Origin of the sequence: Grimontia kaedaensis, from assembly GCF_023746615.1 — a bacterium.
In the GTDB taxonomy this organism is placed as follows: Bacteria; Pseudomonadota; Gammaproteobacteria; order Enterobacterales; family Vibrionaceae; genus Enterovibrio; species Enterovibrio kaedaensis.
On the sequence record NZ_CP082275.1, the window covers coordinates 57,672 to 170,639 of the forward strand.

Genomic DNA, 112,968 nt, shown 5'->3' on the forward strand with positions numbered 1-112,968 from the left:
ACACGTCGCGAAGAGTTGTTGACCAAGCCTGACGAGCTTCAGAAGATGTGGATCCTGCGCAAGATTGTTCACCCGATGGGCGAAATCGAAGGCATGGAGTTCCTGATCGACAAGTTGGCAATGACCAAAACCAACGACGAGTTCTTCGAAGCCATGCGTCGTCAAAAATCATAAGACGCGCCAGACTTCCAAAAAAAGCACCGCAATGCGGTGCTTTTTTATTAGCCTTACGAAGGCTCAGTGCTCTATTAATAATCTTATTGGTTGCCAAAACTGATACAGAGCATCAGAATTGAGGCAAAATCGCCAACCAGTCAGCGAAAATGGATCGGCTGACGCAGGATTTCCGGGATGAAACGACTACTGATTCTACTCGCTGTTTTGCTGCCAACCGTGTTGCTTGGGGTGTCACGTGCTGTGACGCTTTCCTCGAATGACGTGGCCGCACATATGGCTGATCCCTCATCAGTATCCAAAATTCTTCAAGCCACCAAACTGTTCGACGATAATGATATGGATACGCTCAATACGTATCTGGACTCCCTACCCGAACTACTGAAAGAAGAAGCGCTGACCGTTTTGGCGCGCAGCGCGCTGGATTTCTCGCATATGACGCCGGAACGTGAAAAATTTCTGGTGACCATCAGCAGGCAGCAACCCAAGTTTCTGGTGAAAAGCCAGGGCGATGGTTTTTGGGTCACCATGCCAGCCTTTAATTATGCCGGTGAAGCAAAATGGGTACTCAACCGCTGGCAAATCAAGCTGATGCAGGATGAGGCGATGCGCCTTCTCAACTACAACCAGCTGAACCTCTCTAAATGGCTCTCTTTCTCTTCCAACGATTACGCACTGCGCCGTGAAGCGATAGTCACACTGGTGCCGACGCTGAACAAAACCATGCTGGATAAGCTGGTGGCGCTATATCTCGGTGATAAAAACATTGTTTGGAGTCCGGACAATGCACTTCTGGCTGCTCTCGCAGAGAAAAGTAGTGAGGCCAAGGTTTACAACTTGTTGTGGCTACGACGCACGGACAGCTACAGCCTTGCTGCACTCCAGAAGCTTGAGATGCCGCCTGTCACTGAAAAGCATATTCAATTGATGATCGCTGCGACAGCGAACCCCGTATTGGCGGAAACGGCTGTGCGACAGCTTGCGGGATTGCACCCTTTGCCTCAAAACGTCAAAGACTTCCTTCAAAAACAAATTGCTGATCGCCAGCGCGGTAGAGATATCGCCGCACTCATTGCGCAAAGAGGTCATATTGACTGGCTACGCGAGTTGGAAGAAACGACCTCAGGCGTGACCCGCCGAAACATTCGCAACGGTCTTGAGCAGGTAGAAGGCTAGTCGCCTCAAGAATTCTTACATATCCGCCTGTTCAGGTTCCCTCTGCTCGTTATAATCGAGCCAACACACCTCAACTGGGAAGGTTATGAAATTTACTGACTTACGCGTGTTTATCGACCACCTGGAATCTGTGGGCGAGCTTAAACGCATCTCTCATCCTGTTAGCCCAGATCAGGAAATGACCGAAATTGCCGACCGTGTTCTACGTGCCGGTGGTCCTGCACTCCTATTCGAAAACCCTGTCGGCTACGACATGCCCGTATTGGCAAACCTGTTTGGCACGCCGAAGCGCGTGGCAATAGGGATGGGACGCTCAGAAGTTAAAGAGCTGCGCGAAGTTGGCAAGTTGCTGGCTTACCTGAAAGAGCCAGAACCACCAAAAGGCTTCAAAGACGCCATTGAAAAGCTGCCTGTATTCCGCCAGGTGCTAAACATGCCCGCAAAGCGTCTTCGCAAAGCGCCGTGTCAGGAAGTGGTGTGGCAGGGCGATGAGGTCGACCTCGATAAGGTGCCAGTGATGAGCTGCTGGCCGGGTGATGTCGCACCATTGCTGACCTGGGGGTTAACCATCACACGCGGTCCCAACAAAAAGCGTCAGAATCTTGGAATTTACCGCCAACAGAAAATCGGTAAGAACAAAGTCATTATGCGTTGGCTGGCACACCGTGGTGGGGCGCTTGACCTGCGTGAGTGGATGGAAACCCATCCAGATAAGCCATTTCCGATTTCAGTCGCTTACGGTGCGGACCCAGCGACCATTCTCGGCGCGGTGACCCCGGTGCCGGACACCCTGTCTGAATACGCGTTTGCTGGCCTATTGCGTGGCAGTAAAACCGAAGTGGTGAAAAGCCTGAGTAACGATTTGGATGTACCCGCGAGCGCGGAAATTGTGATGGAAGGCTACATCGACCCGAATGAGTTTGCGGATGAAGGCCCTTACGGCGACCATACCGGTTACTACAACGAGGTTGAACGCCATCACGTGTTTACTGTGACTCATGTGACTATGCGCCAGAAGCCGATTTACCACAGCACATACACCGGGCGTCCGCCAGATGAACCTGCCGTTTTGGGTGTGGCACTGAACGAAGTGTTTGTGCCTATCTTGCAAAAGCAGTTCCCGGAGATTGTTGATTTCTATCTGCCGCCGGAAGGTTGCTCCTACCGTGCTGCAGTAGTGACCATGAAGAAGCAGTACCCAGGTCATGCCAAGCGCGTGATGATGGGCGTGTGGTCATTCCTTCGTCAGTTTATGTACACCAAGTATGTGATTGTTTGTGATGAAGACGTGGACGCGCGCGACTGGCACAGTGTGGCTCATGCGATGACGACCCGCATGGATCCGGTGCGCGATACCCTGATGATTGAGCATACCCCGATTGATTCCTTGGACTTCGCATCTCCTGTTGTTGGCTTGGGCTCGAAAATGGGTCTGGATGTCACCAAGAAGTGGGAAGCTGAGCTTTCAGGTTATGCTAATGACGACGCACGTGTTGCGGACAGCGAAGAGATTGAATCCCGCGTTGCGGCTCTTAAAGCAGCACACAGTGAATTGACAGATATCTACCTGCCGCCGGAAGCCCATGCCAACGGCATGGTGATGGCGACCATCAAGAAACAGGCGGTTGGTGATGGCCCACGAATCATTGAAGCGATTTGGAATTCGCTTGGGGAAGTGGCGGATGTGAAGTTTGTGATGGTGTTTGATGAGGAAGACGTCAACATCCGCGACTGGAACGATGTAATTTGGGCAATAACCACCCGAATGGATCCTGCTCGTGATACCCTGTTGCGCGCAAACGCGCAGGACGAAGAGTCACAGGCTCTGCGTCCGGGGTCTAAAATGGGATTAGATGCGACCAACAAATGGCCGGGTGAATCGGTTCGTGAGTGGGGAACGCCCATCAGCAAAGACCCGCTAACCGTCGCGAATGTAGATGAAATGTGGGATAAACTGGGTCTCTAGAACATGTATGCGGTACACCTGATGCCTGCCGGAACGCAATTTACCGTATCCGGACACCAGACATTATTACAAGGCGCGCTCGACGCAGGGGTACCTTTTCCTAACCGTTGCCAGATTGGGGCTTGTGCAAGCTGCCTGTGTCGGCTGGTTGAAGGCGAGGTGAGATATCATCTCGAACCAATGCTGACTGAACAGGAAAAACAACAAGGCTGGATCTTTGCCTGTCAGGCCATTCCATGCAGTGATCTGGTGGTTAGTTTTGAGGAAAGCGATGATTATTAAATGTGAAGTTACGTCAGTGTCGTCACTGACCAATAACACCTATCGAATTTTATTGAAGCCTGAACAGCCAGTGACCTACAAAGCAGGTCAATATCTATTGGCGGTGATGGGCGAGAAAGATAAGCGCCCGTTCTCGATTGCCAGCAGTCCATGTCGCCAGAATGGCCATGAGTTAGAACTGCACATCGGTGCGGCAGAAGAAAACGCTTACGCGATGGACGTGGTGAAAGCCGCTCAAGCCACGCTGGAAAAAGGCGATAACTCATTTGTTATCGAAGCGCCACACGGTGATGCCTGGTTGCACGAGGAAAACCAGCGCCCGCTGGTCTTGATCGCGGGCGGTACAGGGTTCTCCTATGTGCGCAGCATGGTTGACCATTGCCTGAGCCAGAATTTCGCGCAGCCAATCTTCCTGTACTGGGGCGGCCGCGACGCGAGCCAGCTTTACGCCAATGACGAAATGGAAGCGCTGGCACTGAAAAACAGCCACCTGACCTACATTCCGGTAGTTGAAAATGCGCCGGAAGTTTGGAATGGCAAAACAGGCAATGTGCTGGAAGCGGTGATGGAAGATTTCGTTTCACTGTCGGCTTACGATGTCTACATCGCAGGTCGATTTGAAATGGCGGGCGCGGCACGCGAGATGTTCTGTAACGAGCGTGGCGCAGAACGAGACCACCTTTTCGCGGACGCTTATGCCTTCCTGTAAGTGCTAAGCCAAGCGCGAAAGTCGGATAGCAAAACACCGCCAGATGGCGGTGTTTTTTGTTTATATGCACATTAACATTAAGCTGTGGCGTCGATTTTCTTTTTGACCCAAGTCTCATTGAGCCAGAGTGACGCGAGAATCACCACCCCGCCAAACGCCAACGTCATCAGGTCAGCATCGCGGTTCCAAATCAGCACATTCACGATAATACCTGCTGGCACCAAAACATTGTTCAACACGGCCAGCGCGCCTGCATTCACAAGGGTCGCGCCCTTGTTCCACAGGAAATAGCCCAGACCGGAAGCGATAGTGCCAAGGTAAATCAGAATGCCCCATTGTAGGTTGGTGGTGGGCAATTTGTCGGTACTGCCAAGCAGCAGGAACGCAGGCAGGGCAACACAGAGGGCGCCAAGGTAGAAAAGACCAAACACGGTACGCTGAGGCACTTCAATCTCGGCACGCTCCATCACCACCTTGTAGCCGACCTGACCGATGGCAAAACAGAGGTTCGCACCCTGAACAATTGTAAATCCCAGCATAAAATTTGGGTTTACGGAGGAAAACTTGATTACCACCGCACCTAATACCGCCAATGCCGCTGTCATCAAATACCAAGGCGAGAAACGACGGTTCAGTAAGTCATAGGTGAGAGTGACATAAACCGGTGTGAAAACCGTAAACAGCAGGACTTCCGGTACAGAGAGGTAGAGGAAAGACTGGTAGTAAAAGCAGTACATCAAGCCAAGCTGAATGCCACCAATGGACATCAGTTTCAACATCAGTGTTTTGGGTACACCTTTCAGACGCAAGAACGGTAGAAAGACAAGCGCAGCCAGTGCCACACGGGTGACAACCGAAAACCAAGCGTCAACCTGTCCGGCGAGATACACGCCAATCAAACTGAATGAAAAAGCCCATAGCAGGGTGACAAACGATAAATACCCCATTTTCTTTCCCTAAAATCATTAAAATTGCCGCCAATTCTAATGAACTTGGCGGCAATGTGTAGCGATCTTATGCTGGACGGAGGAGCGTCATGATCAGCTTGGCAGTGGCACCATCAACATGTCGACCGGCGTTTTGTTGATGAGCTGTTTGGCTGATGAAATGAGGGTGCTCCAGAAGTCCTGATGGTGGCCGCATAGCACCAAATCAATCCCATAATGATTGATGGACTCCGTGATTTCATCGGCCAGATCGCCGCTTGCAACCAGTGTATGAGCGACGGGATACTCGGCGTGTCTCGCCAGCGCATTCAGTTGGGACTGCGCTTCATCGATAATGCGGTTGCGGGTCTCCACCAGATTCACATCGATAAGGCCGGTATAGAGCTGCGCGTAGTTCACATCAATGTGAATGAGTGAGAGTTTTGCTCCTAAGGGTGCAGCCAGTGCTGCGCCTTTTTGTACTAACACCTCACTGTCAGATGACAAATCCACTGCCACCAAAATGTGTTTATAGCCCATAGCCTGACTCCCCATTAAGCCAATGATTACAGATGAAAATTACCACTGTCCCTATGCGAAGACTGTTGCTTGGATCCCACTGCCGAAGTGCATTTGAAGAGGTTAGTGCCATGGCAGATTTTTCCTCAATGAAAAGTACGCCTCTCACAGACAGAATAGCTATCAGACTGATAAAAAAGAAAAACAATCGCTGTTTTGGGAGCGGCGCCCCAGCGCAAAGAATATTCAGATTGGGTTGGCGTTTTCAGCATCAAATCTATACTTAAAGTAAACGCGGCACCGAAAAGAACAGCACCAAGGGTGACGCGTGATGGCAAAGTGCGGTTCTCTATCCTTGGCGACAGCACCTCGAACTACAACTCATTACTGAGATTTTAAGCCATCTGATGCCAGACATACGTATAAACCTATTCGAGTCTGGTTTACGTTTTACGCTGTTGTTGTGCAATTTAACTCATACCGCCGATGCATAGAGTAAACAAACGGAAAACGTATTAGGGGAAGACGGAAAGACCCTGTTCTTCATTAAGTTTTACCAACAGACGCAGTGTTTCTTCTGCTGCCTCTGTGATGGAAAACCCTTCCAAACGGGTTTGAGCCATCAGTAACACTGGGAGATGAACCATGAGCGGAGACGCCTTAATCATTGCGATTTTTTTCGTCACACTGGTTAACATCCTGCGCTATCTGAGCTCGCTGCGAACGCTGCTGGTCATGATGCGAGATGCCAACCCGTTGCTGTACCAACAAGTGGCACGCGGCAATAATTTCTTTGCACCGCAAGGTGATATCAGCCGCCAAAAACGTCTGTATCACTACATTCGCAGTCAGGAATACATGCATCATCACGACGATGCTTTCATTGCCAAATGCAACAAAGTCCGCCACCTATTCATTCTGTCGACAACGCTGGTACTTTTACTGGTTATGTCCCTCTTTTTTGTGGCATTTGCAGGACTTTGAATCGCGAAAAACCATCGCAAACTCAATTCTGGTAAAACGCTGGCAGATGCCAGCGTTTTTTTTGTTAACCTTCTGAGTCAGAACATATCAATAAATGTCGGAGCAGGGTTTGGACAGATTTCTTGCGTGGTGGCAGCAAAGTGCTGAGGGCTTAACTTTTGACTGGTTGGAACATATCGGCCTGATGCTTGGTGCAGCGGCAATCGCTTGGCTAGTATGGCGATTGGTGTTCAGTAAGCTGTTGGAAATCTCTAAGAAAACCCGTACCCAGTGGGACGAAATTGTATTAAAGGCCGTCAGCACGCCAGTGAGCGTGTTTATATGGCTATGGCCGACAACCTTTGCGATGGGCAGTTTGATAGATGTGGGTGCCAAAGTCGGTACGGATTGGCTGATCATATCGCGCCGCGTGCTGCTGATTGTGTTGATGCTCTGGGTCATGCTGCGTTTGGTGAATGCCATCGAAGCCCATCTTTCCCAGTCCGATAAACATGACCAGACTACGGTATCTGCTATTGGTCATGTGATACGTCTGCTGCTTGCCTTTATTGGTGTGCTGACCTTGCTGCAGGAGTTTGGGATTAGCCTTACCGGCCTTCTCACCTTTGGTGGTGTCGGTGGCCTGATTGTTGGTTTAGCGGCGAAAGATTTGCTGTCGAACTTCTTTGGTGGCTTGATGATTTATTTCGACCGTCCTTTCAGTGTTGGGGACTGGATTAACTCACCGGATAGAAACATTGAAGGTACGGTTGAGCGTATCGGTATGCGAATGACCATGATCCGCACGTTTGAAAGCCGCCCTCTATACGTGCCGAATTCGGTGTTTAGTAATATCGTGGTTCAGAATCCTTCGCGGATGCGTAACCGCCGCATCAACGAAACCATTGGTATCCGCTACAAAGATGCGGACAAGATGGGAGTCATCGTCGCCGATGTGAAAAAGATGCTGGAGACCCATCCGGACATCGAGCAGAACGCCACCCTGATGGTGAATTTTGATGCGTTTGCGGGTTCATCATTGAACTTCTTTATCTATACCTTCACTAAAACCATCAACTGGGCGCGCTACCACGAAGTGAAGCAGGACGTGATGTTGAAAATTGTCGAGATTGTTCATGCACATGGTGCCGACTTTGCCTTCCCGACCCGTACTATCGCGTTTGACCGCGATGATGGGATGGAAGCGCAGATCCCGCTCAATCATGAATTGGCGCCAGCACCGGACAAAAACTAGACTGGCTCCAAGGTGCTCGGGCGGCTACAATGCCGCCCGATTTCGTGTAATGGGCAATAAAGATGAAGCAGTATGATGTAGTGGTCATTGGCGCAGGCGCAGCAGGCCTGATGTGTGTCGCGCAGGCAGGTAAGCGTGGTCGCAACGTGCTGGTGGTTGATAATGGCAAAAAACCGGGTCGGAAAATTCTGATCTCCGGCGGTGGCCGCTGCAACTTTACCAACTATGACGTTACAGCTGCTAACTTCGTTTGCCGCAACAAACACTTTCCGAAATCTGCCCTGGCGCAATACAGCCAGTGGGACTTCTTCTCCATGGTTAATGAATACGGTATTGCGTGGGAAGAGCGCGAGCATGGCCAGCTGTTCTGTATCGACTCTGCCAAAGACATTGTTGAAATGCTGCTGAAAGAGTGCGACCTGCCGACCGTTGAACAACGTTACCGCTGCGATGTGCATGATATCGAAAAGACCGAAGACGGCTTCACACTGAAGCTGGATACGGACACCGTAAGCTGTCAGTCAATGGTGGTGGCAACCGGTGGTCTTTCCATGCCGAAGCTCGGTGCGACCCCGTTCGGTTATCAAATCGCTGAACAGTTTGGGCTGGCACGCATACCAACGACTGCTGGTCTGGTGCCGTTTACTCTGCATGATAAAGACAAAGCGGCGTTTGCGGATTTGTCTGGTATCGCGATTCCAGTGACTATTACCACCGAAAGCGGCGCGCTGTTTAAAGAGAACCTTCTGTTTACCCACCGTGGTTTGTCTGGTCCTGTGGTCCTTCAGGTGAGCTCTTACTGGACGCCAGGCGAGGAAGTGGAGGTCAACCTGCTGCCGGATTTAGACGTGGTGGAAACCATCAACGCCATGCGTGACAAGCATCCCGCACAGAGCCTGAAAAACAGCCTGGCGCGTCTACTGCCAAAGCGTCTGGTGGAAGCCATGATCGAACGTGGCGACATTCAGGATAAGCCTCTTAAGCAGCTAAACCCGAAAGACATTGCCGCGCTTGGTGATTATCTACACCAGTGGCACATCGCACCAAATGGTACCGAAGGCTACCGCACAGCAGAAGTCACGCTGGGCGGTGTGGACACCGATGAGCTTTCATCAAAAACCATGGAAACCAAGAAGGTGCCTGGCCTGTATTTTGTTGGCGAAGTGATGGACGTTTCCGGTTGGCTCGGTGGTTACAACTTCCAATGGGCCTGGAGCTCAGGCTGGGTAGCAGGGCAACATGTTTAAGCTCTGATAAGCCTGATGCCAAGGTATTCTCTGATGCTTAGATGTATTGCCCCATCTTTCTGGTAACGCTTAAACCGAATGGGCAAATAGCCGTCGATAAATCCTACTGCTTCATAAAAGTTGAGCTGACTCTGTAAGCCATCACCGTATTTAACATCAAATACACCGTCGTTTTTGGTCAGCGTGATGGTGGAGAAACGAGCAAGGCTTTTCTCTGGAAGATACTTGAGTAGCTCTTTTCTATCTTCTGCCGGTAAATGGTATTCACCTGTTTCTAGTTGCAGGCTAAATGTTGTCTTATCGTATTTGAGTTGGGTAGACAGAGGCTCCCTAGATAACAGGCAAGTGGCAAGCTTGTCGACTTGCCCTGTGCCGTATCTAGAGATAACAGCAGCGGCTTGAGTGAAATCTGATGTGAAGGTCAGGGATGCCTCTATGCCAGGCACGTAGCCACCGATACAGTATGCTCCCTTTTCCTCGTCGTTATCAACGTGAGCGCTGAGCGAGCTTGATTTCAGTAGGTGGGTTAGCATCGGTAGCGGAAAGAAAACGTCTTTTCGCAACGCCTTAACAAAGCTTAATAGGTCCGACGCCGAGCAGCATATAGCCCCAGCGCTGAAAGCGATGTTGAGTACAAGCTCCGTTTGTTCGACATATCCTCCTTCGCCATATTCATGACCACAGGCCTCGGTCGTAAAGCGGGCGGTTTTCATCTCCGCCGGGTCGAAAATAAAGGTTTGAGTAAAGGCTTCCCAAGGCATTTCAGCGACGCGCTCGATAAGTAACCCGAGAAGAAAATAACAAGAGTTTGAGTACACAGGGTCTTCGAGCACTTCCACTCCGGTTTTCTGTTGAATATGGGTTTCAATATCCTTCTTCGTTAGCACTGATAGGTTTTTGCCTGCGTCATAGCTCTCTTTGACATAGTCCCCGAATGAAACCCGGTGAGATAAGACATGTAATATCGTCGCTTCTGGGGGGATCGGGTAGCGGTCATCTTGGTCAAAATAGGCGCAGACAGGATTGGTTAACACCAGCTTTTTTTGATGAGACAGAATCAATATACCGACAAGGGTAAAGAGCTTGGTGATCGAACCTATAGGTAAGGCAGTGGGCGAGGAGGTCGCTTTCAGCGACAGTATTAATGTGTCTGCTGAAAAAGTCGCAGCATCGCCTAAAAACGTACTTTGATGTTGAAAAAGCGCTGCAAACGCGGTGGTGGTCGCCTGTAGATGCTGCTGACGATCGGATGTCATTTTTTAGCCTTTTCATCGCGAAATACAGGTCAAACACGGTATTGCAATAGCTGGCTTGCACAACACTGGTGAGACTCTCGTTAGAAGCATATCACGTTGTCTGTAACCTAAACGGGCGCTAAGAAACTTGGGCTGTCTCTCGCACCTGCAGTTAGTTCATTACTCTTTCTTTGCGGAAAGGCTTTATCCTCGCCACTTTAAACACGAAAAGGATCACGACGATGCAGTCAGATAGCGGTGATAAATCGATAATTGCTGGCTTTTGGCGTACGAATGCTTGGGGACTTTCCGACCAAGCGTTGAACCGCTTTATCTGCGAGCTCATTGATATTGGTGTGACCGATTTTGATCATGCCTATGTTTATCGCAGTGAAGAAAGCTTTGGTGAAGCATTGGCGCTTTCACCGACATTACGAAGCCGGGCTAACATCATTACCAAGTGTGGCATTCGAGGTGTAGGCAAAGGCGCTCTTGATGCTCGCAGCGTCAGCCATTACGACTCTTCCAAAGAAACTATCCTGTCGTCGGTCGATCATTCATTGAAAGCGCTTAAAACGGATTATGTCGACACCTTGCTGTTGCACCGTCCAGACTACCTGATGGATGTAGAGGAAGTGAATGACGCATTAAATACACTAAAGCAGCAGGGTAAAGTCCGCCGTTTCGGTGTGTCCAACTTTAGTGTGTCCCAGTTCTCGCTATTGCAAGATGCGCTGGATGTGACGTTATGCACCAATCAGTTTGAGTTTTCTCCCTTTCAGACAGAAGCTCTGGACAACGGGCTTTTCGATCAATGCTACCAAAACCGCATCCGTCCAATGATCTGGTCTTGTTTGGGAGGTGGTAGATTGTTTGACCCACAGGATGAGGTCACTCAGCGATTATCAGAGAGCTTGGGTGAGGTGATGGAAGAGGTTGGTGTCTCCTCATTGGCTGAGCTTATCTATGCTTGGGTATTGGCGATACCTAGCCAGCCAAGAATCATTACCGGCTCGGGAAAAATAGATAACATTCGCCCTTTGGTCGAAGCCAGTAAAGTCTCTTTGAGCAGGGAGCAGTGGTACCAGATATGGGCTGCAGCAGTCGGGCACGGAGTAAAATAATGGAAGGCGCCAATGGCGCCTTCTTTGTGTCTGTCTAACGCAAAAACAGCTTAAACATCACTTTCTGCCACCATTTGCCATACGGCGGTGCCATCAGTTTTCCGGGGTTGAGCTTGCCACGCTGGAACACGGTTTTAGCATGGCTGAAGGTGCGGAAGCCTTCAATGCCGTGATAGTGCCCCATACCGGATGCGCCAATACCGCCGAACGGTGTGTCATCCACCGCGACCTGCATAATGGTGTCATTCACGGCGATAGAGCCGGAATGGGTATGCCTAATGGTGTGTTGGATGAAGTTCTGATCGAGCGTCATCAGATACAGTGCTAATGGGCGGGGTTGGTGACGAAGTGCATTAAGCACATCATGCACATCTTGATAGGTAATGATTGGTAGTAGTGGTCCGAAAATTTCCTGCTGCATGATGGCGCTGTCTTTCGGCGGATTGATCACCAGATGAAGCGCCATTTTCCGCGTTTCAGGCAAGATAGCCGGGTCGGCCAGTGGAATGGTGGTGATGCCACGCTTGTCGGTGTCATCCATCAAGCTTGTCAGGCGCGAGAACTGACGCTCAGTCACGATGGCGGTGCGGTCATCACTCTGAATGCCTTTTGGATACGCTTCGTTCCATTTTACGCGCAGTGCTTCGACAAACTCTTCCAGATTGTCTTCGTGCACAAACACGTGATCCGGCGCGACGCAGATTTGCCCGGCGTTGAGGTTCTTACCAAACAGCATGCGTTCTGCTGCGAGCATAGGGTCAATGTCCGGCCCGACAATCACCGGTGATTTGCCGCCAAGCTCTAACGTTACAGGCGTCAGGTTTTCAGATGCCGCTCTCATCACTTTTTTGCCGACTTCGGTCGAGCCAGTGAACATCAGGTGATCAAACGGAAGCCGGGTGAAGGCTTCTGCCACTGATACATCGCCTTCAACGACACTGACTTTATCGTCATCAAACACTTCGTTCAGCATGGCTTTAACGGCTTGTGCGGTCAGAGGCGTGAACTCACTCATCTTGAGCATCACGCGGTTTCCGGCGGCAATTGCTGTCATCAAAGGAATGAGGCTCAAAGTAATGGGGAAGTTCCAGGGAACGATAATGCCGACCACACCAAGCGGTTGATAGTGCACTTCAACTTTGGCAGGCGTCAGGAGCAATCCCGCAGAGCGGCGCGATGGCTTCATCCAGCGTTTCAGTTTGCGCTTGGTGTAATGCAACATTTGGAAGCACGGAAGGATGTCTGCCATCAGTGAATCAGTGCGGCTACGATGCCCGTAATCCTGAGACAGGGCATCGACGATGGTGTCGGAGTGCGTTTTCAATGCCTTTTGAAGATGCTTCAAATCCCGAATGCGCTCGGCGTAAGCGGGATCGGGATCTTGGGTGGTCTTGGCGACCAGTTTGGCAAATTGCGATTCCAGTTCGCTGATCTGCTGCTCAGCAGGGATACCAGTTGTCATCGAAACCACAGTCATCAGAGCATCCTTAATATCAAATTACTTACTTAACATTAAGGTCTGACCAGATTCTGCGCAAGTTTCTCCATCACAGCTTTTGTAACGATTGATGTTGTCTATCCAACTCAAATACTTGCATAAATTTATCAAAGTATTTGCCAACTTCCACAGCGTTTTCAGCTTCTCCCATGGCGTCCATCAACACCATGCCGACTTCGCAGGTACAAAGGGAACCTTCCGGCTGATTGCGGCGCAGGGCATAGCGGGTGCTGAGCCCTTCAGGCAGTGTGATCATAGGTACATCCTCAAGCCATGGGCTTTGGCGCAGCATCTTCCGTGCCTGCTGCCAGGTCGCATCGATAATGATGAAGTGAATCGGCTTGGCTTCTGGTTTGGACGTCATGCGGCTGACTGCCTTTTCGAGCGCAATAGCCTCCTCACCCGGAAACACAAGATACGGCTGTGCAGCCGGGTCGGCGAGCAGTGTGAGTAATTCCAGTGGTGGCGTTTTGCGTTGCCAGACGTGACGCCTGCAGTACGGCAGCGCATTTTCCAGTAGTTGACCGGTATTAGTGGCGCGTCCGGTTTCTGTTTCGTGCATTAATAGCTCGATACGCACATGGCTATCGAGCTTTGGCACGGCTTCACACAGGCAATTGTAGTGAAAACCGCAAGATGGGCAGGGCGTTGGCTTTTCTGCCATTCGGGATACCTTTTCCATTTATTTCAGCTCAACACCTTCTTGCTGAGGATAAATGCCGTCAGCGAAAAGGTAAGGGTCGGCGCTGTCTGGCAGCAGTACTTCGGGTGCAACAGAAGGGTTGCCCGGATAGCGTTTGCCATTAAATTCCAGCACGCGGGAAGAGGCTTTTGCGCCGCCTCCGCCAACCGGCATGATAAGATCTTGCCAGCCGTTGCTGGTGGATTGGCTCATTTGAAACGGCAGGTGAACCAGCGTGATGCGGCTGTTGAAGCGCCAGACATTGCTGTCATTGTTAAACACCAGAAGGGTGCAGCCGCCTGTGCCGCACCAGTTGGTGAATATCATCAGCTCATCCTGCAGGTCACCGTTGAGATCCTGTGTCAGCCAGCGATAGCGGGTGCCTGATGCCTGCTTCACGCCTTCCTCGCCAAGATATGCCTTAAAAGCCGCATCAACTTTCTCGTTGAAGGTGGCAGAACCTTCCACACCATCGGAAATGAAAGGCTGCTGGTTGCCGACCATCAAAGAGAGCGCGAGTCCCTCCGGTCCCAGGCTGTATTCGCGGCCGTTGATGATTTCTTTTTCGGCTTTCAGGGTAAAGCCGCTGCGGGTGAAAAGGCGCTCACTGACCAGATATTGTCCCTGATGGCGGGTCATCATCACCTGAACCTTGCTGTCGCTGACCTGTTGCCAGATACCGGTTTCCACAACCGCATCTTCGCCTGCCTGCTCATAGCGGGTTGTGGCCGTGTGGTCGGGATTGAGCACTAAGGTGGTGGTGAGTGATTGTCCGCCTAGGTTGGTCATGCCCTGATAGTCGCCGACCCATCCGAGCGTCGGGTCATCCGCCGAGAGCGTCGCGCAGCCCGTCAGGGTTTTGTTGCTTTTGGCGAAGGTTGAACGCCAGCCGTAAATGCTGTCGCTCATGGTGTCATTGCAAAGTTCTGGATTGAGTGTGAGTGTCGCGCCATTGGCCTGATAGTTTCGGGCTTGTGGAGAAATATCTCGGCTGGTTAGGGTGAATGTCTTCGCCTCATAGCCGAGTTGTTGGTAATTGAGCGTATTACCTTCTAGAGACACTGACCAGAATGGCTCATTGCCGGACGCCACGGTGCGGTTTCGCGTTTGGTTGCAGCCATCGATTTCTGCCGACATCAGGTTCAGTTGTGTCACCTTGAATGTTGCCGGGTAATCCGCCGCAAAGCCATCCATCGCAGGTTTTACAAATTCGCCAATCACTTCGCCATACACACTTTGGTAAGGCTCCATCGTCAGCGCCTGACCTTCTTTATTGAGCAAGTCCGGCAGTTGCAGCCAGTATTGGGTGTTGCTGCCACAAGGTGTGATGGCACGGACTTCATGGCCTAGGGTGACTTCACCGCGCAGCATAAAGCGCTGGGGTTGAATTCCTGCCACTTTGGCAATCTCCTGCTGCGGGTTTAAATCGTCAGAGTTACCGAGTTCGACCGGGCCTGATGGTGTTTGGCTGCAGGCAGAAAGCAAGGCGGCAGCGGAGAGCGGACCCAGCACGTGGGAAAGGCGGCGTTTTTGGATAATCAACGGAGATTCCTCTTCTCATTCAAAGCCCAACGGGGTACAACTTTGGAAAAACCAAAAGCTGAAACGGGGAAATTATGGCGTATTGGCTGATGAAAACCGAGCCCGATACCTTTTCTATAGACACCTTAAAACAACAAAAGGTCTCTTGCTGGGAAGGTGTGCGAAATTATCAGGCACGAAACATGATGCGTGATGGGATGAAGCTCGGCGATAAAGTGTTTATCTACCATTCTTCTTGCAAGGATGTGGGTGTGGTGGGTATCGCCGAAGTGGTGAAAGAAGCTTATCCAGATCATTTCCAGTTTGACCCGGAAAGCGCCTACTTTGATCCCAAAAGCTCACCGGACAATCCCCGTTGGATCATGGTGGATGTGGAATACCGTCAACATCTGAAATATGTTTCTTTGGCACGCATCAAAGCGAATCCGGCACTGGAAGAATTGCCACTGGTAAAAAAGGGAAGCCGCCTGAGTATCATGCCGGTGACTGAAGCGCAGTGGGATGAAATTATCGCGATGTCGGAAGGCGGGTTTAAGCGTTAGATAAGAAAACGGCAGCGAGGGGGAGCGCTGCCGTTTGGCTATCTACTTAGCGGTGTTGTTAGCCCAGTAGATGAGTTTCCAGATAACGGGCAACCGCTTCTTCGGCGTTGCTGCCAATCACTTCATTGTCCGGCAAGGTCGCTTTCACGCGCGGGTGTGCTGTTTCCATGATGAGGCCTTTCTTCGCAGCACTCAGCATTTCCACGTCATTCATACCATCACCAAACGCGATGCACTCGTTCAGGCTGAAACCTTTGATTTCTGCTACTGCTTTCAGCGCCTCACCTTTCGACACGCCAGATGCCATCACTTCCAGGCAGAATGGGGTAGAAAACGCCACGCTGACTTTATCGCCAAAGGTTTCGATGAATTTTTGCTCGTAACCCATCAGGTAATCGTGGTCGTGGCGGATGAAGAAGATTTTCGCCACGTCATCAACTGGTGGGTTTTCCACATCGAACTCTTTGAAGCTGAAGCCTGAATCTTTGTGGTATTCCGACAAGTCTTCGTCAACGCGGCTCAGCAACCAGTCATTTTCGCGGTAGATGTGAATCGTCACGGTTTCGTCGTCTTTCACCATTTCCACCAGTTGAGCAACCAGTGCTGGATCGACGTTACGGCTGAAGATCAGTTGATCGTTTTCGTCATGCACGCGGGCACCGTTAGAGGTGATCATGCAGGCTGGAATACCCACACCTTCGCGAATATGTGCCACATCGATGTGGTGACGGCCAGTGGCAAACACGAAGTGTTCGCCCTTTACGTGAAGGCGCTGAAGTACATCGCGGGTAAAAGGTGCGATGGTGTGTTCAGGAGTAAGTAGAGTGCCGTCGAGATCAGATGCAACGATTTTGTACATGGATACCTCAATAGGAGAGAAGATGTTTTAAACACTTCTTCAGTGTATCCGGAAAAAGGGGAAATAAAAGGGATCAAAATGCCGGCCAATTTTTCCGCTTTAGGAAAAAACTGACTGGCAATCTGGATATGCTTATGCGGTTTGTTCTAGCTCGGTTTCTTCACTGAGCGAGTCGAAAAATGTCAGAGCAAATATCAGTGATTTATCACGGATCACGTCGCGTTCGAACAGGAGTTCATGGCGGGAGTCGGCCAGAATTTCGAATTGAATCGGCAGGCCTGCTGCCTGACGCTCACGATGGAATTGGAACATAACGCCATTGCAGACAATCTCATCACGCGCGGCCTGCATCAGCAGGATTGGCATATCGATGTCAGTGGCGGTTTTCACGGCGCGCTCGCAGGCATCCATGCTTTGCCAAATCCACTGCGCGCTCGGGCCGCCCACCTTTAGTGTCTCGTCACTTTCATACAGCTCGCGAAACCACTGATAACGTGCTTCAGATTGCGTCAGCAGGTTGTGTTTGAAAGGCTTTGCCCAATACGGCACCTGACCCGGAGCAAAGCCTGCAGGATGCTGGAGCTTAGACAGCACTTTACACAGCGGCTTGGCTGCCATTTGCAGAGGGCGTGACAGGTTAATGCCGAGCATGGGTGCGCTGAGCGCAATTGCATCAATGGCATTGGGTTTACGTGCAGCATAAAGCACAGAAATGGCGCCACCCATGGAATGGGCAAGAATCATGCGCTGGCTGTGGGCTTTTGTGGTGACGACTTCATTGATAAAGGTATCGAGGTCGTCAACGTAATGGTCAAACTCCACCACATGACCAATATCTGAACCTGTCACCAGACGCTGACTGTGGCCCTGACCGCGGTGGTCATAGCTGTAAACATCAAAGCCTTGGTTGAAGAGGTCGAAATAAATTTCCTGATATTTCGCCACGCCTTCAATACGACCATTGACCACCACAATCGCGCGGGTGTGCTCGGGCTTGGTAAAGGCGCACCAGTTCAAACGCAGGCCATCATGGCCGACGAATTCACCGTGCTGACGGTTCGCCCAAAACGGGGCAATCACCTTTTCCATGGTCTCGGTTAGCGCATCCTCGCGGGAAAATAAAAAAGGGTGTTCAATTGGCATGTGGAATCCGGCGTTGTTTTCTTATTAGCATATCACTTAATGGTAAATACACCCGAGTTTATGGCGTTTTCACTCAGGTTAATAAAGGATTCTGTCATCGGGTGAAACGTCACGCATAACGTAAAAGAAAAACAGCCGGTCAAGACCGGCTGTTTAGGGAGGAGAGTTTCACACTTACTGCTGGAAGTTGAAATAGGTCTCAGCACCCGGACCGACTGGGAAGCCTGCCACGAATACCCACAGGTAGAAGAATACGCTCCAGCCCGCCAGGAATACCAGTGTGTATGGCAGCATGGTGGCAATCAAAGTGCCGATACCCAGGTCACGTTTGTATCGCGCTGCGACTGCCAGAATCAGGCCAAAGTAGCTCATCATCGGGGTGATAAGGTTGGTCACCGAGTCACCGATGCGGTAAGCCGCCTGAATGGTCTCCGGCGCGTAGCCAACCAACATCAGCATAGGGACGAAGATTGGCGCGGTAACTGCCCATTGTGCTGACGCTGAACCCAGAGTCAGGTTGATGATGCCGCACATAATGATGAAGGCGAAGAACAGCATTGGGCCAGTCAGACCGATGCTTTGCAGGAAGTCTGCACCACCCACCGCAATCACCTGACCAAAGTTAGTCCACTTGAACAGAGCAACGAATTGCGCCGCGAAGAACACCAGTACGATGTACAGACCCATGGCGCTGATGGATTTAGCCATCGCATCAATCACGTCGCGGTCGTTCTTCATGGTGCCCACAGTCTTACCGTAAACAAAGCCAGGAACCGCAAAGAACACCAGAATGAAGGCCACGATGCCTTTCAGGAACGGAGAACCTGCTACTTCACCGGTTTCCGGGTGACGCAGGATACCCCACTCAGGCACTATGGTCAGTGCCAGCACGGCTGATACTGCCAGTGCAGCGATGCCTGCGTTGCGCATACCGCGCTTTTCAATCGCAGTGACTTTGCCTGCTTCTTTGGCTTCGAAATCTTCCGCAGCCATTGATTGGTCGTATTTACCCAGCTTCGGCTCAACGATTTTCTCAGTCACCAAGGCACCCAGAATGGTGATGAGGAAGGTGGAGGCAAACATGAAGTACCAGTTTGCTTCAGGGCCAACCGTGTAGGTCGGGTCAATCATCTGCGCTGAGGTTTCAGTGATGCCTGACAGCAGTGGGTCAACCGTTCCTAGCAATAGGTTCGCTGAATAGCCGCCGGATACGCCCGCAAATGCCGCAGCCAGACCCGCCAGTGGGTGACGACCCAGAGAGTGGAAGATCATCGCTGCCAGTGGGATCAGAACCACATAGCCCAGCTCGGAAGCGGTATTGGAGATGATACCTGCGAATACCACCGTCAGGGTGACCATGCGGCGTGAAGCGCCCATCACCATAGAACGCATGGTGGCAGACAGCAGGCCTGAGTGCTCAGCAACTGCCACACCCATCATGGCAACCAGCACGGTGCCCAGTGGGGCAAAGCCGGTGAAGTTTTTCACTAGATTGGTAACGATAAGTTGCACGCCTTCAGCGTTCAGTAGGCTGTTGACGTAAATCATGCCATCGGCAGCGCGGCCTGCAGCGCCTTCTGGACGAGGGTCAGCGACAGAAAGGCCAAAATAGCCTGCGATACCTGATGCAAAGAAAATGACCACACACAGAATGGCAAACAGGGTTACCGGGTGAGGAAGAAGGTTACCGAGGAATTCGACGGTATCGAGAAAACGGGAAAAAAACGACTTGTTCTGCTTCCCGCCAGATTGTTGTTGCGAAGCTGATGACTGCATCAGATCCTCCATGTCATACAACGGTCCATTTAATTGAAAAGCATCCTAGGTCATAAAAATGTCATTTTGCAATACTTGGTGCTATCAATCATGACTTTTGCAGGAATAAAAATTAACAATAAATTAATAAGTGGTAGTTAATATTGTTTGTTTTATATTCGGATTGATGGAAATGTCACCGACGGTTAGTGTGGAAATGGAACATGAAGAGAGAACATAAAGTTTGAGCTGCCAAACCCAGAAAAAAGTCTTTTATATTGAGCTGTTGCGGGTGGTCGCCGCGGTGGCGGTGATCGCCATTCATGTGTTGGGGCCTTATCGCTACCTGATGGGCGAAATCCCGCAAGGCGACTGGGTTTCAGCGATAGCTATTAATGGCGCAAGTCGCTGGGCTGTCCCGGTTTTCATTATGATCACCGGTGCATTATTACTTTCAGACACCCGTCCATTTTCGCCGGGATACTTTGTCCGTCGACGGGTCATGAAAGTGTTCGTGCCGTTTGTTGCATGGTCGGTTTTTTACGCGGTATTGGCCGGGATTTCGTTACAAAATGTAAATTGGACGGAAACTGTACAGCGGTTAACCTCCTTTCCAACCGAAGAAACATACTATCACTTGGGTTTTTTCTATTACTTTATTCCCCTTTACCTCTTGGTGCCGATATTACGTCCTGTTGCTCAACGGGAAGATCCCGGACTTTTCTATGCCCTTCTAGTTTCTTGGCTTGTGCTGAGTGCTGCACGCCTTACTGGTATTTCTCTGGGACTGGTGGAAGATTTTGTGCTCTATGGTGGCTATCTGCTGCTGGGTTATGTGCTGCACCAAAACAAACTGCCGTTGAAGTGGTTGCTGTTTATCGGGATCACCGCTTTGGTGGCAACCGAATACACAGCGATTTTTGAAAGTGTCTCAAATAATCGATACACAAGTGCAGGTTGGTTTTCCTACAAAACCCTGAACACGGTATTAATAGCAGGGATGGTGTTCGGGCTTTGTCAGTATTGGGCCGAGCGGGTATCTGAACCTATACAGCGAAAAGTCGCGGCAGTCAGTCGCCATTCCCTGGGAATCTATCTCGTGCATCCTGTCTTTCTTTGGCCGGTAAGGGAATTGACGTTTACGCCCGGAATGACATGGCTGACCATCCCCTTGGCGACACTGGCCGTGTTTGTGTTGTCTTACATGGCCAGTGTGGGATTGTCGAAGTCGCGTTTTACGTCATGGCTGGTGCCATAAGACGAAGGCTTCAGTGGCGTTGTAGCTTGGCGAAGTGGATAAATTCGGCGCCGCGATAGGTCAGGGTGCCGCAATCGCCGGGCTGAAGGGCATGGTAGTAATGAATACCCACCTGAAATTCGCGTTTTGGCCCACCTTCCATTGGCTCGACATAGATCCAGTATTCTTCCGGGTCTTCATGTTGCTGCGGATTAGGAATGGCGACAGATTGCTTGTCGAGAATGCGGATATCAATAGAACGCTCTTCCGCCCCCTGGCCCAGCATGTGCTTTTGCATGGTCAGTACAAAGTAAACACCAGCGATCACCGCCAGGGCGACCACGAGCAATATCACAGAAATAGGCACGTTATTCTCCTTTGGCCGGCCATTATCGGTCGGCAATGAGTCTACTTCACAGACTCATTTAGCAAACCTGATGAGCGGAAATTTCGTGATCCACTCCACTTATCCTGCTCAGCATTGGCGCTAATGTAAACAAAGTTAAAGTGCATTCTCACTTTTGGTGTTATGACGTAAGCTAGTGATATGAGGCGCACTATTTACTAAAAGGAGGCCTGCATGGATGAAATTGCCATTGTCGTGAGACAGAGTCGGCGTCTGGAACGGCTCCTCAAAGAACACTACCACGCAGAAGGCCGTGGACTGCATGAACTGGTGAGCAGCTGTCAGGAACGGCTGCCACATGATGTGATTGCTAAACTTCGCTTTATTGCTACCATCCGCAACAAAGCCGTGCATGAAGATGGCTATGAAGTGGATGACATGCGCGGGTTCATGAGTGCATGTAAGCAGTGCGAGAAAGAGTTACTTCCCCGCAGCAGCCGCACCATCTGGCGCATTGCCTTGTTCCTGATCTTCGCCGTGACGGCGGGAGCCGTCTGGTTCTATATCGAAAACTGGCGACATATCGTCGGGCAGTAACGGCAGCATGATTGACTAAGGCACGGTTTTCTGTGCCTTTTTCTTTTAATCGAGACTGAAAGTTATATGTAAACACTTACCCTTATTGCGGGTATAAAAGTGCTTTTGATGCCTTGTTCGCTTTCTGAGACGTGTGCGGTGGACAATAAATCCTGCATCTCTAGACTTGGTTGGCTCGCAATTTAAGGGAATACATCATGTTGAGTTGGGTTGCCGTCTGCTTTTCAGGCCTGCTACACATCAATGCTGCGTACAAAGGGCCTCAATGGCAGTTTTACCTGTTCAAGCCCCTGACGATCGCCTTGATGATGTTGATTGGTATGATGGGCGGTGAAGCGAACAGCTATACCTATCTGATCCTTGCTGGGCTAGCATTTTCGCTGGTTGGCGATATTTTCCTGATGTTGCCAAAAGATCGGTTTATTCCCGGCTTGTTGAGTTTTCTGGTGGCGCACATTCTCTACAGCGTCGCTTTCTGGCAGCAGTTCGAAGGGCCAATGGTGTGGTGGCTGCCTTCCCTGATTGGCGCAGCGAGCGTCATCGTCTTCCTGCTTCTTCTTCCCAACTTAGGCCCTCTGCTCATTCCTGTTGGAGTATACATTGCGGTGATTGCTCAAATGACCTGGGGCGCAGGCGAATTTTGGATGAATGCGCAAACGCAGGTCGCAGCACATGCTTTTGGTGGCGCATTGCTGTTTATGGTGTCAGACACTGTATTGGCGTTTGAGCGCTTTAAAGGCCCTTTCAAAACCTCAGTGCTGCTTATCATGAGCACTTACTTTTGTGCGCAAGGGCTGATCACGCTCTCCATATTGTCGTAGGAGATAAAGATGTCTTGGGTCCAGGTGTATAGTGCGAGCAATTCACTTGAGGCGCACAGCCTTAAAGGCATGCTAGAAAGCATGGGCATTGAAGTGGTGTTGAAAGGAGAATCCCTTTCCAGTGCCACGGGTGAACTTCCATCGGACGCCATTGCAGTGACGATCTGGGTGGATACCATGCGTGAGCAGAAAGCGCGACAAGCTCTCCATGATTATGAAGCTCAGGCAGAGAAAGTCTGGTTTTGTCACGCCTGTGATGAGGAAAATGGCGGTAGCTTTGAGATTTGTTGGCAGTGCGGCTCACCGCGCAATGAGCGCTGAGTACTGCTTGAAAGCTGATTAAGCTTTGCTTTATATCAAGATTCCGTAGGCGTCGCTGTGATTCTATATGCGCAATATCTAATACTGCGGAGCCAACACGCCTGCATCAATTCATGTGCATGAGATCCTGAATCATCTCAAGCAACAGCCAATGTCCGAACAGGCGCTGACTCACTGGGTCGATGGGCAATGGGGCGCGGGAGCGCGTTTTCATACCTGCAGCTAACAAGGGCTCTCTTTCAGCGAATTACTGGAGTTTCTACGTCGTCGCAAAAAAATCTTTGAAGATATGGGCGCGATTTCAGTCAATGAAGCGCGGGTGTGCAATCACTGAACTGCAGTGAGCTGATGTAAAAAAGGCCTCTACTGAGGCCTTTTTCATCTTATTCTTTCACGTTGTCGCCAACCATGTACTTGCGGCGAATATCGAGCAGGGCAAAGATCCCGAAAAATAGGATCGACCACTTCTCCCATTTCGTCATATTGATCTTGTCGCCGAAGGCACCGATGAAGATCAGCATTTGCAGGCCGTGCATACAGAACAGGAAAGCGGTCATGATGTATAACGCCATCGCTGCCACCCCCGGAAACGGATGCACGATATTGGCGAACAGAACAAACCAGACAAAGCCGATGGCCGCTTTTGCTAACAGGATGAGTGCTTTCATTTTTCCTCTCTTTGATACAGCCGGAAACTGACTTGTCCGGCATGTTTTTCCTTAATCATGTCCCAATGAGTCGGCACAACCGGTTGCCCCAGTTCTTTTTCCGCCTCAATGTAAATCAGCGCCTTGTGGCTTAACCACCCGTTCTGTTCAAGTTTGCTGATAACGTCATTCAGCAAGTCTTTACGAAACGGCGGGTCAATGAAAACCACATCAAACGGCTGCCCTTTATTGGAGAGATACGACAATGCATCAGTATTGTGCACTGTCGCGTTATCCGCTTTCAGCGTATTGAGATTCTGACTGATTTGGGTCGCTGCGCCTTTGTCCAGCTCCAGCAGTATCACTTGCTCTGCCTGACGGGACAAGGCTTCCAGCCCCAAACCGCCGCTGCCGGCGAACACATCCAGACAGCGCGCTTCATACAGATCCGCGGCCAGCCAGTTAAAGACTGTTTCTTTCACGCGATCTGTTGTGGGGCGCAGGCCTTCCACGTTTTTTACTGGCAATTTGCGACCACGCCATTTGCCAGCGATGATGCGGACAAATCCCGATCCGCCTCCTGCATTTGCTGCTGAAGCATTACCGCGACCGGTGTTTCGGTTCGCAGGGTTTTTAGGGTTACGTCGTACCATAGATTTTTTGACCGCTAAGAAGGTGTTAGACTATACGCGTTCGGTAATGGCTCTGCATTTTCCCCAATCTTATTCAGTTAGCGACGTAAGGGCTTTGGCCACTTTCGCCGGGGTTGCTGCGTCGAGAAAAGGTATGCATTTACCCGCCGTTACCACACTGCATTGACTTAGGCGCAGTGTTCACAGTTTTAGATCAGCTCGCTGTTATCGCGCCGATTGTACCAATCAAGCTTTAGGATTTGCCAATGGCAGAAAAAAAGAAACGCGGATTTATGTCCTGGCTGGGTTTCGGCCGAAAAAATGACGAACAAGATGCTCAGCAAAAAGCCGTAGAAGAAGCGCGCTTAGCGGCAGAAGCAGAAACGAAGGCGCAAGCGGAAGAACAAGCCCGCATAGCCGCAGAAGCTGAAGCAAAAGCCCAAGCCGAGGAACAAGCTCGCTTAGCAGCAGAAGCTGAAGCGAAGGCACAGACGGAAGAACAAGCTCGTTTAGCCGCAGAAGCTGAAGCAAAAGCAAAAGCACAGGCGGAAGAACAAGCCCGTTTAGCGGCGGAAGCCGAAGCGAAAGCGCAAGCCGAAGAACAAGCCCGTTTGGCGGCAGAAGCTGAAGCGAAGGCACAGGCGGAAGAGCAAGCCCGTTTGGCGGCAGAAGCTCAAGCCCAAGCCGAGGAAGAAGCGCGTCTTGCAGCGGAGCAAGCGGCTCAGGCTGAGGAGGAAAAACCGAAAAAAGAAGGCTTCTTTGCGCGCCTGAAACGCAGTCTTCAGAAAACTAAAGTCAATCTGGGCGCAGGTTTCTTTGGTCTATTCAGCGGTAAGAAAATTGACGATGAGCTTTTTGAAGAGCTCGAAGAGCAGTTGCTGATTGCTGATGTGGGCATGGACACCACCACCAAGATCATCGACAGCCTCACTGACAAAGCGTCTCGCAAAGAGTTAAAAGATGGTGAAGCGCTTTACGGCATCCTCAAGCAAGAGATGGCAGACATTCTGAGCAAGGTGGAAAAGCCACTGGACGTTGAGAAAAAAGATGGCCCATTCGTCATCTTGATGGTTGGCGTGAATGGTGTGGGTAAAACCACCACCATCGGTAAGCTTGCCAAGCAATTCCAGCAGCAGGGTAAGTCAGTCATGCTGGCGGCAGGTGACACTTTCCGCGCAGCCGCAGTCGAACAGCTGCAAGTATGGGGTGATCGTAATAACGTTCCTGTGATTGCACAGCACACAGGTGCGGACAGTGCATCAGTGATCTATGACGCGATTGAAGCTGCAAAAGCACGTAATGTGGATGTGGTGATTGCCGATACCGCGGGTCGTCTACAAAACAAAGCTAACCTGATGGAAGAGCTGAAGAAAATCGTCCGCGTGATGAAAAAGCTCGACGAGAATGCGCCACATGAAATCATGCTGACCATTGATGCAGGCACAGGCCAAAACGCGATCAGTCAGGCGCGTCTGTTTAACGACATCGCACCGCTTTCCGGTATCACTCTGACCAAGTTGGATGGTACGGCGAAGGGTGGCGTGATCTTCGCGGTGGCTGACCAATTCAACATCCCAATCCGTTTTATCGGTGTGGGTGAAGGCATTGACGATTTACGTCCGTTTGTAGCGGAAGATTTTATCGAAGCTCTGTTTAGTCAGGAGGACTGATAGGCGTGATCCAGTTTCAGCAGGTAAGTAAGGCCTACCGCGGTGGGCAGCAGGCACTGCAAAAAGTGAGTTTTCACTTACCCAAGGGTGACATGGCGTTTTTGACCGGTCACTCGGGGGCGGGGAAAAGTACCCTGCTGAAATTGTTGTGTGCGATTGAACGGCCAAGTGACGGACAAGTTCTGTTTAATGACCACGATATCTCACACATTGCGCGAAAAGACATTCCTTTTCTGCGCCGTCATATCGGTGTGATTTTTCAGGATCACAAGCTCCTGATGGACAGAAGCGTGTTCGACAATGTGGCATTGCCGCTGCGCATCGAACAGGCGAGTGAAAACGACATCAAAAAGCGTGTTTCAGCGGCACTGGATAAAGTAGGTTTGCTGGATAAGGCGGCCTGTTTGCCGATTCAGCTTTCCGGTGGTGAGCAGCAACGCGTGGGTATTGCCCGCGCTGTGGTCAACCGGCCAATGGTGCTGGTGGCTGATGAGCCAACGGGTAACCTGGATGCAGATTTGTCGCAGCAAATCATGGAACTGTTCCGCCAGTTTAACCAAGTCGGCGTGACCATACTTATGGCCACCCACGATACGTCACTACTCAACCGCTATGACATGCGCCGTTTTGAATTGAATCAGGGTCACCTGTCGGAGGTGGCACGTGGCTAACTTCATTTCTGTGCACAAACAGCAGGGCGGTCAGGCGTTTCGCGATTTAATGGCGAAACCGCTAGGGAACCTGCTTACGGTTCTTGCTCTCGCGTTTTCACTGGCACTGCCAGCCACGCTGTTTATGCTGGCGAAAAACGTCGTTGCAGTGACGCAAGAGTGGCAGGCTCCCAACCAATTAACGGTCTATCTGAACCCAGTGTCGGAAAGCCGCGCGGAAGCTTTTGGCGAAGAACTTGCAGCCTGGTCTGAAGTGGCGACTGCTGAATTTATTTCGCCGGAGCAGGGGTTAACCGAGCTTCGACAGATCCAAGGGTTTGAAGAAGCCGTAAGCCTTCTGGATGATAACCCGCTGCCAGCAGTCGTGGTGTTGACGCCCTCTACTGATGACGCGGCCGCTGTAACGGCCCTAGCGGTTAAACTGCGCGCGACATCTGAAGTGGAGGAAGTGCGCCTCGACAGCGATTGGCTGCAGCGTTTGTCTGCCATTGAATCGCTGGTGCTGACATTAACTTGGGTGTTCTCCGGTCTATTGCTAATGGCAGTGTTCCTGATTATCGGCAACACCCTGCGCTTGCAGGTACAGAGCCAGAAAGAGGAAATTCAGGTGATGAAGCTGGTGGGTGCGACCGACAGCTACATCCTACGCCCTTATTTATACACTGGCGTTTGGCTGGCGTTGTCTGGGGCTATCGTGGCTTGGTTGGTCACTATGGTAAACAGCCTACTTTTGGATGCAGCCGTTGCAAAATTGGCTACATTATATAGCAGCGGTTTCAGGCTATCGGCGCTGAGTCTTGAAGAAGGTTTGATTTTGCTGATGGTATCCGGACTGATTGGCCTTTTGGCCGCCAGACTTGCCGCTGCAAAACATATGCGGGATATAGAACCTGTCTGATGTTTGATGTTTGAACCTATCCGATAAAAGCAGGTCACAAAATGGTACCTACTTGCAGTTTTTTTGAACTCGAGTAGAGTATCTGGTTCGCTTCAAAAGCGAATAATAGTTCGATAAAGTCGAAAAGAGGTGAAAATGACAACAGAGATGTATGCACTGGCCCCCATCTCCCAAGATAGCCTTGATAGCTATCTGCAGCAGGTAAATGGCTATCCAATGCTGTCTGCGGACGAGGAGCGTGAGCTGGCAGAACGTCTTCACTATGAGGAAGATCTGGATGCGGCTAAAGGCCTGATCCTGTCTCACCTGCGTTTTGTTGTTCATATCGCCCGTGGTTATTCCGGTTATGGATTGCCAGTGTCTGATTTGGTGCAGGAAGGTAACATTGGTTTGATGAAGGCCGTGAAGCGCTTTAACCCGGAAGTGGGTGTGCGTCTGGTTTCCTTCGCTGTTCACTGGATCAAAGCAGAAATTCATGAGTACGTCCTGCGTAACTGGCGTATCGTGAAAGTCGCGACCACCAAGGCGCAACGTAAGTTGTTCTTCAACCTGCGTAAGTCGAAGAAGCGTCTGGGTTGGTTCAACGCCGAAGAAGTGAACATGGTTGCTGACCAACTGGGCGTTGATGCGGCAGAAGTGCGTGAGATGGAATCACGTCTTGCGGCGCAGGATGCTGGGTTTGATGCTGGCGCAGATGATGATGAGCGTGAAGGCGGTGCAGTTGCTCCCGTCTTCTATCTGGAAGATAAAAGCTCCGATGTCGCCACCAACCTGGAATCACAAAACTGGGAAGACCACGCGAATCGTCGCCTGGCACAAGCCATGTCCGGACTCGACGAGCGCAGCCAGCACATTATCCGTTCACGCTGGCTGGACGATGACAACAAAGCCACTTTGCAGGAACTGGCTGATCACTATCAGGTGTCTGCAGAGCGTATCCGTCAACTTGAAAAGAACGCAATGCGCAAACTGAAAGAAGCCGTTGGCGACGCTTTGTGATTGCCTACTGAATACGTTGAAGAAAGCCGGCAGATTGTCGGCTTTTTTGTACCTTGAATTCTTCCAAAATCGCCCGGACAAAAATGTTTTCCACAGTTTTATTACGATCAACACAACATATAGTGGATCCGGCTTTCAGATCATACTTTATCAACGCAATCCACAGTGTTTTCCACAGGTGGTGAAAAAGCATACAAAACCCCTGTATTCTCCATGGCATGGGGAATAAAAAAGTCATGTACAATGCAGTTTTACGTGTCTTGGAGCCATAAGTAGCCGGGAGACGTATATTGATCAGGTCAGACGGGAGTGGAATAACCCATGGAACAATTTGCGCATATCTCTGTAACGGACGCTTTGGCAATGCTGGAAGGTGATGATCATCACGCTGTGATGGTGGATATCCGGGATCCTCAGTCATTTCAACTATCTCATCCACAGGGCGCATTTCACCTTACCAATGACTCCATTGTGCAGTTTATGAATGACGTGGACTTCGAACAGCCTGTGTTGGTGATGTGTTACCACGGCGTGAGCAGTCAGGGTGCAGCACAATATTTGATTAACCAAGGCTTTGAGCAGGTGTACAGTGTAGATGGTGGATTCGAAGCCTGGCACCGACAATCCCTGCCGGTGGAATCGGGCATCTGATCGAAAAAACGAAGAGGCAATATGATAAGGCTGACTGCACTTTCTAACCCCCGAGCCGCCCAGGCTTTTATCGATTACATGGCATCAAGGAACATCGCGATTCAGATGATGCCTGAGGGGGAAGGGCAGTTTGCCTTGTGGCTGGCAGATAGCCAGTACCAGATTGAGGCAGAAGCAGAGCTCGCTGCTTTCCTTCAAAACCCGGGTGATGAGAAATATCAGGCAGCGTCATGGAACATGGCTGAAAGCCGTACCGCCAAGTTTTTCTATCCACGCCAGGGGCTGATGACCTCACTCAAACAAAATGCGGGGCCTTTCACGCTCTCCATCATGGTGGTGTGTATTGTAGTTTATGCCGGGCTGACTTTGGGTTTCGGCAATGATGTGTTCTCTCTGCTTCACTTCCCGGCGACAGACGAACAGCAATGGCAACTTTGGCGGTTGTTCTCTCACGCCTTGCTTCATTTCTCAGCGACTCACATTGTTTTCAACCTGCTGTGGTGGTGGGTGCTTGGCGGCAAAATCGAAAAACACAGTGGTAGCGCCAAGCTCATGCAGCTTTTTCTGCTGACGGCACTTTTCTCCGGCCTTGGTCAGTACGCCTTTGAAGGCCCTGCTTTCGGCGGTATGTCCGGTGTCGTGTATGCGTTGTTGGGATACTTGTGGCTCATGGGAGCTTTGGCACCAGAGCGGGGACTTTCCATTGAACCAGCCTATGTTGGCTTTATGCTGCTTTGGCTTGCAGTGGGCTTTTTTGAACCCTTTGGTATGGCCATTGCCAACATGGCGCACCTTTTCGGTCTAGTGTCAGGGTGTGCACTTGGGGTCATAGACGCCAAACTTCGAAGAACGAGGTAATGTGAGCTCTGCTCATCCTTGAACTGGCCTGATTGGCAATCCCAGTGCAGCCACGTAAACTGTGGGTGGTTTTTACTTTTTCGCAGGGGATGCCGTGAAACAGACATTACGCCACCAGGAAATACTCGATCTTGTTCGAAGCAAAGGATACGTCAGTACTGACGATCTGGTGGCTCACTTTGATGTCAGTCCCCAAACTATTCGTCGCGATCTCAATGAGCTTGCCGCTGAGAACAAGATCCGTCGCCAGCATGGTGGCGCCACCATCCCCTCCAGCTCTGTTAACACTGCCTATGACGCCCGTAAGGCTATGCAGCACGAAGCCAAGAATAAGTTGGCGCAGTCGCTTGTGGCGCATATTCCAGATGGTGCGACTCTTTTTATCGACATTGGTACCACGCCGGAAGCGGTCGCGCGTGCGCTGCTGAACCACCAAGATCTGCGCATTGTGACAAATAACCTCAACGCAGCCAGTATTCTGATGGCCAAAGAAGACTTTCGTATCATCATGGCGGGTGGAGAGGTGCGCAACCGTGATGGTGGTATTATGGGTGAGGCCACGCTGGACTTTATTTCCCAGTTTCGTCTGGACTTCGGTATTTTGGGGATCAGTGGTATCGACCTCGACGGTAGCCTTTTAGATTTTGATTATCACGAAGTACGTGTGAAGCAAGCCATTATGGAGAACAGCCGCTCAGTCATGCTGGCGGTTGACCACACCAAGTTTGGCCGAAGCGCCATGGTCAACGTCGGGGACATTGCTCAAGTCGATATGCTTTTCACCAATGCGCCTTTACCAGAAACGCTGCAAGCGCGGTTGCAAGATACTGAAACTCAAATAGAAATGGTCGAGTGATTTTCTTTTTCGATGATGAAACCGCCTGATGGCGGTTTTTTTATGCCCGTAATGCGCGATTTTTCTTCATTTTGTCATTGGGGATGGCGCTTTTTTGTACTAGAATGCTCGAAAACGAAAGTTAAAATGTTCGTATGAGCGTGAGGATGTAATGGAACAGGCAAAAGAAAATCAAAATAACGACGTGTTGGATGTGATTGTTGTGGGTGGCGGCATTAATGGCGCAGGTATTGCTGCGGATGCGGCTGGTCGTGGCTTGAGTGTTGGCCTTTATGAAGCGGCCGACTTTGCTTCTGCGACGTCTTCAGCCAGCTCCAAACTTATTCACGGCGGCCTTCGTTACCTCGAGCATTATGAATTTCGTTTGGTCAGTGAAGCCTTGGCCGAGCGTGAAGTGCTTTTGAAAAAAGCCCCATTCCTTGCCTGGCCGATGCGTTTTCGTTTACCGCATCGCCCACACCTGCGCCCGGCCTGGATGATCCGTATCGGTCTGTTTATGTATGACCATCTTGGAAAGCGCACCACCTTGCCTGCCAGCAAAGGACTTCGTTTTGGTGCTGATTCTGTCCTGAAGCCTGAAATGACAAAGGGTTTCGAATACTCAGATTGCTGGGTCGATGACGCGCGATTGGTGATCCTGAATGTCATGGACGCATCCGAGCGTGGCGCGGAAGTGCGTAACCGCTGTAAGGTCGTGCGTGCAGAGAGAAACGGTGATGTTTGGGACGTGGATATCCTTGATACTGTGACTCAAGAAGTCTTCAGCCGCCGATGCAAGGTGTTGGTGAATGCGGCAGGCCCTTGGGTGAAATCCTTCTATGACGATAGCACCTCGCTCAAATCGCCTCGCGGCATTCGTCTGATCAAAGGTAGCCATGTGGTCGTGCCTCGCGCTCACAACGAAGAGGCGGCTTACATCCTGCAAAACGAAGATGGCCGCATTGTGTTTGTGCTGCCATATCTTGACCGCTTCTCCATCATTGGTACGACTGATGTGGAATACAAAGGCGACCCACGTGAAGTGGCGATTGAACAGAAAGAAGTCGATTATGTGCTGAATGTTTATAATCAGCACTTTAAACGTCAGTTGAGTACGGATGATGTGGTGTGGACTTACAGTGGCGTGCGCCCGCTTTGTGACGATGAATCTGACTCACCACAAGCCATCACCCGTGATTACACCCTCGACCTGGATGACAACGGCGGCGATGCGCCTATGCTGACCATTTTCGGTGGAAAGCTGACGACCTACCGGAAACTGGCTCGTGCAGCGGTGAATAAGTTGGAGCCTTTCTTCCCTGAGATGGGCGAAGACTGGACCGCAGATCAGGTGTTGCCTGGCGGTGAGGATATTTCAAGCTTCGACGATGTGCAGCAGCGCTTGAAACAAGAGTGTCCGTGGATGGATGATTTCACGGCTAACCGTCTGGCCATCACTTATGGTAGCCGCGTGTGGGTATGGCTCAATGGCGCGAAGACGGCTGCTGATTTGGGTATCGATTTCGGTGAAGGATTGTCACAGCGCGAAGTGGAGTATCTGATGGCATCTGAATATGTGCAGGATGCTGAAGACTTGCTGTGGCGTCGCACCAAACTGGGCTTGTACCTTTCTAAGGAACAGCAACAACTGGTTGCTGACTACATTTCCAGAGGCGCATCAGCAATGGATGAGGCTGCGACGGCCTGAGTTCAGACCCAAAAACACAAAAGGCGGCTAATAAGCCGCCTTTTCAGTTTCAAACGCTTACTGATACAAGTATTTTGTAAACAGCAGGTCAGCAATGACTTTCTGATTGGTTTCCGCCAATAGCATTTCGTTTACCTTGTCCAGACACGCTTTGCGAATCGACTCGCGGCCGGAGAGGGATTTCACACGCACTTCATTTTCCTGGCTCAACACTTCAATGATGGTGTCGCGGATCAGCGGCTGGTGATATTCCAGCATCTGTATCAGTGAAGGGTCATCCACCATTAGGTCAACTCGGACATTAATAAATCCAAGCTTGCGGCCTTCCGTAATAAAGTTAGTGGTGATCTCTGGCTCAAGCGTAAAATAGCTGAACTGCGCGGCATTCTCTTCCTCAGCCAAGGTTGGAAGGGAAAACAGCAGAGACACGATTAAGGCGAAAACAGCAGTGATATTTTTTTTCATGGTTTTTGCCAAACCCCGGATTTCATAAATCTCTTATGGTAGTTTAGCTGCGCGAATAGGGGCACAGCTTGTACAATAGCGCAATATACCTAAACCACTTAAAGCCCGAATCTCTAAGTGGTTTAGGTATATTAATACTAAACACTATTGGCCGATTCGGCGAAAGTTTTGTGGTTTTTTTGCTCTTTGGCTCAGGATAACATGTCAGAATTCAAGGAATTACACTTACAAGCTCTCATGAATGCAAAGTGGGAGGAGCCAGACTGGCAAACTCTTGAAACTACCCGCGAAGGGGCGTGGTTACTGGAACGCCACTCGATGACAGAAAGGCTGAAAGCGCACTGCCGTACGCTGGCCGTTGAAGTGTTGGGCTTACATGAAATAGAACAATCTGCCCTGACTGAGAACGAGCTCAGCCTGTTGGGTGAAGAGTCTTGTTTGGTACGTGAAGTTGTCCTGTCTGGTGATGGGGATGCATGGTTGTGTGCACGCACTTTGGTGCCTAAATCGACCCTGACAGAAAAAGAGCAAGACATTGCCGATCTTGGCGCGGTGCCTTTGGGGCAGCGCGTGTTTAATCAGGCCAATGCCCGTCGTGATGCGATTGAAGTTGCGACTGTGGTGGTCGAAGGACAGTTCCTGCTGGCGCGTCGTTCGCGTTTGTGGGTCAACGAAAAACCGATGCTGGTTTCCGAGCTATTTTTACCGGATGCACCGGTGTATCAGGAGGAAGGCTAAATGGATGTAGCCAAGGCGAGAGCATATTGGCAATTAACGCGGATGGACAGGCCAATTGGCAGCTTGTTGCTGCTTTGGCCAACGCTTTGGGCATTGTTTCTGGCAGCTGATGGGATGCCGAACCTGCACGTACTGGTGGTCTTCGTACTTGGCGTTATTATGATGCGCGCAGCGGGATGTGTAATTAACGACTTCGCTGATCGCAATTTTGATGGTCATGTGAAACGTACCAAAGCCCGTCCATTACCATCAGGGTTGGTGACCGCTAAAGAGGCATTAGCCCTGTTTGGTCTGCTGATTTTGGGCGCATTCCTGCTGGTACTGACGCTTGACCCTTTAACCATCAAGCTATCTGTGGTTGCCGCACTGTTGGCGTCTGTCTATCCCTTTATGAAACGCTTCACCCATATGCCGCAGTTGGTGCTTGGCATGGCATTCAGCTGGGCGATCCCGATGGCCTATGCGGCGCAGTCTGGCGAATTGCCGCCAGTGGCATGGATGCTGTTTCTGGCCAATGTATTGTGGACCGTGGCTTATGACACCCTGTATGCCATGGTTGACCGAGATGATGATCTGAAAGTCGGCATCAAATCCTCCGCCATTCTTTTTGGTCGTTTCGACAAGATTGCTATCGGTATCCTACAACTGATTACGGTTCTTTTATTGGTGCTGGTGGGCTACCTCAGCGGCCTTTCACAGGTTTATTATTGGTTCCTACTGGCTGCGTCGGCGTTGTTTGTTTATCAGCAATGGCTGGCCCGTGGCCGTGAACGAGAGCTTTGTTTCAAAGCCTTCTTGAACAACAACTATGTCGGAATGCTGGTATTTTTTGGTTTGGCGCTTGCTGTGTTGATGAAGTAATACGCAACTTAACAACAATAAAAAAACTCGCCCTATAGGCGAGTTTTTTGTTTCGGCGAATTGAGGTTATCAATCGTCGGATGGCTGGTTCAGGATAGCCTGAATGGTCAGCTGCACTTCCGGTGAAATCAAACCGAACACACATTCGCGAAGCGCTTCAATGCGATCAGCTCGGGCGTGGTCGTCGTCATTCAGATAGCCGTGTTCACGCAGCGAGTTCAGCAAAGTGGCAAACACGCCTTTGTCGAAGAACTCCGGAGCGTTGATACCATGCAGGCGGCTCAGACGTTGCGCCATCATCTGGCTTTGTTGCTCCAGATCGGACTTCGAGGTATCCGGCTCATGACTGAACAGCGTCAGAGTGATTGCGTAGCGCTGCAGAGTTTCTGCAATAGTGCGGCCCAGCAACTGAAGTTGGGTCAGCTTGCCGTTGTTACGACTGATAGTTTCACCATCCACGGTGATCAGCGATTGACGCTCAAGCTCAATCAAGGTCGCATCGACGTAGCTTTGTAAAGACGCATCATCGAAGCTCATGAAGAGCTCAGCTTTCAGCAGCGGATAAAGCTGACGAATCGAGTCCATCAGGTTTTCACGTGAAACACGGGTCTTGAAAACCAGCATTTGCGCGATCAGAGATGGCACCGCAAACAAATGAATGATGTTATTACGGTAGAAGGTCATCAGGATGGCCTGTTGACGGTCCAGCGAAATTACTTCACCCAGCGAGTCTTTCTCAACCACAAACTTGTTTAGGCTCAACGCATGCTCAACCAGTTCCTGCGCTGAATCTGCTGGCACTGTACTGGTCGCTGAATACGGTACCTGACGCAACAACTCAAGATAAATGGTGATTTGTTCTTCCAGGGCTTCACGGCTGAGCGCGCTCTGACGGGAAGCGAGCAGGGCGGTCGCACACAGAGTCAGGGCGTTGGCAGCGGCAGCATCATTGATTTTGGTCATCATGCGCTCTGCCAATTCGTTCACTGCTGGAAGCAACCAATCTGGACGCTGAGGTTCAATCGGGTCGATGTCTTTTTGCCAATCCGGTGCCTTCTCGTTCAAGAAGTGATTCACCGGAATAGGCTCGCCGAAGTTCACATAGCCCTTACCGTAGTTACGCAGTTTGCGAAGAATGCCCAGCACCTGGCCGAAGCTCTCTTTCTCTTTGCGCTTGCCTTGCAGCTCTTTAGCGTAAGTACTCACTTCCATTACGTGTTCGTAACCGATGTATACCGGCACTAGGGTTACTGGGCGCTTGAGGCCGCGAAGCATAGCTTGAATGGTCATTGCCAGCATGCCTGTTTTTGCTGGAAGCAGACGACCTGTACGTGAACGGCCACCTTCTGAGAAGTACTCCACGGAGTAACCTTTGGCAAAAAGCTCAGCCAAGTATTCCCGAAATACGGTGGAATAGAGGCGGTTGCCTTTAAAAGTACGACGCAGGAAGAAGGCGCCGCCGCGACGGAAAATAGGGCCCGCTGGGAAGAAGTTCAGGTTCACGCCCGCCGCGATGTGCGGAGGTACCAGACCTTCTTTGTACAGCACGTACGAAAGCAGCAGATAGTCCATGTGTGAGCGGTGACAAGGCACGTACACAATTTCATGACCATCCTGCGCCAGCTTACGCACACGCTCGGAGTTATTAATATTAAGGCCTTGATACAGCTTGTTCCAAAGCCAGGTCAGGATGCGATCACCATAGCGGATAAGGCTTGGCGAGAAGTCCGCGGCGATTTCTTCCATCATGTCGATGGCTTCTTTGCGTACTTTCTCTACCGGTACATCACGGCTTGCCGCTTCATCCTGTACCGCTTTATCAATGGCTTTGGAGGCTAGCAGGCGTTTGAACAGCAATTGACGATCCGGCAGGCCAGGGCCAGATGCCGCCATTTTCTGGCGTGAGAAATGGATTTTCGCCACACGCGCCAGTTTGTTCGCGATTGTAGTGTCCGTGCCGTGCTTGTCTGCCATATAACGCAGGGAAACCGCGTTGCTCAGGCGAACCATGCTGTCGCGACCCAATGTCAAAATGGTGTAGCACTTTTGCAGGCCGTTCATCGCTTGAAGAGCAGGTGCTGCTGGGCGGGATTCATTGCCCGGGTCGCGGTTCCAAACCACGGATGCAGGCACCATCTGGATGTCGAGTTCAGTGTCACGCTTGTGAAGTTCGAGCCACTCGGTGAACAGTGCGATGGAGTCAGCCGGGATAGGGTCGCTGTCTTTGAACATGCGCTTGCCCTGAGAGATAAACACATATCGTGGCAGGCTTTTTCCACCTAGTTCAAGTGGTTCAAGTGGGTCAGGTAGTCCCAGCTGGAGACAACTACTGCGAAGGGTTAGCAGATCCGTATGAGAGCGAAATGGCAATACATAAACCAGAGGTCGGGACACATCCAGACCCAGTTGATTTATGGGATCTGACGGAATACTGATGGTTTTCACCAGTACCGACAGCGGTAAATTCAATAACTTCTGATAGATTGATTGGCAAGCAGACATCTGATCGCAGCCTCTTATGTTTAGTGCGTGGCAAGTCTAGCAGAAAACGTCTCCGAACTTGCAGGGAAATGACACCAATCCGGGGGCTTATGTCATGCATGAGCCGAGGTCTGGTGACTTGGGCAGTCAGAAAAAATGTGAGCTGAACAGACCCATTATTAGAGATTGGCGCAAAATCCGCCTTTTCAAGCGGTTAAACACTGGATATACTCACAGTTAACTGTATAAAAAGACAGGTCATGATATGAAGCCGTTAACCGCAAGACAACAGCAAGTCTTTGATTTGATCAAAGCAAAGATCGATGACACTGGTATGCCACCGACGCGTGCCGAGATCGCAAGAGAACTGGGGTTCCGCTCTGCCAATGCTGCTGAAGAACATCTTAAAGCACTGGCACGAAAAGGCGTGCTTGAAATCGTGCCTGGTGCATCACGTGGCATTCGCTTGCTGGTGGAAACCGAAGCGGCAAACGATGACGAAGGCCTGCCTTTGATTGGTCGTGTCGCTGCCGGTGAGCCTATTCTGGCGCAAGAGCATGTAGAAATGCATTATCAGGTCGACCCAAACCTGTTCAAACCAAATGCCGATTTCCTGTTGCGTGTCAGCGGCATGAGTATGAAAGACATCGGTATTATGGATGGCGATCTGCTTGCAGTACATAAAACGCAAGACGTGCGAAACGGCCAGGTTGTTGTCGCGCGTGTTGAAGATGATGTGACGGTAAAGCGTCTTGAGCGCAAAGGTAATCAGGTGCTGCTTCATGCTGAGAATGAAGAGTTTGCTCCAATTGTGGTTGACCTTTCTCAGCAGCATCTCACCATTGAGGGTATCGCGGTTGGTGTGATTCGCAACACAGACTGGATGTAATCGTCCCGCTTCGCGTTACAAGAGTTAAAGAAACAGGCAGCTTCGGTCCAAAAGACCGTAGCTGCCTTTCTTTTTGCGGATCTTTCTTACTACAAGCCGCTTAAGCCCTGCATTTTTGCACACTCGCGATTCTCTGTTGTGAGTGGTCACTTTCGCTAAGCCCTGCCAGTAACTCTTCTTAAAACAAAGATTTTTCCGCCTTGATTTTCTCAGGGATTTTAAGAAAAGCGGCACAAAATCGTTGAAGGTGAAACAGTTGTCTTCATCTCGTAAATTCGTGGCTGGCATCATATTTCGGCGCATTCTGCTGCTCAAATTTTGTTCTTTCCACGTTCCTTGCCTAGCTTTAATTGTAAACAGAGTGTTAATCGAACTTTCATTTTTTTGCATCCATTTACATTTTGCACTGCGAAGTGACTTTGAGGAGGGAACCGGTGAAGACTCGCCAACTTCTATACGCGCTCGCAATTTTCTCTTCGTTTGCAGCTCAAGCCGCAAACGAAGCATCCTCGTTTAACCTGACCCCCGGTGTCACCGAGATCAGTGAGAAGGTGTATGGCCTTCACATGACGATTCTCTGGATCTGTGTCGCTATCGGTGTCGTGGTTTTCGGTGCCATGTTCTGGGCCATTATCCACCACCGAAAATCAAAAGGCGCGGTGGCCGCGAATTTTCACGAAAGCACCAAAGTGGAAATTCTCTGGACGTTGATCCCCTTCCTCATCCTCATTGGGATGGCCGTTCCTGCAACCAACGTGCTGATGGCCATGGAAGATCCTTCTGATTCAGAACTGACGATTCAGGTGACTGGATCCCAGTGGAAATGGCATTACCGCTATTTCGACCACGATGTCGAGTTCTTTTCATTGCTGGCGACTTCTGCCGCGCAAATCGACGGTGAAGCGACTAAGCGTGAAACCTACCTGTTGGAAGTTGACCGCCCTCTGGTGGTGCCAATTGGTAAGAAGGTTCGCTTCCTCATCACATCGGAAGATGTCATTCACTCTTGGTGGGTGCCTGATTTTGCCGTGAAGAAAGATGCCAATCCTGGCTTTATCAACGAAGCATGGACGCGCATCGATAAGCCGGGGATATACCGCGGTCAGTGTGCTGAACTTTGTGGTAAAGACCATGGCTTTATGCCGATTGTGGTGATTGCCAAGCCTGTCGACGAGTTCGACGCTTGGGTCACGGAAACTGCAGCCGCGCAAGCCAAGGTGAAGGAGGAGGAGCAGAAACTACTGGCGATGAACATGGATATGGAAGAGCTGATGGAGCTAGGAGAGGAAGTCTATAACTCTCGCTGTGCGGCTTGTCACCAAGTCAATGGTTTGGGTCTTCCAGGCGTGTTCCCAGCGCTTGCCCAGCAAGGTATCTCTGCCGATCCAAACAAGGTACTCGATCACCTCAATATTGTTATTCACGGAAAGCCGGGTACTGCCATGCAGGCGTTTGGCGCACAGCTTGGTCTGAAAGAGCTGGCTGCAGTGATCACCTACGAGCGAAACGCATGGGGCAACAACACGGGTGATGCCATTCAGGCATCTCAAATCAATGCTGTGCTCAACGGTGACGATCTTTAAGGAGAAATCGCAATGACGGATATGACGCCTGATCAGGTCGGTCACGATGAACACGACCATGATCATAAACCCCGAGGGTTGATGCGTTGGCTGTTAACGACCAACCATAAAGACATCGGCTCCATGTACCTGATTTTCAGCTTCAGCATGTTCTTGCTGGGCGGGGCGATGGCATTGGTTATCCGGGCGGAGTTATTCCAGCCGGGCTTGCAATTGGTCGAGCCTAATTTCTTTAACCAGATGACCACAGTTCATGGTCTTATCATGGTGTTTGGCGCAGTGATGCCAGCCTTTACTGGGTTGGCAAACTGGATGGTACCCATGATGATTGGTGCGCCGGATATGGCGCTGCCGCGCATGAACAACTGGAGTTTCTGGATCCTGCCCTTCGCGTTTCTGATGCTCATCATGTCGCTGTTTATGGAAGGGGGTGGTCCAAACTTTGGCTGGACCTTCTACGCTCCGCTCTCGACTACCTATTCGCCAGACAGCACTGCACTGTTCGTGTTTGCTGTTCATATTATGGGTATCAGCTCCATCATGGGTGCGATCAACGTGATAGTGACCATCATGAACCTGCGTGCACCGGGCATGACCTACATGAAGATGCCGCTGTTCGTCTGGACTTGGTTTATCACCGCCTTCCTGCTGATTGCCGTTATGCCGGTGCTTGCCGGTGCGGTGACCATGGTGTTGACCGATAAGTACTTCGGCACGTCGTTCTTTGATGCCGCCGGCGGTGGCGATCCGGTCATGTTCCAGCACATCTTCTGGTTCTTCGGACACCCAGAGGTGTACATCATGATCCTGCCGAGCTTCGGGATCATCTCAGCGATTGTGCCAGCGTTTGCGCGTAAACCTCTGTTTGGATATGCATCTATGGTTTACGCGACCGCATCCATTGCAGGCTTGAGCTTTGTCGTTTGGGCGCACCACATGTTCACCACCGGTATGCCGGTGTTTGCCGAACTCTTCTTCATGTATTGCACCATGCTGATATCGGTGCCCACCGGCGTAAAAGTGTTTAACTGGGTAGCCACCATGTGGCGAGGGTCCATGACCTTCGAAACGCCCATGTTGTTCGCGCTCGCATTTATCGTGCTGTTTACGATAGGGGGCTTCTCCGGCTTGATGCTGGCAATAACGCCAGTGGACTTCCAGTATCACGATACCTACTTCGTGGTGGCACACTTCCACTATGTGCTGGTGTCTGGGGCCATCTTCTCCATCATGGCAGCAGCTTACTACTGGTTGCCGAAATGGACTGGGCACATGTACAACCAGACGCTCGCTAACTGGCACTTCTGGTGCTCACTGATTTCTGTGAACATCCTGTTCTTCCCTATGCACTTCCTTGGGCTTGCTGGGATGCCGCGTCGTATTCCGGATTACGCGCTCCAGTTTGCTGATATCAACGCGATAGTGAGTGTGGGGGCATTCCTGTTCGGTTTCTCCCAGCTCATCTTCCTTGTGCTGGTGGTGAAATGTATACGTGGCGGTGAGCCTGCGCCTGCCAAGCCTTGGGATGGTGCCGAAGGGTTGGAGTGGTCAGTCCCTTCACCTGCGCCTTATCACACCTTCTCAACGCCACCGAAAATCGATTGAGGAAAGCGTATGGCAGAGCAAGAACAGCAGACACAAAAAACAGGACGCTCAGCAGCAAAGCTGGCGGGCTTGGCTGTGCTGATGTTTGGCTTTGCCTTCGCGCTGGTGCCACTTTATGACGTGTTCTGCGACATCACAGGCATTAACGGTAAAACCAGTGATGTCGCGGCGACGGAAAGCAATCAGGTCGATTTTTCCCGCACTGTCACCGTTGAGTTTGTCGCCTACATTAATCCTGGTCTTGGCTGGGATTTTGTGCCTGAGGTGAAAAAGCTCACTGTGCATCCGGGGGAGACGCGCACCATCGCTTACCGTGCCACTAACAATACCTTGGTGAACTCGGTCGGACAGGCAGTGCCTTCGGTTACCCCGGGTCTTGCCGCGCAATACCTGAACAAAATTGAATGTTTCTGCTTTAACCGCCAGCCCCTTGAAGCAGGAAAAGACGCAGAACTTCCACTGGTGTTTTATGTCGACCCGGAACTGCCGGAAGACATCAGCACCCTGACGCTGGCATATACCCTGTTTAGCGCAAAGACTGAGCCTGTGACTCAGTAAATGCAGTGAGGTCATCATGACGACAGACACCAATACAGATGCCCAGTACGAAAACTACTATGTGCCCGCGCAGAGCAAGTGGCCGATTGTCGGTGCTATTGCCTTGTTCTTTATTGCGATGGGCGCAGGTTCGACAGTCGCCGGATTGTTCGGTGGCAATGGTCCATGGATGCTGCTTATTGGCACCGGCATTTTGATGTTCATGCTGTTTGGCTGGTTCCGCGATGTGATTCATGAATCGATGGGTGGATTGTATTCGGCGCAAATGGACAGATCCTTCCGTCAGGGCATGAGTTGGTTCATCTTCTCGGAAGTGATGTTCTTTGCCGCTTTCTTTGGTGCATTGTTTTACGCCCGAATCATTGCTGTTCCTTGGCTGGGAGGGGCAAGCAACAATGCCATGACCGCAGCAGTGCTCTGGCCTGACTTTATTCCGGGTTGGCCTTTGGTGAAAACGCCAGGTGGCACGGAAACCACGGCTATGGGGGCTTGGGGTCTGCCGCTCATCAACACCATCATTCTGCTTGCTTCGTCTGTCACGCTGCACTTTGCACATGTGGCGATGGAAGAGGGCAACCGCCAACGCGTTAAACTGTTTCTTGGTGTCACCGTGCTGCTGGGGTGGATATTCCTCGGGCTGCAGGTGGAAGAATATGTGCATGCATATCAAGAGCTGAACCTCAGGCTGGATTCGGGGATTTACGGGAACACCTTCTTCCTGCTTACCGGTTTCCACGGTATGCATGTTTTCCTTGGTTCGATCATTCTGTTCATTATTTGGCTGCGGGTACTGAAAGGACACATGACCCCAGAGCATCATTTTGCTTTCCAGGCTGGTGCTTGGTATTGGCACTTTGTGGATGTGGTGTGGCTGTGTCTGTTCGTATTCGTCTACATCTTGTAGCGATGCAAATTAATAAGGGCGACTGTTGGGTTCAATCACTCCGGTCGCCAAAGCTACCAGCAAGATGACAAACACAAGTACAGAGAACAAAACGCGACGTCCCAAAAAGCGGGACATGGGAACGTCGGATTGACCCTTAAGCATAATCGGCAACGCTCGGAATAAGTTAAAGACGATAAAGACCAGCAGGCAGACGAGGATCCCTTTGAGCAGCATATTGCCTCCTGAGAGTCAAAAAGGTGACCGGATGTCTTCTTCCAACATACGGCAAATAAGACGGATTGGTTTTCTTGTATTTACTCTGGCGATGACAGCGCTCTTGGTCAAGCTAGGGATGTGGCAAATGTCCCGCGGGGCAGAAAAAGAAGTCCTTTTGTCGCAACTTGCAGAGCGCTCCCAGCAGGAATTCACGACATTGACTTCCTTGCCGCCGGACCTCAAGGGAACCCGCGTTAAGTTAATCGGCCAGTTTGACGCATCAAAGAGCGTGCTGCTCGATAACCAAACTTTTGAAGGCCGGGTGGGATACCGCTGGTTTCAGCCGCTCAGAAGTGACAATCATTGGGTATTAGTCGAACTGGGTTGGGTGGCGGCTCCTGCAACAAGAGATACATTACCGACACTGCCAGCGCTAGAAGGGCAGTTTTCAGTGAGCGGCACTATCGATTTTCCGTCAGACAGGGTCGTACTGGCACAAGTGGAAACAGAAAACGGCTGGCCCAAGCGGGTACAATCGGTGGAAATTCAAGGTCTGGAACAAGCTTCCGGGCTTTCCCTCAAACCCTGGCTTATCCGTGGTGATGTGATAAGCGACAGCAACGGAGAGAGCTTCAGTACAGGTGCAAAACCCATCTGGGAGCCTGTCGTGATGAAGCCGGAAAAGCACTATGCCTACGCTATGCAGTGGTTTGGATTGGCGCTGGTAGTAGTGATTGGATTTGGGCTTTGGTGGAGGAAAGGACGCATATGAATGGGAAAAAAGCGCTGATACTGGTCACCGTGATTTTTGTTCTGCCGGTTCTGGCTGCCAAATTGGTATTGGATTTTGGCTGGTATAATAGAGGCGTGACCAACAATGGCGAGCTTATCGCCGAAGAAGTGAAGGCCGATTGGCTTTCACACAACGGGCAATGGCGTTTGGTCTACTCCTACCCAAATGCTTGTGATGAGAAGTGCGAGAGTGCGCTGTTTCAACTTAACCAAATCCCGGTGGCGGTTGGACGTGAGCGTGAACGGGTTGCCAGCATCCTGCTGACACCGGAAAGCTCGGCGGTGGAAGAAGGCACCAATGTCACCCGCCAAAACATCGATGCAACGCAACAACAAACCATGTCATCGCTACCCTTCTCTGAAAACGCGATTTATCTTGTTGACCCCCTGAACAATCTTATTCTTGCCTACCCGGTGCCAGCTGAAAAATCAGCACAGGTGGCACAAAGCAAAGGACTGCTGTCCGATCTTCGAAAACTCATGAAACTCTCTAAAGTCGGGTAAGGGAGGTCGCGATGGAAAAAGATAAACGTTATCTCGGACTGGTATACGGCGCACTGGCTCTAGCTTTGATCGTGGTTGCGCTTGGCGCTTTCACTCGTCTGACTGAGGCCGGGTTGGGTTGTCCCGACTGGCCTGGCTGTTATGGTTTTCTGACTGTGCCGCAATCGGCAGAGAAAATTGCTCAGGCCACGGAAGCTTTCCCCCATGCCCCTTTTGAAATTCAGAAAGCCTGGAATGAAATGATTCATCGCTATGTGGCAGGTACCCTAGGTTTAGTGATTGCTGCCATTGCCTTTCTGGCATGGCGTCGCCCTGAGCGAAACCGCATGCTGCCGAGTGTGCTCCTAGCGGTAGTGACCTTTCAGGCGGCTCTAGGCATGTGGACTGTGACCATGAACCTGATGCCTATCGTGGTGATGGGGCATTTGCTCGGTGGTTTCACTACCGTCACTTTGCTGTTCATGTTGGCGCTGCTGGAAAGACGGCGTATTAAAGGTCCGACACAGCTCGAGGTAGGTCCCATAAAGGCCTCTGTTGGCGGAAAGCTCAGGGTATTGTCAGTCGCTGCGCTGCTGGCAGTGGTGATGCAAATTGCGCTTGGTGGCTGGACATCAGCCAACTATGCGGCTCTCGTTTGTACTCAGTTGCCTGTCTGTGAAGTCGATTGGGTAGAAAAATACGATGCCTCGGCGTTCCACCCCATCAGCCCAAAAAATGAGACCTATCAATATGGTGTACTGAATTTCGATCAGCGCGTCACGATTCACGCCACTCACCGAATTGGTGCCATGGTAGTCACGGCGCTCATCTTACTGCTGGCGTTTGCGGTCAGAAAACCGCTTGGTGCTGGTATATCGCTACTACTCTTGGGCGCGCTAGGTATTCAGATAACGCTTGGCATCACCAATGTGGTCGCCTTGCTGCCACTTTCTGTTGCGGTGGCACACAATGTTTGCGGATTGCTTTTACTTTTAGTGACTGTCAGGACGGTGGTAGGTGTGTTTGCACCTGTTTCAATGACCGCTGCACAGTCGTCTTTGGGAGACTCAGGGAGGTTAAGCCATGGCTAAATTCAACACGCCTTCGCTGGCAAACAGCGCCCCGAATACTGAAACCGCTCTATGGCGGGATTATCTGGAGCTGACCAAGCCCAAAGTGGTAGCCATGCTATTGCTTACCGCCATGGTGGGAATGTGCTTGGCGGTACCGTCTTTGCCTCCTGCTCACGTCGTGATTCTGGGACTGTTGGGAATTGGGATGCAGTCGGCTGCAGCTGCGGTGTTCAATCATGTGATTGATCAGCGTATTGATAGACAGATGCAGCGCACTATTCACCGCCCCGTTGCGAAAGGCCGGGTGGGTACGTCACAGGCTCTGGCCTTTGGTGGCTTACTGATGGTCGCAGGCTTTGCGCTTCTTTTGGTATTGAATGCACTGGTGGCGTGGCTCACCTTTGCCAGTTTGATTGGCTATGCGGTGGTCTACACTGTTTGGCTGAAGCATGCAACGCCGCAAAATATCGTGATTGGTGGCTTGGCAGGCGCGATGCCACCGCTTCTTGGTTGGGTGGCGGTAACGGGGACGCTCGACCCGCATGCGTTGCTGCTGGTGATGCTGATTTTCACTTGGACCCCACCGCATTTCTGGGCGCTCGCGATTCATCGTGAGAAAGATTACGCCAAAGCAGGCGTGCCCATGTTGCCAGTGACTCACGGTGTGGAATTCACCAAGACCATGATTTTGCTCTACACCCTGCTTTTGGTGGTGGTGGGCTTACTACCATGGCTGGCGGGAATGAGCGGGCTGATTTACCTCTTCGGTAGCTTGACGCTCAACCTCGGCTTTGCCTGGTACGCGTGGCAGCTGAAATTCCATGACCGCAAAGGGTTGGCTTGGCAGACGTTTAAATACTCCATTTGGCATGTGTTTGGTTTGTTTGTGGCTTTGCTCGCCGATCATGCGTGGCGTGCGATAGGATAGTTGCACACCCAAGCAAACAGTGAGCAGGGATGATGCTTTCCCATCTTCAATTCTCAACGCTGCGGCTGGATGTCGCGGCGTTATTGTCTTTTTGACCCGCACATTCTGATAAACTTCCGCCACTTACTCTCTATCTGTCGATAACCACAGAGCCAATTTATGCTGTCAGCGCTGCAACAAAAAGCCCTCCACATACGCGTATTCTCGCTCGCGTTTCCTATGGTGCTTTCCAACATTACCGTGCCTTTGCTGGGACTGGTGGATGCGGCCGTGATTGGCCACCTCGACCATGCCTGGTACCTCGGTGGCGTGGCGGTCGGCAGCACCATGATCGCTGTGACTTTCTGGCTTCTCGGTTTTCTTCGTATGGCTACCACGGGGCTGACCGCACAAGCTTATGGCGCTGACGATAAGGCGGGGCTGTCGAATGTGTTCCTGCAGGGTATCTCCCTTGCTTGGTTACTGGCATTCGCGATTATCGCCGTGCATCCATTAATTGCGGATTGGGTGTTTTCCTACAGTGACGCAAGTGCAGAAGTGAAGCGCTATGCCGGCCAGTATTTCTCTGTGCGTATCTGGAGTGCGCCTGCAGCGCTGACCAATCTTGTGATCATGGGTTGGCTATTGGGAGCCCAGAACGCGAAAAAGCCCATGATGCTGCTGATTGTTATCAACGTCATCAACATCGTGCTCGATATACTGTTTGTCGTGGGTTTTGGCTGGAAAGTGCAGGGCGCTGCAGCAGCAAGTGTGATTGCTGATTACAGCGGTATGGCACTGGGCTTGTACTTCGTTGCGCAGCGCTGGAAGCAAGAGATGTTGCCTGCTCCATTGGCGCAGTGGAAAAAAGCTTCAGCGGGTATGGGACGGCTTTTAAAGCTTAACCGGGACATCTTCCTTCGAAGTCTTTGCCTGCAGCTGGCCTTCACCTTTATGACCTTTCAGGGCGCGACGCTGGGCGATAACGTGGTGGCAGCCAATGCGGTGTTGATGAACTTTCTGATGCTGGTTTCTTTCGCAATGGACGGTTTTGCCTATGCGATGGAAGCCATGGTGGGGAAGGCAATTGGTGCCCGGAACAGAAACGAGCTGATGGATTCACTGACGGCCACCACCTTTTGGAGCTTGGTGATTTCCCTGCTTATCACTGCCGCTTTCCTTATCTTCGGCGAGCAGATTGTCGGGGTGATTTCCGATATTCCTGCTGTGCGTGAACAGGCATTTGTGTATCTGCCTTGGCTCATTGCCATGCCGCTGGTGGCCATGTGGTGTTTTCTGCTTGATGGTGTCTTTATTGGTGCGACGCGCGGACGCGAAATGCGAAACACCATGTTTGTCGCGATGGCAGGTTTTTTTGTGATTTGGTGGCTATTAAGTGGCTGGGGCAACCATTCGCTTTGGGCGGCGATGCTCGGCTTTATGGCATTGCGTGGATTAACGCTGGGGGTACTTTTCGTTCACCAGTGGCGCAGAGACACCTTCCTGGGGGCAAACTAGCGAGACAAAAAAGGCGCCATCGGGCGCCTTTCTTCTTACGATAATCGCTCTTAGTAGTAAGAGTGATCACCGTGTGCGTGCTCGGTGACGTCACGAACGCCGTTAAGCTCGCCGCTGAATTCTTCCAGCAGTTGCTTCTCGATGCCGTCTTTCAGGGTGACGTCAACCATTGAACAGCCATTACAGCCGCCGCCGAACTGAATCACTGCCACTTTGTCTTCAGTGATTTCAATCAGATTGATGTGACCACCGTGGCCTGCCAGCTGTGGATTAACCTGAGTCTGGATCACGTACTCAACGCGCTCCATCAGTGGCGCGTCGTCAGACACTTTACGCATTTTTGCGTTTGGTGCTTTCAGCGTCAGCTGTGAGCCCATTTTGTCAGTGACAAAATCAATCTCAGCATCTTCCAGAAACGGAAGGCTCAGTTCATCTACGTACGCAGAAAAACCTTCGAATTTGAGTTCGGTGTCAGTCGCTTCCACTGCATCCTGAGGGCAGTAAGAAACGCCGCACTCTGCGTTTTGCGTGCCAGGATTAACCACGAATACGCGGATGTTTGTCCCTTCCGGCTGCTGCTCAAGCAGTTTACCGAAATGGCTCTGTGCACTTTCTGAAATAATAATTTGTGACACGGCTTCTTACCTGATTTATCCAGTATTTGTTTACATTGTACGCTTGTTTTTGTCCGCTATCACCCCTCAAGCTTCGAGGTTACTTTTCCCCCACTTTTTCACTTAAGTGGTTTCTGGCGGTGTGCGACAAAGACAATACACATCGATACGTTCCACGCCATGCTGCCGGAGCAGGCGGCAAAGCTGGGCGACAGTCGCACCCGTGGTGACAACATCATCAACCAAGGCGATGTGTGGCGGCAGTTTTCCTTCGATAGAAAATGCCTGCTTTAAGTTTGAAAGACGGGATTGTCGGTCTAATCCCTGCTGTTGGCGAGTGGCACGAATGCGTTTTAAGACATTGGGCTCAGATTGAACCTTCAGTTGTCTCGCGAGCTCTGCGGCCAGCACACTGCTATGGTTAAATCCGCGCCAAAGCCTGCGTTTCCAATGCATGGGCACGGGAAGAAGGAGAGGCGCAGGTGATTCAATCTCTGTCGCGAGCAGTTTAGCGAGAGCAGGGGCGAGCCAGTAATGTCCTTGATACTTGAAGCGGTGAAGCAGTTTGTCATAAGGAAAGGCATAGGCACCGACACAGACCAAACTGTCCCACGGCGGCGGCTTTTTCAAACATCTGCCGCAGCTTTCAATGACGTAAGGCGTGGGCAAACCGCAATGCAGGCAGCGTGGCTGACGGGGCAAGCTTGCGTGACAGGGATGACACCAAGGATAGTCATGCTGCTCCAACCTGTGGTGGCAAAGCTGACAACGCAGCGGCAAGGCACGTAAGATAGTGCTTAACATCAAGGACATGCTTGTTGATAAACGAATTTAGGCAGTGTAAATGACGACTTCTCTGTACTGGCATACGGAAGGCCAGGGTTCCGATCTGATTCTCATTCATGGCTGGGGGATGAATAGCGCCGTATGGCAAAACATCCTGCCTGCTCTCACCCCGCATTACCGCGTTCATTGTGTTGACCTGCCGGGATATGGCTTCAGTCAACCGACTGATACTTTTTCCTTAGAGGAAATGGCACAGTGCTTGCTTGATAATTCACCGCAGGAATCTGTTTGGGCCGGTTGGTCTTTGGGGGGAATGGTTGCCACTCAGGCTGCACTGCTCGCACCGGAACGTGTGAAAGGTTTGGTCACGATTGCCAGCTCTCCAAGATTTGCTGCAGAGCATGGATGGCGAGGGATAAAACCCGAGGTATTGCAGGCGTTTACGAAACAATTGGCTGAAGACTTTCAGACGACGGTTGAACGTTTCATGGCGCTTCAGGCAATGGGGAGCCCGACAGCACGGCAAGATATTAAGTGGTTGAAACAGGCGGTCCTCTCTCACCCGTCTCCTCAGCCAGAGGCGCTTAGCGCTGGCCTTGGTATTCTTGCTGACGCTGATTTGCGGGCTCAATTGCATGATATTTCAATGCCTTGGCTCAGAATGTACGGTCGGCTGGACGGCCTTGTGCCTGTCAAAGTGGCGCAAGAGTTGGATGTTCTGGCACCGCGTTCGCAGCGGCAAATCTTTGCCAAAGCGTCGCACGCACCGTTCATTTCTGATCCCGACCATTTTTCGCAAGAACTTTTAAGGTTTTGCGGACAATGCTTGCCGTCCTGTTAATGGAAAGTAGCGAAATTAAGTGAATTGGGGCTAAATTTTAATCTGAAGCCGCCGATACTTTAATCAAGTTACTTGCTATGGCATCAGGAGAGACCATAATGAATATAGGTAACGTTGGGTATTCTCAGCATGCTTACGCCAAGCCAATGCAGCCAAATCAGGCGGCAAAGGGCAATGAGGCGCAGGCAGCCGAGGGTGCCAAGCAGTCTTACGAGCAGGTCGCGAAGGAAGTGTCGGACGGTAAGACTGTTAACAAAGCAACGGAAGCCGAAGGCACGCCTTCTTCGTCTAAAGTTGAGTCTTTCACCTACGGGGCACTTGGCATGGACCACCCTGAAGAAGTGAAAAGCAACGACGATGCTGCGTATTCCGCCGGTCAGGTGCTTTCTGCACTGGGTACCATTGGCGGATTGATCGCAATATTGGTCTAGTTTCGCTATAGAGATATAGCTCGCGCATTCGCGGGGATTACCCCGCCTATGCTCGCAGGCGACGCGCCTTCGGTCGGTGTTGGGAGACAACATTGGCATGAACATTTCGCCCGCTAACGTCAGCATCCCTGCTGTCGTACCGTCAGTGAACCCGCCAACGGAGCAAGTTGCGCGGGATAATCGCGTGCGCGAAAAAATCGTCCCGCCCAGTCAGGCGAATGCCACTGCCGAAGAGAAACCCGTACTCTCCGAAGAGAAACAACTTAAGAACCCATCTTGGGACCCTTCTGAACACCCCGATTACGCCGATCTGGAACAAAACCCAAGACAGTTCAATGGTGGTGGTTTTGCTGCACATGAGACGCTCAGCCAGCTAACCAACATGCTATCCGGTGGTTCGTATGTGCCGCAGAACGAAAACGGCTACGCTATGCGCATTAAGCTGCCGAAAGAAATACTGGATAAAATCGACGAGCTGAAAGCTTCTCAGCGTACTGGTGCGGTCGTTGCCATGCGATATCAGCAATCGTCAGCCGCGAATGTCCCATCAGAAGTGCTGATCGTGATTTGACGATAAGCGAAGCAAGCAGAGACAAAAACAGCGCCTTTTGGCGCTGTTTTTGGTTTCTCAGCTATCAGTTACGCTTCGCTTTGGCAAAGGCATCGGCAAATGCGCCACCGAAACCGGATTGCTGACCGCCACGATTATCACGGCGGCTGTTGTCATTGCGGTGATTGCCGCTAAAGCTGCGTTCCTGGTTGCGTGGGCGGGATTCGCGGGCAGGTTTGTTATCAGCCCCTGGCTCATCACTGAGGCGCATCGAAAGACCAATACGCTTACGCTGCAGATCCACTTCCATCACCTTCACTTTCACCACATCGCCGGCTTTGACGACTTCACGTGGGTCAGAAATAAATTTGTCTGACAGCGCAGAGATATGCACCAAACCGTCCTGATGTACGCCGACATCAACAAAAGCGCCGAAGTTAGTCACATTGGTGATCACGCCTTCCAACACCATACCCGGGATCAGATCTTTCACTTCATTGACGCCATCGGCAAAGGTGGCGGTCTTAAACTCTGGGCGTGGGTCGCGGCCAGGTTTTGCAAGTTCTGCCAGGATGTCGGTCACGGTCGGGATACCAAAGGTATCGTCAGCGTAGTCTGCTGCTTTCAGCGCACGCAGGAAGTCATGGTTGCCAATCATGGCATCAACGCCTTTACCTGATTTTTCGGCAATACGTTTGACCACCGGATAAGCTTCAGGGTGAACGGCAGAGCTATCCAGCGGGTTTTTACCCTTCATGACACGAAGGAAGCCAGCACACTGTTCAAAGGCTTTCGGGCCAAGACGTGGCACTTTCAGCAGGGTTTTACGATCGGCAAAGCGGCCATTTTCGTCACGGAAGGCCACAATGTTGGCTGCCATGGTGGTTGAAAGGCCCGCTACACGAGTCAGTAGCGCTGCCGAGGCACTGTTTACGTCAACACCTACGGCGTTTACACAGTCTTCCACGACCGCGTCCAGACGCTTGGCAAGCTGGCTCTGGCTAACATCATGCTGGTATTGGCCCACACCAATAGATTTCGGATCGATTTTCACCAATTCAGCGAGCGGGTCTTGCAGGCGGCGGGCAATAGAAACCGCGCCACGAAGCGACACATCAAGGCCAGGGAACTCGGTCGCGGCAAGTTCAGATGCGGAATAAACCGATGCACCGGCTTCACTGACCATCACAGTCTGGATTTTCTCTCCCGCATCTTTCAGCATGCCTGCGACAAATGCGTCGGTTTCACGGGAAGCTGTGCCGTTACCAATCGCAATCAAATCCACATTATGTTTTTTGACCAGAGCCATCACCACGCGTGCAGATTCTGCAATTTTGTTTTGTGGTGGCGTTGGGTAGATGGTGGCGGTATCCAAAAGCTTACCGGTGTTGTCGATCACCGCGACTTTACAACCGGTGCGAAGACCTGGGTCGATACCCAAAGTGCCGCGGGGGCCAGCCGGTGCGGCCATCAACAAGTCTTTTAGGTTGTCTGCAAACACTTTGATGGCGTCGGTTTCTGCCATCTCGCGCAGGTTACCCATCAACTCGGTTTCCATGTGCATTAAAATCTTGATACGCCATGCAAAGCTCACAACCTGCTTACGCCAGCGGTCAGCGGCTGCAGCGCCAATGGTCACGCCATAATGGTCACTGATGATGGTTTCACAATATGAGCCGGTGGATTTTTCGTCCTGACCCGGATCGGCATTCAGTGACAGTTGCAAAATCCCTTCATTGCGGCCGCGGAACATGGCAAGCGCGCGGTGCGAAGGCACTTTGCTGAGTAATTCATCATGGGCAAAGTAGTCTTTAAACTTCGCGCCTTCTTCCTCCTTGCCTGCCACCAGGCGCGCTTGAATTTCCGCGCTTTGGTTTAGATGACGACGGATTTTATCCAGCAGCGCGGCGTCTTCGGCAAATTGCTCCATCAAAATCGCACGGGCACCGTCGAGCACGGCTTTAGTATCAGCAAAGCCTGCGTCAGCGTTGAGGTATTTCGCCGCTTCGGTTTCTGGATCGTGGTCTGGCTGTTCCCACAGCAGGGTTGCCAGAGGCTCGATACCAGCTTCAATCGCAATTTGACCTTTGGTACGGCGCTTGGGTTTGTAAGGCAGGTACAAATCTTCCAGACGGTTTTTACTGTCTGCATCCAGAATGTCTTTTTTCAGTGCATCAGACAGTTTGCCTTGCTCATCAATCGATTTCAGGATCACCTGGCGGCGCTCTTCCAACTCGCGCAGGTAGCCCAAACGGGATTCAAGGTTACGCAGCTGGGTGTCGTCGAGGCCGTTGGTCACTTCCTTACGGTAACGGGCAATAAAGGGAACGGTATTGCCATCATCTAGTAAGTTTACTGCCGCAATAACCTGCGCATCGCGTACATTCAGTTCTGTCGCGATCTGTTGGTAGATTGAAGTTGTCATGGTGTTCCTTAGATTCATTGTCACGCCGCAGCGTAACTTTAGTGTTCGTCTTGCTGGTAGCGGATACTGTTGATGTACCAGACTTTCGGCCCTTCCGGTGTGGTCACCACCGCTTCGTCATCCACTTCTTTTTTAATCAAAGCGCGCGCCATAGGGCTGTCGATAGAAATGTAGTCTTTCCGGCCATAAATTTCGTCGGGACCGACAATGCGGAAGGAGAGAGTGTCGCCATCTTCGTTTTCGATATCGACCCAGGCACCGAAAAACACCTTACCGTCCTGTTGAGGGCTATAATCGACCACACGCAGGATTTCGAGACGTTTTCTGAGGTAGCGGACGCGGCGGTCTATCTCACGCAGCAAGCGCTTGTTATAGGTGTAATCCGCGTTCTCTGAGCGGTCGCCAAGACTGGCGGCCCAAGAGACAATCTTGGTGATTTCCGGGCGGCGCTCTTTCCAGAGGTAATCAAGCTCTTGTTTGAGTTTGTTGTAGCCTTCCCGGGTGACCAAATCGGTTTTTTTCATTCTGCTTTCCGAGCGATTGTTTCGTTTTCCGGCAAGAGTTATAACCGCTTTGCTGCCATGATTAAAGCGAAGCTGCCCGGCAACGTTAAGCTGAGGCACGAATTTCGCATTCAATTTTCTGGGGCAGGGTTACAACTGGTAACAGTTTTTCTTCCCACAGGACGTTACTCTGATGTTTTATATCAGAGTCCGAATTTATTATTGGTGGCATTTCCACCACACGGAGAGAAAGGTAAGTCATGCAAGATAATCATAAGATCCTGGTTGTTGACGATGATATGCGTCTTCGCTCGCTGCTTGAGCGTTACTTGTCTGAGCAAGGTTTTCAGGTACGCAGTGTGGCGAACGCCGAGCAAATGGACCGTTTGCTCTCTCGTGAGAATTTTCACCTGATGGTGTTGGACCTGATGCTACCGGGTGAAGATGGCCTCTCCATCTGCCGTCGACTGCGTCAGGCGAACAATCAATTGCCGATCCTGATGCTGACGGCAAAAGGCGACGAAATTGACCGCATCGTGGGCCTGGAAGTGGGGGCAGATGATTACCTGCCGAAGCCATTTAACCCACGCGAACTGCTGGCACGTATTCGTGCGGTATTGCGCCGTCAGACGGTAGAAGCACCGGGTGCGCCTTCCAGTGAAGAAAAAATTGTTGAGTTTGGCCAGTTCCGTTTGAACCTGGGCACCCGCGAAATGTTCCGCAACGATCAGCCGCTCACGCTGACATCTGGCGAGTTTGCGGTATTGAAGGCGCTGGTGACCAATGCCCGCGAGCCGATGTCCCGCGATAAGTTGATGAACATGGCGCGTGGCCGTGAATATTCGGCGATGGAGCGTTCGATTGACGTTCAAATCTCGCGTCTTCGCCGCATGATTGAAGAAGATCCAAGCAAGCCCCGTTATATTCAGACTGTTTGGGGCCTGGGCTATGTGTTTGTGCCGGACGGAGAAGCCTAATTAATGCGCTTCTCTCCACGCAGTAACTTTGCCCGTACACTCGTGGTGCTGGCTGGCCTTCTGATTGCCAGCCAGATCTTCTCCTACCTCACCATCCTCAATTACGCTCTGTTGCCAAGCATCAAACAGTTCAACAAAATCCTCGCACATGAAATCGAAGTCATGCTGGATGACGATTTGCTGTTATCGAACGGCAAGGTTTATCACATGGATGAACTGTTACGTCGTCAGTTACTTGAGAAGCTTGGTGTCACCATGCACGATGACGATGAGCCAGAGATGATGGAGGAGTTTGATCACGCTGCGTCAGTGGATTATCTCAGTGCGGACATGTCCGAGAAGCTCGGTGCCCCGACCGAAGCGCGCATAAGCCTGGAGTCGAAGAACTATGTGCTCTGGCTGGAAAGTGAGGCGTTCCCTGGCTACGTAATGCGGATACCGCTATCTGAGTTGCATCAGGATGACTTCCAACCCCTATTCTTCTATTCCATGTTTATCGCCTTACTGGTGATCGGTGGTGGCTGGATGTTTATTAAGGTGCAGAACCGACCATTGGCGGCACTGGAACGTGCGGCGCAGGATGTCGGACATGGAAAATTCCCTGAGCCTTTGCCGGAACGTGGTGCGTCAGATATCCGAGCGGTGACTAAAGCGTTTAATCAGATGAGCGAAGGCATTCGTAAACTGGAGGAAGACAGGGCACTGCTGATGGCGGGTGTCAGTCATGATCTCCGTACGCCGCTAACCCGTATCCGTCTGGCGACTGAAATGATGTCGCCGGAAGACAGTTATCTGGCTGAGAGCATGATTAAAGATACCGAAGAGTGTAATGAAATCATCAATCAGTTTATGGACTACTTGCGCTCGGTTCAGCTTCAGGACATGACAGAGATTGACCTGAATGTGGTGGCCGAAGATGTGTCTGTCGCTGATGGTGCGACAGGGCATGACCTTGAAGTATCTAAAGGTGAGCTGGTTGGAAAGCTTGATGCTAACGAAGTGGCTATCCGTCGCGCGGTGACTAACTTAGTGGTTAATGCGGTGCGCTATGGTGGTGGCTGGGTCAAAATCAGTACCGGTACCTCGGCCGACCGTCGTCATCAGTGGATTGCGGTAGAAGATAATGGGCCAGGTATTGCCGCTGACCAGATTGAAACAGTACTCCAGCCTTTTACCCGTGGTGATACGGCACGCGGAAGCGAAGGTACGGGGCTTGGCCTTGCCATCGTCAAACGTATCGTCGAGCAACACAACGGCGTTCTTAAGCTTAGTCAGCGCTCTCAAGGCGGGCTTCAGGCACAGATAGTGTTGCCATTGACCAAGCGCCAACCCAGAAAGCGTCGATAGACCCTAAGCCTAAAATGATAAAAAACGCGGATGTTTCATCCGCGTTTTCTTATTGCCACATATGAAATTTAACCCATAAACTTGTCTCATATTTGAATCATCTGCTAATACTGTAATAAAGCGCCGATACAGCAGAGATGAAACATGAAGATAGTCATCGACCCGCAGGATCCGTCCCCGAAGTTCAAACAATTGATGACGCAGATCCAGCGTCAGATTGTTGCCGGGACGCTCATTCCAGGGGAAAAGCTGACTTCTGTCAGAAAGTTAGCGGCAGAGTTGAATATCAATCCGATGACGATTTCACGTTGTTACCAAAACATGGAAGAAGAAGGCTGGTTAGAGCGTAAACGCGGCGTGGGCATGATTGTCGCGAGGCAAGGGTTGCAAGGCCGAATGGAAGATCGCTTCGGGTTTATTGAGCCGACACTAAAAGCCCTGATTGATGATGCCCGGGAAGTGGGTTACAGCAAATCAGAAGTAATGGCGCTAGTGATGCAGTATTGGGAAGACTGATTCGCAACATTGGCGGAATGAAGAAAGGGCGGATATCCGCCCTTTTTTATGCGTTGCTGTATTTGTCGTTGTTACCAAGCCAGCGGGTGATAATGGCTTTGGCGTTGTCTGGATAGTTTTGGTGCAGATACAACGCAAGCTTCTGTACTTCAGGGATGAGTTTCTGATCGCGCACCAGGTCGGCAATCTTAAACTCTGCCATCCCCGTTTGTTTGGTGCCCAAGAGCTCACCTGGGCCACGAATTTCTAAGTCGCGCTGAGCAATCACAAAACCATCACTGCTTTCACGCAACACGCCTAATCGCTGTGTAGCTGTCTTTGATAGCGGTGCGTGATACAAAAGCACACAGTGGCTGGCAACAGAACCTCGCCCGACACGACCACGAAGCTGGTGAAGCTGCGCCAGACCGAGACGCTCTGGGTTTTCGATGATCATCAGACTGGCATTTGGCACATCCACGCCAACTTCAATAACGGTTGTGGCGACCAAAAGATGCAGCTCACCGGATTTAAACGCCTGCATCACTTCCTGTTTTTCTGCCGCTTTCATCCTGCCATGTACCAGACCGATTTTTAGCTCGGGCAGGGCACGCGCTAAATCATCGGCCGTTTCTGCAGCAGCTTGCGCTTCCAATACCTCAGACTCATCAATTAAGGTACACACCCAGTAAGCCTGACGTCCTTCTTCCAAACAGGACGCGTGGACGCGGTTGATGATGTCGATACGTCGGGTATCCGGTACGGCAACGGTTTGAATCGGTGTGCGCCCCGGCGGCAGCTCGTCGATGATGGAGGTGTCGAGATCGGCATAGGCGGTCATCGCCAGCGTCCGTGGAATAGGCGTCGCAGTCATGATGAGTTGGTGGGGATGAATGCCTTGCTTCATCCCTTTCTCACGAAGCTCGAGGCGCTGATGAACACCAAAGCGATGCTGCTCATCGATAATGACTAGGGCAAGCTTGTCGAACTCCACATGCTTTTGGAAAAGGGCGTGAGTACCCACTACCATTTTGGCTTCGCCGCTGGCGATTTTGGCAAGCTCTGCTTCTTTAGCTTTACCTGTCAGTTTGCCCGCAAGCCAACCAACAGAAATGCCTAAAGGCTCCAGCCAGTTGGCAAAGTTAATTGAATGCTGCTCAGCAAGGAGTTCTGTCGGTGCCATCAAAGCAACCTGATAGCCCTGCTCGATCGCCTGCAATGCAGCGAGTGCAGCCACTAAGGTTTTGCCTGATCCCACATCACCCTGTACCAGACGCATCATGGGCTTTTCCAATCCCATGTCGCGTTCAATATCTGCCACCACGCGGGACTGCGCGCCCGTTGGTGTAAATGGCAAGGATTCCAAGAGCTTTGGTTTTAGTTCGGTGGAAGGTGGCAGTGAAAATGTCGGATCTTGCTGCAATTTGCTGCGAACGGAGAGCATCGAGAGATTTTGCGCTAACAGTTCTTCAAGGATGAGACGCTTCTGAGCCGGGTGTTCACCCTTCTCCAACTGGGTCACCGAAATATCCGGTGTTGGACGATGCAGGATTTTCAGGGCGTCACGCAGGGTGATTTGCCTGTCGTATAAGCCTTCTGGTAAGAGTTCCTGCACCGCAGCACCTTCGAGCAACTCAAGCGCCTGATCGGTCAGGTTTCTCAGTGTCAGCTGACGAAGCCCTTCTGTCGTTGGGTATACTGGCGTCAGGGTTTCTTCCAGCGAGAGTTCGGTTGGCTCGGAGAAGACTTTGTATTCGGGATGGATGATCTCAAGGCCACCCTGACCGCGTTTGATTTCGCCGTAAGCTTTGACGCGTTTGCCCTGTTCAAGGCTGTTTTTCATTGCCGCATTGAAGTTGAAAAAACGCAGCGTGAGCGAGCCGTTACCGTCTGTGATTTTCACCGTCAGCATACGGCGACGACCAAAGACAGTGTTGTTGCTAACGACTTCACCTTCAACGGTAGCATGCTGGCCCGGCATCAGGCTCATGATAGGCCAGATGCGGGTGCGGTCTTCATAGCGGTAGGGGAGATGGAATAGCAGATCCTGCACCGTGAAAAGCCCCAGCTTTTCCAGCTTCTCTGCCATTTTGCCGCCGACTCCAGTCAGCGAGGTAACGGGAACGGCATCCAACATTGACGCGCGCATGATGTGTTCATCTCTCCTAAATCAATAAGATTGCAGGTTTATTTTGCTGCCTGCATCTTGGCCCACCAGGCTTCATCGGCAACGATTTGGCCCTCTTCATCCAAATCTGGGTAAGGCAGGCCTTTACGTTTGGCGACTTTTGCCAGCACAGGATGACCACGCTCGAAGATGATGCGGTCAACTTCCGCTTGTGGGATTAAAGTTCGTGTACGCTGGTACATGCCTGCGTTTTGGCGTTGACGCTGTGCTTCATACAAAATCAGCGCGCTGGCGACCGAGACATTCAGTGACTGTACCATACCTATCATGGGAATGATGATGTCTTGATCTGCCAATTCAAGCGCTTGCTTGCTGATGCCGGTCTTTTCCTGACCCATCACGATGGCGGTCGGCTTGGTGTAATCAATCTCACGAAAATCAACGGCGGTATCAGACAGATTGGTCACCAGAATCTGCATCCCCTTTGCTTTCAGGGTTTCAAATGCTTCTGACGTGTTGTCATGGGTAACAACATCCACCCAGTTTCGTGCGCCCGCAGAGGTGCCGCCTAATGCGCGCATTTTACTGTCTTTCGGCCAGACGGCATGAACATGATGAACCCCAACAGCATCCGCAGTACGGATAATGGCGGAGATGTTGTTGGGCTTATGGACTTCTTCCATGCACACAGTAAGGTCCGGCTGGCGGGTAGCCAATACTTCATGGATGCGTGCAAAACGTTCTGGTGTCATGGTGTTTTTTCTCGTTTATAAAAACGCCCGCAAAGGGCGGGCGTTAAAGACTTAACAGTTAGCCTGTCAATGCATTAATTCTTCTGACGGCTGACTTTCACCACATTCGGCATGATACGGATGCGGCGCATGATATTTGCCAGATGCACACGGTTTTGAGTCGTAAGCTTCACGTAAATCGTGTACAAGCGCCCATCACGCTCTTCCGTGGTCAAGCCCTGAATGTTAGAGCCTGTTGCGGCAATAGTATTGGTCAAATCGGCCAGTGCGCCCTGATGGTTGAGCATGTCAACGCGCAGTGCAGTCGCAAAGTCCTGATCGATGTCATCGCCCCACTCTACAGACATGTATTTGTCTGGCTCCTGGCTATAACCACGGATGTTGGCACATTCTTCACGGTGGATGACCAGGCCTTTACCTGGGCTGACGTGACCGACGATGTGATCGCCCGGAATAGGACGACAACAGTTTGCGTAGGTTAGCAAGATACCTTCAGCGCCACGAATTGGCAGGCATCCGCCTTGCTCTTCCAGGCTGTCAGCATCACCGAGCAGACGCTTGGCAATCACCACGCTCATGAGCTCACCAGCACCGATATCTGCCAGCAGATCTTCCTCGCTCTCGAGCTTTAGATCGTGCAAGACTTTGTCGATGTTGTCCTGCTCAATGTCCTGAATGTTCTTCTCGCCAAGGGCATGGTTCAGGAGACGGCGACCCAGAATCACAGACTCTTCACGGCGCTTGCTTTTCAGTACCTGACGAATCTTGGTACGCGCACGGGAAGTCACCACATAGTTGAGCCAAGCCGCGTTTGGACGTGCACCGGGAGCGGTAATGATCTCAATAGTCTGGCCGTTTTTCAGCGGCTGGCTGAGCGGATAAGACTGACGGTTCACCCTCGCGCCGACGCAAGAGTTACCGACGTCCGTATGTACGGCGTAAGCGAAGTCCACAGCAGTCGCACCAACAGGCATTTCAACAATGCGGCCTTTGGGCGTAAACACGAACAGCTCGTCCGGGAACAAGTCTGATTTCACGCTTTCGATAAACTCAAACGAGCTACCTGCACTTTGCTGAAGCTCCAGCAGGCTTTGCATCCAACGCTGTGCGCGTACCTGCGCGGTGGTACCACCGCCGCCAGCACGATCTGCACCGTCTTTATATGCCCAGTGTGCCGCAACACCTTTGTCCGCCATCTGATCCATGTCTTCGGTACGGATTTGTACTTCAACAGGGACACCGTGAGGGCCAATCATGGATGTATGAAGCGACTGGTAGCCGTTGGCTTTCGGTACCGCGATGTAGTCTTTCATGCGGCCCGGGCGTGGCTTATACAGATTGTGCATTTGCCCCAGCACGCGATAACAGGTATCCACCGAATCGACAATCACACGGAAAGCATAGAGGTCCATGATGGTGTGGAAGCGCTGTTCCTTGTTCTTCATCTTGTTGTAGATGGAGTAGAGGTTCTTCTCACGACCCAGCACCTTGGCATTGATGCCCGCATCCTGGAGGCGGCCTTCAATTTCGGCGTGGATTTTCTGGATCATTTCTTTGCGGTTGCCGCGCGCATGGATCACCACTTCGCGCAATACGCGATATCGGGTCGGGTAGAGGGCTTCAAAGCCAAGCTCTTCCAGTTCCACTTTGATGTTGTGGATACCCAGTCTGTGCGCCAGTGGTGAGAAGATCTCGAGGGTTTCGCGGGCTATGCGGCGACGTTTGTCCGGACGCAATGCTCCGAGCGTACGCATATTGTGCGTGCGGTCAGCGAGTTTGATGAGGATAACGCGGATGTCATGGGCCATGGCCATGATCATTTTGCGGAAGTTCTCCGCCTGCGCTTCCTGACGGTCGCGGAATTTGAGCTTATCGAGCTTGGAGACGCCATCGACCAGATCGGCGACGGTATCGCCAAAACGTTGTTGCAAGTCTTCTTTGGTAACGTCGGTGTCTTCAATCACGTCATGCAGCAGCGCTGCCATCAAGGTTTCGTGATCGAGGCGCATCTCCGCAAGAATACGGGCAACAGCGATAGGGTGGATGATGTATGGTTCCCCGCTTGAGCGGGTTTGCCCTTCGTGGGCATCTCGCGCGACCAAATACGCTTGCCGGAGTGCCTCTAAGTGCGACTCCGGCAAGTATTGTGCTGCGACTTCTTTCAGGCTATCGAAGAGATACAATCTGCCTGTTTCCCTGAAGTTAGATTAGCGAAGAGTACCTGTGATGGTGCTTACAGCAGCCATTTCTGCAGCTTCTTGTTCTTGCTGCTCTTGGCGCTCACGTGCATCCAGGATCTCTTTAGTGATCAGGCCTTCCTCAATTTCACGCAGAGCGATAACAGTTTGCTTATCGTTCTCTTCCTGAACCAGTGAGTCTTTACCACCAGTTTGCATTTGGCGTGCGCGACGAGCTGCTACCAATACTAGATCGAAGCGGTTGCCAATTTTTTCAACAGCGTCTTGAACGGTTACGCGTGCCATGAAGAACTCCAGTAAGTAATAAAATCAAAATGACCGAAAATTATACAAAAGCGAACTGACCTAAACAACAAACATCTTTCGTTGTCAGAGTGTTTATTAGTCCAACAGCCTGTCAATCATGTCGTGGTGACGGCTGTATTGCTTGTCTTGCTTCATTCGCTCGGCGCGAAGGATGGCTTTGATGTCCATCAGGGCCACATCGAAATCATCGTTCACGATAACGTAATCATACTCGTTATAGTGAGAGATCTCAGAACGGGCTTCTTCCATGCGTTTTGCGATGACCTCATCAGAGTCCTGACCGCGCGCATTCAGCCGGCGCTCAAGCTCCTCACGGCTTGGCGGCAGAATGAAGATGCTTTTTGCGTTCGGCATTTTCTCGCGAATTTGCTGAGCGCCTTGCCAGTCGATGTCGAGAAAAATATCGACGCCTTTTGACAGCATTTCTTCAATCCACAGGCGTGATGTGCCATAGAAATTACCGAATACTTCGGCATATTCCAGGAAGGCTTCTTGTTCGATCAGCGCTTTAAAGTCCTCAACTGACACGAAATGATAGTGAACACCGTTCTCTTCGCCCGGACGAGATGCTCGGGTGGTGTGAGAAACAGACACTTTCATGTCGTAACGAGGATTATCTTTCAGCAATGCCGAAATCAGGCTTGATTTACCGGCACCACTTGGCGCTGAAACGATGTAAAGCGTACCTTGGCTCATGGTCTTGATCACTGTGAGGTTAAAGGGCGCGCAGGGTACCATGACCCGCACAAAAATTGAATTCCACTTTTAGGATAATCCAATAATGGCAGCAACCTAAAGCGGGAACAAAAAGCCCGGTACAAAGACCGGGCTTTACAGCTTTTCGTATCGATTACTCGATGTTTTGGATTTGCTCGCGCATTTGTTCGATCAACACTTTCAGTTCAACGCCAGAAGCGGTGATGTCCGTGCTGATGGATTTCGAAGCCAGCGTGTTCGACTCGCGGTTGAATTCCTGCATCATGAAGTCCAGACGACGACCACAAGCGCCACCTTTTTTCAGGATCTTCTTGGTTTCCGATACGTGAGAGTCAAGGCGGTCCAGCTCTTCCGCGACATCCGATTTCTGGGCCAGCAAGATGATTTCCTGCTCCACGCGGTTGGCGTCCAGTTCGACTTTCGCTTCTTCCAACTTGGTCAGGAGACGTTCACGTTGCCACTGTAGGATTTCCGGCATTTTCGCGCGTACTTTCACCACTTCTGCGGCAATGCCTTCCAGACGCTGTTCAATCAGCGCTTTCATATTATCGCCTTCGCTGGCGCGGGCTGCGATAAAGTCATCAACGGTTTTGTCGAAACCTTCCAGCAAGGCTTTGTTGATCGCGTCCATGTCCTGCTCTGGGGTTTCCATCACACCCGGCCACTGCAGTACCTGGAAAGGACCAATATTGCCTTCACCAGACATTTCTTTGATCCACTTAGCCGCGTGAATCACTTGTTTTGCCAACTCTTCATTGATTTTAAGCTCGGTATTCGCTGACTGATTGGCTTCAAAACGCAGGTTACATTCCACCTTGCCGCGGGCAAGACGGGATCGGAATCGCTCACGAATGATAGGTTCAAGGCCACGGAACTGCTCTGGCATGCGGATATAGGTTTCGAGGTAACGTTGGTTAACCGAGCGGATTTCCCAAACGGCTGTGCCCCATGTGCCCTTGATTTCCCGACGGGCGTAGGCAGTCATACTGTGGATCATTGAAGTTCACTCATTGATGAAAGTTGTGATGATTATACGCAGTCGCTGCCTTTTATGTCAGCAGCATGACGGGAAACAGAAGAAAAAAGCAGACAAGACCGCATTGTATTAGCGTGTAAAAGGTGAAGCCGTTATAATCGCCGGTTAACGAAATTCAGCATTTATAAACAGGTGAGTCCTATGCGTCCTAGCGGCAGAGAAGTTGGTCAAATTCGTCCAGTCACAATTACCCGTCATTTTACTGCCCATGCGGAAGGTTCTGTGCTGGTGGCGTTTGGTGATACCAAAGTTATCTGTACCGCAAGCGTTGAAGAAGGCGTGCCACGCTTTCTGAAAGGGAAAGGACAAGGCTGGGTGACCGCTGAGTACGGCATGCTGCCGCGTGCGACCCACACCCGTAACCGTCGTGAGGCGGCAAACGGTAAGCAAGGCGGGCGCACCATGGAAATCCAGCGCCTGATCGCCCGTAGCCTGCGCGCTGCTGTGAACCTTGAAAAGCTGGGCGATTTCACCATCACCGTTGACTGTGATGTTATTCAGGCTGACGGCGGTACCCGCACAGCATCGATTACTGGCGCAAGCGTGGCGATGGCCGATGCGCTGAACAAGCTGGTGAGCGAAGGAAAACTGGCAGAGAACCCAATGAAGGGTCATGTTGCTGCGGTTTCTGTGGGGATCTTTGAAGGTACGCCAATCTGCGATTTGGAATACGTGGAAGACTCAGCAGCAGACACGGATATGAATGTCGTGATGCTGGAAGATGGCCGCATGATTGAAGTGCAAGGTACTGCAGAAGCGGAACCGTTCACGGCCGATGAGCTTAATGCCATGTTGTCTTTGGCAACCAAAGGTATTCAGGACATTGTAGCGATTCAGAAAGCATCGTTAATTGATTGATGAGACAGCGGCTTCTATTGGAGCCGCTTTTTTTTTAACCTAATTTTAAGCGAGGCGGATGCGCCTCAGGTAAAACCGGCAAGCTAGCCGACTTTTGTTCGACAGGAGAGAAAATGAAAGCCTATCAGCGTCAGTTCATCGAATTTGCATTGGAAAAAGAAGTCTTGAAGTTCGGTGAATTCACTTTGAAGTCAGGTCGTAAGAGCCCTTACTTCTTTAATGCCGGTCTGTTCAACACAGGCAGGGATTTGGCGCGTCTGGGCCGTTTTTATGCCGAAGCGCTGGTTGATGCGGGTATTGAATACGATCTGCTGTTTGGCCCTGCGTACAAAGGCATTCCGATTGCGACTACCACTGCGGTTGCGCTGGCTGAACACCACGATGTGGACACGCCATACTGTTTTAACCGTAAAGAAGCCAAAGATCACGGTGAAGGTGGCAATCTGGTCGGTAGCGCGCTGGTAGGCCGTGTGATGCTGGTGGATGATGTGATCACTGCAGGTACGGCGATTCGCGAGTCGATGGAAATTATTCAGGCGAACGGTGCTGATTTGGCAGGTGTGTTGGTGGCGATTGACCGTCAAGAGCGCGGTAAAGGCGAGCTTTCTGCTATTCAGGAAGTCGAGAGAGACTTTGGCTGTCAGGTGGTTTCAATTATCAGTCTTGGCGATTTGGTGACGTATCTGGAAGAGCAGGGCAGTAACCCAGAACAATTGGATGCAGTAAAAGCATATCGCGCGGAATACGGTATCTAGTCGATACCCTCGCACCTTTTATTCGGCCCGCCTTTGAGCGGGCTTTTTTGTATCTGCTACTTGCTATGTTATTGCTTTGAAGGGAAATGTTTGTGATGAAAAAATGTGGTCATCATGCTGACAGATAAATAGTTGCCTTAGAAAGTGTGATCACTGTTGAATTCGTTCAGTATTTGTTCAGCGTCAGTGAGTATTATGAACTCATCAAAGCGGCACAGCGAATCACAAAACGCTTTTGCTGCACCCTACACACTGCTAAGTCGGAGAAGAAACTATGAAAAAAGTAATGGTAGCGACACTAATGACTTTCGGTTTGTTTACTGCAGGAGCGCAGGCAGGGTATACATTGGAAGAGACGCAAGCTTGTGCTAACTCAACACAATTCCACTCTTGTGTTGCTCAGCTGAATGAGCAGCAATCCAAGACCAGCATAGACATCGGTTACTCAAAAGAAGAAGTGGCCCAATGCGGTACAGCCAATGACTTCCATATGTGCGTAGATAATCTGCATGTTTAACATGTGGTAAACGGCAATGAGTTGGCCGTTTGCTAAAACATAAAAAAGGCTGCATGATGCAGCCTTTTTTATGTTTTTCGCAGCACATTCAGTTCAGTTGTGCACTCAACAGTTGCCAGTACTGGTCAAACTCCGCAGTCGGCGCGTATTTGAAGTTTGAACGCACGAAGCGGTTGAGGCTGCCTTCTACCTGACCGAGAAGCTGAGCTGCCAGTACATTCTCATCAACTGGGAAACCTTTACCTTCACGAAGACGGCGCTCGCGCAGTACCTGACGCAGTTGGCTCTCGATTTTTTCAAACAGCTGATTGATGCGACCTTGCAGTCTATCCTGCTCAAACATCAAGGCATGTCCGGTCATGATGCGTGTCAGTCCCGGATTACGCTCTCCGAAAACTAACAGCAATTGAAGGATCAAGCGTAAACGGGTCATCGTATCTTTCTCATCACTTTGGATGCGGTTGATACGGGTGATCAGTGACTCTTCGATAAACTCAATCAAGCCTTCGAACATGCGTGCTTTGCTTGGGAAGTGGCGGTATAGCGCGGCTTCAGAAACGCCTACCTGCGCAGCAAGTTTGGCGGTGGTAATGCGTTGACTGCCCTGATTGGACTCCAGCATTTGTGCCAGGGCCTGGAGGATTTCCTCTCTGCGATTCTGCTTTTTTTGGCCAGCCATGAATAGATGGTTCCTTTATTGTTCTTGGGGTCACTGACCCGAAATCTAGGCTGAAGAGCCGCTATATTAACGATGGGCTCTCTGTATTAAAAGAATAATGCACCTTGATTGCAGGTGAAGCCTACAGTAATTCCCGAAACCGTGAATGCGGCATAAAAAACGCCACACTCATGTGGCATTTTTCTGACTTTTCACCGAGTTATCGCTGTTATTTTGTACCTGAGTGTCCAAATCCTCCGGCACCACGCTCTGTGGCATCGAAGTTTTCAACAATGTTGAATTCTGCCTGAATAACCGGCACAAAAACCAGTTGGGCAATACGCTCCCCCGGTTCTATGGTAAAGGTTGTATTGCCACGGTTCCAGCATGAGACCATCAGCTGGCCTTGATAATCTGAATCGATGAGGCCAACCAGATTACCCAGAACGATGCCGTGCTTATGGCCAAGACCTGAGCGAGGGAGGATAGTGGCAGCGAGAGAAGGGTCAGCAATGTGGATTGCGAGGCCAGTTGGCAGTAACTCAGTTTGGCCTGGCTCCAGTGTCAGCGGAGAATCCAGTACGGCGCGAAGGTCCAGACCTGCGGAGCCTTCTGTCGCGTATGCAGGAAGTGGGAATTCGTTACCGACGCGTGGGTCGAGGATTTGCAGATCGATTTTTTTCATAACCTAGTTCCACTGTTTACTTATTTGATGTTGTAGAGTGCTGTAATTTCGCTGACAAGCTGGTTGCCAATCTCTGATTTGCTCGCCAGAGGCAGTGCTTTATCGCCTTTTGGCCAGTATAGGTGTAGCGCATTCAGGTCGCTGTTAAAGCCTTGTCCTTCCTGAGAGACATCGTTAGCGCAAATCAGGTCCAGATTCTTTTTCTGAAGTTTACCGCGTGCGTATTGCTCCACATCCTGAGTTTCAGCAGCAAAGCCGACGGTAAACGGGCGATTTTCTGACAATGAGGCGACAGAAGCGACGATGTCAGGGTTTTTCACCAGTGTGATGGTCATGTCATCTTTGCCGTCTTTCTTCTTCATCTTTTGATCGGCGACATTGGCGGGTCTGAAATCGGCGACTGCCGCGCAGGCAACAAATATGTGATGCTTGGTAGCGTGGGCGTGAACGGCGTCATGCATTTCTTGCGCACTTTCGACATTCACTCGGTGAACGCCATTCGGTGTTGGCAGATTCACAGGGCCACTGACCAAAGTGACACTTGCGCCTCTTTTAGCGGCCGCTTCTGCGATCGCATAGCCCATTTTCCCTGAGCTGTGATTAGTGAGGTAACGTACCGGGTCAATGGCTTCGCGGGTTGGTCCTGCGGTAATGAGAAAAGACGTGCCAGTGAGGCCTCCTTCGGTGAAGTGGTCTTCAACCAAACCGACCAACTGCATTGGCTCTAGCATTCGGCCTGGGCCAATATCACCACAGGCCTGTTCACCGCTTGCTGGTCCCCAGATTGGGTGGCCGCGTCGTTTCAACGTCGCGAGGTTTTCCTGCGTAGCAACCGCGCGGTACATTTGCTGGTTCATGGCGGGCGCAATAGCGACTGGTGCATCTGTTGCCAAGCAAAGAGTCGTCAGAAGATCATTGCCCATGCCTGCCGCCACACGCGCAATTAGGTCAGCAGTGGCAGGGGCCAGCAATACCAAATCTGCCCATTTCGCAATTTCGATATGACCCATTGAGGCTTCAGCGGCAGGGTCGAGCAGGCTATCAGATACAGGGTGGCCAGAGACTGCCTGCATGGTCAGCGGGGTGATAAATTCTTTCGCTGCGTGAGTCATGACAATGCGAACGTCAGCGCCACGTTCAATCAGGCGACGTGTCAGATCTGCACATTTATAAGCCGCAATACCGCCACCGATACCTAAAACAATCCGTTTGCCCAACAGGGTCTGAGTGATTTTCTGAGCCATAACTAATTTAGCCAATGGATAATGATTGGAAAGATAACACAAAAGACCGGGAAAGCGTCTGTTGCACTATGACGAATGTGAAAGTGACATTATTCGATAACAAAATGTAAATAAGTAGCCACTCAAACTCGCCGAGTTTGTATGTCCATCGCAGTGTTTTGACGTCGATGTTGACGGTTTTCGGTGCGAGATTGACGCTCATGACTTTTGTTTAATCGAGATTGTCATGTCGCTAAAAAATATGCCTGAAGAGTGTCGGCCACGTGAGAAGTTATTGGCGAGAGGCCCTGAGTCTCTCACCAATTCTGAGCTTCTTGCTATTTTCCTTCGCACTGGTGTGACGGGCATGAATGCGATTGAACTCGCTAGCTACCTTTTGGAAGATTTTGGTTCACTGAGAGGGTTAATGCAGGCCGAACTAAAGCAATTCAGTGCGCGCAAAGGGCTGGGCTCGGCGAAATATGCCCAACTTCAAGCTGTGTTGGAGCTTAGCAAACGTCACCTAGGTGAAACGTTGGCGAGGGAAGATGCTCTTTCCAGTCCGTCACATACCGCCAGATACCTTTCCAGCAAACTTCGTGACCGCCCAAGGGAAGCCTTTCTCGTGCTGTACCTTGATAACCAGAATCGTCCTATAAAAGATGAGATTTTGTTTGAAGGTACAATCAATTCCGCCAATGTTTATCCGAGAGAAGTGGTCAAACGCTGTCTCGATATAGGCGCCAATGCAGTGATTCTCGCCCATAATCACCCTTCCGGTATCGCTGAACCCAGCTCAGCAGACCGTCATATCACCAACAGAATTGGCGATGCTTTGGCTTTAGTGGACATTCGGTTGCTCGACCATATGGTGATTGGGGATGGGGACGTGGTATCCTTCGCTGAACGTGGTTGGATTTAAGAGTGTTCACTTACTCTGGTCGTCTTTAACACCCTCTCTTTTATTCGGTAGAAAGCTGCTGACATGGCGTTTTTTCTGGGGACGAGTGAGGTTTACCTTAGGTCAACGCCACCTGGGTTGCTAAAAAACGATCAAAAACTGTCAAAAGGATCTGCTCGGGACTTGAGCAATGGCAAGACAGTTAGTATAATGCGCCACCTTTGATAGCCTTGACGTAGAGCCTGACCTTGTTTGCAGGACTGGCGGACAAGGTTGATATCGAGCTGAAACGATTTGGAGAGACATTCATGTCACGAGTATGCCAAGTAACTGGCAAGCGTCCTGTAGTTGGTAACAACCGCTCTCACGCTAATAACGCCACCAAGCGTCGTTTTCTGCCGAACCTGCAAACTCATCGTTTCTGGGTAGAAAGCGAAAACCGCTTCGTTAAACTGCGTCTTACCCCTAAAGGTATGCGCATCATCGACAAGAAAGGTATTGATTCTGTTCTGGCAGATATCCGTGCCCGTGGTGAGAACGTTTAAGAGGACTTAAAGAATGGCTAAAGGCATTCGCGAGAAGATCCGCCTGGTATCATCTGCTGGTACTGGTCACTTCTACACTACTGATAAGAACAAACGTAACATGCCGGGCAAATTCGAGATCAAGAAATTTGATCCAGTTGTTCGTCAACACGTTATGTACAAAGAAGCAAAAATCAAGTAATTGGTTTTCGCCTCTTATAAAGAACCCGGCTTTGGCTGGGTTTTTTTATATCTGTAAATCAGAGACTTCCGGATATATACCCAAACAACCTGAAGATGCATGATTCAGCGAGATTGACTGGCGTTGTGATCGCGGCGTTCCTTTGTCGGTGTAGTCATCTCCATCAAAAAGGAACAACAAAGAGCACGGCGTCAGTCAACTCGCCCGAAGGGAGGCCATCAATGCGCCCACTTCTTCGTTAAACTCCACGGAAATAGAATGACTATTCCTCGCGGAATTTGCCTCGAATTGAACGTATTGATGACCTCTGAATGCGAGCATCTTCAGGTCGTTTGGGTATACACTTTGAGTGACGATTGATGACACTGAGAGTGAGCGATGGCTACACCGTCCCGCAGAACATTCAATAACTTCCTTATCCTAGGAATTCTGGCGTTTATCACACTGATAAACCTGCCAACCTACCTCAGAAGCCAACTGGCAGAAAGTGAGGCCGAACAACCGGTTGAGCAGGTACTGCCTGATGGGATCATTGCTTTGATGCCATCCGATGTGGAAGTCAAAGCGCTGCGCTTTCCGAAATTTACCCTCACTAATGCAATGCCTTGGCAAACAGATAGAAAGCTTTCTATCTCGGCCACTGAATTGGCAAACCGATGGATTAACCTGTCTGGCACAGAAATCGACACGGACACCTACAACAAGTTAAAACCAGGTCTTCGTGATCCGGCGACTTTGGTGGTGGATAGAGGTGAAGCTGTTGAGCCTTTACGTCTGACCTATTATCAATTGCCTCAATTCTGGCTCATTCAAAACTGGGAAAACCGTTGGCTTGCGGTCTCAGTTGATCCAAACTACCTGTTCCCATTCGCCAACCAGAATTAGCAGGATGCCAGAATTACCGGAAGTTGAAGTGAGCCGTATGGGTATTCAGCCCCATGCGACGGATCAGGTCGTCACCAAACTGGAAGTCAGACAGCCCAAACTACGTTGGCCTGTTCCGGACACCTTATTTGATATCGAAGGCCAGACAATTCGTGCAGTGAAACGCCGCGCAAAGTACTTGATACTGGAGACGGATATTGGCTATGCGCTGGTGCATTTAGGAATGTCAGGCAGTTTACGTGTACTGTCGCAGGCGACAGCGCCTGATAAGCACGATCATGTCGATTTACACCTCTCCAATGGAAAAGTGATTCGCTACAACGATCCACGCCGATTTGGCGCCTGGCTTTGGCAGGAAAAGGGCGGTGATCACCCTGCTTTGGAAAAACTCGGTCCCGAGCCACTCACTGACGCGTTTACCGGTGAGTATCTGTTTGAAAAGGCGCAGGGGAAACGTACGGCGATTAAGCAATTTATTATGGATAACGCCGTCGTTGTCGGGGTGGGGAACATCTACGCCAATGAATCCCTGTTCACCTCTAGAATCAACCCACAGCGTCCAGCGGGACAGCTTAATCTTGATGAAGCTAATACACTGGTGGCTGATATCAAAGATGTTTTGGCAACCGCCATCAAGCAAGGTGGCACGACGCTGAAAGATTTCACTCAAGCTGATGGCAAGCCTGGCTACTTTGCGCAAGAGTTGTTGGTGTATGGCAGGCAAGGTAAGCCGTGCCCAGAGTGTGGCACTGAGCTTGAGAGCGTGAAGATTGGGCAGCGAAATACGGTGTTTTGTCCCGAGTGCCAAAAATAACTAAGCCCGCTTGAGCGGGCTTTATCGTTGTTATTTCTTCAGTTGAGATTTCAATGCTTTGAGCACTTTAGGATGAACAAAACCACTGGTGTCACCGCCATGAAGGGCTACCTCTTTCACCAGCGTGGAAGAGATAAACGAGTTTTCTTCAGAAGGCGTGAGAAAGACGCTTTCAAGTTCCGGCATCAAACGGCGATTCATGTTCGCCAACTGGAACTCATACTCAAAATCGGAGACTGCACGAAGTCCGCGTACAAGGATATTTGCCTGATACTGTTTGGCAAAGTCCACCAAAAGGCCTGAAAAACCCACCACGCTGACATTGTCGAGATGTTCGGTTACCGCTTTTGCCAATTGGACACGCTCTTCAAGGTCAAACAAGGGCTTTTTGCTTGGGCTGGCAGCGATACCCACGACGACTTCATCAAACATCGAAGCCGCACGCTCAACCAAATCAACGTGGCCATTGGTAATCGGATCAAAAGTACCCGGATAGATCACACGGGTAATGGCTTTCTTGCTCACAGTCGTATCCTGCAATTTTCTAAACTGGCGACATGCTATCAAAAACTCGTGGAATTTGATTCCCTACTACAACCCAAGATGATGAAAATACCAACAGATCCGACACTTTTTCTTTCCATCCAACGCTTAGCGACAAGCCGTTCATCAGGTATGATCGAGGGAGTCTTGGCGTTAGGTAGCGATAATGAAAAAAATCCTTGTCATCAGAAACGATAAAATTGGCGACTTTATGCTGGCATGGCCGGCATTTGCCATGTTGAAGCAATCTATGCCAGACGCAGAAATTACCGCTTTGGTGCCGTCCTACACCAAAGCGTTAGCTGAGCTTTGTCCTTCGATTGACAAGGTACTGGTAGATTGTGGCAAGAAAGCGGATAAGCTGAATAAGAAAGAGCTTGGCAGCCAAATTAAAGTCGAGCAGTTTGATGCTTCAATTTGTCTGTTTTCAGACAGCTACAACGCTTTGCTGGTCTGGAGAGCTGGCATTCCTTTCCGATTAGCACCAGCCACGAAAATCTCCCAGTTTCTCTACAATCACCGCGTGACGCAGCGTCGTTCACAATCGGCTAAGCCTGAGTTTGAATACAACCTCGATCTCGTGCGTGCTTTCCTCGCGAAGCTGGGCGTGGAGGCGAAAGAAGTTAGTACGCCTTACCTGTCTTTTTCGCACGAAACACTGTTAACGCAAAAGCAAAAACTCTCAGCGGCATTAGGCCTCAGCGCCGATAAACCTTGGCTTTATGTACATGCAGGGAGTGGCGGCTCAGCGAACAACCTATCACTGACACAGTACACAGATTTGGTCGTTGGTATTGCCTCAGATAAAGAGATTGAAGTGGTGCTTACCGCTGGTCCAGGGGAAGAAAAGAAAGCTGCGGAACTGCAATCCCTGTTAGCGGAAAAGTCGGTTTACGCTGTTGTTTATGACAAGAACGACGGCTTGCAGGATTTCACCCAATCCATCGCGTGTGCAAATGCATTTATTGCAGGCTCGACCGGGCCTCTTCACATTGCAGCGACGGTTGATGTCCCAACCATCGGCTTTTTCCCTGCTAAACGCAGCGCCACACCACTTCGCTGGAAGCCAATTAACAGTGAAGGGCGCCATATTGCGTTTGCTCCGCCAGCAGTGAAAGACAAGGAAGAGGCGGCAGACATGTCTAAGGTTGCAATCGAAGCCATTCTGCCAGACGTGAAGAATTTCCTGGGGCGCGTTATTTAGCGGCGCGACTGTCGTTAGCCCGGATCCATAAATCAGCGTATTTTACAAAAGTGGAGTGCGCTGAAAGCACAGCAATTAAAAAACCCTGCTTGCCATCCAAGAAACCACGTTTCACCACATACATCTTAAGAAAACACCCCAATGCATGAAGAATTCCTTGGCTGATACTGCTTTTCTTTCCCCTAGCCTGGCGTCCGTCTGCCCATGACTTGGCATAGAATGCAGACTTCACCAGATACTGGTGCAGATCCCGATAAGAGTAATGCAACATATCGCCATTAAGCGTCTGCTTGGTAACACCTTCTGGCTCAACGATTTTCTCGTGCACCAGAGCGTCGTTGTAGCCAGTTAGCTCGCGAGGATACAGGCGAACAATTTTGTCGTACCAGCCAGAGTGTTTGAGGAATCTGCCAAAGACCCACGTTGTGCGGCGAAGAATAAATAGCGTTTTCTGTGGAGGGTTAGCAAGTACGTCAAGAATACTTCTTTTAAGTTCGTCAGTGATCACTTCGTCCGCATCAATCGCCAGTACCCAATCTTTGGTGGCATAGCTTTGTGCGAGCTGTTTTTGCTTACCAAATCCAGGCCATTCTGCGTTCACATAGACCTTAGCACCTGCGGCTTCAGCAATGGCCACTGTGTTATCTGTGCTGCCAGAATCGACAACAATGATTTCGTCTACCCAATCCAGAGAGGCGAGGCACTCAGGCAATATCTGCTCTTCGTTTTTGGTGATGATAATCGCGCTGATGGTGGCGCGCTGAGCCTGGCTCATAGCAGTTCCTCTTTCTCGGTGACTTCATCGAATCGAGCTATCACCGACTCAATCGTAATGCGTTGCATGGCGTCCTCGTCTTTCACTCTGGTGCGCCAGGAAACTTCGTCGACAGTTTTACCCGTCTCCGCTTTTATCGCTTCGGCATAAGCACTGACCACATAGTGCCGCCAGTTATAAGGACCCGTCCGTGCTGGATTGTGATGAGCATAGAGTCCAATCACGGGTGTACCGACGGCATTGGCAAGGTGAGCCGGACCGCTGTCGGGTGCCAGTACCAAAGAAGCGTGTCTTTCCAGTGCCAGTAGTTGGAGCAGGGTGGTTTTGCCAATGAGGTTTTTCACGGGTTGCGATAGCTGGCGTTCAATCGCTTGACCCAACTCAACTTCAATTTTTCCGGGGCCACCAGCAAGGATAACCTCAAAACCTTTACTTAATGCATGTGCAATAACTGCAGCGTAGCCTTCTGCGGTCCAGTTTTTGAACGCCTTACTGGCCGCAGGTGCCACTACCAGAGTAGGTTTACCGCTCAATTGATCTTTCGCCCAAGTGAGGTCCTCGTTAGCAATGGGCAAAGACCATGTTGGTGTTTGGGGCTGGAGCCCCAGCGTTTCAGTGAACGCCATAAAACCATCTAGTACATGCGGTGACTGTGGTGACGTCACTTTGATATTGGTAAAAAAAGATTGAAGGTCGCTAGCCCTTACTTTATCAAAACCTAGTCGGTATTTGGCTTTGATACCGATGGAAAGTAAGCTGGCACGAATGGCGCTTTGCATGTGCAGAAGTGCATCAAACTTTTGCCCTTTCAGTGATTGCCAAACCGCTTTCATGCCCTTGAACCCTTGCTTCTTATCAAAAGCAATGACAGTGACATTAGGTAAAAGAGGTGTTAGCAAAGCGGCCTCTGCTTTGCCTGCTATCCAGGTGATCTTGGTTTTTGGCCATTGTGTTTGAATAGCCTGAACGGCCGCCACGGCGTTGCATACATCACCAATCGCAGAAAGACGAAGGATACAAAGAGACTGAGGTGCGGTGGAAAAAAGGGCCATGATGCTGCTTATGTGGTTATCTTGCCTGAAATTATGCAGTTGCCGATCTGCAATGTAAAATGCCTTCGATGAGAATAGGCCGATTAATGGGAGCGCCTGTGGAATTGCTGGCTGATAACAATATCCGTGTTTGGTTCGACGAGGCTTTGCTGCAAGAAGATGCATTGAAAAGTTTCGACATTGCTTTTTGGCAAGATAAAGGCGCGGTGATCGGTTCAGCCACAGGCCGCGGTACCACTTGGTTTGTGAAAACGAAAACCGTTTCTGCAGCGTTGCGTCACTATCGCCGCGGTGGGCTATTTGGCAAGCTAGTCAGCGACAGTTATTTCTTTACCGGATGGGAAAGCACCCGCTCTGCTGCAGAATTTAACTTGCTCCATTACTTGCGTGAACGGGGCATTCCCGTGCCACGTCCGTTGGCGGCAAGAGCGATTAAAGACGGATTGACTTATCAAGCCGATATTTTGGTCGAAAAGATTGATGGGGCGAAAGACTTGGTTGATTTACTGAGTGCCTCACCGCTCACTGAAGACAAGTATCGCGACATAGGAAAGCTGGTTCGAAAGCTCCATGATGCAGGCGTTTGTCACACTGATCTGAACATTCACAATATCCTGCACGACGACAAAGGCGCTTTTTGGCTTATTGACTTTGATAAGTGCGGTCGTCGCTCAGGAGAGGGCTGGAAAGCTGCAAATTTAAGCCGTCTGCAGCGATCTTTTCGTAAAGAAGTGGGCAAACGCCAAATCCAATGGCAGGAGTCAGACTGGCAGTTTTTGCTTCAAGGCTACGGCGATTAACTTTCAATCCACTGGTTAACAGTGTCGAGCGTTTTCGAGACGGCGCCTCTGTTCTTCTCCATGACTGACAATGCAGCCTTGCCAGCTTTTTCACTCTGTTCATTGTTTTTTAGCAGCGAGACAATCTGAGCGGCTATCTCTACTGGGCTCTCTCTTACCGTGCACGCACCGACATCGATAAGCTGCTCGGCAATCACTTGAAAGTTGAAATAGCTTGGGCCAGTTACCAGCGGCTTGGACAGCGAAGCCGGCTCTAGCAGGTTATGCCCGCCAACTTTATCGCCAACAAGACTCCCTGCCATAAAGGTCACATCGCTTGCTGCAAAGAGGTTCATCATTTCACCCATGGTATCGCCAAGATAAACCTGGGTCTCGGGGATGATGGACTGCCCAACGCTTCTTCTCGCCAAAGTAAAACCGCTGGAGGAAACTAAGTTTGCCACGTTGCCAAAGCGTTCGGGATGTCGAGGAACCAAAATCATCAGGGCGTTTGGTAGGCTTTCAAGCACAGATTTGTGGGTGTCTAACAGGATGCTATCTTCCCCAGGGTGGGTGCTGGCGGCTATCCAAACCGGTCGGTTGGTTAGCTGATTTTTCAAATCAATCACGGCAGGTGCCTGCGTATCGAAATCAGGCAAGTCAAACTTTACAGAGCCAGAAACCGAGACTTTCTTCTCACGGACTCCAAGTTCGATGAAACGACGAGCATCGTCATCGAACTGACAGAGAATATGATCGATGTTGAGTGAGAGTATATTGAACAACGGTTTAACGCGTTGATATCCACGCTTCGAACTTTCGGATAAGCGCGCATTCATCACGACAACTGGAATGCCCGCCTTTTTAACCGCGACTAATGTGTTGGGCCAGAGCTCAGTTTCCATAATGAGCATGACTTTAGGATGGGTACGTTTTAAGAATCTTTTTACGGCAAAGCCAAAATCAATTGGCATGTATCTGTGCTCTATACCCTCTATCTTCGCCGCAATTTCTGCTCCTGTGGCTGTGGTGGTGGTCACAAGAATTGCTTCATCGGGGTAGCGCTTTTGAAGTGCTTGAATGACAGGCTTAGCGGCAATAACCTCACCAACTGAGACAGCATGGATCCAGATGGGATTTTTCCCTTTTATGGCGGGCGTGTAGCCAAAGTGCTCAACCCAGCGTTTGCCGACCCTGGGTTTCCCGTCTTTGGCGCGGTAAAGGCCAAAAAGCAGAAATGGAGCGGCAATAAGCAATAAAAAAGTATAGAGAAAGCGCACGGTTGGGCCTTTTTCGGAAGTTGAAAGGCTAGTGTACAAAGGGCTCTCCTTAGAGAGAACCCTTTATCAAAAACTATCGTTGTTTGAGGTATGTCTGTCTATAGAAAACTGACATAAAGAATGTTCACTTTGAGGAGAGGTGCTTATCGGTATCGTACTCAATCTCTCTTTGCGCCTTGCTTGCAAAAGTGCCTTACCTCTTTTGGGGGTAGCAATTTGTCTAACAAGTTGTGAACCTTCCGTTTGATACTCTTTTCTTTGTAAACCGTTGGTAAGTTATCAAGCTGTAACTCTTTGATTCGGATAATGTCGTTTTCCAGATTTGAGTCAGTTAGCAGGGAGTGCATAAAAAAGTCAGTGATTTTTGCGTTCCATTGCTCTTTGTTACCCCAATAGTGGCCAATTTGAGTTTCTGCTGAGCTTAGATTGCCCACTGACTTTAAAGCAATAGAAAAAGCAAACTGCTCTACGAGTCGACGTGTACAGTTAGTAGCGCAGATCTCATCACAGATTGAAATTGCCAGTGAAATAGTGTCGCGGGCTTTTTGAGCACTGATAGCGATAACACCAGCATTCCACATTTCGGACTGGTCAGTGATTGTTATACCTGAGAAAGTTTTTCCCTTAAGTGATTTCCACATTTTTAAAAAAGTACTACTAGAACTATTTGATAATGTTCCCTCTTTTTCATGCATATAGGAGTAACCATTATTGAGTCCTGTCACTATTTGCTCTAAATTATGGACATAAAATGTATCTGAATCTATATACATAATATTTTGGTTGGGGTTTTTCAAAATTGCAGCTTCGACTCCCTTCATTTTTATACGCCAGAAGAAGTCATGCTCTCCTCGCCACTCATCCATTATTTCTTTATTGATTTCAATGATATCAACATAACTTCCGAAGTAGTTGTAGTATTGGGGTCTGTCGGTAACAACGCAAATTTTTTCTATAAGTGGGGTTTTCAAAAAAGAAAGAATGGCAAACGACGCTTGGTAATGGTTTTCCAATCGATCACCGAATGTTAAAAGGGTTAAGATCATAAATAAATCCGTTTACTTTAATTATTGATATAGGATTAGCGGAGTGACTACTGAGTATTGGCACTACATTGATATAGAGCAGTGCTTGTGTATTTCTAGCGAAGAGATCTTTGAGAACCATGCTAGGTAATTGTGAGCAAAAATCACGAAATTATTATACTGAACTTTTAGGGTATAAGTATGTTAGAAGTAAAGATTCAAAGTGTCAGACTGAGATCTGGATAGTAAATTAGGAACGAGGTTTAATATGTTTATACAATCAATAGTAGAAGGGAGTAAATGTCCGAAAAATTAAAAGCTCTCATTGATTATTATACTGATAGGTGTTGTAAGCTCAGTTATATATACATTTAAGGGATGTGCATCACTGAGCTTGATCTGGATATCTACATATCAAGTATGTATTTTTAGACGATGGAAAAGTCTTGCTCAAAGTCTATTTAAGGGAATTGTAGGCTTCAATGACTCTTACTGGTGATAATTTGTTTAAGCATGCTAGGTGTCCTAGAGGGCACTCTCTTTTAAAACAAGGTCTACAATCAATGTCAGTATTCACAATTGCGACTTTTTCTGACAGGGGGGGAGTATAGAGCGGAGAGCTTGAGCCGTAAATAGCAACGATATTGACGTTGACAGCAGCGGCAACATGCATGAGGCCTGAATCATTCGAAAATACAGTTTCACATGCCGCCAACATATCCACAGCATCATTTAATGATGTCTCTCCAGCAACATTGAAACAGAATTTCTGTAGTTCCTCTGGTAAACAGTTTGTTATATTACTTGCCACTACCCTATCTTTCGGACCTCCAAACAAGCAAACCTGTTTACCCTCCAAGATAAGTTGTTCTGCTATTTTCGCGTAGTGCTCTTCAGGCCATCGTTTTGCTGGACCAAACTCAGCACCAGGACAGAGACCGATGATTTGTTTGTCATGATCTATTCCAAAACGTTTAAGGCAATCAGCCTGGTTTTCGGTGTCTATGGTAAGCGACGGCTTGGCGATCGTATCCAAATGCACATCATCTAGCATGCTTGGTTTCGGGTGTGCCAAAGCGACATACCTTTCTGCCATATATTGGAACACTTTGCGGTTTGGCCTTAAATCATTCAAGAGGCCATATCGCATCTCTCCTTTCCAGCCAGTTCTAACAGGGATGCCAGCAAACAACGGTATCAGCGCAGATTTTGCTGAGTTAGGCAAAACTATTGAGTGCGTGTAGCTCTCTGGCCTTAACTTGCGGCCAAGTTTCCAACGGCCTGAGAGATTGAACTCTCCATGACCGATCGGCATCTCAATAGCTTGATTTACCTCAGGCATTCTCTCAAGAATCGGTTTGCACCATCTTGGGGCTAGAACATCTATAGCAGAGTTAGGGAAGATTCGTTTTATCTCTTTGTATAAACTTTGAGACATTACCATATCACCAACCCAAGAAGGGCCAATAATTAACCATCGAGAGTGGGTTGTTTGAGATGCGATCATGGCAATAAGTTAACCTGTTTTTGTGGATTGCTAGGCGAAGAACTATTGTACTTACCTTGACGGCTTCTTCCTAGAAACAAAAAGCATCTCAAAGGTTCTAACCGTTTGTGAAGGAGTTGATAGGCGCATATAATTGGGTCATTTTTGATGCAGATTGCGATAGTCAGAGCAATAAATTCATACAAAAGGCCCCCCAATGATGTCCAAAGGTAAAGTTGCAGTTTTGTGCTTGTCTCATTTTAAGGGAGGGATGGAGTTAGATGCAGTCAAAGAAACTAAGCTGTTTAGAAAATATGGTATTGATGCGATTTTAGTTTGTCGCGCTGACACCTTCCTAGAGGACGTAGCGAGGGAGCAGGGTGTGCCTTTCGTCAGCATTGCTTTCAAAAGAAAACTGAGCTTACCCTTGATTCAAGGGCTTCGTTCAGTGATAAAGGATGAAGACATCGATACCTTAGTCTTTTTCGGTGCATCTGAAATAAAATCTATATTTTTCTCTGTCTTAGGCAAGAACTGTAGAGTGATTGTTCGACACGGAACAACCAAGTCGTCATCAAAAAAGGACCCTATCCACCGCTTATTTTATAGTTGCGTATCAGATTTTGTTGGTATTAGTGAGCATTTGTCAAAAAATGCTTTAAAGATTCTACCGTCGCGCCCTGATAACACACACACAATCTACAATTCTCTCGAGCAAGATTTTTTCACTGTAAATAAACAAGCACCAAGAACATTTTTACATGTTGGAAGAGTCGATGAGGGGAAAGGTGTATTTGATGCAATTCAAGCACTGGGAAAAGCAAAAATACCACAAGAGTATAAAAAACTAACTTTTGTTGGTCATGTTGAAAGTGAAGATACAAAAGAAGAGATGATGGAACTGGCAAAAAAATGTCATGTGGAAGTGTCCTTTGAAGGGTTTCGTTCAATAGTGAGTTCTTATTACCAACAGAATAGCTTTTTCTTATTCCCTAGTCATGGTGAAGGGTTAGGGAATGTAATTCTTGAAGCTTTATCGAACGGGATGAGCTGTATAACTTATGATAATACTGTTTTTCCAGAGCTCAGAAATCTAGGCTTAGAAGGTTTCTACATGGCAAAAGATCGTGATACTGATATGTTAGCTGTAGAAGTTGAGAGTGCATTTAAACAACGAGATAGCGTAGATTTGGATAAGAATGAAAAAATTCTCTCCACCTACTTCTCCTCTCTGGTTCATGTGCAGTCTTGGAAGAAAGTTTTATATAAAGAGGGATGATCTTGCAAGTTAATTCAATTAGAAATAAAAAGTTGGAAGGTTTTTTTATTTTATCTATTATGTTATTTTTCATAGCTTCGATTCCAACATCTAAAGCTATCATGAATTTACTATCAGCTTTTTCTTTGTTTATGCTGATTGGCTATATGGTTCGACATAAATATAATGCTTATAGAGGTTTTCTTACCTCTTTTTTCGTTGTGTATTTGTTTTTTTCTGGAGTGGCTTTTTTATTTCACGAAAGCATAGATGATTTTTATCTATTTCTGATAAAGAATTCATTTCTCGTAGTAATTCCTGTCTTAAGTATATTTTTTGTTGATGATGACAATTTAGACAAAGCACTTGGTGTTTTCGTTTTGTTTTGTTTTATTTCAGCTGCAAAGAGTATTTATGATTATGTAAGCGTGGGAGGGGGTAGCATACGCGTGACAGGTTTTCTGGACTACTCACGGCACCTTAATGCTCTTCTTCTAGGTTATTGTATTGCAATTACCTATATCTGTAGAGAAAGAAAACATGTTTTTTTCATGACTTTAGTTTTGTCAACTATAACGGTTAGTGTCATTGCTTCAGGAACTAGAGGTGCTTGGCTGGCATTTTTTATGACAGTTTTTTTCATGACTTTATGCTATTTTAGAAGCTTGATGCCAAAATTAATTCTATTAACAGCCTTAGTGATTATTAGTTTTCTTGTTATTCAACCAGATGCGCTTTCCTACTTTTTTCACCGTATTCAATCAATTTCTAACATCGAGACTGACGGTTCAAACATGTCTCGTATCAGTATGTGGCATGGCGGTTTTCTTTATTTGTGGCATGTGTTGGACTATTCACCGATGAAATTCTTCTTTGGTTCGGGAATGCATAGTACGGCCAACGAATACTTTTCCTTTTTAGATAGCTTACCTTCAGCACTGCAGGCCTCCTTCAAACTGGATGGCTCTTATTTGGGAGGAACAGATTTTCATTCTGCAATCTTAGACTTATCAATAAAGTCCGGGGTTGTATACAGTGTCTTTATAATGCTCTCATTAGTTAGTATTTTCCTTTTTTGTTTGTTTGGAAAGTTTAGAGGGAGTAACTCAGCAATAATTGTCAGTTCCTATTTTGTTGGCTTGTTTTCGATGATGCCGTTTTATAGTTTGCTCCAAGATTACTCTGCATTTACTGTTGCATTTGCAGTTTCAATAATTTTATCTAGATATTTGCGCCAGAGGGCTTAGTCGTGAAAGTAAGTTTAATCATTGCAGTTTATAAAGACTATGAAGCACTTGATATTATATTAGAGCAACTATTAGTCCAGACTTATAAAGATTTTGAAGTAATTGTTGCAGAGGATGCTTGTGGTGATGGAATTTATAGCATTCTAAATAAGTACGATGATTTGGAAATAACGCATTTAAGTCAAGAAGATAAAGGTATTAGAAAAATGCGCTCTCAGAATAGAGCAGTAAAAGCTGCAAAGGGAGAGTATTTGATTTTCATTGATGGTGATTGTATCCCATACCATAACTTTATCGAGGCACATGTGCTTTCAGCTTCAGAAGGCATTGTTTTGTCAGGGCGTCGTGTTAATCTGGGGCCAAGATATTCTCAAGGGATTAGGGACGGAAAAATCTCATCTGAAGATGTTTCAAGAAACTATCTGAAGCATTTTTTCCCAATTTTTCTTGATGGCAAAGAGGGGCACGCTGAAAGCGGTTTTTCTTTTCCGGTAGGTGGAATAGTAGATAGGTTTATTATTAGTAAGCTTAGTCGCTCAACAAGTATCCTTGGGTGTAATTTTTCTTGTTATAAAGATGATATTATATCTATCAATGGGTTTGATGAGTCCTACGGAGAAACGGCTATTGGAGATGATACTGATATAGAGTGGCGGTTTTTGATTTATGGTATGAAGCTTAAATCAGTTAAAAATTTTGCAAATGTTTTTCATTTATATCATGAGAAAAGGAATCGCGTATTTAAAGACTATGACGAAAAACTAGAGTTAATGAGAGATCGGAAGCAAAAAGGGTTGTTCAGGGCTGCTTCAGGCTTGGATGAAATGAGTTAATCCTTTATCTTTAATGGATTTTTAGCGTGTTAAATTAAACCAAAGGTGTAATGCAATATTAAGAAAGGATTTGGTCTATCCAATTTGATACGCTGTATGGGTTTTCCACGTTACGGAAATCCTTTTCTATAAACGCTATTGGTACAAAAAAGTCATCTGGGGTTATCAGCTTTACATTATTTTCAAACCAAGATTCAACGGCTACAGAAGAGTTGTTAGTAATAAGTTTTCTTTTGAATTGAAAAGCAGTTCCTATTCTCGGTGATAGCCCAACTTGTCTTTCATCAACTATGTCAAGTAAGCAATGTGAGTTCAATATGCTTTTCTCTAGCTCGTCGCCAACAAGATTGGTGTTTCTTTGAATAAAACTAGTATTGTTAATCTTATAGAGCCTTTCGTCAATCTTCCTTGAAATTAAATAAATTTCACCTTTTAAGTGAGGGTTCTTATTGGCGAACTCTTGTATTTTGGTCAAACGTTTATCTTTCAGTGACTCAATGCCAAAAACACCGAAATAGTGACTCTCCCTCGGGTTGTCAGAAAGGTTAACCTTAGCATCTTTTGCGTCAATATACGTGGGAAGATGATTAATTCCATTAATTTTACAGTCATCCATATCAAAGCTATAAAAATCTGTACAGAATCTTAAAGCTATTTTCCCCGCTGGAGACTTGTTTAATGAGTCCCAAAAGATGCAAGTAAACTTGTTATTATATAGGGATTTTAAGTTAGTAAATGCAGTCTCAGTTAGCATTGCTGGGATTAAAATTACTATATGGTCATATTTTTTTTTACAGTGTCCTTTTATGAAAGATTCAAGACCCCAGTTTCGCTTTCTCTTGAAAATAAGTTCGTCAACCATTTTTGCTTTGATTCGGTGAAAAATAGTTGGATATTTTTTTAGTGGAATGAGTGAACTAGCATCTATATACGTGGTTTCTATTTTTTTCCTCTCTAATTCATGTAGTAGCGGGTCGATTAAATTGGTTCGATTATCCGCAATTAGAAGAATGCTAGTCATTTTTTGTATCCGATTTATGCAATCATGAAGAACTATTATTAAGCCCTTGTGTAAACAGGGCTATAATAAAAGATGGGCGATTATACGACTTAATTATCTGGTTGAGCGAAAGATAATTAATATAATTCACTACCATCTGGCCTAGATCTCAGCAAATTCATAATCCACATATACTGGCCAGGGTCGGTTTCCAAAAACTGTTCAATGCGTTCGTTCATCATGCGCGCATCCATTTCTTCGCTACCTGATGGGAAGGGAGCCAGAGGCGGCTGCACAATCACTTCAAAGTTTCCGGTCTCACGGTTATATACAGGCATCAGTGGAACGATTTTCGCGCGGCTCAATGTCGCAAGCTTGCCTAAACCAGACAATGTTGCTTTCTGCGCGGCAAAGAAAGGCACGAATACACTATAGTCAGGGCCATGATCCTCATCCGGCAGATAGTAGCCAAGGTAGCCCTCACGCACGGACTTAATAAAGGGCTTAATGCCATCTGCACGCTCGTGAGTGCGACCACCGTATTTCAAACGCTGGACGTTCATCAACCAGTCAGCCACTTTGTTCTTTTGCTTTTTCACCATAGCTGCGACAGGCAAACCACGTGAAGCAAGCTGCACCGCTGGGTAGTCAATCGCCCAACTGTGAGGCACCAGCAAAATGACTTTTTCACCGTTCTCGACGAGTTCTGTCAGGATTTCCTCATTGCGGAACAAAGTACGCTTTTCCAAGTAATGCTTGCTGCGCATCATAATGGTGGCGAAGCCCAAGAGAACGCATCCCGCATTAATATAGCTTTGCTCTAAAATGGCGGAACGTTCCTCGTCGGTTTTTTCTGGGAAACATTGCTGAAGGTTGATCACTGCACGCTTTTTGGCGCGGTTGTTCATTCTTACCATTCGTTTGGCGAGAAATTCGGCGAATTTGTCGCGAAGTCTGAATGGTACAAAGGCCATGATGGCAGCAAATAAAATACCCAGCCAGGTACCCCAATAGCGTGGGTGAAGAAACGCCCATTCAAACTTTGGAAGGTAAGAACTGTTTTTCGGATCTTGGCTCATAGAGTCGGAACTACAGAAATCGAACTTAGGAAGAAAAAACGGGTGACGTCGTTATTCTACCCGTTTTCAGCTAATTACTTATTCAAAATCGCCATATACTCGGCAACACCTTCCGCAACGGTTTTAAACTCGTCTGGATAACCCGCTGCGCGAACTTTGGTGAGATCTGCCTGAGTGTAAGCCTGGTAGCGGCCTTTCAGATGGTCTGGGAATGGGATTTCCTCCACTTCGCCTTGACCATGGTGCTTGATAACGGCTTCAGCGACCGCACGGAAGGGTTCTGCGCGACCGGTACCACAGTTGAAGATGCCTGATTGACTGTTTTGCCAGAACCAGATGTTCATTTTGCACACGTCACCGACATATACGAAATCACGCTTGAAGGTGTCGCTGCCTTCGAACAGTTTCGGGTTTTGGCCGTCTTTGATTTGGTTATTCAGGTGGAAAGCCACAGACGCCATGCTGCCTTTGTGGTTCTCACGTGGGCCGTATACGTTGAAGTAACGGAAACCGGTGACTTGAGACAGTGTCTCACCGTGCGCTTCAGCGTCTGCCCAAATGCGACGAACGTAGTTGTCGAACAGCTGCTTGGAATAACCGTAAACGTTCAGTGCGCCTTCGTATTGTGGCTCTTCGATGAAGTCGTGGTCGCGGCCGCCGTAAGTTGCAGCCGATGAAGCGTACAGGAATGGAATTTCGCGTTCGAGACAGTAATGCAGCAACTCTTTTGAATACTCATAGTTGTTGAGCATCATGTACTTGCCGTCCCACTCAGTGGTTGCAGAGCACGCACCTTCGTGGAATACCGCTTCGATAGGGCCGAAATCGTCACCCGCCATGATTTGCGCGATGAAGTCTTCTTTGTCCATGTAATCAGCAATATCCAGGTCAACCAGATTGACGAATTTGGTACCGTCTTTCAGGTTATCAACTACCAGAATATCGTTGTAACCTTGCTCGTTCAGCGCTTTAACCAGATTGCTGCCGATCATGCCGGCGCCGCCAGTCACTATAATCATATCTTTACCTAAATTCTGTTGACCTGAATTATGAGAAGACCCCACCAGTAATTCAGTGAGGCTATGGTAATATTTCCCTTTCTGGGCTTGAGGATAGCAGTTTAACCATGAAAACCCGTGATCGCATTATTCATTCAGCGCTGGCGCTCTTCAACGAGCAGGGTGAGCCAAACGTCACCACTAACCATATTGCTGCCGATCTGGGGATCAGCCCGGGAAACTTGTATTACCACTTCCGTAATAAGGAAGAGATTATACACAGTATTTTCGATCAATACGCGCTCGATCTTTCGACAGGTTTCCAGCCGGAAGTCCCAGCGGAATCTGACGAACAGCGGCTGCTTGCATACCTCGATGCCACCTTCCAACTGATGTGGAGATATCGTTTCTTCTACGCCAATCTGCCCGATATCCTAAGTCGCGATGCTGAGCTTCAGAATAAATACCTGGAAGCGCAGCAGGCATTGAAAGCCAATCTCTTTGCTATGCTGAGCCGCTTTCGTGAAACGGGATGGCTGGATATGGACGATGAAGCGCTGCAATCGCTGTGCAGCACGCTGAAACTTGTCGCGTCGAGTTGGATATTCTATCAAAGCGCGCAGTCACCACAGGCGAAGGTGACGCCAGTGGTGATTTATCAGGGCGTGCTGCAAATCCTCAACATGGTGTCTCCGATGACAACTGAAAAAGGCAGAGCAGTAGTATCAGGTTTGATAGGGCACTACCGCGAACAGATGGAAAGCACCAAGGCGGCTTCCGACTCAGCGTGATCGAACACAATAAGATGTACTAATTCAATAGACGCGACCTTCCCCAGAACTCTATCATCTACACTCTTTCTAATATGTCATACTGTAAGCTGGGTGTTATTTAGATACTTTAGCTTTCAGTGATGCAATAATCATATTGATATCAACCTGTTCCTGTTTCCATCGATGGAGTAAGCGATGACTGCCGCTTTTTACCAGCAAATCCGCCAGCAGCTTGAAGAAGTAAAAGCTGAAGGCCTGTACAAAGATGAACGTGTGATCACGTCAGCCCAAAAGGCGAACATCTCAGTAACGTCCGGTGACGAAGTGCTGAACTTCTGTGCCAACAACTATCTGGGTCTGGCTAACCACCCTGCGCTGATTGAAGCGGCAAAAGCAGGAATGGATGAGCACGGCTTCGGCATGGCGTCGGTGCGCTTTATCTGCGGCACTCAAGACTCGCACAAGGTATTGGAAGAAAAGCTTTCCGCCTTCCTCGGTATGGAAGACACCATCCTCTACTCTTCTTGCTTCGATGCCAACGCGGGCCTGTTTGAAACCATTTTGGGTGCAGAAGATGCGATCATTTCCGATGCGCTGAACCACGCTTCTATCATCGACGGAGTACGTTTGTGTAAAGCGATGCGCTTCCGCTATGCCAACAACAACATGGAAGAGCTGGAGCAACAGCTGATTGCGGCGAAAGAAAAAGGTGCTCGCAATACACTGATCGTGACAGACGGTGTGTTCTCGATGGACGGTGTAGTCGCAAACCTGCCTGCTATCTGCGATCTGGCAGAGAAATACGGTGCACTGGTGATGGTGGATGACTCTCATGCCGTGGGCTTTATGGGCGCAAACGGTCGTGGTACCCACGAATACCATGACGTGATTGACCGTATCGACATCATCACCGGCACCTTGGGTAAAGCCATGGGCGGCGCGTCAGGCGGTTACACGTCAGGCAAGAAAGAAGTGATTGACTGGCTGCGTCAGCGCTCACGCCCTTACCTGTTCTCGAACTCACTGGCACCAGCGATTGTTTCAGCGTCTATCCGTGTGATTGATCTGCTGGCAGAAAGCGGCGATCTGCGTGACAAACTGTGGGACAACGCCAACCACTTCCGTACCCGTATGAGCGAAGCGGGCTTTAGGCTGGCAGGTGCGGACCACGCCATCATTCCTGTGATGCTGGGTGATGCAAAAGTAGCGGGCGAATTTGCAGAGCGCATGATGAAAGAAGGTATCTACGTGGTAGGTTTCTCCTTCCCTGTAGTACCGAAAGGTCAGGCGCGTATTCGCACGCAAATGTCAGCGGCACACAGCCGTGAACAACTGGACAAGGCAATCGACGCCTTTATCAAAGTCGGCAAAGACATGGGTCTGATTGGATAAGCAACGATGACGAACAAAATGAAAGCGCTGGCAAAACTGAAAGCAGAACCAGGGATCTGGATGACAGAGACCGAGTTGCCAGAGCTGGGCCACAACGATCTACTGATCAAAATTCGTAAAACCGCGATTTGTGGTACCGACGTGCATATCTACAACTGGGATGAATGGTCACAAAAGACCATTCCTGTGCCTATGGTTGTTGGGCATGAGTACGTGGGCGAAGTGGTTGGCATCGGCCAGGAAGTGCGTGGTTTCGCTATTGGCGATCGCGTATCGGGTGAAGGCCATATCACTTGTGGCCACTGTCGTAATTGCCGTGCTGGCCGTACGCATCTTTGCCGCAACACCATTGGTGTGGGTGTAAACCGCGAAGGCGCGTTTGCCGAGTATCTGGTGATCCCTGCATTTAATGCATTCAAAATCCCGGAAGACATTTCAGACGATTTAGCTTCTATCTTCGACCCATTCGGCAACGCGGTTCACACTGCGCTGTCTTTTGATCTTGTTGGTGAAGATGTCCTGATCACAGGTGCTGGTCCTATCGGCATCATGGCGGCAGCCGTCGCGAAGCACGTGGGCGCCCGTCATGTGGTGATCACCGACGTGAACGAATACCGTTTGGAGCTGGCACGTAAGATGGGTGTGACCCGCGCGGTGAGTGTGGCAGAAGAAAAACTGGAAGACGTGATGTCAGAGCTGGGCATGCGCGAAGGCTTCGATGTGGGCCTTGAGATGTCCGGTAATCCTTCAGCGTTCAACGGCATGCTTCAAACCATGAACCACGGTGGTCGCATTGCGCTGCTGGGTATTCCGCCGTCAGACATGGGCATCGACTGGAATCAGGTGATCTTCAAAGGTCTGGTGATTAAAGGGATCTATGGCCGCGAAATGTTTGAAACCTGGTACAAGATGGCAAGCCTGATCCAATCTGGTCTGGATTTAAACCCAATCATCACGCACCACTACAGTGTGGATGATTTCCAGAAAGGCTTTGACGTGATGCGCTCTGGGCAGTCGGGTAAAGTTATCCTCGATTGGACAAAGTCATCATCGTTTGTTGCTTGAATTTTAAAACCCGCTCTGGCGGGTTTTTTATTGCCTGAGTGCCAGCGAGATGGGCACCAGCTCCACTTCTTTTTGAAGCTCAGGAAGTTGCGCTTGTAAGGTTTTCAGCGTTACAGGAAAAGGATGGGCTATCACCACAGCAACACCGCGGCGTTTGGCTTGTTGTACGGCAAGTTTGAGCTGGTTTTCGATGAAGGCTTCATTGGGGAAATGGTCAAGAAACACATGACGGCGATTGGTGGCGAGACCATGTTCGCGGGCAATACGCTGGGCGACGGTTTTTGGCGTGGTACGGCTGTCGATAAAGCCAATTTCACGCTCTTCAAGAAGCTCCATGATCCAATGCATAGGTGTCTTATGTTGGGTCAGCAGGCTACCCATATGGTTATTCACTGCCACTACCTGCGGAACGCGATACAGCGCTTCTTTGACCGAGCCTTGCATTTCCTTTTTACTCATGGCAAGTGTCAGTGAATTAGGCTCTTGCGGCGTGCCATCGGGGCTTTGCATCGGAAGATGAAGCAAGACCTCGCGTTGTTGGCTCAGGGCCGTCAGCGCAACTGCCGTGTCGAACTCGGTGAAGGGGATGATAGAGACACTGATTTGCGGCGGTAGGGCGGCAATCTCTCTTGGCATCATTTCGTAGCCAAGGTCATCGATAATAAAGGCGATTTTAGGTTTGGCTGCGACGGGCACAGCCAGAAAGAGAAGGAGTAAGGTGGTAACAGCAACAATCCTTTGCATCTGAAACCTACAGGGCCTTTACCGTGTCAGCCAGGGGCTGGGGTTGGTGGCGTTACCTTTGCGCCGTATTTCAAAATAGAGTGCCGAGGCATCCTGACCGCCACTGTTGCCGACAAGGGCTATAGGGTCACCGGCTTTGACGGTATCGCCTACATTGCGCAGCAAAGCCTGATTGTAGCCGTAGAAGCTCATGTCCCCTTTGCCGTGGTCGACCACCACCATCAAGCCATAACCGCGTAGCCAGTTTGAAAGCACCACAGTACCATCATGTGCAGCTTTGACTTCACTGCCTTCTTTGGCGGCGATGACCATGCCGTTCCAGCGTAGTTGTCCAGTTTGTGCCGTACCATAGCGGTGTAGAATTTTCCCTTTTACTGGCCACTGCATCTTACCTTTGTACTTACCGAGGCCATCCATTTGGACTTTGACTTGTTCAGCGGCAATGCGGGCTTGCTCGGCGGCAATGCGAGCTTGTTCAGCGGCACGTTCAAGTTCTACTTTCAGACGCTTCTCGTTGTTACGAAGCTCTGCGAGGTAGCCCTTGTCACTGTTTATTTCGCGGCGGATAGCGCCTGCTGTTTTCTTCTGAGCCTGCTGCTCTTTCTCCAGCTTAGCTTTATCAGCGGCAAGCGAAGCAATCAGTGTCTTCTGTTTTTCGGTTTGTTGTTGCAGGGCGCGGCGTTTTAGCTGCAGCTCGGTATCGGTAGCAGCGAGTTCGTTGATAGCATCCGTGCGAGCTTTGGAGAGTTTCTCTGCATACACCGTCATGCGATCCATGTCCGCGGAGTCCTCACCACTTAATAGCGCATTCAGTTGGCTGTGTTGGCCTTGTCGGTACTGGCTGTTTAAGAGCTCTTTCAAAAGCTCCATCTGGCCCAGCTTGAGCTGTTCAAGACGTTGGCTTTCACGGTTTAGTGTGGCGATATCTTTTTCGATAACGCTTAAATCAGCATTGGCATTACGCATCTGTGTTGCGATAGCGGCGATGGACTGCTCTTGGGATTTGAGATTGGATTGCAGCGCGTTGAGTTTTTTCGATTTGGAATTGAGCTGCTGTTCCTGACGGGAGATTTCACTTTTCATGCCAGAAAGCTGCTCGTCACTGGCGAGAGAAGCTGGGCTGGTCATCAGGCACAACAAAACGCCAGCGCTTATGGCACTGGCGCGCAACAATTTTAAATGGCGCAACGTTCTTCCCTTCATGGCAGGCAGTATATCAAGCCGATCTGGAGTTGGCATTACTCTGCCTGTCTCAGCATCGCAAGTTCGAGAATAAAATCGGTGAAGTTTACTTCCTCTATTTTAAGAGAAAATCAGGAAGTGAGCTGTCAGAATTGCATAAAAAAACGCGCTCCGAAGAGCGCGCTTTTCATCACTGAAAAGTGTGGCTAATTACTTAGCAACGAACAGTGGTTTACCGGTCATGTCAGCTGGCGCTTCAACACCGGTCAGTGCCAGCATCGTTGGAGCCAAGTCAGACAGTTTACCGCCGTCAATCAGGTCGATGTCTTTGCTGCCCGCATAAATCAGTGGTACTGGCAGGTTAGTGTGCGCAGTGTGGATACCACCGGTTGTTGGGTCAACCATCATTTCTGCGTTACCGTGGTCAGCAGTGATCAGCAATTGACCATCAACTTCTTTGATTGCTTCAACAACACGGCCAATGCAGTGGTCGATAGCTTCAACGGCTTTAACTGCTGCATCGTAAACGCCAGTGTGGCCAACCATGTCACAGTTCGGGTAGTTACAGATGATTTGGTCAAACTTACCGCTCTTGATCGCTTCAACCAGCTTGTCAGTCAGCTCTTCAGAGCTCATTTCTGGCTGCAGGTCGTAAGTTGCGACTTTCGGAGAGGCAACCAGAGCACGGTCTTCGCCTTCGAATACGGACTCAACACCGCCATTAAAGAAGAAGGTCACGTGCGCATATTTTTCGGTTTCAGAAATACGCAGTTGGGTCTTACCTTGCTTAGACAGCCACTCACCCAGGGTGTTAACCAGGTTTTCTGAAGGGTAAGCACATGCGGTGTCGATGTCTGCCGCGTATTCCGTCAGCATCACGAATTCTGCCAGCTCAGCAACCTTGTTACGGGCGAAGCCGTCAAAACCAGGCATGAATGCGCGGGTGATTTGACGCGCGCGGTCAGCACGGAAGTTCATGAAGATCACTGCGTCGCCGTCGTTGAAAGACGCTACAGGCTGGCCTTCAGTGCGGATTTCAGATGCTTGAACAAATTCATCGTTTTCGTCACGTGCGTAAGCCGCTTCCAGTGCTTCTACTGCAGAGCCGTAAGTGAACGCGCCTTTTGCTTCAACCATCAGGTCGTAAGCTTTTTCTACGCGGTCCCAGTTGTTGTCACGGTCCATGGCGTAGTAACGACCTACGATAGATGCCGTGCGGCCTTTACCCAGTTTCGCGAACAAGGCATCGAAACGCTCCAGAGATGCTTTCGCGCTGCGAGGTGGGGTGTCACGACCGTCCAGGAAGCAGTGCAGGTAAACTTCTTCAGCACCACGCTGAACCGCCATTTCAACTGCCGCTGCAATATGGTCTTCATGGCTGTGAACGCCGCCTGGAGACATTAGGCCCATGATGTGAACTGCTTTGCCTGCTTTCGCTGCTTTGTCGATAGCACCGGTCAGTACAGGGTTATCGAAAAACTCACCATCTTGGATAGCTTTGGTGATTTTAGTCAGGTCCTGGTAAACGATGCGGCCTGCACCAATGTTGGTGTGGCCTACTTCTGAGTTACCCATTTGACCGTCTGGCAAACCAACATCCATGCCTGATGCAGAGATCAGGGTGCTGGTGCCCGCCATCAAGCCATCAAGAACAGGTGTATTCGCGTTTGCAACTGCGTTGTCGCTGTTGTCTTCGCGGTAACCCCATCCGTCCAGAATAACGAGTGCCAAAGGCTTCTTAGCAGACATACGGTGTCCTCTTTATGTCGATTTCATATTCGTGAATTAGCGTAACTTTACTACATTTTATTGGTTAAGCAGTAGGCAAACTTTTTCGCTAAATCTTCAACAAAAACTGTAATGGAGAGAGATAAGCCCCTATTTCACTGGCTTGACGCCGTGTCTTACCTTTTTGAGCAGGTCTCGAGAATGAAGCCAGCGGAATAAAATTTTGTAGTAAGTAAACAGATCAGTCGGTTAGCTAGTGTCGGAGAACAATCGAATTAGCCGAAAAACGGCCAAAAATCGCGTTCTCCCTATTTAGTAGTTATTGAGGCGAATGTGATCGATTTCAAGCTTTTTGATCCTGTTGTCAGTGAGCGGGGGCATGGAAATCCAAGCCCATGCTGTATTTGCACAGTTTGAAGGTTATACTCGGGGTCGATTTTTTGTGCCGACACTTAGTAGAAGCGAGCCATGCAGCAGTTTATTGAATTTGTACAAGCTAACTTGATCTTGTCCCTAGTGTGGGTGGGTCTGGTTGTTGCGCTGATCTTTTCAGTCATCAAACAGAAAACCGCACTTTATAAAATCATCACGCCAAGCGATGCAACCATCCTGGTTAACCGTGAAAAGGGTGTGTTTGTTGACGTTCGTAGCCGCGATGAGTATCGCGCGGGCCATATTGCGGGCGCACTTCACGTTTTGGCGAAAGACATCAAAGCGAACAATGCCGCTGAGATTGAAAAACACAAGTCTGACCCAATTATCTTGGTGTGTAAGACTGGTCAAACAGCAATCGAGAGTGCCAATGCTCTGGCAAAAGCAGGTTTCGAGAACGTGAACGTTCTGAAAGATGGCCTGATCTCGTGGAATGAGGCGAATCTGCCACTGATCCGCAGCAAGAAGAAAAAGTAACCACGCAACAGGTTCACTATTCTGAAGGCAGCTCAGTGAGCTGCCTGAATCGTTTTAAAATGCGTGAAAGCATTTGTTTAAATAACAAGGATTTATCACTATGGCTGAAGCAGCAACCAACCCACAAGCGCAACAGAACTTCGCGATTCAACGCATCTTCCTGAAAGATGTTTCTTTCGAAGCGCCTAACTCTCCAGAAGTGTTTCAGCAAGAGTGGAACCCAGATGTAAACCTGGACCTGGACACCCAAAGCCGTGAGCTGGGTGAAGGTGTTTACGAAGTGGTTTTGCGTTTGACTGTCACCGTGAAGAACGGCGACGAGAACGCATTCCTGTGTGAAGTTCAACAAGGTGGTATCTTCTCTGTAGACGGTATGGAAGCCCCTCAATTGGCACACTGTCTGGGTGCGTTCTGCCCGAACATTCTATTCCCATATGCGCGTGAAACGATTTCTAGCTTGGTAGTAAAAGGTACCTTCCCACAGCTGAACCTGGCGCCGGTTAACTTCGACGCACTGTTCATGAACTACCTGCAAAGCCAACAAGCGCAAGAAAAAGACGGCGCTGACGCGTAATAGTAATTTTAAGGTCGACACATGACAGATATCGCCAACGCCAATGTGGCAATGACCGTTCTGGGCGCAGGCTCTTACGGTACGTCTCTCGCAATCTCACTGGCTCGGAATGGCGCCAATGTGGTGTTGTGGGGGCATGAGCCTGAGCATATGGCGCAGCTCGAAATTGATCGCTCAAACGAAGCGTTTCTGCCGGGTGTCGCATTTCCCGACTCACTGATCCTGAGCGCCGATCTTGAAGAAGCGATTCAGGCCAGTCAGGACATTCTGGTGGTGGTGCCAAGCCATGTGTTTGGCGTGGTGCTGGCACAGGTAAAACCTTTCCTTCGTGATGACCAGCGTATTTGCTGGGCGACCAAAGGCCTTGAGCCAGAAACTGGTCGCCTGTTGCAAGACGTTGCGCGCGAGCAATTGGGTGAGAATATACCGCTGGCGGTGTTGTCTGGCCCAACGTTTGCCAAAGAGCTAGCGGCAGGCTTGCCTACCGCCATTTCCGTTGCCTCGCCAAATTCAGAGTTTTTGGCTGAGCTTCAGGAAAAAGTGCATTGTGCGCGCTCTTTCCGCGTTTACGCCAACAGCGACTTTATTGGTATGCAGCTTGGTGGCGCGGTGAAAAACGTCATTGCGATTGGCGCGGGGATGTCTGACGGCATTGGCTTTGGTGCCAACGCCCGCACAGCACTTATTACCCGTGGTTTGGCTGAGCTGACACGCCTTGGTGTGGCGCTGGGGGCAGAGCGCGAGACTTTCATGGGTATGGCGGGGTTGGGCGATCTGGTACTGACCTGTACCGACAACCAATCACGTAACCGCCGTTTTGGTCTGGCACTGGGTCAAGGTAAAGGCGTTGATGAAGCGCAGGATGAAATTGGTCAGGTGGTCGAAGGCTACCGTAATACCAAAGAAGTTCGTGCGCTGGCAAAGCGCACTGGCGTTGAAATGCCGATTGTTGAGCAGATTTTCCAGGTGCTGTATGAAGGCAAAGATGCCCGACAGGCAGCACAGGATTTGTTAGCACGTCAACGCACCTCTGAATGATTCTTCCGCTCAGTCGGGTCTAAGAAAACGCGGGGCTAAGGTCTCGCGTTTTTATTTTTGCGACAAACAGCAAGGAGAAGGCCAACCGAGCTGACAGACTGATTGGTAGTGTTGGGTTGTTTGACGTTCTATGTCACACTTAGGTCAATGTTTCGCCGAAATACCTCACGGAGAAAGAGGTGACGCAGAAACGCAAAGCAATGTTATGACAGCAGATATGGGTAAAAAGATGCAAAGGATGTGCGGTGAAGGCCGCGATAAAAAATGCCAGCAGGAAAAAGTCTGGAAGGCCATCAAGCTTGAGGCAAAAGAGCACTCGGAGCGTGAACCTATGCTCGCGAGTTTCTTCCACGCCACCATCATTAAGCATGACTCACTCGGCGGTGCGCTGAGCTATATTCTTGCCAACAAGCTCGCCACGCCTAGCATGCCTGCAATGGCTGTGCGTGAGGTCATCGAAGAGGCATATGCCGGTGACAAGCGTATTGTTGAATCAGCAGCCTGCGATATTTGTGCGACGGTAGAGCGCGACCCTGCGGTTGAGCTTTATTCTACGCCGTTGCTTTACCTAAAAGGCTTTCATGCACTGCAAGGGTTTCGCGTGGCTAACTGGCTGTGGCATCAAGGCCGCCGTGAATTAGCTGTGTACCTACAAAACCAGATTTCTGTGGCGTGCCAAGTGGATGTTCACCCGGCAGCGCGCATTGGCCGCGGTATCATGTTTGACCATGCGACGGGTATCGTTGTCGGTGAGACGGCTGTGATCGAAGACGATGTTTCCATCCTTCAGGACGTTACCTTAGGCGGTACAGGTAAAGAGTCTGGCGACCGTCACCCGAAAATCCGTACAGGTGTGATGATTGGTGCTGGGGCAAAAATCCTTGGCAACATTGAAGTGGGCGAGGGAGCCAAAGTGGCAGCATGCTCAGTGGTGCTTATCCATGTGCCACCGCATACCACGGCAGCCGGTGTACCTGCCAAGATTGTTGGGGCACCAAGTAGTGATAAGCCTTCTTTAGATATGGATCAGAAGTTTAGGTGCGGACAGAGTTTCGTTGAGGGTGATGGAATTTAAGCTTAAGCACTATCGGGCTTAGAGCACTAACAAACGATACAAAAACGGAGCCACTTGGCTCCGTTTCTTTTTCGACAACCGCTGGATTAGAACAGCTTGGTTGCTACGTCGTACAGATCCTGTCGGAATGGACGTCGCATGTTGTCGATAGCATCGATGATGTCGTGGTGAACCAGCTCTTCACGCTGAATACCCACACAACGGCCACCTTCGCCCTGCATCAGCAGGTCAACCGCATAAGCACCCATGCGGGATGCCAGGATACGGTCGAAAGCACGTGGCTGACCGCCGCGCTGGATGTGACCCAGAATGGTCGCACGTGTTTCACGGCCGGTTTCTGACTCAATGTAAGCTGCCAGCTCGTTAGTATCCGTCATCAGCTCAGTAATCGCGATGATGGCGTGCTTCTTACCTTTGTAGATACCTTCTTTGATCTTGGCAACCAGTTGCTCTTTATCCAGACCAATTTCAGGGGTGATTAGATACTCACAGCCGCCCGCAATCGACGCAGCCAGCGTCAGATCGCCACAGTGGCGGCCCATCACTTCTACGATAGAAATACGCTGGTGAGAAGAAGATGTGTCACGCAGACGGTCAATCGCTTCAACAACGGTGTTCAGTGCAGTCAGGTAGCCAATGGTGTAGTCAGTGCCCGGAATATCGTTGTCGATAGTGCCCGGCAGACCGATACATGGGAAGCCCATCTCAGTCAGCTTCTTCGCACCCATGTAAGAGCCGTCACCGCCGATCACAACCAGTGCGTCAATGCCGTGCATCTTCATGTTCTGGATTGCCTGCTCACGCACCTTCTCGTCTTTGAACTCAGGGAAGCGTGCAGAACCCAGGAAAGTACCGCCTTTGTTGATAATGTCTGAAACGCTGGTGCGGTTCAGTTTCTCGATGCGATTCTGATGCAGACCCTGATAGCCGTCGTAAATACCGTAAACTTCCAGACCTTCGCTCAGTGCGGCGCGAACAACGCCACGAATCGCTGCATTCATACCCGGGGCGTCACCGCCACTGGTCAAAACACCAATTTTACTAACCATGGTTACCCTCTGACTTTGGGAATTGAAATTTCAAATCCATTTACCGCATGTCGAAACTGGCATCCCACCCCAGCTTTCCGGTGAAAGTCTTAGCAGGTAACGCGGGTTTGCCCCAACACACGAGACGTGCCAGTTTAGCTTGCTGACCTCGCCTTTGAAACTGTAACTTTCCTACTTATGAAAGACTATTACAATTTTGCTAACGTTTTTCGTTGATAAATATCAGTAACCGTTGCAAATATTCGTGCGCTGGCGTGTATTAAATTTGTTCACGCGGTGATTTTCCTACGATTGAGACCGGATCCTGATGGATCAGGATATCTGCGCCAGGGTAGGCCACCTCCAGGCGGTCTTCTACCGCATCTGCGATACGGTGCGCATCAACCAGTTTGAGGTTGTCATCCAGCTCTAGATGAAGCTGGATAAAGCGCGTTGCACCTGCCTGACGCGTACGCAAATCGTGGACTCCTTCCACGCCTGGCACTGTCGATGCCAAGGTGTAAATCTTCTCCTGGTCTTCCACAGGAAGCTGGTGGTCAAGCAGTGACTGCACCGCTTCATACGCCATCCTAAAGGCACTGACCAGAATGAAAATACCGATACCAATGGCGAAAATTGCATCAGCCATAGGAAAGCCGTACCAGGCCAATCCCAGTGCCACGATAATGGCAATGTTCATGAAAAGGTCAGACTGATAGTGGAGGGAGTCCGCCGCAATCGCCTGGCTCCCCGTTTTACGAACGACCCATTTCTGGAACAGTACCAACCCGCCAGTAATAAGCGTTGCGATCACACTGATGAGTACCCCTGCTTCTGGATGATGCAAGTCGGTGGGCTTAAACAGGCGCTCGACGCCGTTTAGCAACAAGAAGCAGGCTGAGCCAACAATAAATGCTGATTGGGCGAGGGCGGCGAGAGACTCGGCTTTGCCATGTCCGAACCTGTGTTCCTCATCGGCAGGTTGTAGTGCATAACGCACCACCAGCAAGTTGGTGATCGAGGCAAGAAGATCAATCAAGGAGTCAACAAGGGATGCCAGTAAGCTGACCGAACCGGTGTACCACCAAGTGAAAAGCTTCATCAGAAGGAGGAAAGTGGCGGTAATGGTCGCCGCCCAGGCAGCGGCCTGAACGAGTCGGGCGTATCTTTCAGTCATGAGCACTATCAGCGTGATTTAAGTATGTGCAGTATAACGCTTTTCGCGACAAATTAACGCACCGCTTGAACGCTGAAAGAAAAGGCTCGAAACGCCGAATGCCGGCAAGCGCCGGCATTCAGGGGAACCTATTGGTGTGAAAGGGCAATTAGCCGCGTTTCTCCATGCGTTTTTGCATGCGCTCAGCCATTTTGTCCATGTTTTCTTTTACCTGAACTTTTTGCTCAGGGGTCAGAATGGTCATCATTTCGTGCTGGCCTTTCATCATGGCTACACGGCGCTCAACTTGTTGGTCGACCATCTTCTCTGCCAGCGCACGCACCGCTGCTTCGTCGAAGTTGTCTGCCAGCATCAGCGCTTGCATTTGTTGGCGGTCAGCCATCATCTGAGTGCGGAATTCGCCTTTGCTCGCCTTCATGTCTTCGCGTTTTTGCTCACGCAGTGTTTTGAGTTCTGCTTTTTGCTCATCGGTCAGGTCTACGCCACGCAGAAGGTGTTTACCCATCATTCCCTTACCGCCGTGCATACCTTCACCATCGTGATGTTTGCCGCCAAATGCCATGGCAGACATTGAGCCCATCATCAGAGGCAGGGCGATAACAGTTGCAGCAATACGTTTTGAAAATTTCATGGTGTTCTCTCCGGTTTTTGTTGTGTCGCTTGATGGGAGTAACTTTACCCACTGGGATGTAAACCGGTGTTCTGCCTACGTAAAGCAATGTAAAGGCGGGTAAACCTAAGACTTACACATGGAATCAGCTCGATGAATGGCAGATACTAGCCTTAACAAATCAGTATTGGGTACACACCATGGCAAACATTCTTCTTATTGATGACGACACAGAACTGACCAGCCTACTTCACGACTTGCTGGAGCTCGAAGGTTATCAGGTGGACATCGCCAATAACGGTCAGGAAGGTCTGGATAAGATCAGTGAAAGCACCGACTTGGTGCTGTTGGATGTGATGATGCCGGTATTGAACGGAATGGAAACTCTGCGCCGTCTTCGTGATACATGGGAAACTCCGGTATTAATGCTGACCGCTAAAGGTGAAGAGATTGACCGCGTGATGGGGTTGGAACTCGGCGCGGATGACTACCTCCCCAAACCTTTCTCTGATCGCGAGCTGCTTGCCCGCATGCGCGCTATCCTTCGTCGCACTGCGAAAAACGGTGATGAAAAGCGCGCAGATGACCCACAGGACAAGCTGGAATATCAGGATATCCTGATTTATCCGGGCAAGATGGAAGTGTACTGCCAGTCTCAGCTAATTGAGATGACAGGGACAGAAACGGCTTTACTGACTTATTTAGTCAAGCAGCCGGGTAATATAGTAGCGAAAGCTGACATCAGTCTGAATGTGCTTGGAAAGCGTCTCGCCCCATTTGATCGCGCCATCGATATGCATATTTCTAACATCCGTAAGAAATTACCTGAGCGTGAAGACGGTAAACCCCGCATTAAAACCTTGCGCGGCCGTGGCTATTTACTGGTGGAGGCCTAATGAAGCTGCCGACCATTAAAAGTCTTTATGGCCGTATCTTTGCCATTTTCTGGCTGACGCTTTTGTTGGTGTTGATTGCAGTATTGGCCGCACAAAACAGCGACCCACGCCAGCAACATACCTTGCCGACAGCGGTGAAGGCTGAGTTTGCACAGCTTTCAGAAAAAGTATCGACTGAGGTGTCCCGTATGCATGGGACACTGAAACAAAAGCTGATAAGGCTGCAAAAGAAACAACCAGACCGTAAGCCCGTGAAGTTTTACTTCACCACACTTGATGGCGAATTATTGGAAAGAGGTCATCATGGTGGCAGCAGGATGCTGAAAAACTTCACATCGCTGGCTGACGACCCAGAAGACCCGATGCAACGCCTTTATGGAAAGTGGATGCTGGCAGGCCCTTTTTTGATTGATGATGGCAGCGAACAGGCGTTGATGTATGTCGGTAAGCTCTGGCGTGATAAACCGCCGTTTTACGTACAAATCCTCGACAGACCATTTCAATTGCTTCTGGTAACCATGGTGGTGAGTACACCACTACTTCTATGGTTGGCCTGGGCAGTGACCCGACCCGCGCGCCGCTTACAGGCAGCGGCTGAACGTGTAGGTGAAGGGCGATTTGAAACTGACCCGTCCCTTGAAAAAGGGCCACGCGAGTTCGTGCAGGCCGGTGCAAGCTTCAATCAAATGGTGACAGCACTGAATCAAATGATCAGTGGGCAGCAGCGATTACTATCAGATATCTCCCATGAGCTACGCTCTCCTCTGACCCGACTGCGAATGGCCAATGCACTTGCGATTCGAAAGCAGGGCGAAAGCACGGATTTAACGCGTATTGATACCGAAGCCGAACGTATGGAGCAGATGATCGCTGACTTGCTTTCGCTGTCCCGTATGCAGCTCAACAGCCATGCCGAACGGGAAGAATTTACCCTTAAGGAGCTTTGGGAAACCTTGTTGCAGGACGCTGAATTTGAGGCAGGGGAGAGTGGAAAAATACTGGTGTACAACACGATTCCTGAGGCGAAAATTGAAGGCAATGGAAACCTCTTGTGCAGCGCATTGGAAAATGTGGTGCGTAACGCCATCAAATACGCGGACGCCAAAGTGGATGTGGTGTTTTCTCTCTCTGGCCGTGAGTTAACGGTAAAGGTCAGTGATGATGGTGAAGGCGTACCCGAAGAAATGTTGGATGACATTTTCCGTCCGTTTTACCGGGTCTCGACGGCGCGTGACAGACAAAGCGGCGGTACTGGATTAGGGCTTGCAATCACAGACAGTGCAATGCGTCAGCACAACGGCAGTGCAAAAGCGACGCTGAACAGCCTAGGCGGTTTGACTGTTTGCTTAACACTGAAGGCGTTTCACTGATACCTTAGTCAGCAAAATTTACGATAAACCTCTCATATTTGAAACGATTTGCTAACATTATTGATAAGTTTGATGGAGAGAGGTCGCCTCTCTCCCTACCTATGCAGTTGAAGGCTTAGCGGAGAGGCTACTCATGTCAGCAAACAAAATGACGATTAAACAGCGTCTAACTATGTTCGTCGCTCTAGTGTGCGGAATACAAATTCTTGTTGGGGCTTTTGTTTTCTATAAATTGGCTTACATTGAAAGCCATGTTCAAGGGGTTGCACATATAGATATTCCTGTACTTGAATCCCTCAGTAAGGCAACTGAGCATCAAGTCGAGCAACGTGTCCATTACAACAAAGCCTTCAGATACGCGCTTGAGATCGGCAAGGAACCCAATGCGCAGGAAAACTACGACAAAGAAAAAGCCTATTTTTATGATTTAGGAGCGAAAGTCGGAGAAGACTGGACAAAAATCGAAACGCTGTTGGCCGATGGTGCCGCCAACGGTACCGCTGAAGAGCAAGTTGCATTCGCCGGAGCGAGCGTCAAACTCGCCGATGTAGAAGCTTTACATTCCAAGTGGATGATTCACGTCGAAGACGTATTTAAAGAGCTTGATGGGCGCCATTACCACGAAGCGGAAGTCCTTGATGTGGTGGTGGGTGAGGAAGCAGAGACAACCACAAAAATGGTCGACAGCTTGTTGACTGACGTGGGGAAGTTCACTGAAGCCGCTGTTATCGATATTGAAGAAAAGGCTGTTGTCTTAGAGTTCGTTGTCATCGCTTCTGTGATTGTTGCGCTGATAGTCGCCATTATCATGTCTAAGATGATTCTCAACCGGATTTATGAAGGCTTGAATAAGGTATCTGCGGCACTTTCTGTACAAGCAGATGGTGATTTCAGCAAACCCACCGTGGTGGATGAGCCCGGCATTATCGGCGAGTTGCAGAAGAACCTCGAAGGTACCCGTCAAAGCACCAATGGCATGATTGCCAAAGTCGCGCAGGAAGTTTCTGATGCAGTAAATCTGTTGGATGAGGCGGCACAGGCTGTGAAGCGAAACTCCGATGCGCAAAGCGGAGAGATCTTGCAAGTCGCTACAGCAGTCAACGAAATGTCAGCGACGGCGCAGGAAATTGCCAACAACGCCACTCAAACTCAGCAAGCAACAGAAGAAGCCTCGGGCAAATCATCTGAATGTATGCGCATCAATGATGAAGCGGTCAGCCAAACCCAGCAACTGATTGAAAGTCTGACGCAAAGCAGTGCGGCGCTGACAGAGCTGGAGAAAAACAGTGCCAATATCACCTCTGTTTTGGACGTGATTAAAGGAATTGCCGAGCAAACTAACTTGTTGGCGCTGAACGCAGCCATTGAGGCGGCGCGTGCCGGTGAACAAGGGCGTGGTTTTGCTGTTGTGGCAGACGAAGTACGAAGCCTTGCACAGCGTACCCATGATTCGACATCAGAGATTGAAACCATGATTGCCCAGCTCACCAGCGTGACCAAAGAGGCTGTGGACACCATGCAGCAAAGCTGCGAAATGGGTGACAAAACCATCGAACTCTCTCACCAATCAGCAGATTTCCTGAACCAATCTAGTGAGGCGACGTCCCGCGTTACTGACATGAATCTTCAGGTTGCCAGTGCCGCAGATGAACAAAACGGGGTGGTGGAGGAAGTTAACGTGAACGTCACCAAGATAAGCGAAATGGCCAATGAAAGTGCTCATCAGGTAGCAGGATTGGTCAATGCTACGGACAAGCTTAATGTGATTGCGAAAAACCTGCGTGTCTCGGTAGGTATGGCTTCGTGATAACCACGGAGATGAAATAAAAAAGCAGGCCAAGGCCTGCTTTCTTTTTTTAGAGCCCGCCCTCAAAGCCAAGCTGGCGCCATGCTTCATAGCAAATCACCGATACCGAATTTGCCAGATTCAAGCTGCGGCTGTCCGGCACCATAGGAACGCGGATACGGTGATCTGGGGAAAAAGCATTGCGGACATCATCTGGCAGGCCGCTTGTCTCAGATCCAAACAGAAACACGTCGTCTGCTTGATAGTTTACGTCAGAATGTGGGCGGCTGCCTTTCGTCGTGCAGGCAAAAATACGGCGCTCGCCCATGGCTTTCAGAAAGGTCGCGTAGTCAGGATAACGGGTGACATTGGTCAGGTCGTGATAATCGAGCCCAGCACGGCGCAGTTTCTTCTCTTCGAAGTTAAAACCCAGTGGTTCAATCAAATGGAGTTTGCAGCCTGTGTTAGCCGCGAGACGAATGATGTTGCCGGTGTTCGGGGCAATCTGGGGTTCATGAAGCGCAATGTGAAACATGGAAGCAGGCTCGTCATCAAAAGAAAAACGCAGTATAGCGGGCGAGAAAAGTCGGATAAAGAAACAAAAAAGGAGAAGCCTTGCTTCTCCTTTCGGTTCAGAACGGGTCTGAATTACGCTTTTGCTACCGCCGCTGCTTTTGCGATAGCTGCAAAGCTTTCTGCGTTCAGTGCTGCGCCACCAACCAGTGCACCGTCGATGTCTGGTTGAGCGAAGTACGCTTCTGCGTTCTCAGGCTTAACAGAACCGCCGTATTGGATAACAACGTTCTTCGCCACTTCTTCGCTCTTCGCTGCGATGTGCGCGCGGATTTCAGCGTGGATGCGTTGTGCATCTTCAGCAGTCGCTGCTTTACCGGTACCGATTGCCCAGATTGGTTCGTACGCGATAACAGCGCCGTTCAGTGCTTCAACACCTTGAGTGTTGATCACAGCGTCAAGTTGACGTGCACACACTGCAACGGTTTCGCCAGCTTCGTTTTGTGCTTCAGATTCACCGATACACAGAACAGGAACCAGACCGTGTTCTTTCAGGAATGCAAATTTCTTCGCTACGTACTCGTCAGATTCTGCGTGGTAATCACGACGCTCTGAGTGACCGATGATGATGTGAGTTGCACCGAAGTCTTTCAGCATTTCCGGAGAAATGTCGCCAGTGAACGCGCCGCTAGCGTTAACGTCAACGTTCTGAGAGCCCAGCAGGATTTTGCTTTCTGCTTTGCCCAGCAGCTGCTCTGCCAGATCTAGGTACATCACTGGTGGTGCAATTGCTGCGTCAACACCTTCAACGCCAGCAAGTTGTGCGTCCAGACCTTTGATCAGATCTGCTACCATGGCTTTACTGCCGTTCAGTTTCCAGTTACCCATTACCAATGGACGGCGCATAGGGAATTCCTCCGTAATCCAATTATCGAAATTCAGTTTCGGCAACGATAACAGCAGCGCTGTCAGCGTTTCCTGTCCAAAATCATAAATGCCATCGTTTGTACTCGTTTTGCGCGCAAATGTGAACCTTTGAGTAACAAAATTTCGTTATAAATTTTCGGATTAGCACTTGCGAGTGAAAGATGGCGTGGTGTGATCTGAGGAGAATATTCTTCTCTTTAGTAACAATCGCCCTAAATGCTGCGGTAGAGTGGCTCATTATCGTAACAAGGAGTGAGTTATGCCCCATATTGTCATGGAGTACAGTGATCCGGTTTCAGAGCGGGTCAGCGTTGGCCAGCTCTTGGAAGATCTGCATCAGACAGCGATTGGCAGCGGTATTTTCGATGTCAGTGACGTTAAGTCACGAGCCTATGCCTGCCATGATTGGTTGGTTGCGGATAAGGATGATCAGGAAAACTTCATCCACGTCACCTTGTGGCTGTTAGATGGACGTGATGAAGAGCAAAAGAGAAACCTCAGCCATGCATTTATAGACGTGATGCAACAGCATGCGCCGGAAGTGGCAAGTCTAAGTGTGGATGTCAGGGATATGGACAGGCGCTGGTACGCGAAGGTAAAACGCTAGAAAGAAGGCCAAAAAGGGTGGCGGTGGCGAACCACCGCTCAAAAACTGAGTTAGCCTTCAATCGCAACGGTTGCTTCGTTACGTTTCGGGTGCAATGTAGTGACGGTTGCGCTTCGCTCAGTTAAAGCTTGTGGGTTATTGATGGCGGTTGAGAAGCGGTCAAACTGACGCATCAACTCTTTCATCAACAACGCATTCACATGGTTTGGGTTTTTCCCTGATGAGATTACTCGGTTGATGTGGCTCATCTGTGCACGTAGCTTTGGCTGCATACTCTCGCTGGCGCTCTCGATGATCTCTTCGCTCATTTCAATCCTCAGCGCTTCCAGTGCTTGCGGATCGTTTTCTGCTAACGCTTTTAATTCGTCAAATGAAGGCAACGTTTTCATGGCATTACTCCTCTGGCTGCGCATGACTTGCCTTAGACTATACGGTTAAAAAATGAGCAATCAATCACACCTATGACTCACAGGTGAGACAATGGCTGTTAATGATTCGGGTGTGTTTTGAGTCTGATACAGGTAATTGATTGATTGCGACCAAAAACACGACATACGGTATTTTTGGGTCTCAATAATAAGAATGAGTGTGAAAGTTAGTGATTTTTTCTTTGAGAGGGAAAAACAGACGTTTTCCCCTCAAAAATAGGCAGGATAAGTAGTCAGTTTCACCAATATTGTTCGGTGGTAATGTTACCAGGCTTACGGCGGAGGTTCTTCTCTAACCCTTTTTCTATCAAGATTGCGCGAACATCTTTAACCATCTGAGGGTTACCGCAAAGCATCACCTGACTCTTCTCTTGGGTTATATTCAGCCCGACAACCCGCTCTAGCAGACCATCTTCGAGCGCGTGTGTAATGCGTCCGGACAGTGCACCAGCCTTAGGCTCACGGCTGACGAAAGGTTGTACGATGATTTGATCGCTGCGTTTTTGCTTGAGCTCGTTAATTTCTGCTTGATAGCTAAGATCAGCAGAAAAACGTACTGCATGTACCAACACAACTTTTCGAAAACGTTGCCAAACTTCGTCTTCTTGCAAAATAGACAAGAAGGGACCAATAGCGGTGCCAGTGGACAACATCCATAAATCTTCGCCTTCAGGAATTTCCTCCAATGTGAAAAATCCGCTGGCTTCCTGAGTGATCAACACCGAATCACCGGTTTCCAGTTCATGTAAGCGGGGAGAGAGCAAACCGTCCGCCACGCGTGTGGCGTAAATTTCAGTATATTTGCTGTTAGGAGGATTAACAAAAGAGTAAGCGCGTTGAATAATTTTGCCGTCAATTTCCAAACCGAGCTTAGTAAATTGCCCTGCGGTAAAGGGAGAGACATTGGCGTCGAGGACGAGGCTGAACAGATCTTTACTCCAGCGACGATTTTCAATAACTTCCGCTTTGATCCAAGTAGCCATGCAACCCCCTCATTAAAATTTAGTTTTCTGTGCGCATTACTCTCGTGCTTGAACTTTATATGTACAACGACGCTGCCCTTCTATGATGTGCTCTTCGCGCGTGACCTGATACTCGTTACCCAGTACGGTTCGGAAGATATTCTTTTCTGATTTACACAATGCCGGACAACGCTTGGCGGCCTGGCAGATAGGACAGTGGTTTTCGATTAACAAGAAACCGTCATCGATTTCCTGCAGCTCGGCCATGTAACCTTCGCTCTCTCTAAGATACGCCAAGGTTTCAAGTTTAGCCTTTAAATTGTGGCAATCTTTGAGCGCGTCGCGGTAATGCTGCAACGTTTTTTCTTCCCGTTGCTGAATGACTTTCTTAAGGCCTGCTTCGCCAAACAAAGACTCTACTGAGTCGATCACTGAAATAGCGAGATCGCCGTGACTATCGGCAAAGCGGCGATGACCTTCTGCAGTCAGCGACCAATGGCGGGTTGGGCGGCCGACTTTGACGCGAATATCACTAAAATCCAACAGGCCTTCGTCTTCCATGGCCTGAAGGTGCTGGCGGATGCCCATGGTGGTTAAGCCCATTTCATCTGCCAACACTCGCGCACTCACTGCGCCTTCACGTTTTATCTTGTGCAGGATTTTATCGACTGTTTTCATCGCATCTTCGTCACTGATTTGGATACTTCATTATGCGGGGATGTGGGTAAATAAAGCAATGTCTTTACTTATTTAATGCTAGTTCATTGAGGCAAGAGCCCCTATTTCAGTGACGGAAACTCAAACGGCGCTGTTTCGTGTCGTCAAAGTGAGATGTACTGTCACATCCTTAAAAATCACGCTTGAAAGTCAACTGATCGCATAGGGTAGCGGTACGAAGGTGTCTTTCCCTGTCTAGACTCTCCCGATGTTTTGAGAATCAGGTTATCTGTTCTCAGCTTTTGGCGGTCGGAGGAGGTCGCATGACGGAGCAAAAAAAATTCCCTATTAAAAATCTCGTCATTCTGGCTGGAGTTGCGGCGATACTGGTAATTGCAGCCTATTTCTACATTCGCCATCAAGAGCAGTATCCCAGCACTGATGATGCCTATGTGCATGGACACATTCTTTATATCGCGCCTCAAATAAGTGGCCAACTGACGGAAGTCAACGTGGTCGATTTTGACCATGTCGATAAGGGGCAGGTGATTGCCCGCATCAACCCTGCGCCCTATCAAGCCAGAGTCGAGCAGGCGAAGGCTGGATACGAAAACGCAGTGGCAGCTAACAAAGCAACCAGCGATGCGATTGTCGGTGCGAGTGCGCAAATCCAATCTGCCTCGGCACAGCTGAATGATGTTGAGGAGAAATATCGCCGCAATATGGCGCTGGTGGAGCGTGGCGTGCTACCAAAACAGTCCGGTGATGATTTAAAAGCGGAACTGGCAGCGGCGAAAAACAACCTCGATGCCGCGCGGGCGAGAATGTCACAGTTGATTAGTGAGCAGGGCGCATCCGGCACCGAGGCTCCTGCTGTTCGTCAAGCTGCGGCAGCTTTATCGGAAGCCTCGCTGAATCTCTCCTATACCACAATTATTGCGCCGACTTCCGGCACGCTGGGGGATGTGAAAGTGCGTCCGGGCAGTGTGGTTGCGCCGGGACAGTCCTTAATGCCGATGATTGAGGATAACTCCTTCTGGGTGGAGGCCAATTACAAAGAAGATGCGCTGGGTTATATCCAACCTGATATGACGGCCACGATCGTGTTGGATATGTACTCTGATGTGACCTTTAAAGGCGTGGTGCAGGCGATTTCGCCGGCAAGTGGTACCTCTTTTTCCTTGTTGCCGCCGGAAAATGCCACCGGTAACTGGGTGAAAGTGCCGCAACGATTTCCGGTGAGATTGACCATCACGAGAGAGGCTGACGAGCCACCACTGCGGGTTGGGGCAAGCGCGATAGTAACCATTGATACCCTTGCAAAGGCGAAAGCCAATGACAGCCAACAGTGATATTTCTCCACAGCCGATGGAGGCCGGCAGTGCGAGGTTGATGGTCACTTTGGCGGTAATGCTCTCCGCCATCATGGTATTGCTGGACATGACTATCGCCAATGTGTCGCTGCCGCATATGATGGGCGCGCTGGGTGTGACCTCTGAGCAGGTAACCTGGGTGTTGACCTCTTATTCCATGGCAGAAGCGATATGCATTCCGCTGGCGAGCTATCTCAGCCTGAAATTTGGTGTGCGTAAGCTGCTTTTGGTATCGGTGGCGGGCTTCATCACCACATCGGCGCTTTGCGGCCAGGCGGACACCCTGACGGAAATGATCATTTTCCGCATCATGCAGGGCGCGTTTGGGGCAGCCGTCATCCCGCTATCTCAATCCATCATGGTCCAGATCTATCCTAAGGAAGAGCGTGGTAAAGCGATGGCGCTCTTTTCTGTCGGCGTTTTATTAGGTCCCATTCTTGGCCCAACCGTCGGTGGCTTGATCACCGAGAACATGGACTGGCGCTGGATTTTCTACGTAAACGTGCCTGTTGGGGCTTTGTGCCTGTCATTGCTGTATTTTTTTGTACACCTGGATGGCCGGGGTAAAACTACTGTCGACTGGCCGTTGGTATTTGGCATGGCCATCGGTATTGGGCTTTTGCAGATGGTGCTTGAGCGCGGTAATGAGGATGGCTGGTTTAGTTCAAACACGATCTTGTTCTCTTTGGTCATTGCTGTACTGGCCTGGGCGTTTTTCCTGATACGCTCGTTCCGCACCAAAGGCGAAATCGCGCCAATGTGGCTACTCAAAGACAGGAACCTATTGCTGTCTTGTATTGTGATGACGGGTTTTTCGATGGGCATGTTCGGTATCACCCAACTGCAGCCGATGATGCTTGAGCAACTGTTGAATTACCCAGTGGATACCACGGGCTTTGTGATGGCGCCGCGGGGGCTTGCATCCGCCATTGTGCTGCTCTCTATCTCCCGGATTATCGACCGTTTGGATCCGCGAATGCTGATAGTGATTGGACTGGTTCTGAATGGTATCGGCAGCTTTATGATGATGCGCTACTCACTTGATATCGATATTTATTGGGTGCTGCTGCCAAGCATTATTCAGGGGGCTGGAATGGGCTTGGTATTTGCGCCACTGAGCCAACTGGCATACGCGACACTCGCGCCAAATCATGCGGTGGGCGGGGCGGTGGTGTTTAATCTTTGCCGTACTTTGGGTGGTTCATTCGGTATCTCTATCGTGAACACGTATTTCAGCCGTATCCAGCAAAAAGAGTGGAACTCTCTGGGTGGTGGGATCACGCCCGAAAACCCGGTGGTTCAGCAATTTGCGGCCGCGCAGGGACAGTCGGTCACGGATCCGGGGTTTATTGCGACGGTGACCAATATGCTTCACCAGCAATCGACGTTGCTCGCGTTCGTTTACACCTTCGGATTTATCATGGTGTCGTACTTCTTTTTAGTGCCTTTATTGGCGCTGTTCAAAAAAGGCGAGAAACGGGAAGGTGGTTTGCCGGGCGGCCATTGAGTCCTCTGGTCGATAAACAAAAAAGCACGCCTTGGCGTGCTTTTTTCTGGTTCATCACTGCAATTACAGGATGTTTGCTTTCACTGCGTCGTCTTTACGATCCAGATAATGGATAGACTTGATACGACGGATAGTGCGGCACTTACCGCGAATAAGTAGGGTCTCTGTGGTCGCGATGTTGCCTTTGCGGGTGATGCCTTCCAGCAGATCGCCTTTGGTGATGCCTGTCGCTGAGAAAATCACATTGTCGCTGCTCGCCACGTCTTCCATCTTCAGACGGACATTGGTTTCGATGCCCATCTCTTTGCAGCGCTCGATTTCCAGTTCACCCATGCGGCGGTTTTCTTCGTTGTCTTCTTTCACATCATGGCGAGGAAGAAGGCGGCCATTCATGTCACCGCCCAGTGCGCGGATAACCGCGGCAGACACCACACCTTCCGGTGCGCCGCCGATGCCGTACATCACATCCACTTCACTGTCTGGCATACAGGTCAGGATAGACGCTGCAACGTCGCCGTCAGGAATCGCGAAGACCTTGATGCCCATTTGCTGCATTTCGCGGATGGTGTCGTCGTGACGTGGCTTCGCCAGCGTCGTGACAACCAGCTCATCCAGCGATTTACCAAGTGCCTTGGCAATGTTGATCAGGTTGTCGCGAAGCGGCAGTTCAATGTTGATCACGCCTTTTGCTTCAGGGCCAACCACCAGTTTTTCCATGTACATGTCTGGGGCTTTCAGGAAGGTGCCTTTCTCGCCTGCTGCCAATACAGCCAGCGCGTTGGACTGACCCATTGCCGTCATACGGGTGCCTTCGATTGGGTCAACCGCGATATCTACCGCGTCGCCACCCAGTCCCACTTTCTCACCGATGTATAGCATTGGCGCTTCGTCGATTTCGCCTTCACCGATAACAATTTCACCTTCAATGTCGGTTTTGTTCAGCAAAACGCGCATCACTTCTACGGCAGCGCCATCAGCGGCATTTTTGTCACCGCGGCCAAGCCACTTGTAACCCGCCAGTGCTGCGCCTTCTGTGACGCGTGAAAAAGCCATCGCTAAATCGCGTTTCATCTTAACTCCAGAGAATTTAATACATGAAAGTGGGGCGTTGCCGACATCTTTGAGCGGCAACGAAAAATCTCGGCGCGGATTCTACCATAAGGAAAAAGGAAACGTTTGCGTTTTTGAGACGAAGGCGCGCCCCTCCGATGGAAAGGCGCGTCAACAAAAGGTTATGGCTGCTCCCAGCCTTTGGCGCACTCGACTGCCCTCTGCCAGCCGCGATGACGGCGTTCGCGTTTGCCATCGTCTGCGCATGGTGTAAACACACGGTCAATCTGGGCTTTGTCTTTTAGCTCATCAATCGAGCCCCAGAAACCCACGGCAAGACCAGCAAGGTAGGCCGAACCCAGTGCAGTCACTTCGGTGACTTTCGGGCGCTGCACTTCAGTGTTCAAAACGTCAGACTGGAACTGCATCAGGAAGTTATTTGCCACCGCGCCGCCGTCGACTTTCAGGAAATCGAGTTTGATGCCGGAGTCTGCTTCCATCGCGGTCAGTACATCGAGAGACTGGTAGGCAACACTTTCCAGCGTCGCGCGGATGATGTGGTTGGAATTCACTCCCCGCGTCAGGCCAACGATGGCACCGCGCGCGTACGGGTCCCAATGTGGCGCACCCAAACCGGTAAAGGCGGGTACCACATAAACGCCATTGCTGGTGTCGACCTTGGTGGCGAAGTATTCAGAATCGCTGGCGTCTGTAATGAGCTTCATTTCATCACGTAGCCATTGAATGGACGCACCGCCCATAAACACGGCACCTTCCAGCGCATAAGCCACTTCGCCTTTCGGCCCGCAGGCCAACGTCGTCAGCAAACCATTGTGAGAGGTGACTTTCTCTTTGCCGGTGTTCATCAGAAGGAAACAGCCAGTGCCGTAGGTATTTTTCGCCTGACCGGCTTCCACACACATCTGACCGAACAGGGCGGCTTGCTGATCCCCTGCGATCCCGGCGATCGGTACGCGGGTGCCGCCTTTACCGCCGAGGTTAGCCTGACCATAGATCTCAGAAGATGACTTCACTTCCGGCATCATGGAGAGCGGAATATCCAGCGCTTTGAGCAGGGTTTCATCCCACTCGAGCGAGTTAATATTAAACAGCATGGTACGGCTGGCGTTGGTGTAGTCAGTGACGTGGACGCGTCCTTGAGTCATCTTCCAAATCAGCCAGGTATCGACAGTGCCAAACATCAGGTCGCCGTTTTTCGCGAGCTCATGCGCGCCATCAACATGGTCGAGAATCCATTTAATTTTTGTACCGGAGAAATACGGATCTACCACCAAACCAGTATTGTCACGAATGTACTCTTCGTAGCCGTCGGCTTTAAGCTGCTCACAAATCGGTGCGGTGCGGCG

The 112,968-nt window shown here is 49.9% G+C and carries 119 protein-coding genes (2 of these 119 running past the window's edge); 67 read left to right on the plus strand and 52 right to left on the minus strand.

Annotated features, from left to right (window positions below; all coding sequences use genetic code 11):
* The 5 genes from rho to fre form a co-directional block, all read left to right on the plus strand.
* On the plus strand, positions 1-174 hold the final stretch of the coding sequence (gene rho, locus K6Q96_RS00265) for a transcription termination factor Rho (protein ID WP_002535468.1). Its footprint begins 1,092 nt before the window's first position; 174 of the gene's 1,266 nt are visible here — the last part of the coding sequence; its start codon lies off the left edge, out of view; its stop codon occupies positions 172-174.
* A gap of 177 nt (positions 175-351) precedes the next feature.
* Positions 352-1,350, plus strand: coding sequence for a hypothetical protein (locus K6Q96_RS00270; protein WP_251876961.1), 999 nt, complete (start codon positions 352-354; stop codon positions 1,348-1,350).
* Between the two features lie 85 nt (positions 1,351-1,435).
* Positions 1,436-3,316 (plus strand): 4-hydroxy-3-polyprenylbenzoate decarboxylase, encoded by a 1,881-nt coding sequence (gene ubiD / locus K6Q96_RS00275; protein WP_251876962.1) that lies wholly within the window; start codon positions 1,436-1,438, stop codon positions 3,314-3,316.
* A gap of 3 nt (positions 3,317-3,319) precedes the next feature.
* Positions 3,320-3,598, plus strand: coding sequence for a 2Fe-2S iron-sulfur cluster-binding protein (locus K6Q96_RS00280; protein WP_046303411.1), 279 nt, complete (start codon positions 3,320-3,322; stop codon positions 3,596-3,598).
* Complete coding sequence (gene fre / locus K6Q96_RS00285) at positions 3,588-4,307, plus strand: NAD(P)H-flavin reductase (RefSeq protein ID WP_251876963.1); 720 nt, start codon at positions 3,588-3,590, stop codon at positions 4,305-4,307. Before K6Q96_RS00280 ends, fre begins: the two co-directional genes overlap by 11 nt.
* 77 nt (positions 4,308-4,384) lie before the next feature.
* Here fre and K6Q96_RS00290 read toward each other — a convergent pair whose 3' ends face one another.
* The 3 genes from K6Q96_RS00290 to K6Q96_RS24860 form a co-directional block, all read right to left on the minus strand.
* Entirely contained in the window at positions 4,385-5,254 is an 870-nt protein-coding gene (locus tag K6Q96_RS00290; protein ID WP_251876964.1) for a carboxylate/amino acid/amine transporter, read from the minus strand.
* Between the two features lie 93 nt (positions 5,255-5,347).
* Positions 5,348-5,773: a universal stress protein gene (locus tag K6Q96_RS00295; RefSeq protein WP_251876965.1), complete on the minus strand. Its 426-nt coding sequence runs from the start codon at positions 5,771-5,773 to the stop codon at positions 5,348-5,350.
* A 494-nt stretch (positions 5,774-6,267) separates the two neighbouring features.
* A complete protein-coding gene (locus tag K6Q96_RS24860; RefSeq protein WP_256481806.1) occupies positions 6,268-6,399 on the minus strand; it encodes a hypothetical protein in 132 nt (43 codons plus the stop codon).
* On the opposite strand from K6Q96_RS24860, the gene uspB reads away from it, so the two are divergent.
* From uspB to K6Q96_RS00310, 3 genes are all read left to right on the plus strand, one after another.
* A complete protein-coding gene (gene uspB, locus K6Q96_RS00300) occupies positions 6,398-6,736 on the plus strand; it encodes a universal stress protein UspB (protein ID WP_251876966.1) in 339 nt (112 codons plus the stop codon). The genes K6Q96_RS24860 and uspB overlap by 2 nt on opposite strands.
* A gap of 109 nt (positions 6,737-6,845) precedes the next feature.
* Positions 6,846-7,970 (plus strand): mechanosensitive ion channel family protein, encoded by a 1,125-nt coding sequence (locus K6Q96_RS00305; RefSeq protein WP_251876967.1) that lies wholly within the window; start codon positions 6,846-6,848, stop codon positions 7,968-7,970.
* A 62-nt stretch (positions 7,971-8,032) separates the two neighbouring features.
* Positions 8,033-9,217 (plus strand): BaiN/RdsA family NAD(P)/FAD-dependent oxidoreductase, encoded by a 1,185-nt coding sequence (locus K6Q96_RS00310; protein ID WP_251876968.1) that lies wholly within the window; start codon positions 8,033-8,035, stop codon positions 9,215-9,217.
* Here the strand turns inward: K6Q96_RS00310 and K6Q96_RS00315 are convergent.
* A complete protein-coding gene (locus K6Q96_RS00315; protein WP_251876969.1) occupies positions 9,214-10,473 on the minus strand; it encodes a serine hydrolase domain-containing protein in 1,260 nt (419 codons plus the stop codon). The two genes, K6Q96_RS00310 and K6Q96_RS00315, sit on opposite strands and share 4 nt — an antisense overlap.
* 221 nt (positions 10,474-10,694) lie before the next feature.
* Between K6Q96_RS00315 and K6Q96_RS00320 the strand changes: the two genes are divergently transcribed.
* Positions 10,695-11,576 carry an aldo/keto reductase gene (locus K6Q96_RS00320; RefSeq protein ID WP_251876970.1) on the plus strand — a complete coding sequence of 294 codons (882 nt, stop codon included), beginning with the start codon at positions 10,695-10,697 and terminating at the stop codon, positions 11,574-11,576.
* A 34-nt stretch (positions 11,577-11,610) separates the two neighbouring features.
* Here the strand turns inward: K6Q96_RS00320 and K6Q96_RS00325 are convergent, their stop codons facing one another.
* From K6Q96_RS00325 to K6Q96_RS00335, 3 genes are all read right to left on the minus strand, one after another.
* Positions 11,611-13,053 (minus strand): coniferyl aldehyde dehydrogenase, encoded by a 1,443-nt coding sequence (locus tag K6Q96_RS00325; protein WP_251876971.1) that lies wholly within the window; start codon positions 13,051-13,053, stop codon positions 11,611-11,613.
* Positions 13,054-13,123: 70 nt separating this feature from the next.
* Positions 13,124-13,756 carry a tRNA-uridine aminocarboxypropyltransferase gene (locus K6Q96_RS00330; RefSeq protein WP_251876972.1) on the minus strand — a complete coding sequence of 211 codons (633 nt, stop codon included), beginning with the start codon at positions 13,754-13,756 and terminating at the stop codon, positions 13,124-13,126.
* Positions 13,757-15,298 carry a COG3650 family protein gene (locus K6Q96_RS00335; RefSeq protein ID WP_251876973.1) on the minus strand — a complete coding sequence of 514 codons (1,542 nt, stop codon included), beginning with the start codon at positions 15,296-15,298 and terminating at the stop codon, positions 13,757-13,759.
* Between the two features lie 74 nt (positions 15,299-15,372).
* On the opposite strand from K6Q96_RS00335, the gene K6Q96_RS00340 reads away from it, so the two are divergent.
* Entirely contained in the window at positions 15,373-15,840 is a 468-nt protein-coding gene (locus tag K6Q96_RS00340) for an EVE domain-containing protein (RefSeq protein WP_002535441.1), read from the plus strand.
* 58 nt (positions 15,841-15,898) lie between these two features.
* Here K6Q96_RS00340 and K6Q96_RS00345 read toward each other — a convergent pair whose 3' ends face one another.
* From K6Q96_RS00345 to K6Q96_RS00355, 3 genes are all read right to left on the minus strand, one after another.
* A complete protein-coding gene (locus K6Q96_RS00345) occupies positions 15,899-16,699 on the minus strand; it encodes a Cof-type HAD-IIB family hydrolase (RefSeq protein ID WP_251876974.1) in 801 nt (266 codons plus the stop codon).
* 132 nt (positions 16,700-16,831) lie between these two features.
* The gene (locus K6Q96_RS00350) at positions 16,832-17,842 is read right to left on the minus strand and encodes an alpha/beta fold hydrolase (protein WP_251876975.1); all 1,011 of its coding nucleotides are present in this window, start codon (positions 17,840-17,842) and stop codon (positions 16,832-16,834) included.
* Positions 17,843-18,016: 174 nt separating this feature from the next.
* A complete protein-coding gene (locus K6Q96_RS00355; RefSeq protein ID WP_251876976.1) occupies positions 18,017-19,618 on the minus strand; it encodes an AbgT family transporter in 1,602 nt (533 codons plus the stop codon).
* 223 nt (positions 19,619-19,841) lie between these two features.
* Here K6Q96_RS00355 and K6Q96_RS00360 point away from each other — a divergent pair, with 223 nt between their 5' ends.
* Entirely contained in the window at positions 19,842-20,855 is a 1,014-nt protein-coding gene (locus K6Q96_RS00360; protein WP_251876977.1) for an acyltransferase, read from the plus strand.
* Positions 20,856-20,865: 10 nt separating this feature from the next.
* Here K6Q96_RS00360 and K6Q96_RS00365 read toward each other — a convergent pair whose 3' ends face one another.
* Positions 20,866-21,201 (minus strand): DUF2500 domain-containing protein, encoded by a 336-nt coding sequence (locus K6Q96_RS00365; RefSeq protein WP_251876978.1) that lies wholly within the window; start codon positions 21,199-21,201, stop codon positions 20,866-20,868.
* Between the two features lie 213 nt (positions 21,202-21,414).
* On the opposite strand from K6Q96_RS00365, the gene K6Q96_RS00370 reads away from it, so the two are divergent.
* From K6Q96_RS00370 to K6Q96_RS24915, 4 genes are all read left to right on the plus strand, one after another.
* Positions 21,415-21,777 (plus strand): hypothetical protein, encoded by a 363-nt coding sequence (locus K6Q96_RS00370; RefSeq protein WP_062666829.1) that lies wholly within the window; start codon positions 21,415-21,417, stop codon positions 21,775-21,777.
* 197 nt (positions 21,778-21,974) lie between these two features.
* Positions 21,975-22,598, plus strand: a complete 624-nt coding sequence (locus K6Q96_RS00375; RefSeq protein WP_251876979.1) for a lysoplasmalogenase — start codon at positions 21,975-21,977, stop codon at positions 22,596-22,598.
* Positions 22,599-22,607: 9 nt separating this feature from the next.
* Entirely contained in the window at positions 22,608-22,919 is a 312-nt protein-coding gene (locus tag K6Q96_RS00380; protein WP_251876980.1) for a putative signal transducing protein, read from the plus strand.
* A gap of 115 nt (positions 22,920-23,034) precedes the next feature.
* Positions 23,035-23,145, plus strand: coding sequence for a DUF2492 family protein (locus K6Q96_RS24915; protein WP_353621773.1), 111 nt, complete (start codon positions 23,035-23,037; stop codon positions 23,143-23,145).
* Positions 23,146-23,302: 157 nt separating this feature from the next.
* Here the strand turns inward: K6Q96_RS24915 and K6Q96_RS00390 are convergent, their stop codons facing one another.
* Both K6Q96_RS00390 and rsmD read right to left on the minus strand, forming a co-directional pair.
* The gene (locus K6Q96_RS00390) at positions 23,303-23,587 is read right to left on the minus strand and encodes a DUF1145 domain-containing protein (protein ID WP_002535427.1); all 285 of its coding nucleotides are present in this window, start codon (positions 23,585-23,587) and stop codon (positions 23,303-23,305) included.
* Positions 23,584-24,219, minus strand: a complete 636-nt coding sequence (gene rsmD / locus K6Q96_RS00395) for a 16S rRNA (guanine(966)-N(2))-methyltransferase RsmD (protein ID WP_251876981.1) — start codon at positions 24,217-24,219, stop codon at positions 23,584-23,586. The genes K6Q96_RS00390 and rsmD overlap by 4 nt, the downstream gene beginning before the upstream one ends.
* A gap of 245 nt (positions 24,220-24,464) precedes the next feature.
* On the opposite strand from rsmD, the gene ftsY reads away from it, so the two are divergent.
* The 8 genes from ftsY to glpD all read left to right on the plus strand — a co-directional run bounded on the left by ftsY (position 24,465) and on the right by glpD (position 32,488).
* On the plus strand, positions 24,465-25,868 hold the full coding sequence (gene ftsY / locus K6Q96_RS00400; RefSeq protein WP_251876983.1) for a signal recognition particle-docking protein FtsY: 1,404 nt from the start codon (positions 24,465-24,467) through the stop codon (positions 25,866-25,868).
* Between the two features lie 5 nt (positions 25,869-25,873).
* A complete protein-coding gene (gene ftsE, locus K6Q96_RS00405) occupies positions 25,874-26,539 on the plus strand; it encodes a cell division ATP-binding protein FtsE (protein ID WP_251876985.1) in 666 nt (221 codons plus the stop codon).
* Positions 26,532-27,437, plus strand: coding sequence for a permease-like cell division protein FtsX (gene ftsX / locus K6Q96_RS00410; RefSeq protein WP_251876987.1), 906 nt, complete (start codon positions 26,532-26,534; stop codon positions 27,435-27,437). The genes ftsE and ftsX overlap by 8 nt, the downstream gene beginning before the upstream one ends.
* Positions 27,438-27,572: 135 nt before the next feature.
* The gene (gene rpoH, locus K6Q96_RS00415; protein ID WP_002535417.1) at positions 27,573-28,436 is read left to right on the plus strand and encodes an RNA polymerase sigma factor RpoH; all 864 of its coding nucleotides are present in this window, start codon (positions 27,573-27,575) and stop codon (positions 28,434-28,436) included.
* Positions 28,437-28,757: 321 nt separating this feature from the next.
* Positions 28,758-29,087 carry a thiosulfate sulfurtransferase GlpE gene (gene glpE / locus K6Q96_RS00420; RefSeq protein WP_251876989.1) on the plus strand — a complete coding sequence of 110 codons (330 nt, stop codon included), beginning with the start codon at positions 28,758-28,760 and terminating at the stop codon, positions 29,085-29,087.
* Positions 29,088-29,108: 21 nt separating this feature from the next.
* A complete protein-coding gene (gene glpG / locus K6Q96_RS00425; protein ID WP_251876991.1) occupies positions 29,109-29,945 on the plus strand; it encodes a rhomboid family intramembrane serine protease GlpG in 837 nt (278 codons plus the stop codon).
* Between the two features lie 94 nt (positions 29,946-30,039).
* Entirely contained in the window at positions 30,040-30,801 is a 762-nt protein-coding gene (locus K6Q96_RS00430) for a DeoR/GlpR family transcriptional regulator (protein ID WP_251876993.1), read from the plus strand.
* A gap of 151 nt (positions 30,802-30,952) precedes the next feature.
* The gene (gene glpD, locus K6Q96_RS00435) at positions 30,953-32,488 is read left to right on the plus strand and encodes a glycerol-3-phosphate dehydrogenase (RefSeq protein WP_251876995.1); all 1,536 of its coding nucleotides are present in this window, start codon (positions 30,953-30,955) and stop codon (positions 32,486-32,488) included.
* Positions 32,489-32,545: 57 nt separating this feature from the next.
* Here glpD and K6Q96_RS00440 read toward each other — a convergent pair whose 3' ends face one another.
* A complete protein-coding gene (locus K6Q96_RS00440) occupies positions 32,546-32,953 on the minus strand; it encodes a flagellar basal body-associated protein FliL (protein ID WP_039849444.1) in 408 nt (135 codons plus the stop codon).
* Between the two features lie 201 nt (positions 32,954-33,154).
* Here K6Q96_RS00440 and K6Q96_RS00445 point away from each other — a divergent pair, with 201 nt between their 5' ends.
* Positions 33,155-33,691 (plus strand): chorismate--pyruvate lyase family protein, encoded by a 537-nt coding sequence (locus tag K6Q96_RS00445; protein ID WP_251876997.1) that lies wholly within the window; start codon positions 33,155-33,157, stop codon positions 33,689-33,691.
* Positions 33,692-34,552, plus strand: a complete 861-nt coding sequence (gene ubiA / locus K6Q96_RS00450) for a 4-hydroxybenzoate octaprenyltransferase (protein WP_251876999.1) — start codon at positions 33,692-33,694, stop codon at positions 34,550-34,552.
* Between the two features lie 69 nt (positions 34,553-34,621).
* Here the strand turns inward: ubiA and plsB are convergent, their stop codons facing one another.
* Positions 34,622-37,054: a glycerol-3-phosphate 1-O-acyltransferase PlsB gene (gene plsB, locus K6Q96_RS00455; protein ID WP_251877001.1), complete on the minus strand. Its 2,433-nt coding sequence runs from the start codon at positions 37,052-37,054 to the stop codon at positions 34,622-34,624.
* A gap of 244 nt (positions 37,055-37,298) precedes the next feature.
* Here plsB and lexA point away from each other — a divergent pair, with 244 nt between their 5' ends.
* Positions 37,299-37,922: a transcriptional repressor LexA gene (gene lexA / locus K6Q96_RS00460; protein ID WP_062666864.1), complete on the plus strand. Its 624-nt coding sequence runs from the start codon at positions 37,299-37,301 to the stop codon at positions 37,920-37,922.
* Between the two features lie 24 nt (positions 37,923-37,946).
* Here the strand turns inward: lexA and K6Q96_RS00465 are convergent, their stop codons facing one another.
* Positions 37,947-38,312: a hypothetical protein gene (locus K6Q96_RS00465; protein ID WP_251877003.1), complete on the minus strand. Its 366-nt coding sequence runs from the start codon at positions 38,310-38,312 to the stop codon at positions 37,947-37,949.
* Positions 38,313-38,356: 44 nt separating this feature from the next.
* On the opposite strand from K6Q96_RS00465, the gene coxB reads away from it, so the two are divergent.
* From coxB to K6Q96_RS00485, 4 genes are read left to right on the plus strand one after another with little or no spacing between them, the layout of a single operon-like run.
* The gene (gene coxB / locus K6Q96_RS00470; RefSeq protein ID WP_251877005.1) at positions 38,357-39,505 is read left to right on the plus strand and encodes a cytochrome c oxidase subunit II; all 1,149 of its coding nucleotides are present in this window, start codon (positions 38,357-38,359) and stop codon (positions 39,503-39,505) included.
* Between the two features lie 12 nt (positions 39,506-39,517).
* Entirely contained in the window at positions 39,518-41,110 is a 1,593-nt protein-coding gene (ctaD, locus tag K6Q96_RS00475; RefSeq protein WP_251877007.1) for a cytochrome c oxidase subunit I, read from the plus strand.
* 9 nt (positions 41,111-41,119) lie between these two features.
* Entirely contained in the window at positions 41,120-41,668 is a 549-nt protein-coding gene (locus tag K6Q96_RS00480) for a cytochrome c oxidase assembly protein (RefSeq protein ID WP_002535392.1), read from the plus strand.
* A 16-nt stretch (positions 41,669-41,684) separates the two neighbouring features.
* A complete protein-coding gene (locus K6Q96_RS00485; RefSeq protein ID WP_251877009.1) occupies positions 41,685-42,572 on the plus strand; it encodes a cytochrome c oxidase subunit 3 in 888 nt (295 codons plus the stop codon).
* Between the two features lie 9 nt (positions 42,573-42,581).
* On the opposite strand, the gene K6Q96_RS00490 is transcribed toward K6Q96_RS00485, so the two are convergent.
* On the minus strand, positions 42,582-42,788 hold the full coding sequence (locus K6Q96_RS00490) for a DUF2909 domain-containing protein (protein ID WP_002535390.1): 207 nt from the start codon (positions 42,786-42,788) through the stop codon (positions 42,582-42,584).
* Between the two features lie 31 nt (positions 42,789-42,819).
* On the opposite strand from K6Q96_RS00490, the gene K6Q96_RS00495 reads away from it, so the two are divergent.
* The 5 genes from K6Q96_RS00495 to dinF all read left to right on the plus strand — a co-directional run bounded on the left by K6Q96_RS00495 (position 42,820) and on the right by dinF (position 47,543).
* Complete coding sequence (locus tag K6Q96_RS00495; RefSeq protein ID WP_251877011.1) at positions 42,820-43,542, plus strand: SURF1 family protein; 723 nt, start codon at positions 42,820-42,822, stop codon at positions 43,540-43,542.
* Positions 43,539-44,066 carry a redox-active disulfide-containing membrane protein gene (locus K6Q96_RS00500; protein WP_251877013.1) on the plus strand — a complete coding sequence of 176 codons (528 nt, stop codon included), beginning with the start codon at positions 43,539-43,541 and terminating at the stop codon, positions 44,064-44,066. Before K6Q96_RS00495 ends, K6Q96_RS00500 begins: the two co-directional genes overlap by 4 nt.
* An 11-nt stretch (positions 44,067-44,077) precedes the next feature.
* Positions 44,078-45,136, plus strand: coding sequence for a COX15/CtaA family protein (locus tag K6Q96_RS00505; RefSeq protein ID WP_251877015.1), 1,059 nt, complete (start codon positions 44,078-44,080; stop codon positions 45,134-45,136).
* On the plus strand, positions 45,129-46,046 hold the full coding sequence (gene cyoE / locus K6Q96_RS00510) for a heme o synthase (RefSeq protein WP_251877017.1): 918 nt from the start codon (positions 45,129-45,131) through the stop codon (positions 46,044-46,046). Before K6Q96_RS00505 ends, cyoE begins: the two co-directional genes overlap by 8 nt.
* A 159-nt stretch (positions 46,047-46,205) precedes the next feature.
* Positions 46,206-47,543 (plus strand): MATE family efflux transporter DinF, encoded by a 1,338-nt coding sequence (dinF, locus tag K6Q96_RS00515; protein WP_251877019.1) that lies wholly within the window; start codon positions 46,206-46,208, stop codon positions 47,541-47,543.
* A gap of 50 nt (positions 47,544-47,593) precedes the next feature.
* On the opposite strand, the gene nfuA is transcribed toward dinF, so the two are convergent.
* Both nfuA and K6Q96_RS00525 read right to left on the minus strand, forming a co-directional pair.
* Positions 47,594-48,178, minus strand: a complete 585-nt coding sequence (gene nfuA, locus K6Q96_RS00520; RefSeq protein ID WP_002535379.1) for a Fe-S biogenesis protein NfuA — start codon at positions 48,176-48,178, stop codon at positions 47,594-47,596.
* Positions 48,179-48,280: 102 nt separating this feature from the next.
* Positions 48,281-48,961, minus strand: coding sequence for a ComFC family protein (locus tag K6Q96_RS00525; protein ID WP_251877021.1), 681 nt, complete (start codon positions 48,959-48,961; stop codon positions 48,281-48,283).
* Between the two features lie 40 nt (positions 48,962-49,001).
* Here K6Q96_RS00525 and bioH point away from each other — a divergent pair, with 40 nt between their 5' ends.
* The 3 genes from bioH (at position 49,002) to K6Q96_RS00540 (ending at position 50,786) form a co-directional block, all read left to right on the plus strand.
* Entirely contained in the window at positions 49,002-49,784 is a 783-nt protein-coding gene (gene bioH, locus K6Q96_RS00530) for a pimeloyl-ACP methyl ester esterase BioH (RefSeq protein WP_251877023.1), read from the plus strand.
* Between the two features lie 98 nt (positions 49,785-49,882).
* Entirely contained in the window at positions 49,883-50,215 is a 333-nt protein-coding gene (locus tag K6Q96_RS00535) for a hypothetical protein (RefSeq protein ID WP_251877025.1), read from the plus strand.
* A 97-nt stretch (positions 50,216-50,312) separates the two neighbouring features.
* Positions 50,313-50,786 carry an ATP-dependent Lon protease gene (locus tag K6Q96_RS00540; RefSeq protein ID WP_251877027.1) on the plus strand — a complete coding sequence of 158 codons (474 nt, stop codon included), beginning with the start codon at positions 50,313-50,315 and terminating at the stop codon, positions 50,784-50,786.
* A gap of 64 nt (positions 50,787-50,850) precedes the next feature.
* Here K6Q96_RS00540 and K6Q96_RS00545 read toward each other — a convergent pair whose 3' ends face one another.
* Positions 50,851-53,190: a Tex family protein gene (locus K6Q96_RS00545; RefSeq protein WP_251877030.1), complete on the minus strand. Its 2,340-nt coding sequence runs from the start codon at positions 53,188-53,190 to the stop codon at positions 50,851-50,853.
* A 38-nt stretch (positions 53,191-53,228) separates the two neighbouring features.
* Positions 53,229-53,714: a transcription elongation factor GreB gene (greB, locus tag K6Q96_RS00550; RefSeq protein WP_062667113.1), complete on the minus strand. Its 486-nt coding sequence runs from the start codon at positions 53,712-53,714 to the stop codon at positions 53,229-53,231.
* Between the two features lie 239 nt (positions 53,715-53,953).
* Between greB and ompR the strand changes: the two genes are divergently transcribed.
* The 3 genes from ompR to K6Q96_RS00565 all read left to right on the plus strand — a co-directional run bounded on the left by ompR (position 53,954) and on the right by K6Q96_RS00565 (position 56,533).
* Positions 53,954-54,670 carry an osmolarity response regulator transcription factor OmpR gene (gene ompR, locus K6Q96_RS00555; protein ID WP_062666895.1) on the plus strand — a complete coding sequence of 239 codons (717 nt, stop codon included), beginning with the start codon at positions 53,954-53,956 and terminating at the stop codon, positions 54,668-54,670.
* A gap of 3 nt (positions 54,671-54,673) precedes the next feature.
* Positions 54,674-56,017 carry a two-component system sensor histidine kinase EnvZ gene (gene envZ / locus K6Q96_RS00560; RefSeq protein ID WP_251877032.1) on the plus strand — a complete coding sequence of 448 codons (1,344 nt, stop codon included), beginning with the start codon at positions 54,674-54,676 and terminating at the stop codon, positions 56,015-56,017.
* Positions 56,018-56,161: 144 nt separating this feature from the next.
* A complete protein-coding gene (locus tag K6Q96_RS00565) occupies positions 56,162-56,533 on the plus strand; it encodes a GntR family transcriptional regulator (protein ID WP_002535365.1) in 372 nt (123 codons plus the stop codon).
* A gap of 46 nt (positions 56,534-56,579) precedes the next feature.
* On the opposite strand, the gene recG is transcribed toward K6Q96_RS00565, so the two are convergent.
* The 6 genes from recG to K6Q96_RS00595 form a co-directional block, all read right to left on the minus strand.
* Entirely contained in the window at positions 56,580-58,661 is a 2,082-nt protein-coding gene (recG, locus tag K6Q96_RS00570) for an ATP-dependent DNA helicase RecG (protein ID WP_251877035.1), read from the minus strand.
* A gap of 38 nt (positions 58,662-58,699) precedes the next feature.
* Complete coding sequence (gene trmH / locus K6Q96_RS00575; RefSeq protein ID WP_251877037.1) at positions 58,700-59,392, minus strand: tRNA (guanosine(18)-2'-O)-methyltransferase TrmH; 693 nt, start codon at positions 59,390-59,392, stop codon at positions 58,700-58,702.
* Between the two features lie 74 nt (positions 59,393-59,466).
* A complete protein-coding gene (gene spoT, locus K6Q96_RS00580) occupies positions 59,467-61,575 on the minus strand; it encodes a bifunctional GTP diphosphokinase/guanosine-3',5'-bis pyrophosphate 3'-pyrophosphohydrolase (RefSeq protein ID WP_251877038.1) in 2,109 nt (702 codons plus the stop codon).
* Positions 61,576-61,599: 24 nt separating this feature from the next.
* Positions 61,600-61,875, minus strand: a complete 276-nt coding sequence (gene rpoZ, locus K6Q96_RS00585; RefSeq protein WP_002535357.1) for a DNA-directed RNA polymerase subunit omega — start codon at positions 61,873-61,875, stop codon at positions 61,600-61,602.
* 96 nt (positions 61,876-61,971) lie between these two features.
* Positions 61,972-62,592, minus strand: a complete 621-nt coding sequence (gene gmk / locus K6Q96_RS00590) for a guanylate kinase (protein WP_039849438.1) — start codon at positions 62,590-62,592, stop codon at positions 61,972-61,974.
* 154 nt (positions 62,593-62,746) lie between these two features.
* Positions 62,747-63,610, minus strand: a complete 864-nt coding sequence (locus K6Q96_RS00595) for a YicC/YloC family endoribonuclease (RefSeq protein ID WP_251877040.1) — start codon at positions 63,608-63,610, stop codon at positions 62,747-62,749.
* A gap of 180 nt (positions 63,611-63,790) precedes the next feature.
* Between K6Q96_RS00595 and rph the strand changes: the two genes are divergently transcribed.
* The 3 genes from rph to K6Q96_RS00610 all read left to right on the plus strand — a co-directional run bounded on the left by rph (position 63,791) and on the right by K6Q96_RS00610 (position 65,779).
* Positions 63,791-64,507, plus strand: a complete 717-nt coding sequence (gene rph, locus K6Q96_RS00600; RefSeq protein WP_002535353.1) for a ribonuclease PH — start codon at positions 63,791-63,793, stop codon at positions 64,505-64,507.
* Positions 64,508-64,620: 113 nt separating this feature from the next.
* Complete coding sequence (gene pyrE / locus K6Q96_RS00605; protein ID WP_251877042.1) at positions 64,621-65,262, plus strand: orotate phosphoribosyltransferase; 642 nt, start codon at positions 64,621-64,623, stop codon at positions 65,260-65,262.
* A 274-nt stretch (positions 65,263-65,536) separates the two neighbouring features.
* Complete coding sequence (locus tag K6Q96_RS00610) at positions 65,537-65,779, plus strand: hypothetical protein (RefSeq protein WP_251877044.1); 243 nt, start codon at positions 65,537-65,539, stop codon at positions 65,777-65,779.
* Between the two features lie 88 nt (positions 65,780-65,867).
* Here K6Q96_RS00610 and slmA read toward each other — a convergent pair whose 3' ends face one another.
* From slmA to coaBC, 3 genes are all read right to left on the minus strand, one after another.
* Positions 65,868-66,458, minus strand: coding sequence for a nucleoid occlusion factor SlmA (gene slmA, locus K6Q96_RS00615; RefSeq protein ID WP_002535349.1), 591 nt, complete (start codon positions 66,456-66,458; stop codon positions 65,868-65,870).
* A gap of 208 nt (positions 66,459-66,666) precedes the next feature.
* Positions 66,667-67,122, minus strand: coding sequence for a dUTP diphosphatase (gene dut / locus K6Q96_RS00620; RefSeq protein WP_251877046.1), 456 nt, complete (start codon positions 67,120-67,122; stop codon positions 66,667-66,669).
* 20 nt (positions 67,123-67,142) lie between these two features.
* Positions 67,143-68,366 (minus strand): bifunctional phosphopantothenoylcysteine decarboxylase/phosphopantothenate--cysteine ligase CoaBC, encoded by a 1,224-nt coding sequence (coaBC, locus tag K6Q96_RS00625; RefSeq protein WP_251877048.1) that lies wholly within the window; start codon positions 68,364-68,366, stop codon positions 67,143-67,145.
* A gap of 226 nt (positions 68,367-68,592) precedes the next feature.
* On the opposite strand from coaBC, the gene radC reads away from it, so the two are divergent.
* From radC to mutM, 5 genes are all read left to right on the plus strand, one after another.
* A complete protein-coding gene (gene radC, locus K6Q96_RS00630; protein ID WP_251877049.1) occupies positions 68,593-69,267 on the plus strand; it encodes a RadC family protein in 675 nt (224 codons plus the stop codon).
* A 287-nt stretch (positions 69,268-69,554) separates the two neighbouring features.
* The gene (rpmB, locus tag K6Q96_RS00635) at positions 69,555-69,791 is read left to right on the plus strand and encodes a 50S ribosomal protein L28 (RefSeq protein ID WP_046307935.1); all 237 of its coding nucleotides are present in this window, start codon (positions 69,555-69,557) and stop codon (positions 69,789-69,791) included.
* A gap of 13 nt (positions 69,792-69,804) precedes the next feature.
* A complete protein-coding gene (rpmG, locus tag K6Q96_RS00640) occupies positions 69,805-69,972 on the plus strand; it encodes a 50S ribosomal protein L33 (protein WP_002535344.1) in 168 nt (55 codons plus the stop codon).
* 378 nt (positions 69,973-70,350) lie between these two features.
* A complete protein-coding gene (locus K6Q96_RS00645; RefSeq protein WP_251877051.1) occupies positions 70,351-70,857 on the plus strand; it encodes a hypothetical protein in 507 nt (168 codons plus the stop codon).
* 4 nt (positions 70,858-70,861) lie between these two features.
* Positions 70,862-71,671 (plus strand): bifunctional DNA-formamidopyrimidine glycosylase/DNA-(apurinic or apyrimidinic site) lyase, encoded by an 810-nt coding sequence (mutM, locus tag K6Q96_RS00650; RefSeq protein ID WP_251877053.1) that lies wholly within the window; start codon positions 70,862-70,864, stop codon positions 71,669-71,671.
* A gap of 30 nt (positions 71,672-71,701) precedes the next feature.
* Here the strand turns inward: mutM and coaD are convergent, their stop codons facing one another.
* Positions 71,702-72,196: a pantetheine-phosphate adenylyltransferase gene (gene coaD, locus K6Q96_RS00655; RefSeq protein WP_062709702.1), complete on the minus strand. Its 495-nt coding sequence runs from the start codon at positions 72,194-72,196 to the stop codon at positions 71,702-71,704.
* 184 nt (positions 72,197-72,380) lie between these two features.
* On the opposite strand from coaD, the gene K6Q96_RS00660 reads away from it, so the two are divergent.
* On the plus strand, positions 72,381-73,418 hold the full coding sequence (locus K6Q96_RS00660) for a glycosyltransferase family 9 protein (protein WP_251877056.1): 1,038 nt from the start codon (positions 72,381-72,383) through the stop codon (positions 73,416-73,418).
* Here the strand turns inward: K6Q96_RS00660 and K6Q96_RS00665 are convergent.
* Together K6Q96_RS00665 and K6Q96_RS00670 are read right to left on the minus strand one after the other, a co-directional pair.
* Positions 73,411-74,193 carry a glycosyltransferase family 2 protein gene (locus K6Q96_RS00665; protein ID WP_251877058.1) on the minus strand — a complete coding sequence of 261 codons (783 nt, stop codon included), beginning with the start codon at positions 74,191-74,193 and terminating at the stop codon, positions 73,411-73,413. The genes K6Q96_RS00660 and K6Q96_RS00665 overlap by 8 nt on opposite strands.
* Positions 74,190-75,245 carry a glycosyltransferase family 9 protein gene (locus tag K6Q96_RS00670; protein WP_251877060.1) on the minus strand — a complete coding sequence of 352 codons (1,056 nt, stop codon included), beginning with the start codon at positions 75,243-75,245 and terminating at the stop codon, positions 74,190-74,192. Before K6Q96_RS00670 ends, K6Q96_RS00665 begins: the two co-directional genes overlap by 4 nt.
* 98 nt (positions 75,246-75,343) lie before the next feature.
* Here K6Q96_RS00670 and K6Q96_RS00675 point away from each other — a divergent pair, with 98 nt between their 5' ends.
* The gene (locus K6Q96_RS00675; RefSeq protein ID WP_251877062.1) at positions 75,344-76,045 is read left to right on the plus strand and encodes a 3-deoxy-D-manno-octulosonic acid kinase; all 702 of its coding nucleotides are present in this window, start codon (positions 75,344-75,346) and stop codon (positions 76,043-76,045) included.
* On the opposite strand, the gene waaA is transcribed toward K6Q96_RS00675, so the two are convergent.
* From waaA to waaF, 3 genes are all read right to left on the minus strand, one after another.
* Positions 76,042-77,304: a lipid IV(A) 3-deoxy-D-manno-octulosonic acid transferase gene (gene waaA / locus K6Q96_RS00680; protein ID WP_251879542.1), complete on the minus strand. Its 1,263-nt coding sequence runs from the start codon at positions 77,302-77,304 to the stop codon at positions 76,042-76,044. The genes K6Q96_RS00675 and waaA overlap by 4 nt on opposite strands.
* Before the next feature lie 158 nt (positions 77,305-77,462).
* Positions 77,463-78,350 carry a hypothetical protein gene (locus K6Q96_RS00685; RefSeq protein WP_251877063.1) on the minus strand — a complete coding sequence of 296 codons (888 nt, stop codon included), beginning with the start codon at positions 78,348-78,350 and terminating at the stop codon, positions 77,463-77,465.
* A gap of 436 nt (positions 78,351-78,786) precedes the next feature.
* Positions 78,787-79,836, minus strand: coding sequence for a lipopolysaccharide heptosyltransferase II (gene waaF / locus K6Q96_RS00690; protein ID WP_251877065.1), 1,050 nt, complete (start codon positions 79,834-79,836; stop codon positions 78,787-78,789).
* Positions 79,837-80,032: 196 nt separating this feature from the next.
* Here waaF and K6Q96_RS00695 point away from each other — a divergent pair, with 196 nt between their 5' ends.
* The 3 genes from K6Q96_RS00695 to K6Q96_RS00705 are packed head-to-tail and all read left to right on the plus strand — an operon-like array spanning position 80,033 to position 83,153.
* Positions 80,033-81,094, plus strand: a complete 1,062-nt coding sequence (locus K6Q96_RS00695; protein WP_251877067.1) for a glycosyltransferase family 4 protein — start codon at positions 80,033-80,035, stop codon at positions 81,092-81,094.
* 2 nt (positions 81,095-81,096) lie between these two features.
* Positions 81,097-82,320 (plus strand): O-antigen ligase family protein, encoded by a 1,224-nt coding sequence (locus K6Q96_RS00700; RefSeq protein WP_251877069.1) that lies wholly within the window; start codon positions 81,097-81,099, stop codon positions 82,318-82,320.
* A 2-nt stretch (positions 82,321-82,322) separates the two neighbouring features.
* Positions 82,323-83,153 carry a glycosyltransferase gene (locus K6Q96_RS00705; protein WP_251877071.1) on the plus strand — a complete coding sequence of 277 codons (831 nt, stop codon included), beginning with the start codon at positions 82,323-82,325 and terminating at the stop codon, positions 83,151-83,153.
* A 58-nt stretch (positions 83,154-83,211) separates the two neighbouring features.
* Here the strand turns inward: K6Q96_RS00705 and K6Q96_RS00710 are convergent, their stop codons facing one another.
* The 3 genes from K6Q96_RS00710 to rfaD form a co-directional block, all read right to left on the minus strand.
* A complete protein-coding gene (locus K6Q96_RS00710) occupies positions 83,212-84,174 on the minus strand; it encodes a WaaS/CpsH family glycosyltransferase (RefSeq protein WP_251877073.1) in 963 nt (320 codons plus the stop codon).
* A gap of 116 nt (positions 84,175-84,290) precedes the next feature.
* Complete coding sequence (lpxM, locus tag K6Q96_RS00715; protein WP_251877075.1) at positions 84,291-85,232, minus strand: lauroyl-Kdo(2)-lipid IV(A) myristoyltransferase; 942 nt, start codon at positions 85,230-85,232, stop codon at positions 84,291-84,293.
* Between the two features lie 74 nt (positions 85,233-85,306).
* Positions 85,307-86,251, minus strand: a complete 945-nt coding sequence (gene rfaD / locus K6Q96_RS00720) for an ADP-glyceromanno-heptose 6-epimerase (protein ID WP_251877077.1) — start codon at positions 86,249-86,251, stop codon at positions 85,307-85,309.
* 107 nt (positions 86,252-86,358) lie between these two features.
* Between rfaD and K6Q96_RS00725 the strand changes: the two genes are divergently transcribed.
* The 3 genes from K6Q96_RS00725 to tdh all read left to right on the plus strand — a co-directional run bounded on the left by K6Q96_RS00725 (position 86,359) and on the right by tdh (position 89,460).
* A complete protein-coding gene (locus K6Q96_RS00725; protein WP_251877079.1) occupies positions 86,359-87,021 on the plus strand; it encodes a TetR/AcrR family transcriptional regulator in 663 nt (220 codons plus the stop codon).
* A gap of 177 nt (positions 87,022-87,198) precedes the next feature.
* Positions 87,199-88,395, plus strand: coding sequence for a glycine C-acetyltransferase (locus K6Q96_RS00730; RefSeq protein WP_251877081.1), 1,197 nt, complete (start codon positions 87,199-87,201; stop codon positions 88,393-88,395).
* Between the two features lie 6 nt (positions 88,396-88,401).
* Positions 88,402-89,460, plus strand: a complete 1,059-nt coding sequence (tdh, locus tag K6Q96_RS00735; protein WP_251877083.1) for an L-threonine 3-dehydrogenase — start codon at positions 88,402-88,404, stop codon at positions 89,458-89,460.
* 27 nt (positions 89,461-89,487) lie between these two features.
* Here tdh and K6Q96_RS00740 read toward each other — a convergent pair whose 3' ends face one another.
* The 3 genes from K6Q96_RS00740 to gpmM form a co-directional block, all read right to left on the minus strand.
* Positions 89,488-90,204, minus strand: coding sequence for a divergent polysaccharide deacetylase family protein (locus K6Q96_RS00740; protein ID WP_251877085.1), 717 nt, complete (start codon positions 90,202-90,204; stop codon positions 89,488-89,490).
* A gap of 18 nt (positions 90,205-90,222) precedes the next feature.
* The gene (locus K6Q96_RS00745) at positions 90,223-91,407 is read right to left on the minus strand and encodes a peptidoglycan DD-metalloendopeptidase family protein (RefSeq protein ID WP_251879544.1); all 1,185 of its coding nucleotides are present in this window, start codon (positions 91,405-91,407) and stop codon (positions 90,223-90,225) included.
* A gap of 189 nt (positions 91,408-91,596) precedes the next feature.
* On the minus strand, positions 91,597-93,135 hold the full coding sequence (gpmM, locus tag K6Q96_RS00750) for a 2,3-bisphosphoglycerate-independent phosphoglycerate mutase (protein ID WP_251877087.1): 1,539 nt from the start codon (positions 93,133-93,135) through the stop codon (positions 91,597-91,599).
* A gap of 447 nt (positions 93,136-93,582) precedes the next feature.
* On the opposite strand from gpmM, the gene K6Q96_RS00755 reads away from it, so the two are divergent.
* The 4 genes from K6Q96_RS00755 (at position 93,583) to cysE (ending at position 96,710) form a co-directional block, all read left to right on the plus strand.
* A complete protein-coding gene (locus K6Q96_RS00755) occupies positions 93,583-94,023 on the plus strand; it encodes a rhodanese-like domain-containing protein (protein WP_251877089.1) in 441 nt (146 codons plus the stop codon).
* Between the two features lie 100 nt (positions 94,024-94,123).
* A complete protein-coding gene (secB, locus tag K6Q96_RS00760) occupies positions 94,124-94,597 on the plus strand; it encodes a protein-export chaperone SecB (RefSeq protein WP_002535289.1) in 474 nt (157 codons plus the stop codon).
* A 21-nt stretch (positions 94,598-94,618) separates the two neighbouring features.
* On the plus strand, positions 94,619-95,635 hold the full coding sequence (gene gpsA / locus K6Q96_RS00765) for an NAD(P)H-dependent glycerol-3-phosphate dehydrogenase (protein WP_251877091.1): 1,017 nt from the start codon (positions 94,619-94,621) through the stop codon (positions 95,633-95,635).
* Between the two features lie 229 nt (positions 95,636-95,864).
* Positions 95,865-96,710 (plus strand): serine O-acetyltransferase, encoded by an 846-nt coding sequence (cysE, locus tag K6Q96_RS00770; protein WP_251879545.1) that lies wholly within the window; start codon positions 95,865-95,867, stop codon positions 96,708-96,710.
* Positions 96,711-96,796: 86 nt separating this feature from the next.
* On the opposite strand, the gene pfkA is transcribed toward cysE, so the two are convergent.
* The 3 genes from pfkA to K6Q96_RS00785 all read right to left on the minus strand — a co-directional run bounded on the left by pfkA (position 96,797) and on the right by K6Q96_RS00785 (position 99,546).
* A complete protein-coding gene (gene pfkA, locus K6Q96_RS00775) occupies positions 96,797-97,759 on the minus strand; it encodes a 6-phosphofructokinase (RefSeq protein WP_062666949.1) in 963 nt (320 codons plus the stop codon).
* Positions 97,760-98,018: 259 nt separating this feature from the next.
* Positions 98,019-98,915, minus strand: a complete 897-nt coding sequence (gene fieF / locus K6Q96_RS00780; RefSeq protein ID WP_251877093.1) for a CDF family cation-efflux transporter FieF — start codon at positions 98,913-98,915, stop codon at positions 98,019-98,021.
* A gap of 148 nt (positions 98,916-99,063) precedes the next feature.
* Positions 99,064-99,546: a CpxP family protein gene (locus K6Q96_RS00785; protein ID WP_062666953.1), complete on the minus strand. Its 483-nt coding sequence runs from the start codon at positions 99,544-99,546 to the stop codon at positions 99,064-99,066.
* Between the two features lie 179 nt (positions 99,547-99,725).
* Between K6Q96_RS00785 and K6Q96_RS00790 the strand changes: the two genes are divergently transcribed.
* The 3 genes from K6Q96_RS00790 (at position 99,726) to K6Q96_RS00800 (ending at position 103,598) form a co-directional block, all read left to right on the plus strand.
* On the plus strand, positions 99,726-100,421 hold the full coding sequence (locus K6Q96_RS00790) for a response regulator (protein WP_251877095.1): 696 nt from the start codon (positions 99,726-99,728) through the stop codon (positions 100,419-100,421).
* Positions 100,421-101,791 carry an envelope stress sensor histidine kinase CpxA gene (gene cpxA, locus K6Q96_RS00795; RefSeq protein WP_251877097.1) on the plus strand — a complete coding sequence of 457 codons (1,371 nt, stop codon included), beginning with the start codon at positions 100,421-100,423 and terminating at the stop codon, positions 101,789-101,791. The genes K6Q96_RS00790 and cpxA overlap by 1 nt, the downstream gene beginning before the upstream one ends.
* Positions 101,792-101,924: 133 nt before the next feature.
* Positions 101,925-103,598, plus strand: a complete 1,674-nt coding sequence (locus K6Q96_RS00800) for a methyl-accepting chemotaxis protein (protein ID WP_251877099.1) — start codon at positions 101,925-101,927, stop codon at positions 103,596-103,598.
* 49 nt (positions 103,599-103,647) lie between these two features.
* Here K6Q96_RS00800 and K6Q96_RS00805 read toward each other — a convergent pair whose 3' ends face one another.
* Positions 103,648-104,112 carry a tRNA (cytidine(34)-2'-O)-methyltransferase gene (locus tag K6Q96_RS00805; RefSeq protein WP_251877100.1) on the minus strand — a complete coding sequence of 155 codons (465 nt, stop codon included), beginning with the start codon at positions 104,110-104,112 and terminating at the stop codon, positions 103,648-103,650.
* Between the two features lie 113 nt (positions 104,113-104,225).
* On the minus strand, positions 104,226-104,996 hold the full coding sequence (gene tpiA / locus K6Q96_RS00810; protein WP_251877102.1) for a triose-phosphate isomerase: 771 nt from the start codon (positions 104,994-104,996) through the stop codon (positions 104,226-104,228).
* A 280-nt stretch (positions 104,997-105,276) separates the two neighbouring features.
* Here tpiA and K6Q96_RS00815 point away from each other — a divergent pair, with 280 nt between their 5' ends.
* The gene (locus K6Q96_RS00815) at positions 105,277-105,624 is read left to right on the plus strand and encodes a 5-carboxymethyl-2-hydroxymuconate Delta-isomerase (RefSeq protein WP_251877104.1); all 348 of its coding nucleotides are present in this window, start codon (positions 105,277-105,279) and stop codon (positions 105,622-105,624) included.
* Positions 105,625-105,674: 50 nt separating this feature from the next.
* Here the strand turns inward: K6Q96_RS00815 and K6Q96_RS00820 are convergent, their stop codons facing one another.
* The 3 genes from K6Q96_RS00820 to K6Q96_RS00830 all read right to left on the minus strand — a co-directional run bounded on the left by K6Q96_RS00820 (position 105,675) and on the right by K6Q96_RS00830 (position 107,692).
* Positions 105,675-106,013, minus strand: a complete 339-nt coding sequence (locus tag K6Q96_RS00820) for a DUF3135 domain-containing protein (RefSeq protein ID WP_251877106.1) — start codon at positions 106,011-106,013, stop codon at positions 105,675-105,677.
* A gap of 278 nt (positions 106,014-106,291) precedes the next feature.
* Complete coding sequence (locus tag K6Q96_RS00825; RefSeq protein WP_251877108.1) at positions 106,292-107,035, minus strand: ferredoxin--NADP reductase; 744 nt, start codon at positions 107,033-107,035, stop codon at positions 106,292-106,294.
* A gap of 36 nt (positions 107,036-107,071) precedes the next feature.
* Complete coding sequence (locus K6Q96_RS00830) at positions 107,072-107,692, minus strand: helix-turn-helix transcriptional regulator (RefSeq protein WP_251877110.1); 621 nt, start codon at positions 107,690-107,692, stop codon at positions 107,072-107,074.
* A gap of 302 nt (positions 107,693-107,994) precedes the next feature.
* Here K6Q96_RS00830 and K6Q96_RS00835 point away from each other — a divergent pair, with 302 nt between their 5' ends.
* Both K6Q96_RS00835 and K6Q96_RS00840 read left to right on the plus strand, forming a co-directional pair.
* On the plus strand, positions 107,995-109,023 hold the full coding sequence (locus K6Q96_RS00835; protein ID WP_251877112.1) for an HlyD family secretion protein: 1,029 nt from the start codon (positions 107,995-107,997) through the stop codon (positions 109,021-109,023).
* The gene (locus K6Q96_RS00840; protein WP_251877114.1) at positions 109,007-110,551 is read left to right on the plus strand and encodes a DHA2 family efflux MFS transporter permease subunit; all 1,545 of its coding nucleotides are present in this window, start codon (positions 109,007-109,009) and stop codon (positions 110,549-110,551) included. Before K6Q96_RS00835 ends, K6Q96_RS00840 begins: the two co-directional genes overlap by 17 nt.
* A gap of 63 nt (positions 110,552-110,614) precedes the next feature.
* Here the strand turns inward: K6Q96_RS00840 and glpX are convergent, their stop codons facing one another.
* Entirely contained in the window at positions 110,615-111,622 is a 1,008-nt protein-coding gene (gene glpX, locus K6Q96_RS00845; protein ID WP_251877116.1) for a class II fructose-bisphosphatase, read from the minus strand.
* A gap of 161 nt (positions 111,623-111,783) precedes the next feature.
* Positions 111,784-112,968, minus strand: partial view of a glycerol kinase GlpK gene (gene glpK, locus K6Q96_RS00850; RefSeq protein WP_251877118.1) — the 3' portion only. 321 nt of this gene lie beyond the right edge of the window; the window shows 1,185 of its 1,506 coding nt (coding positions 322-1,506); the start codon falls outside the window, past its right edge — the gene reads right to left on this strand; its stop codon occupies positions 111,784-111,786.

Coding starts and splice junctions, on each gene's coding strand:
- tpiA (WP_251877102.1), bottom strand. CDS start 104,996: ATGCGCCGTCCATTGGTAATGGGTAACTGGAAACTGAACGGCAGTAAA.
- uspB (WP_251876966.1), top strand. CDS start 6,398: ATGAGCGGAGACGCCTTAATCATTGCGATTTTTTTCGTCACACTGGTT.
- K6Q96_RS00390 (WP_002535427.1), bottom strand. CDS start 23,587: ATGAAAGCACTCATCCTGTTAGCAAAAGCGGCCATCGGCTTTGTCTGG.
- K6Q96_RS24860 (WP_256481806.1), bottom strand. CDS start 6,399: ATGGTTCATCTCCCAGTGTTACTGATGGCTCAAACCCGTTTGGAAGGG.
- pfkA (WP_062666949.1), bottom strand. CDS start 97,759: ATGGTTAGTAAAATTGGTGTTTTGACCAGTGGCGGTGACGCCCCGGGT.
- K6Q96_RS00490 (WP_002535390.1), bottom strand. CDS start 42,788: ATGCTGCTCAAAGGGATCCTCGTCTGCCTGCTGGTCTTTATCGTCTTT.
- K6Q96_RS00380 (WP_251876980.1), top strand. CDS start 22,608: ATGTCTTGGGTCCAGGTGTATAGTGCGAGCAATTCACTTGAGGCGCAC.
- dinF (WP_251877019.1), top strand. CDS start 46,206: ATGCTGTCAGCGCTGCAACAAAAAGCCCTCCACATACGCGTATTCTCG.
- K6Q96_RS00500 (WP_251877013.1), top strand. CDS start 43,539: ATGAATGGGAAAAAAGCGCTGATACTGGTCACCGTGATTTTTGTTCTG.
- K6Q96_RS00465 (WP_251877003.1), bottom strand. CDS start 38,312: ATGCAAAAAAATGAAAGTTCGATTAACACTCTGTTTACAATTAAAGCT.
- K6Q96_RS00670 (WP_251877060.1), bottom strand. CDS start 75,245: ATGGCCCTTTTTTCCACCGCACCTCAGTCTCTTTGTATCCTTCGTCTT.
- K6Q96_RS00525 (WP_251877021.1), bottom strand. CDS start 48,961: ATGTTAAGCACTATCTTACGTGCCTTGCCGCTGCGTTGTCAGCTTTGC.
- K6Q96_RS00800 (WP_251877099.1), top strand. CDS start 101,925: ATGTCAGCAAACAAAATGACGATTAAACAGCGTCTAACTATGTTCGTC.
- cysE (WP_251879545.1), top strand. CDS start 95,865: ATGCAAAGGATGTGCGGTGAAGGCCGCGATAAAAAATGCCAGCAGGAA.
- trmH (WP_251877037.1), bottom strand. CDS start 59,392: ATGACACCAGAACGTTTTGCACGCATCCATGAAGTATTGGCTACCCGC.
- K6Q96_RS00785 (WP_062666953.1), bottom strand. CDS start 99,546: ATGAAATTTTCAAAACGTATTGCTGCAACTGTTATCGCCCTGCCTCTG.
- lpxM (WP_251877075.1), bottom strand. CDS start 85,232: ATGAGCCAAGATCCGAAAAACAGTTCTTACCTTCCAAAGTTTGAATGG.
- K6Q96_RS00740 (WP_251877085.1), bottom strand. CDS start 90,204: ATGCAAAGGATTGTTGCTGTTACCACCTTACTCCTTCTCTTTCTGGCT.
- K6Q96_RS00505 (WP_251877015.1), top strand. CDS start 44,078: ATGGAAAAAGATAAACGTTATCTCGGACTGGTATACGGCGCACTGGCT.
- ctaD (WP_251877007.1), top strand. CDS start 39,518: ATGACGGATATGACGCCTGATCAGGTCGGTCACGATGAACACGACCAT.
- rfaD (WP_251877077.1), bottom strand. CDS start 86,251: ATGATTATAGTGACTGGCGGCGCCGGCATGATCGGCAGCAATCTGGTT.
- K6Q96_RS00280 (WP_046303411.1), top strand. CDS start 3,320: ATGTATGCGGTACACCTGATGCCTGCCGGAACGCAATTTACCGTATCC.
- K6Q96_RS00745 (WP_251879544.1), bottom strand. CDS start 91,407: ATGAAGGGAAGAACGTTGCGCCATTTAAAATTGTTGCGCGCCAGTGCC.
- gmk (WP_039849438.1), bottom strand. CDS start 62,592: ATGAGCCAAGGTACGCTTTACATCGTTTCAGCGCCAAGTGGTGCCGGT.
- K6Q96_RS00610 (WP_251877044.1), top strand. CDS start 65,537: ATGAAAAAAGTAATGGTAGCGACACTAATGACTTTCGGTTTGTTTACT.
- tdh (WP_251877083.1), top strand. CDS start 88,402: ATGACGAACAAAATGAAAGCGCTGGCAAAACTGAAAGCAGAACCAGGG.
- K6Q96_RS00645 (WP_251877051.1), top strand. CDS start 70,351: ATGGCTACACCGTCCCGCAGAACATTCAATAACTTCCTTATCCTAGGA.
- K6Q96_RS00350 (WP_251876975.1), bottom strand. CDS start 17,842: ATGCCAATTGAACACCCTTTTTTATTTTCCCGCGAGGATGCGCTAACC.
- K6Q96_RS00660 (WP_251877056.1), top strand. CDS start 72,381: ATGAAAAAAATCCTTGTCATCAGAAACGATAAAATTGGCGACTTTATG.
- cpxA (WP_251877097.1), top strand. CDS start 100,421: ATGAAGCTGCCGACCATTAAAAGTCTTTATGGCCGTATCTTTGCCATT.
- fieF (WP_251877093.1), bottom strand. CDS start 98,915: ATGACTGAAAGATACGCCCGACTCGTTCAGGCCGCTGCCTGGGCGGCG.
- rpoZ (WP_002535357.1), bottom strand. CDS start 61,875: ATGGCACGCGTAACCGTTCAAGACGCTGTTGAAAAAATTGGCAACCGC.
- K6Q96_RS00665 (WP_251877058.1), bottom strand. CDS start 74,193: ATGAGCCAGGCTCAGCGCGCCACCATCAGCGCGATTATCATCACCAAA.
- K6Q96_RS00340 (WP_002535441.1), top strand. CDS start 15,373: ATGGCGTATTGGCTGATGAAAACCGAGCCCGATACCTTTTCTATAGAC.
- ubiA (WP_251876999.1), top strand. CDS start 33,692: ATGGATGTAGCCAAGGCGAGAGCATATTGGCAATTAACGCGGATGGAC.
- K6Q96_RS00325 (WP_251876971.1), bottom strand. CDS start 13,053: ATGACTGTGGTTTCGATGACAACTGGTATCCCTGCTGAGCAGCAGATC.
- rpmB (WP_046307935.1), top strand. CDS start 69,555: ATGTCACGAGTATGCCAAGTAACTGGCAAGCGTCCTGTAGTTGGTAAC.
- K6Q96_RS00290 (WP_251876964.1), bottom strand. CDS start 5,254: ATGGGGTATTTATCGTTTGTCACCCTGCTATGGGCTTTTTCATTCAGT.
- K6Q96_RS00310 (WP_251876968.1), top strand. CDS start 8,033: ATGAAGCAGTATGATGTAGTGGTCATTGGCGCAGGCGCAGCAGGCCTG.
- glpX (WP_251877116.1), bottom strand. CDS start 111,622: ATGAAACGCGATTTAGCGATGGCTTTTTCACGCGTCACAGAAGGCGCA.
- K6Q96_RS00370 (WP_062666829.1), top strand. CDS start 21,415: ATGGATGAAATTGCCATTGTCGTGAGACAGAGTCGGCGTCTGGAACGG.
- ompR (WP_062666895.1), top strand. CDS start 53,954: ATGCAAGATAATCATAAGATCCTGGTTGTTGACGATGATATGCGTCTT.
- rph (WP_002535353.1), top strand. CDS start 63,791: ATGCGTCCTAGCGGCAGAGAAGTTGGTCAAATTCGTCCAGTCACAATT.
- K6Q96_RS00805 (WP_251877100.1), bottom strand. CDS start 104,112: ATGTTTCACATTGCGCTTCATGAACCCCAGATTGCCCCGAACACCGGC.
- K6Q96_RS00545 (WP_251877030.1), bottom strand. CDS start 53,190: ATGACAACTTCAATCTACCAACAGATCGCGACAGAACTGAATGTACGC.
- secB (WP_002535289.1), top strand. CDS start 94,124: ATGGCTGAAGCAGCAACCAACCCACAAGCGCAACAGAACTTCGCGATT.
- K6Q96_RS00835 (WP_251877112.1), top strand. CDS start 107,995: ATGACGGAGCAAAAAAAATTCCCTATTAAAAATCTCGTCATTCTGGCT.
- K6Q96_RS00540 (WP_251877027.1), top strand. CDS start 50,313: ATGAACATTTCGCCCGCTAACGTCAGCATCCCTGCTGTCGTACCGTCA.
- slmA (WP_002535349.1), bottom strand. CDS start 66,458: ATGGCTGGCCAAAAAAAGCAGAATCGCAGAGAGGAAATCCTCCAGGCC.
- envZ (WP_251877032.1), top strand. CDS start 54,674: ATGCGCTTCTCTCCACGCAGTAACTTTGCCCGTACACTCGTGGTGCTG.
- K6Q96_RS00755 (WP_251877089.1), top strand. CDS start 93,583: ATGCAGCAGTTTATTGAATTTGTACAAGCTAACTTGATCTTGTCCCTA.
- rpmG (WP_002535344.1), top strand. CDS start 69,805: ATGGCTAAAGGCATTCGCGAGAAGATCCGCCTGGTATCATCTGCTGGT.
- K6Q96_RS00820 (WP_251877106.1), bottom strand. CDS start 106,013: ATGAAAACGTTGCCTTCATTTGACGAATTAAAAGCGTTAGCAGAAAAC.
- K6Q96_RS00485 (WP_251877009.1), top strand. CDS start 41,685: ATGACGACAGACACCAATACAGATGCCCAGTACGAAAACTACTATGTG.
- K6Q96_RS00695 (WP_251877067.1), top strand. CDS start 80,033: ATGATGTCCAAAGGTAAAGTTGCAGTTTTGTGCTTGTCTCATTTTAAG.
- K6Q96_RS00375 (WP_251876979.1), top strand. CDS start 21,975: ATGTTGAGTTGGGTTGCCGTCTGCTTTTCAGGCCTGCTACACATCAAT.
- K6Q96_RS00710 (WP_251877073.1), bottom strand. CDS start 84,174: ATGACTAGCATTCTTCTAATTGCGGATAATCGAACCAATTTAATCGAC.
- K6Q96_RS00480 (WP_002535392.1), top strand. CDS start 41,120: ATGGCAGAGCAAGAACAGCAGACACAAAAAACAGGACGCTCAGCAGCA.
- K6Q96_RS00685 (WP_251877063.1), bottom strand. CDS start 78,350: ATGATCTTAACCCTTTTAACATTCGGTGATCGATTGGAAAACCATTAC.
- bioH (WP_251877023.1), top strand. CDS start 49,002: ATGACGACTTCTCTGTACTGGCATACGGAAGGCCAGGGTTCCGATCTG.
- K6Q96_RS00595 (WP_251877040.1), bottom strand. CDS start 63,610: ATGATCCACAGTATGACTGCCTACGCCCGTCGGGAAATCAAGGGCACA.
- K6Q96_RS00790 (WP_251877095.1), top strand. CDS start 99,726: ATGGCAAACATTCTTCTTATTGATGACGACACAGAACTGACCAGCCTA.
- pyrE (WP_251877042.1), top strand. CDS start 64,621: ATGAAAGCCTATCAGCGTCAGTTCATCGAATTTGCATTGGAAAAAGAA.
- fre (WP_251876963.1), top strand. CDS start 3,588: ATGATTATTAAATGTGAAGTTACGTCAGTGTCGTCACTGACCAATAAC.
- glpE (WP_251876989.1), top strand. CDS start 28,758: ATGGAACAATTTGCGCATATCTCTGTAACGGACGCTTTGGCAATGCTG.
- recG (WP_251877035.1), bottom strand. CDS start 58,661: ATGCGCGCGTCAATGTTGGATGCCGTTCCCGTTACCTCGCTGACTGGA.
- K6Q96_RS00815 (WP_251877104.1), top strand. CDS start 105,277: ATGCCCCATATTGTCATGGAGTACAGTGATCCGGTTTCAGAGCGGGTC.
- dut (WP_251877046.1), bottom strand. CDS start 67,122: ATGAAAAAAATCGATCTGCAAATCCTCGACCCACGCGTCGGTAACGAA.
- plsB (WP_251877001.1), bottom strand. CDS start 37,054: ATGTCTGCTTGCCAATCAATCTATCAGAAGTTATTGAATTTACCGCTG.
- K6Q96_RS00345 (WP_251876974.1), bottom strand. CDS start 16,699: ATGTACAAAATCGTTGCATCTGATCTCGACGGCACTCTACTTACTCCT.
- K6Q96_RS00355 (WP_251876976.1), bottom strand. CDS start 19,618: ATGCAGTCATCAGCTTCGCAACAACAATCTGGCGGGAAGCAGAACAAG.
- ubiD (WP_251876962.1), top strand. CDS start 1,436: ATGAAATTTACTGACTTACGCGTGTTTATCGACCACCTGGAATCTGTG.
- gpsA (WP_251877091.1), top strand. CDS start 94,619: ATGACAGATATCGCCAACGCCAATGTGGCAATGACCGTTCTGGGCGCA.
- K6Q96_RS00825 (WP_251877108.1), bottom strand. CDS start 107,035: ATGGCTACTTGGATCAAAGCGGAAGTTATTGAAAATCGTCGCTGGAGT.
- K6Q96_RS00495 (WP_251877011.1), top strand. CDS start 42,820: ATGTCTTCTTCCAACATACGGCAAATAAGACGGATTGGTTTTCTTGTA.
- K6Q96_RS00330 (WP_251876972.1), bottom strand. CDS start 13,756: ATGGAAAAGGTATCCCGAATGGCAGAAAAGCCAACGCCCTGCCCATCT.
- K6Q96_RS00830 (WP_251877110.1), bottom strand. CDS start 107,692: ATGAAAACAGTCGATAAAATCCTGCACAAGATAAAACGTGAAGGCGCA.
- K6Q96_RS00725 (WP_251877079.1), top strand. CDS start 86,359: ATGAAAACCCGTGATCGCATTATTCATTCAGCGCTGGCGCTCTTCAAC.
- K6Q96_RS00295 (WP_251876965.1), bottom strand. CDS start 5,773: ATGGGCTATAAACACATTTTGGTGGCAGTGGATTTGTCATCTGACAGT.
- K6Q96_RS00315 (WP_251876969.1), bottom strand. CDS start 10,473: ATGACATCCGATCGTCAGCAGCATCTACAGGCGACCACCACCGCGTTT.
- K6Q96_RS00320 (WP_251876970.1), top strand. CDS start 10,695: ATGCAGTCAGATAGCGGTGATAAATCGATAATTGCTGGCTTTTGGCGT.
- cyoE (WP_251877017.1), top strand. CDS start 45,129: ATGGCTAAATTCAACACGCCTTCGCTGGCAAACAGCGCCCCGAATACT.
- coaBC (WP_251877048.1), bottom strand. CDS start 68,366: ATGGCTCAGAAAATCACTCAGACCCTGTTGGGCAAACGGATTGTTTTA.
- rsmD (WP_251876981.1), bottom strand. CDS start 24,219: ATGGTACGACGTAACCCTAAAAACCCTGCGAACCGAAACACCGGTCGC.
- greB (WP_062667113.1), bottom strand. CDS start 53,714: ATGAAAAAAACCGATTTGGTCACCCGGGAAGGCTACAACAAACTCAAA.
- rpoH (WP_002535417.1), top strand. CDS start 27,573: ATGACAACAGAGATGTATGCACTGGCCCCCATCTCCCAAGATAGCCTT.
- K6Q96_RS00565 (WP_002535365.1), top strand. CDS start 56,162: ATGAAGATAGTCATCGACCCGCAGGATCCGTCCCCGAAGTTCAAACAA.
- K6Q96_RS00270 (WP_251876961.1), top strand. CDS start 352: ATGAAACGACTACTGATTCTACTCGCTGTTTTGCTGCCAACCGTGTTG.
- radC (WP_251877049.1), top strand. CDS start 68,593: ATGTCGCTAAAAAATATGCCTGAAGAGTGTCGGCCACGTGAGAAGTTA.
- K6Q96_RS00840 (WP_251877114.1), top strand. CDS start 109,007: ATGACAGCCAACAGTGATATTTCTCCACAGCCGATGGAGGCCGGCAGT.
- K6Q96_RS00535 (WP_251877025.1), top strand. CDS start 49,883: ATGAATATAGGTAACGTTGGGTATTCTCAGCATGCTTACGCCAAGCCA.
- mutM (WP_251877053.1), top strand. CDS start 70,862: ATGCCAGAATTACCGGAAGTTGAAGTGAGCCGTATGGGTATTCAGCCC.
- lexA (WP_062666864.1), top strand. CDS start 37,299: ATGAAGCCGTTAACCGCAAGACAACAGCAAGTCTTTGATTTGATCAAA.
- waaF (WP_251877065.1), bottom strand. CDS start 79,836: ATGATCGCATCTCAAACAACCCACTCTCGATGGTTAATTATTGGCCCT.
- K6Q96_RS00730 (WP_251877081.1), top strand. CDS start 87,199: ATGACTGCCGCTTTTTACCAGCAAATCCGCCAGCAGCTTGAAGAAGTA.
- K6Q96_RS00440 (WP_039849444.1), bottom strand. CDS start 32,953: ATGAAAAAAAATATCACTGCTGTTTTCGCCTTAATCGTGTCTCTGCTG.
- ftsY (WP_251876983.1), top strand. CDS start 24,465: ATGGCAGAAAAAAAGAAACGCGGATTTATGTCCTGGCTGGGTTTCGGC.
- K6Q96_RS00445 (WP_251876997.1), top strand. CDS start 33,155: ATGTCAGAATTCAAGGAATTACACTTACAAGCTCTCATGAATGCAAAG.
- gpmM (WP_251877087.1), bottom strand. CDS start 93,135: ATGTCTGCTAAGAAGCCTTTGGCACTCGTTATTCTGGACGGATGGGGT.
- glpG (WP_251876991.1), top strand. CDS start 29,109: ATGATAAGGCTGACTGCACTTTCTAACCCCCGAGCCGCCCAGGCTTTT.
- glpD (WP_251876995.1), top strand. CDS start 30,953: ATGGAACAGGCAAAAGAAAATCAAAATAACGACGTGTTGGATGTGATT.